Here is a 112,305-nt window from a genome sequence, read left to right as displayed (position 1 = left end):
GTCAACGGCGAGGACGTGCTCGCGTTCGAGGACCGGATCTCCTACGAGATCAGCACGATCGACAGCCTCGCGGGCTCGCTCGCGGGCGGGTTCACCAACGTCTTCCTGAGCGGCCCCGGCTACGTCGCCATCACGACCCACGGCGACCCCGTCGTCGTCGAGCCGCCAGTCTCCACGGACCCCAGCGCGACGGTCGCGTGGAGCGGCACGTCGCCCGACGTCGAGGTGAACCGCAGCCTCTCGGACATGGTCGGGCAGGAGTCCGGCGAGCGCTACCAGATGCGGTTCGACGGACCCGACGGGTTCGTCGTCGTCCAGCCGTTCGAGGAGCACTGACGGCCGCCGTCCGGTCCGATTTTTCTCCCCGGTGCAGCGTCGAGCGAGAGTCGTCGCGTCGAAAAAGCCGTCATGTCGATCGGGGCTATCGGTATCGTGTCACAAGACGGTTCCTGGCGTCGGGAGATCGATCGGCGCGCCGGCTCCGGCGACCCCGGCGTCAGTCGTCGTCGCGGCCGTCCGAGAGGTGCTCCCAGATCTCGGTGCAGCCGGCGCCGTCGGGGACCTCGTCGAGGTGCGCGTCGTCGTCCGCGGCGGAGGATGAGGAGTTACTCATTTTCTGAGTAAGCCAACTCGGTATCGGGACATAAACGTTTCGGGGGACGACCAGCACGTACTTATCTCCGACGCGAGGAGGGGCGGGCATGTCCGAACGCGGCGACGAGTTCCTCTCGCGGCTCGACCTCACCGAGTACGAGGAGCAGGCGCTGGCGGAGCTCCTGCTGCTCGGCCGGTCGACCGCGCCGGAGCTGGCGGAGGCGACCGGGATCCCCAAGGCGCGGATCTACGGCGTGCTCGACGAGCTGGCCGAGGCCGGCTACGTGACCGTCATCCCCGGCCGACCGAAGGAGTACCGCCCGCACGACCCCGAGGAGATCGTCGACCGGGCGGTCCGCAACCGGCGGGACGAGTACGAGCGCTTCGCGGACGAGGTCGAGGAGACCCGCGAGGCGTTCGTGGAGCGGTACGCGCCAGTTCGTGACCGCGACGTGGACGAGCTCGGCCCGGCCGAGGACCTGTTCCACGTCGTGGACGTGGGCGAGCCGAGCGAGCGCGAGACGCGGCGCCTGTTCCGCGAGGCGGAGGCCGAGGCGTACGTGCTCACCAAGAGCCTCGGCTACATCGACGCCGTGAGACCCGCGCTCCGCGAGGCGGTCGACCGCGGCGTCGACGTGAAGGTGCTGATGCTCGCGCCCGAACACCTCTCCGAGGAGAACGCGGAGCGGCAGGCCGCGATCCGCGAGGAGCTGGCGGCCGACTTCCCCTCGGTCACCGTCCGCATCAGCGAGCGCGTGCTCCCGTGGCGCGGGACGTTCGTCGACCCCGACACCGACTACGAGGCGGGCCACGGGCTGTTCATGGTCGAACAGGAGGACGTGCCGAACCACCGCCGGCAGGCGGCCGTCACCGAGAACCCCTCCTTCGTCGCCGGGCTCTGGCAGTACTTCGACCTGCTGTGGCGCCACGAGAGCCGCCCGGCCGCGGAGGCGTGACGGGAGAAAAACGACGACCGGGAGAAACGGGGAGCCTCGGATCCTTCGTCAGTACGTCACCGTGTCGAGTCCGTCGACACGGTCGAAGTGGTCGTCCCGAGAGACGATCGTTGCACCTCGATCCCGGCAGACGCCCGCGATCAGCACGTCTCCGAGGTTTATCCGTTCCCCCGCGGCGAGGAGCTCGCTCTCGATGCGGGCCGCCTCGTCGGCCGCTGACCCGTCGAGCGGGAGCGGGTCCACCCAGTCCAGCGCGTCGGCCACGTCGTCGATCCGATCGCCGCTCGTCGTCCGAGCGGCCCCACGATAGACCTCGAACAGCGAGAGCGCGGGAGAGTGCATCGGCTCGCCGGTTCGTTCCGCGAGGAACCGTTTCGTCGCCTCTTCGCCGTCGAGGTAGTCGACGAGAAAGGAGGTGTCCAGCGCGATCATCGTCTCGCTCGCTCGCGCACGTCAGCGTCGAGGTCGCGCCGAGTTCCCTCCACGGCCTCGCGGAACCCCTCGACGTCGGACATCGCTCCGAACCCGTCAAGCACGTCGCGCTCCCCGTCAGTCAGCCGCAGGATCGTGTCTGTGAAGCTCTCACCCGGGCGCTTGTGTTTCTTGAGGCTCTCGTACGCTTCCTCCGTGATGGTCAGACTCTTCGTGGGCATAGACGTAGGCGTACGTCTACATTTCTCCCGCGGTCTCAAAAAGTTCCGGGCCGCGCAGGGTGTTCCGGGCCGCGCAGGGTGTTCCGGGTCGCGCGGGGGTGTTCCGGGTCGCGCGGAGGTGGACGCCCCGGTTCGACCGCGCTGGCGAAGGGGAAAGGACTTAACACCGGGTTACTCACGTTTCGAGTAACGATGACCGTGCTGCTCACCGGTGCGGACGGCTACCTCGGGTGGCCGACCGCGCTCCGTCTGGCGGACCGACTCGACGAACGCATCGTCTGCGTCGACAACTTCGCGCGCCGCGAGTGGGTCGCGGAGTCGGGCAGCGTCTCCGCGACGCGCGTCGAGGACCCTGCGGAGCGGTTCGAGAGCGTCGAGAACCTGAGCCTCGTCGAGGGGGACCTCGCGGACCGCGACTTCGTGCTCCAGCTGCTGGAGACTCACGAGCCGGACACCGTCCTCCACGCGGCCGCGCAGCCGAGCGCGCCCTACTCCTCGATCAACGGCGAGCGCGCGCTCTACACGCAGCGCAACAACGTCTCGATGAACCTCAACCTCCTCCACGGGCTCGCGGAGTGCGGACTCTCGGACACGCACTTCATCGAGACGACGACGACCGGCATCTACGGCGCGCCCCACTTCCCCATCCCGGAGGGCGGGCTGGAGGTCGAGCGGAAGGGCGGCAGCGACGAGGTGCCGTTCCCGGCGATGGGCGGCAGCTGGTACCACCAGACGAAGTCGTTCGACGCCGCGAACATGCGGCTCGCCGAGTCGCAGTTCGACTTCCCGATGAGCGAGGTCCGGACCGCCATCGTCTACGGCACGGAGACGGCCGAGACGCGGGCGCACGACAGCCCGACGCGGTTCGACTTCGACTACTACTTCGGCACCGTCGTCAACCGCTTCTGCGCGCAGGCGGTGGCCGGCTACCCCCTGACCGTCTACGGCAAGGGCGAACAGCGCAAGCCGATGGTGAGCCTGGAGGACGCCGTCGAGAGCCTCGTCCGACTGGTCGAGGAGGGCCCCGAGGCCGACGACGAGATCACCATCTACAACCAGGTGACGCGGCCGGTCGCCATCGTGGAGCTCGCGGAGACCATCGCCGAGGTCGGCGACGAGTTCGGCCTCGACGCGGCGGTCGAACACTACGAGAACCCGCGCGACGAGGACGAGGAGCACAAGATGGAGATGGAGAACGAGCGGTTCCTCGAGCTCGTCGGCGGCCAGCGACAGACGCTGGAGGAGGGGATCCGCGACGTGCTGGCGACGCTCGTCGAGGAACAGGACCGGATCGCAGCCCACGAGGACCGGTTCCTGCCCGGCGTGCTGACCGATGAGTGACGCCGGAGGGGATCGCGCGGCCGACGGCGACGCCGACCGGCGCGTCCTCGTCACGGGCGGCTGCGGCTACATCGGAAGCGTCCTCGTCCCCCAGTTGCTCGACGACGAGCGCGTGGGCGAGGTCGTCGTCCTCGACTCGCTGTCGTCCGGCTCCCCGGCCAACCTCGCGGGGAGCGTCCGGGACGACCTCCGGTTCCGGCGCGGCGACGTGCGCGAGTACGGCGACGTGGAGGGCGCGGTCCGCGGCGCGGACGCGGTGGTCCACCTCGCGGCCATCACGGGGGCGGCCTCGACCCACGACCGCGAGGCGGAGACGTTCGCGGTCAACCGCGACGGCACCGAGAACGTCCTCACGGCCGCCGGCAAGTTCGGCGTGGACAACGTCGTGCTCGCCTCCTCGTGTAACAACTACGGCCGCGCGGCCAGTACCGACATCGACGAGGAGACCGACCAGAACCCGCTGAACCCCTACGCGGAGTCGAAGGTCGCCGCGGAGGGACTGCTCGCGGACGCGATGGCGACCCACGGCTTCGACGGCACCGCGCTCCGGATGAGCACCAACTACGGCTGGTCGCCGGGCGTCCGGTTCAACCTCGTCGTGAACCACTTCGTCTTCCGCGGGCTCACCGGCCGCCCGCTCACCGTCTACGGCGACGGGAGCAACTGGCGTCCCTTCATCCACGTCCGCGACGCGGCCCGCGCGTACGCCCACGCGGCGCTGGAGCCGGAGTCGTGGCCCGAGCGGGTGTACAACGTCGGCTCCAACGAGGGGAACTACCGGATCGCGGAGATCGCCGAGGTCGTCCGCGAGGAGCTGGACCGCGACCTCGACGTGACGTACCTGGAGGACGAACACCCCGGCCCCTCCTACCACGTGAACTTCGACCGGCTCGCGGAGACCGGCTTCGAACCCGAGTGGACCCTCCGGGAGGGGATCCGGGACATGGCCGTGGAGTTGCGGGGGACCGACCCGGCCGCCGGGACGCCCGCGGAAGCAGGTGACCACTCATGAGCAACGACGACGGAACGGACGACGAGGCACCGGGAGCCGAACCGACGATAGCGGTCACGGGCGCGGCCGGCTACATCGGCAGCCGCGTGGTGGCCGCGATGCGGGAGCGGCACCCCGACTGGACCGTCACCGCGCTCGACAACCAGTACCGCGGACAGGTCGACGCGGTCGGCGACGTCGAGGTCGCACACGTCGACATCAGGAACCGCGACCGACTGGAGGACGCGCTCGCGGGCGCGGACGTCGTCTGTCACCTCGCGGCGATAAGCGGCGTCGACGACTGCGAGGAGCACCCCGACCTGGCCTACGAGGTGAACGTCACCGGGACGAACAACGTCGCGTGGTTCTGCCGCAAGACCGGCGCGGCGCTCGTCTTCCCGTTCAGCATGGCCGTGCTCGGGGACCCCGAGTCGTTCCCCATCACCGCCGACCAGCCCCGCGACCCCCTCAACTGGTACGGCCGCACGAAACTGCTGGGCGAGCGGTCGATCGAGACGTTCGCGGACGGCGCGTTCCCCGCGCACCTGTTCCTGAAGTCGAACCTCTACGGCGAGCACGTCGTGGACGGCACGGAGGTCGGCAAGCCCACCGTCATCAACTTCTTCGCGGACCGCGCGCTCGCGGGCGAGCCGCTCACCGTCTACGAGCCGGGCTCGCAGGCGCGCAACTTCGTCCACGTCAAGGACGTGGCGCGGGCCTACGTCGACAGCGCCGAGTGCCTGCTCGCACAGCTCGACCGCGGCGAGACCGGCACGGAGACCTACGAGATCGCCGGCACGGAGGACATGAGCGTGATGGCGGTCGCGGAGATCGTCAGCGAGGCCGCCGGCGACCTGCTGGGGACGGCGGTCGACGTGGAACTCGTCGAGAACCCCCGCGGCGCGGAGACGATGGTCGAGGAGTTCGGCGTCGACGTCTCGGCGGCGCGGGAGACGCTCGGGTGGGAGCCCGAGGAGAGCGTCGCGGACTCGGTCCGCCGGCTGCTCGAGCGTCACTCGTAGGGGGCCGCCGGCCCCCGTGCGCCTCCGCCGATCGTACCAACGCAATAAGTTTTATTAGCTGACGTATGTCAAGAGTTGTCTGTACTCATGGGACTGTTCTCGACGGACTGCGCGTACTGTGGCGACTCGGGTGCCAAGGAGAACTGCAGCCAGTGCGGGATGAACTTCCACGCCGACTGCGCACAGCGGCGTGGAGATCTCCAGATCAAAGAGGAGAGCGGCGGACTCCTCAGTTCGGGGTCGACGCACTACCGGTGGGCCTGTCCGAACTGCAACCGGCGGTCGAACGGCACGATCTGAACGCGGGTCGCGGCGTCGTTCCTCTCGGGGGACTCGAGGGGAGCCGACCGCCTACCACGCGACGCGCCGCCCGAGCACGAACACGACGAGCGCGAGCAGCAGCGCGCCGAGGAACGACTCGAGGCCGGCGAGCGTCCGGGCGGTCGTCCCGACCGGCTGGATGTCGCCGTAACCGAGCGTCGTGAAGGTGACCATGCTGAAGTAGAGGTTCTTCCCGAGGATGATGAGTCCCTCCGGCGTCAACAGCGCGCTCAGGCTGTCGATGCCGTCCGTCGTGAGGTCGCTGGCCCCGCGGGTCCCCTCCGTCAGCGTCGCGTAGAGGAACCCCCAGGTGACGATGGCGAACGCGGAGATGTAGATCACTCGCCAGAGCCGCTCGCCGTAGCCGCAGGTCTGGTAGAGCACCCCGTTCCCGACCCACTTGCCCGCGGCCGTCAACCGGGCGAGCGGGTCGGCCGCGCCGTCCGCGTCGCCGTCCGCGCGGAACGCGATGGCGGCGTTTTTCCGGCGCCGGTAGGTCATCTCCTTGATGAAGAACTCCGAGGCGGCCTTCCTGTCGCCGAAGTCGGCGGCGCCGTTCTTGGCCTTGAGGTAGGTGCTCTCGAGGACCGCCGGGTCGGTTATCGGCTCCACCTCGGGGAAGCGCGACGACTCCGCGGGCGCCCACTCGTGGATCACCCAGTCGTTGCGCGCGAGCGACTCCTTGTGGCGGGTGAAATCGAAGTCCTCGAACGTGGTGTTTTTGAACCGGAACTCGTCGAAGAGGTCCCGGCGGTCGCCGGTCAGCCGCACCTCGCCCAGCGTCGCTCCGGTCAGGTCGTAGACGGGGGGGTCCTCCGCGGGCTGGGTGATCCGGCCGCCGGCCAGCGTCGCGTGGCTCATGTCGACCGCCTGCATCCCGGCCGCACACGACGCGCGCATCGTGACGCGCTCGTCGAACCGGACGTGGGCGAAGTCGGCGGGCGCCGCGAAGGTGACGCCCTCGAACGTTGCGTAGTGGAACCGCGCCCGCTCGAAGGTGACCTCGTCGTGGAACGTCGCGCGGTCGAACGCGCCCAGTTCCCTGAAGCGGACGTCCTGGAAGTTCGCGCCGCCGCGGACCTCGACGCCGGTGAAGTTGGCGTACTCGAACCGGGCCTGTGCGAACGCGGCGTCGCCCTCGAAGACCGCGTCCTCGAACGTCGCGTCGTCGTTCTCGTGGTTGGTCTTCCCGCGGAACTCCGTCGCCCTGAAGTTCGCCTCCCCGGCGAAGCGGACGCCCGCGAACGAGGTGTCGTCGTCGAACCGGATCCGGTCGAACGACGCGGCGCCGGCGAACTCGGCGCCCGCGAAGCCGGCCGCCTGCTCGAACACCGCCCCCGAGAACGTCGCGTCCCCGCCCACGGAAACCCCCTCGAAGCTGGCCGTTCCGGTGAAGCGGCTCTCCTTGAAGCCGAGCTCGGCGGCCACCTGCACGCCGTCGAAGCGGGCGTAGCGGAACTCCACCCGCTCGAAGTCGGCGGTGGCCGCGAACGTCGCGTCCTGGAAGTCGGCGTCGTCGACGGCGTGTTCGCCGCCGTGGAACTCGCTCCCGCGGAACGTCGCCGGCGCCTCGAAGGCGACGTCCGCGAAGCAGACGTCGTGGTCGAATCGGCTTCGCAGGAACACCGCGCGGTCCCTGAAGGTGGCCCCCTCGAAGGTCGTCGTGTCGTCGAACCACGCCTCCCTGAACGCCACGGCGCCCTCGAAGGCGACGCCCGCGAAGGTGGCGGTCGCGACCCACGCCCGGTCGAAGTCGGCCCGGTCCTCGAAGGTGGCGTCCTCGAACGAGACGGCGTCCTCGACCGTGTTTCCGCCCGAGAACGCGACCCCCGACGCGTCGACCGGCCCCTCGAAGGCGGCCCCGTCGAAGGCGGCCGCGCGCCCGAACGACGCGCCGACCAGCACGAGGGGCCCCTTGAACGTCGCGTCGACGGCGGTCGTCTCGCCGAACTCCCCTCGCCGGAAGTCGGCCTCGCTCTCGAACGTCGCGTCGGCGAGGCTGAGGTCCTCGTCGTCGACGTTGTCGCCGCCGCGGAACTCGACGCCCCGGAACGAGGCGTCGTCGCGGAACGCCGCCCCCGAGAAGTCGGCGTCGTCGTCGAACCGCCCCTCGTCGAACGTCACCGTCCCGGCGAACGCCGCCCCGGCGAACACCACCTCGCGGTCGAACGTCGCGTGCGCGAACCCCGCGGTCGCCCCGAACCGGGCGTCAGCGAACGTCGCGAACCGGAACCGGGCCATCTCGAAGTCGACGGGTCCGCGGATCTCAGCGTCCCTGAACGAGAGGTCCTCGTCGTCGGCGTTGTCCCCGCCGCGGAACTCCGCCCCGGTGAAGTCGGCCCCCTCCTCGAGAACGAGCGACGAGAAGTCGGCGTCGCCGGCGAAGCGGACCTCGCCGAAGTCGACCCCAGCGCGGGCCTCGACGCCCCGGAAGTCGGCGTCGCCGTCGAACGCCGCGTCGGCGAACGTCGCCTCCCCTTCGAAGACGACCTCGTGGAAGTCCGCGAACGCGAAGCGGGCCGCGGTGAAGCTCGCCCGCCCGGCGAACGTGGAGCGCTCGAAGTCCGCGTCGTCCGAGAGCACGTTATCGCCGCCGCGGAACTCCGCGCCCCGGAAGTCGGCCGCCCCCCCGAAGGCCACGTCGATGAACTCGGCGTCGCTGTCGAAGGTCGCCTCCGCGAAGCCGGCGTCGGCCTCGAAGGTCGTCCCCTCGAAGTCGGCGTACCGGAACTCCGCTTTCAGGAACGTCGCGTCGCCCGCGAAGACGGCGTCCTCGAAGCAGACGTCGTCGTCGAGGAGGTTGGCGTCGCCGCGGAACTCCACGCCCCGGAAGCTCGCGGGACCCTCGAAGCGGGCCCGGCGAAAGCAGGTGTCGCCGTCGACCCGCGTCTCGTCGAGGGTCGCCTCGCCCGCGACGCGGAGGCCGGACGCCTCCAGGTCGTCCGCGAACGTCGCCCCGGTCAGCGAGACGGCGTCGACGGTCGCCTCGTCCAACAGCCACGCGTCCTCGAGTTCGGCGTCGCGACCGTCGATCGCGGCCACGCTCGCGTGCCGCAGGTCGACCGCCTGTTTCACCGTCGCCCGTTCGACGTCGACGGTACCGTCGACGACCGCGTAGCGCAGGTCTATCGGGTGGTTGTCGGCCCCCTCGACGATCAGGTAGCTCAGGTCGATCCCCTCGAACCTGGCGCCGAGGAACTGCTTGCGGCGCCGTCCGCCCTCGCGGACCGCCGACAGAAACCGCTCGCGCAGCGCGTCGTCGTCGACCCCGACCTCGCGGCGCCGCTCCGGCGACAGGTGGAACGGGCACCTGTCGGTCCCCTCGACGGCCTCGCGGTGGCACTCCCACGCCTCCGCGGGGCCGTGGTGGTTGGCCGCGGCTCTCGGCTCCTCGTCGGCCTCGCGTGCGGGCTCTAGCCGGTACTCACAGCGGTCGCTCACGGGGCGGTCACCCCGTGGCGCGGCCCCCGCGAGCGGCGCGTCACCACGCGACCCGCCTCCCGAGCACGAACACGACGAGCGCTATCAACAGCGCGCCGAAGTACGCCTCGAGGCTGGCGAGCCATCGGGCGAGGGAGCTTCCGGGAGCGCCGACGTACTCCAGCGTGATGAACGTCGCCGTGCTGAAGTACATGTTCTGGCCGACCGCGAGGAGGCCGTCGGGGGTAGCGAACTCCGCGGCGCTGGTGACCGTCCGCAGGCTCGACCCCTCGCCGCCGGTGGGGACGATCGTGTACAGCAGCGCCCAGAACACGATCGCGACGCTGGAGATGTAGACGATCCGCCAGAGCCGCTCGCCGTAGCCGCAGGTCTGGTAGAGCACGTTGTTGCCGGCCCACTTGCCGAGCGCGCGGACCCGGCCGAGCGCCCCCACGTCGGAGGCGTCCTCGGCGTCGCCCTCCCACGGGACGAACGCGTCGACGGCGTCGTGGGTCGCGAGGTTGGCGTTCTCGGCCACGTCGTAACCCGCCGCGATCTTCCAGTTCTTCTTGCGCCGGTAGATCATCTCGCGGATGAAGAACTCGGCGGCGGCCTTGCGGTCCCCGTAGTCGCTGGCGCAGTTCTTCGCCTTCAGGTAGGTGTTCTCCAGCGTCGCGGGGTTGTCGATGGCGGCGACGCTCCCCTCCGGGATGACCGCGTCGCCGGCCGCGAACTCGTGGATCGACCACCCGTTCTCCGCGAGGTGCGCCTTGTGTGCGCTGAAGTCGAACCCATCGAAGTCGGTGTTACAGAACCGGAAATGGTCGAAGAGCGGGTAGGCGCTGTCGGAGTGGTCGAGCGTGACCGAGCCCACGACAGCGTCGGTGAGGTCGTAAAACGCGCTGCCGACCTCGGGTTGGCCCATCGTCCCGCCGCCGATCGCCGCGTCGCGGAGGTCCACCAGCGTCTCCCCGCGCTCGCCCGCTTCGGGCCGGAACGCCGCGCTCTCGCTGACCGTCACCCCCACGAACGTCGCCGCCTCGCCGAAGGTCGTCCCTCGGAAGTTGGCGTACGCGAAGGTGACGCGACCGAAGTCGGCCCCCGCCTCGAAGACGGCGCCGCCGAAGTCCGCGTCCTCCTCGTGCATGTTCGCGGTCGCCTCGAACTGCGAGGCCCGAAAGCTCGCGCCGTCCCGGAACCGCGCCTCCGCGAACGTCGTCGCCTCGTGGAACAGCACCTTCTCGAAGGAGCCGGCCGCCCGGAACGACGCTCCGGAGAAGTCGACCGTGGACTCGAACTCGACGCCGTCGAACGCGGCGGCCCCCTCGAAGACGGCGTCGGCGAACCGCGCCTCGCCCTCGAAGACGGCGTCGGGGAACGCCGCCTCGCCGCGGAACGTCGCCCCGGCGAAGTTACCGAAGCGGAACGTCGTCAGACCGAAGTCGGCGTCGTCGCCGAACGTCGCTCCGGTGAAGTCGGCGTCGTCGACGGTGTAGGCCCCGCCCAGAAACTCCGTCCCCCGGAAGGTCACGCCCGCCTCGAAGGCGGCGTCCGCGAAGCAGGCGTCGCTCTCGAACCGGATCTCCATGCAGTCGACGGGCGCGGCGAAGGCGGCGCCCGTGAGGTCGACGGCGCCCTCGAACGCGGTGAACGAGAGGTCGACCGTCCCCTCGAAGACGGCGCGCTCGGCGTGGAACCCGTCGAACGACGACCGCGAGAGCGTCGCCGCGCCCGCGACGGTCGCGTCGTCGAACCCCGCGGTCCCGAACTCGACGGCGTCGAAGTCGGCGTCGTCGCCGAAGGCGGCACCGCCGAACGCGGCGTCGTCGGCGTCGTCGGTCCAGCCGTCGAACTCCGCGCCGAAGAACGTCACCGCGCCGCCGAAGGTGCAGTCCTCGAAGCGCCCGTCGCGCCGGAAGTGCGTCTCCTCGAAGGACGCGGTCGCCTCGAACGTCGCGCCCATGAACCGGGCGGTCTTCTCGAAGGTCGCGCCCGCGAAGGTGGCCGGCCCGGTGAACGTCGCGTCGGCGAACTCCGCGTACGCGAGGGCCGCCTTCTCGAAGGTCGCCTCGCCCGCGACGGTCGCGCCGGCGAAGGTCACGTCGTCGTTGAGGACGTTGTCGCCGCCGCGGAACTCCACGCCCGCCGCGTCGAGGTCGCCGCCGATGGACGCGCCGTCGAAGGCGGCGTCGTCGCGGAAGCGGGTCTCCTCGAGCGAGAGCGTCCCGCGGACGGTGGCGTCGGAGAACTCCGCGTCGTCCGCGAACACCGCGGCGTCGAAGCCCGCTCGCCCGGTCACCTCGATCCCCCGAAAGGCGGCGTATCTGAACCGCGCGGCCTCGAAGTCCGCGTCGCCGTCGACGGTCGCGTCCGCGAAGGTCACGTCGTCGTGGTTCACGTTCGCCTCGCCGTGGAACTCGGCGCCGCGGAACGAGGCGTCGGCGTCGACGCGCACGTGGGAGAAGTCGGCGTCGCCGCGGAACCGCGCCTCGTCGAAGTCGGCCCCGTCGGCGAACGTCGTCCGGTCGAAGCGCGCCCGCTGGGCTATCCGAACGCCCGCGAACCGCGCGTCGTCGCGGAAGGCGGCGTCGGTGAACGTGGCGTTGCGGAACGCCGCGGCGCGGAACACTGCCGGACCGTCGAAGGCCGCCTCCCGGAACGTGGCGTCCTCGTCCTCGAGGTTGTCCCCGCCGTCGAACTCGGCGCCGGCGAAGCTCGCGGCCGCTTCGAAGGCGGCGCCCGCAAACGAGCAGTCCCGCCGGAACCGCGCCTCGTCGAACGAGCAGTCCCCGGAAAACGCCGCGGCCGCGAACGAGGCGTCGTCGCCGAAGACGGCGTCGTCGAAGACGGCCGAGGCGAACGCGGCGCCGTCGAACCGCGCCACGGTGAAGACCGCGCCGTCGAACCGGGCGGCGTCGGCGAACGTCGCGTCCGCGAAGGTGAGGTTGTCGTCGGTGGCGTTGTCCGACCCCTCGAACTCCGCGCCGAGGAACCGAACGGCGTCGGCGAACGCGGCCGATTCGAAGCTCGTGTCGCCGAGGAACCGGGCCTCCGCGGCCTCGAAGGTTCCCTCGACGCGCACGTCGTCGAAGAAGGCGTCCTCCGCGAAGGCGGCGTCGTCGAAGGCGGCGTCCCCCTCGAAGGCGGCGCCCGTGAAGTTCGCCAGCGTGAACTCCGTGCGCGTGAACGCCGCGTCGCCGCCGAACCGCGCGCCCGAGAAGTCGGCGTCGTCGTAGAGCACGTTGGCGTCGCCGTGGAACTCGGCGCCGCGGAACGACGCGCCGGCGTCGAAGGCGGCGTCCCTGAACTCGCCGTCGCCGGTGAACGTGGCCTCGTCGAAGGAGACGGGCTCGCGGAACGCGACGCCGACGAAGTCCGCGTACCTGAACACCGCCTTGCGGAACGACGCCCCGGCGTGGAAGACGGCGTCCTCGAAGCAGGCGTCGTCGTCCTTGAGGTTGGCGTCGCCGCGGAACTCCACGCCGTCGAAGGAGGCGTCCGCCTCGTAGACCGTCTCGCGCAGGCAGGTGTCGCCGTGGAACCGGGCCTCTTCGAACCGGACCTCGTCGCGGAACGTCGCTTCGATGAGGTCGACGTCGCCCTCGAACGTCGCGCTCGTCACGTCGAAGCGCCCCCCGACCGTCACCCCGGACAGGTCACACCGATGCGCGAAGGCGGCCTCGCGCCAGTCGACCGCGTCGAGCCGGGCGTCCCGCAGGTCGACCGGCTGGCGAAGGTCCGCATTGCGCGCCGCGAACGTCCCCTCGACCCGCGCGTGCCGGAGGTCGATCGGATACCGGTCGGCGGCGTCGACCACCAGGTGGTCAAGCGTCGCCGCCGGCAGGTGCGCGCCGACGAACTGCTTGGTCCGGCGGCCGTCGGCCGCGGCGGCCTCGCGGAGGGCCGACTCGACCGCGGCCGCGTCGACGCCGAGCTCCTCGCGCCGCTCGGGCGGGAGGTGGAACACGCAGCGGTCGGCGTCCTCGTGTTCCTCGTGCGGGCAGGTCCACGCCTCCGCGAGGGTGCTCTCCCGGTCCCCCTCCCACTCGGCGGGATCGAACCGGTAGGAACACGCCACGGGGATCACTCCGTGGCCCACTTGAAGAAGCCGAGGCTGACCGCCAGGATCGCCGCCCCGGCCGGGATGATCAGGTAGAGCATCGGGTCCTCGAACCCGTCGACGTTCGCGATCATCTGCTCGAAGAACTGGATGGCGAGGATGACCAGCACGAGCTCGATCAGCTTGTTCTTGAGCTCGCCGGTGGAGTCGAACTTGAACCAGTCGGGCCGGACGCCGGCGTGTTCAGCCGGGTCGAGCTTGCTGATGAAGAAGTCGTAGATCCCGAACGAGAAGATGACAAGGATGATCCCGATCAGGAAGGCGTCGAGCGCCTTGACGATCGGGAGGATCACGGCCTCGCCGCTGGACTGCCCCTGGATTATCAGCGCGTACAGCGCCTTGTACGTGTCGTAGGCGCCGACGTAGAACATCACCAGCGACCCGACGAACGAGACGAGCACCGGCACCAACAGCAGGTACCGGAGCCGGAAGAAGGAGGGCTCGAAGTAGGCGTCGAGCCACTGCTCCATCGAGTCCTTCTCCGCGTCATCCACCTGACTGACGGCCGTTCCGGTTCCGCCGGCCGTCCCGACCTCACCACCACCACCGTCCGACCGCGTATCGTCACCCGACATTGGATAGGGACTTGTGACCCCGACACACACTTTACTTTTTTGCCACCTCCGTCCCCGATGTGGCGGTTGAGCGGGCGAGGTCACCCGCGCTCGCGTCACGGGAATCGCGGACGACGGAGGATTTATCGGCGGACGGGGCGACCATCGTCCATGACCAGCGAACCCGTCACTGCCGTCGTCCTCGCGGCGGGCGAGGGGCGCCGGCTCGCGCCGCTGACGAACCGGCGGCCGAAGCCGATGCTCCCCGTGGCGAACCGGCCAATTCTGGAGTACGTCGTGGAGGCGGTCGCCGACGCCGGCATCGACCGCGTGGTGCTCGTCGTCGGCTACCGCGGCGAGCGCATCCGGAACCACTTCGGCGACGGCCGCGAGTGGGACCTCGAGATCGAGTACGTCGAGCAGTCCCACCAACTCGGCACCGGCCACGCCGTGTTGCAGGCCGAGGACGCGGTCGGCGACCGGTTCGTCGTCCTCAACGGCGACCGGATCGTGGACGCGTCGATCGTCCGCGACGTCCGCGACGCGACCGTCGACGGCCGGAGCCCCGTGATGGCGGTGACCGACGTGGAGCACCCGCGCGAGTACGGCGTCGTCAGCCTCGAGGGCGGGCGGGTCGTCGGCGTCGAGGAGAAGCCGGAGGCGCCGGTCGCGGCCGGCCGGATAAACGCCGGGGTATACGGGTTCTCGGCCGCGATCTTCGACGCGGTCCGCGACACGTCGCCGGCGGGCGAGCTCGGGATCACGGACACGCTCGACCGACTCGCGCGCGAGTCGTCGATCGAGGCGGTCGAGTACCACGGCGACTGGTACGACGTCTCCCACCTCTGGGACCTGCTCGCGGTGAACGCCTCACTCGTCGGTGCCGCCGGCGCGGGCGGGGGAAGCGGGGATGACGGACCCGACGGGACCGGCGACGCCGGAGCGACCGACGCCGGTCCGGCACACGCGGCGGTCGCGGACGACGTGGTCGTGGGCGCGGACGTGCGCTTCGGCCCGGGCGCCGTCGTCGGCGGGAGCACGGCGCTGGGGCGGAACGTCCACGTCGGCGCGACCGCGGTGGTCGAGAACGCGGTCGTCCTCCCGGACACGGTCATCGAACCGGGCGCGGTGGTGCGCGACGCGATCGTCGCGGGCAACGCGCGGATCGGCGCGAACGCGACCGTGGCGGGCGGCACGGCGACGCTCGTCGTCGACGGCGAGGCCCACGAGGACGTGCGACTCGGCGGCGTCGTCGGCGACAACGCGACGGTCGGCGGCGGCGCGACGCTCGACGCCGGCACCGTGATCGGCGACGACGCGACGGTCGATCCGGGGGTCGCGCTCGACGGTCGGATAGAGACCGGCGCGGTCGTCAGGAGGGGGTAAACATGTGCGGGATCATCGGCTACGTCGGCGACGAGGCGGCCGGCCCCATCGTCTACCGCGGCCTGGAGAACCTGGAGTACCGCGGCTACGACTCCGCGGGGATCGCGCTCGTCGACGGCGCGGCGGGCGCGGGCGAGGAGCGGGCGGGCGCCGAGGGGCTCACCGTCACGAAGCGGTCGGGCGAGGTCGCGAACCTCGACGTTCCCGACTCCGAGGCCACCTGCGGGATCGGCCACACGCGCTGGAGCACGCACGGGCCGCCGACGGACGCGAACGCGCACCCCCACACCGACTGCGAGGGGTCGGTCGCGGTCGTCCACAACGGCATCGTCGAGAACCACGAGACGCTCAAGGCGGAGCTGTCCGACCACGCGTTCACGAGCGACACGGACACCGAGGTCATCCCCCACCTGATCGAGGAGGAACTGGCGGCGGGCGCGGACCTCCGGACCGCGGTCGAGCGCATCGACGACCGGCTGGAGGGGAGTTACGCGATCTGTGCGGTCCACGAGGCCGCCGAGCGCATCGTCGTCGCGCGACAGGACAGCCCGCTCGTCCTCGGCCACGGCGAGGCGGCGTCGTTCGTCGGCAGCGACGTGACGGCGTTCCTCGACCACACGCGCGACGTGACGTACCTGGAGGACGGGGACGTGGCGGTCCTGGAGCCGGGACGCGTCGACGTGTTCCACGACGGCGAGGCGGTCGACCGCCCGGTCGAGACGGTCGAATGGGAGGCCGACGCCGCGGAGAAGGCCGGCTACGAGCACTACATGCGCAAGGAGATCCACGAGCAGCCGACCGCCCTCAGGCAGGCCATCTCGGGGCGGCTGGACGCCGACCGCGGCGCGGTCGACCTCGACGTCGAGTTCCCGGAGCCGTTCCTCAACAGCCTCGACGAGGTGCAGATCGTCGCCTGTGGCACCTCCTACTACGCGGGCCGGTACGCGGCGGAGCTGATCGAGGAGTTCGCCGACGTGCGGACGACGGTGGAGATCGCGAGCGAGTACGAGTTCGGCGGCGGGCGCGACCCCCACCGCACGCTGACGATCGCGGTCACGCAGAGCGGGGAGACGGCCGACACGCTGGGGGCGATCCGGCGCGCCGCGGCGGCCGGCGCGCGGACGCTCGCGGTGACGAACACCCTCGGTAGCACCATCACACGCGAGGTGGACGACGCGGTGTTCATCCGCGCGGGCCCGGAGATCGGCGTCGCGGCGACCAAGACGTTCGCCTCGCAGGTGACGACGCTGGCCATGCTCGCGGTCGCGCTCGGTCGCGGGCGCGACGCCATGTCGGCCGCGCGGGCCCGCACCGCCGTCGAGAACCTCCGCGGGCTGCCCGGCGCGGTCCAGCAGGCGCTCGACGCGGAGGACGCGGTGCGGGCGGCCGCCCGCGAGTACGGCGATTCGGAGGCGTTCTTCTTCGTCGGCCGCGAGCTCGGCGTCCCGGTCGCGCTCGAGGGGGCGCTGAAGCTGAAGGAGATCTCCTACGACCACGCGGAGGGGTTCGCGGCCGGCGAGCTGAAACACGGCCCCCTCGCGCTGGTGACCCCGGAGACGCCCGTCCTCGCGGTGCTGACGGACGGCGCGAAGCCCCGGGAGACGATGAACAACGTCACCGAGGCACAGACGCGCGGCGCGCCCGCGCTCGGTGCGGTCTCGGCGGGCGAGAAGGCGGACGCGCTCGACGAGGCGTTCGCCGTCCCCGAGGCGGGCGTCGTCGAACCGCTCGTCGCGAACGTCTACTTCCAGCTGTTCGCCTATCACGTCGCCAACGAGAAGGGGCGATCAATAGACAAGCCGCGGAACCTCGCGAAGAGCGTCACCGTGGAGTAAGAGGCGGATCAGCCCGGATTCACCGTCTTCGACCGCCGTCAGGCGAGCAGCAGCGGGACGCCGTACGCGACCGCGAGGCCGGCGAGGAGGACGACGAGGCCGATCCCGACCTCGCGGCCGCCGAAGTCCTGCATCGGTGCGGTTACGCGCTCGTCCGGGTCCGGCTCGTGCGAGTGGTCTGCCATGGGCGACGGTGCGTTCGCCCGGTACAAAAGCGCACCCGATCCGGGCCGGTCGGAACGGGTGAGCGAGCGTGGGTCCCGGAACGGCCGACGTTGCGTCCTTTTTGTAGCCACGGCCGGCGTCGCGCCCTTTTTGTAGCCCGCGGCGCGAAATCCTCCCAACGAATGGGCCTCACGAAGCGGATCATCCCCTGCATCGACGTGGACCTCGACGAGGACGGGAACGCGGCCGTCTACACGGGCGTCAACTTCGAGAACCTGGAGTACACCGGCGACCCGGTCGAGCTGGCCGAGAAGTACAACGAGTCTGGCGCCGACGAGTTCGTCTTCCTCGACATCACCGCGAGCGCCGAGGGACGCGAGACGATGCTCGACGTGGTCTCCGCGGTCGCCGACGAGTGCTTCATCCCCCTGACGGTCGGGGGCGGCATCCGGACGAAGGCGGACATCAAGGAGACGCTCCGCGCGGGCGCGGACAAGGTGTCGATCACCACCGGCGCGCTGGAGCGCCCCGCGCTCATCGAGGAGGGCGCGGCCGCGTTCGGCTCCCAGTGTATCGTCATCTCCGTCGACGCCCGCCGCCGGTACGACGACGCGGGCGAGCACTACGTCGAGGTCGACGGCGAGGACGTCTGGTTCGAGTGCACCAAAAAGGGCGGCCGCGAGGGGACCGGGATCGACGCGGTCGCGTGGGCCGCGGAGGCCGAGGCGCGCGGCGCCGGGGAGCTGTTCGTCAACTCCATCGACCGCGACGGGACGAAGGACGGCTACGACGTGCCGCTCATCCGGGCGGTCTCCGAGGCGGTCTCGACGCCGGTCATCGCCTCCTCGGGCTGCGGCGGCCCCGAACACGTCTACGAGGTGTTCGAGGAGGGCGGCGCGGACGCCGCGCTGGCCGCCTCCATCTTCCACTACGGCGAGTACACCATCGAGGAGGTCAAGGAGTACCTCGACGAGCGCGGCGTGCCCGTGCGGCTCTGACCGGCCGGATATCCGGCGCTTCGAACGGCCACGACACCGTCGCGAACCCCGTCTCGATCCGGCCGCCCTCCCGGGATCCACACCTGATAATCGGATCGGACCACCTTTTTACCCCGACGCCCAATCGTCGGATACACATGTCCACCACGCAGTCCGGAGGACCTGTCGGCAGCGGGGCACCGCCGCGGCGAGCACCCGGCGAGGACGACTCGCCGCTCGTCTGCCAGCGAGCCGAGGGTCCGAACGGCGACGAGGAGTGGACGTTCTACGAGGCGGACCGCGAGCCGGAGCGCCGGACGACGCGCTGGCTCACGGTCGCGGACGCGGACGTGGTTCCCGCGGCCGACTGGCGATAGTCGGTCGGTGACGCGGCCGGCGGCGAATTTCTCCGTCCGGACGGGAACGCCCGCCAGCCGCAGCGCCGCGAGTCGGGCGTCGTGAGTCGGGCGTCGTCACTCGGAAGCGCGGCGACGGTCGACAGAAATCGGTGCTCCGGTTCGCGGTCGGCAGTCCACGACCGACGGGCCGGGGTCGAGCGGCTCCCGGCCTCGGGTCCGTGGCGCGCTCAGGCCGCCTTGACGGCGTCCGCGAGCGCGGTCGTCTTCTCGTTGATCGCCTCGGTCGCCGTGCCCACGGCGTCGAGGGGGTCGCCGGACTCCGTCTTCACGGTGAGGATCGGGTCCGTCTGGCCGCCCGACTGCTCGGGGTTGACGTCGTAGGTCGCGGCCGCCACGTCGTCGGTCTCCAGCAGCGCGCCCTTCAGCACGTTCATGAAGGTGTGGTCCTCGCCCGCGATCTCCAGACGGAGCTCCTCCTCGGTTTTCTCGATGACCCGCAGTTCCATGGGGTACGGTTCGCCCGAGCGGCGTTTGAAGGTTTCGTCTCCGCCGGATCCGGGTGAGAGGCCCTCGCACGCGTCCCGCAAGCATTTACGACGCGCTCCGACGCTTTGCCGAGGAGCTGTGGCTCCCGTACCACCGCGACCTGGCCGCGACGGTCGAGGCGCACGCGCTCGCGGACCGGCCCGAGGAGGAGCTCATCGCGGAGAACGTCGCCTTCCACCGCGACCTGCTCGAGGAGGGCCGCCGCGGCTGGGTCGCGGTCGGGGAAACCGGGACACAGGAACCCCCGACCGACGGGCGTCTGGCGGACGACTTCCCCCCGAACGCCGACCTCGCCGGCTTCGTCCTGACCGGCGTCGACGCCTGTCCCGACGTGTTCGACCGGCCCGATCGGCTCGTGATCGGCGACATCTACGTCGCCGAGCCGCATCGCGGCTCCGGGCTCGCGAACCGGTTCGTGGAGCGTGCTGCGGCCGACGCCCGCGAGGAAGGCTGTCCGGAGCTCCGCCTCGACGTGGATGTGGACAACGAGCGCGCGCTCGCCTTCTACGAGAAAGCGGGGTTCTCCGACTACCGGAAGCAGCTGACGATGTCCGCCGACGCGGTCTGAGAGGAAGGCTCCGCCGTCGTGTCTGTTTCTGCTGCTGATCCTGCCGACCTGGGCGGCGCCACCCAGGAATCCCCTGCCGGTTCGACCGGCCGCGTACCGGCGGACGGTGCGGGCTGCCTGCAGTCGCGGGCTGCCGGGCTACGACTCGCTGACTCTCGCTCGACAGGCTCGCGAGAGCGTCGTCGTGGCCGGATCGAGCTGACTGCCCCGTCAGTCCCACCCACCGCACAGCACCGCACCGCGACCGCACGGCGGCCTCGCACCTCCCCAACCTCGGGCTGGACGCGGCCGCGGACAGCACCACATCGCGGCCGCGTCCAGCCCTCCCTCGCGCGCGTTGCTCGCGCGCGCCGACCGCACCACCGTGGTGGCTGAACGGACAGCCGCGGCCGATCGCGCAGCATGGTCGCGGCACGCGACGGGGACGCTCCCGCAGCGTCACGAGCGTGTCACCCCATCCGTAACCCCACCTCAGGCGTCGTCGCCCGCGGTCGGATCCACGCCGGAGGCGGCGTGGGTCTCGGCTTCGGCCGCGTCCGCGGCATCGGCCCCTCCGTCCGTCCCGTCGCCCTTTGCCGCCGCGACGAAGCCCGGAACCTCCTCGGCCGCCGCGGCCGCGAGCCTGTCGTCAGCCGGGACGATCCGCTGGCGTGGGCGGCCGACGCGGCGAGGGACCGGCTCCGTCTCGATCAGGCCGGCCGCCTCGAACTCGGCTTTCACCGACGAGAGCGTCGCGGGGCTGGCCAGTCCGCAGTCCTCGGCCGCGCGCCGGAGCCCGTAGTTGACCGCGTCGCGGCGCGCGCCCGCGGCGTACACGCAGTCGAGGTGGTCGCAGGGGTCCCCGCGGTCGACCTCGGGGAGCGCGTCGAGCAGGCGGAGCAGTTCCGCCGCCACGTCCGCGTCGCACCGCCCGGCGAACGCGCCGAAGAGCGCGCGACGGGAGGGCGTCCGCAGGGCGTACGGCTCGGCGTCGGTCAGCCGGGTCTCCCACCGGCCCCGGACCTCGTCGACCCGCTCCGGGTCCGTCTCGCGGACGGCCGCGTACCCCGCCGCGTCCGCGGCCGGGAGCGGCACCGCGACCGCGCCGTCGGCGACCAGGAGCGTGCTCGGCTCGCGCGCCTCGACGGTCACGAGCGAGAGCGCGTCGGCCTCGCGGAACGCCGCGACGCGGCTCGCCGCGTGGAAGCCGTCGAGGACCGCGTCAAGCACAGGCTCGCGCGCCGCGACGCGCAGGTGCGGGAACGACTCCGGAACCGGATGCGGGAGGTCGATCGACCCGGTGGCGTGGTCCTCGCGCGCGTCAACCTCGCTCCGGAGCGTCCCGACCGTCGGCGCCGCGACCGCGGGGGCCGCGTCGGCCAGCGCGTCGAGGACGCTTCGGAGGAGCCGCTCGCCGGGGTCCACGAGCAGGACCGGCCGGGGGCCCGACAGCCCCAGCGTTCCCCCTGCGAGCGGGAGTGTCGGCGTCGAGTCGGCCATTCGTCGGTGACTCGCCGGGTGCGGGCATAAATGTTCGCGCGAAGCCGAAGACTAAGGCCGGCGAGGGGCGCAGGGTCGGGCATGCAGCAGATCCTCGTCGCCGGTGAGACGCTCATCGACTTCATCCCCGAGGAGCCGGGGCCGCTCGACGAGGTGGAGACCTTCCACCGCCGGGCGGGCGGGGCGCCGGCCAACGTCGCGGTCGGGCTCGCGCGGCTCGGTCGCCCCCCGGCCTTCTGGACCCGGGTCGGCGACGACCCCTTCGGCGACTTCCTCGCCGCCACCCTCGCGGACGCCGGCGTACCGACCGAGCACGTCGAGCGGGACCCGGACGCCAAGACCGGCCTCGCGTTCGTCAGCCTCGACCCCGACGCGGACCGCGCGTTCTCCTTCCACCGCGACGGCAGCGCGGACACCCGGATGGAGCCGGGCGGGGTGGACGGGGCGGCGCTCGCGGAGACCGACTGGGTCCACGCCGGGGGCGTGACGCTGGCCGACGAGCCGGCCCGGACCGCGACGCTGGACCTGCTCGCGCGGGCCCGCGAGGCCGGCGCGACCGTCTCGTTCGACCCCAACGCGCGCCCCGAACTGTGGACCGACTTCGACTTCCCGGGCTCCTGCCGCGAGGCGTTCGCGCTCGCGGACGTGGTGAAAGTCTCGCCCGAGGACCTCGACGCCGCGGGGTACGACGGCGCCGCCGTCGACGAGTCGGACCCGGCCTCCGCGACAGACGCCGCGGCCGCGGTCGCCGCCGACGGCCCGCACACGGTGCTGGTGACGCTCGGCGGCGCCGGCGCGTTCGCGTACGCGACCCCCGACGCCCCGTGGAACGACGGCGACGAGCCGATCGCGGTCGACCACGGGGGATACGCCGCGGAGCCGATCGACACCACGGGCGCGGGCGACGCCTTCACCGCGGGCGCGGTCGCGGCGCTCTCGGCGGGCGAGTCGCTGGCCGAGGCGGTGGCGTTCGCGAACGCGGTCGCCGCCCGGACGACGACCGAGAAGGGGGCGATGACGGCGCTCCCGGACCGGGAGGCGGTCGCGGCCCTCCGCGGGGAGTAGGGGCGCTCGGCCGGTCGCGGTTCGCGGTCCCGACGCTCCGGCCGCAACCCCCTTCCCGCCGGGCCACGACGCGTCGCACATGTCGGACACCGTCGTCGCGCTCGGCGGCAACGCCATCCTCGAGAGCGGCGAGGGGACCGTCGCCGACCAGCGCGCCCGGATCCGCGAGACGCGCGACGCGCTCGCACCGCTCGTCGAGCGCGGCCACGACCTGACGCTGACTCACGGGAACGGACCGCAGGTCGGCCACCGCCTGCTCGCCGAAGAGGCGGCCGAGGGCGACCCGGAGCCGCTTGACGTGCTCGTCGCGGAGACGCAGGCGCAGGTCGGCTACCTGCTGGCCGGGGAGTTCGGCGACGCGCTCGGCGGCCGGCCGACCGCCGTCGTGACCCGCGTCCGAGTCGACCCGGACGACTCGGCGTTCGAGAACCCACAGAAGCCGGTCGGCCCCTACTACTCGGCCGAGGAGGCGGCCGCGAAGCCGTTCGAGACGACGGCGGTCCATCGCTCGTCCGGCTCCGCGGACGGCCGGGACGACGCGGCCGGCGGCGCCACCGCCCACCGGCGGGTCGTCCCCTCGCCGGAGCCAGAGGAACTGCTGGAGGCCGACCGGATCCGTCGGCTGGCCGACGACGACGGCGGGCCGGTCATCTGCGGCGGCGGCGGGGGGGTCCCGGTCGTCCCCGCCGACGGCGGTGACGGCGGTGACGGCGGTGACAGCGATGACGGCGGAACCGCGCCGGACGCCGGCGCGTACGACGGCGTCGCCGCGGTGGTCGACAAGGACCGCACGTCGCGGCTCGTGGCGGAGGCGGTCGGCGCGGACACGCTCCTGTTCCTGACGGACGTGGACGCGGCGTATCTGGACTACGGGACGCCGGACCAGCGACGGCTGGCGGAGGCGACGCCCGCGGAGGTCCGCGAACACGCCGCGGACGACCAGTTCCCCGCGGGGAGCATGGGACCGAAGATCGACGCCTGCGCGACGTTCGCCGGGGAGACCGGCGGCGAGGCGCTGATCGCCGCGCCGGACCGGCTCGCGGAGGCGCTCGACGGCGACTCCGGAACCCGGATCGTTCCGGAGTGAGCGGCGGCCCGGTCGACGGTGGGCCGGCGGTCACGCGGTCGGGGCGGTTTCGGACGCGGAGCGCTCGGCCCGGAGGAGCACCGCCAGCGCGACGAGGACGACCCCGCCCGCCGCCCAGAACGCGACCGCGTAGCCCGCGACGCCCGCGAGCAGGCCGCCGAGCGCGCTCCCGAGGCCGGTCCCGACGCCGGCGAGCGCGGAGTAGGCGCCCAGAGCGTCCCCCCGGAGGGCCTCGTTCGCGAGCCGCGTCACGAGCCCGGTCGCCGTGACCGCGATCATCGCCCACGTCACACCGATGGCCAGGAACAGCCCGCCGAGTGCGGCGGTCGCGGGGAGCGAGACCGCGGGCAGCACCGTTCCGAGCGCGGCGACCGCCGGGAACAGCGCCGCGCGGCCCGCGAGCGCCACGTTCTGGACCACGGCGGGGCCACGTCGGGCCGCGAGGCGGCCGACCGGCGTGTAACAGACCGCGGACCCGACGTTCGCGGCGAGGAACAGGCCGAAGACGACGCCGGTCGCGTAGCCGGCCTCCGCGAGGTACGCCGGCATCGGTCCCCAGAACACCGCGAAGCCGACCGAGAACAGCGTCGCCGCCGCGAGGTAGGCGGTCAGGGGGCCCGAAAAGCGGTCCCGGGCGGACCGCTCGGGGTCACCCGCGGTCGCGTCCGCCGCCCCTCCTTCGCGGTCGGGACGGCGACGCGCTCGGCGGGCACGGCCGAGATACCCCGTCAGCACCCAGTAGAGGCGCGTCGGCCCGTAGGGGACCGACCTGATGTACCGACCGGCGCCCCAGCCGTCCCGGTCGAGGCGTGCGAAGACGCGTCGGAACCGCGCGGCGCTCGTGGTCGCGGGCTCGGGGTACCAGCGCGCGGCCGCCGCCAGCGCGCCCGTCGCGACGACCGCGAGCAGGAAGCACAACAGTTCCTGTGCGGCCACCGCGCCGAGCGCGCGCGGGACCGTCGCGGTCCAGACGGTTCCGAGCACAAGCCCCGCGACCCAGCCGTAGCCCTGTACCGCGTTGAGTCGGGCGATCCGCGCGTCCCACTCGGCGACCTGCCGGCCCTCCACGACGATCAGGTTCAGGACCGGCGCGGCCGCGGAGACGACGAACCACATCGCCGCGTTGCCGACGAGCAGGCCGAGCGGCGTGCTCGCGAACGGGACCAGCGCCAGCACGCCCGCGAGCGCCCCGAGCGCGACGAGGACGAACGGCCGCCGACGCCCGGTTCGGGCCGCGAGGCGTCCCCACAGCAGCGCGCCGGGCACGCCCGCGAAGGCGGCGGTGGCGGCCATCGCTCCCACCACCGCCGCGCCCGCGCCGAGCGAGACCGCGTACAGCGGGAGGAGGAGCGACGCGGCCCCGACCGCGGCGTAGCCCGCCCCCCACGCGTACAGCCACCGGTCGCTCACGTCCGTGTCACCACGTCGACCTCTCTCGCTCCGGGACAAAAGGCGTTCCGCGCGAGGCGCCGGCTTCGCCGGGGAGCGGTGGGGCTCCGCGAGCGCGACGGCTTCGTCGGGGAGCGGTGGGGCTCCGCGAGCGCGACGCGGGTGCCCGCCTCGCTTTCCGCAGCACCGCCGCTTATGCGCCCCCCGGCCGAACGGAGGGCCATGAGCGACACCGACCTCGACCTGACGCTCGGTCTCGGCACCTCCGGCAACGACGACCCCGAGGAGTGCGCCGCGACCGTCCGCCGCGCGCTCGAGCGCGGCTACAGACACGTCGACACCGCGCAGATGTACGACAACGAGGCGGCCGTCGGCGAGGGGCTGGCGCGCGCGTTCGACGACCCCGACGCCGACGTCTCGCGCGAGGACGTGGTCGTGGCGACGAAGGTCCACCCCGATAACCTCGCGCCCGAGGACGTCCGAGAGACCGCCCGCGAGAGCCTCGACCGACTCGGCCTCGACTACGTCGACCTGCTGTACGTCCACTGGCCGACGAGCGCGTACGACGCGGCGGCGACGCTGCCGGCGTTCGACGACCTCCGCGAGGCGGGCGTAACCCGTCACGTCGGCGTCTCCAACTTCACCTCCGACCTGCTGGAGGAGGCGGCGGGGATCCTCGATGCGCCCATCGCGGCCCATCAGGTGGAGTGTCACCCGCGGTTCCGGCAGGACGAGCTGCGGCAGCTCGCACACGACGACGGCCACTACCTCGTCGGCTACTCGCCGCTCGGCCGCGGGGAGGTCCTCGACGACCCGACGCTGACCGCGGTCGCCGAGCGCAACGACTGCTCGCCCGCGCAGGCCGCGCTCGCGTGGGCGCTGGCCCGCGGCGTCGTCCCGATCCCGAAGGGGACCGGCGACCACGTCGACGAGAACTACGCCGCGCTCGAGGTCGACCTCCCGGACGAGGACCTCGCGGCTATCGACGGGATCGACGCCGAGGAGCGCCTGATCGACCCCGACGAGGCGGCCTGGAACCGATAAGCGGGACGCTCGTGCTGCTTGACGTCATCGACAAAAACCCCGTCAGGCGCGGCCTCGACGCTCAGTCGTCGCCCGAAACCGCGCCGGCGTCGCCGTGGACGTTGGCGCCCGCCTCGGCCGCGTCGGGGAGGTCCTCGCGCACGTCGTCGCCGACGCCCTCCGCGATGACGTCCGCGTAGGCGTCGGGGAGGACGCGCGTGAACGCCTCGACCGCGTTCGCCCAGTCGTCGAGCAGTTCCCGCGCGCGGGCGCTGTCGGTGTAGGCGGCGTGATTCTCCACCAGCCGCCGGAGCATCGCCTCGTCGCGCTCGGAGAGGTCGTCGGAGAGCGTCACCATCCCGGTGTTGGCCTTCTCGGCGAGTTCGCCGTCGGGGTCGTGGACGTACGCCACGCCGCCGGACATCCCGGCCGCGAAGTTGCGGCCGAACTCGCCCAGCACCGCGACGACGCCGCCGGTCATGTACTCGCAGCCGTGGTCGCCGACGCCCTCGACGACCGCCTTCACGCCGGAGTTGCGGACCGCGAAGCGCTCGCCAGCGACGCCGTTGACGTAGGTCTCGCCGGCGGTCGCGCCGTACAGGCAGACGTTGCCCGCGACGACGTTGTCGGCGGGGTCGTAGCCGGCGTCCGCGGGCGTCCGGATCACCACCTTCCCGCCCGAGAGCCCCTTGCCGACGTAGTCGTTGGCGGCGCCGGTGAGGTCCATCGTGACGCCGCGCGCGAGGAACGCGCCGAAGCTCTGGCCCGCGTAGCCGTCGAGGTCGCAGGTGATCGTGTCGTCCGGGAGTCCCTCGCCGCCGTACTCGGAGGCGACGCGGTTCGAGAGCGTCGCGCCGACCGCGCGGTCGACGTTCGTCACGTCCTCGGAGACCGTCACCGGCTTGCCCTCCGCGAGCGCCGGCTCGGCGGCGTCGATGAGGTCCCAGTCGAGCGCGGTCGCGACCTCCTCGTGGCGCTGCTCGCGGATCTTCGTGCGCACGTCGCCCGCGGGGTCGGCGATGACCGCCGACAGGTCGAGGTGGCTCGCCTTCTCGTGGTCGGTCTCGCGCTGGGTCAGCAGGTCGGGCCGGCCGATGAACTCCTCGAGGTCGGTGTAGCCGAGTTCGGCCATTATCTCGCGCAGCTCCTGCGCGATGAACGTCATGTAGTTGATGACGTGCTCCGGCTCGCCCGGGAACCGCTTGCGCAGGTCCTCGCGCTGGGTGGCGACGCCGACCGGACAGGTGTTCTCGTGACACTGCCGGGCCATCACGCAGCCGGAGGTGACCAGCGACGCGGTGCCGAAGACGTACTCCTCAGCGCCGAGGAGGGCGGCGACGGCCACGTCGCGGCCGGTCTTGAGCCCGCCGTCCGCGGTGACCCGGATGCGGTCGCGCAGGCCGGTCGCCCGCAGCATCTGGTTCGCCTCCGCGAGGCCGAGCTCCCACGGCAGCCCCGCGTTCTTGATCGAGGTCTTCGGCGACGCGCCGGTGCCGCCGGAGTGGCCGGAGACGTGGACCACGTCCGCGTTCGCCTTCGCCACGCCCGCGGCGATGGTGCCGATGCCGGCCTCCGAGACGAGCTTGACGTTCACGTCCGCTTCGGGGTTGGCCGCCTTCAGGTCGTAGATCAGCTGCTTGAGGTCCTCGATGGAGTAGATGTCGTGCTGGGGCGGCGGCGAGATGAGCCCCACGCCGGGCGTCGAACACCTGACGTGCGCGATCATCTCGTTGACCTTCTCGCCGGGGAGGTGGCCCCCCTCGCCGGGCTTGGAGCCCTGCGCCATCTTGATCTGTAGCTCGTCGGCGCTCGCGAGGTACTCCGCGGTGACGCCGAAGCGCCCGGAGGCGACCTGCTTGACGTTACACTCGCGCTCGGTGTCGAACCGCTCCGGCGGCTCGCCGCCCTCGCCGGTGTTGGACTTGGCGCCGAGGCGGTTCATCGCGATGGAGTTGTTCTCGTGGGCCTCCGGCGAGAGGCTCCCGAGGCTCATCGCGGCCGTCGAGAAGCGCTCCACGATCTCCTCGACCGGCTCCACCTCCTCGACCGGAACCGGGTCGCGGTCGGAGTCGAACTCGAGCAGGCCGCGCAGCGTCTGGAGGCTCTCGGACTGGTCGTTGACCAGGTCGGCGAACTCCTCGTACTGCTCGTAGTCGCCCGCGCGGACCGCCTGCTGGAGCGTGCCGACCGTCTGCGGGTTCCAGCCGTGTTTCACGCCCGAGGAGCGGTGCTCGTACTCGCCGGTGGTCTCCAGCTGAGGGTCAGCGCCGAACGCCATCGCGTGGCGGGCGCGGAGGTCGCCCTCGATCTCGTCGACGCCGATCCCCTCGGTCCTGATCTCCGTCCCCTCGAAGTACTCGCCGACGAACTCGGAGTCGAGCCCGACCGCCTCGAAGATCTGGGCGCCCTGGTACGACTCCACCGTGGAGATGCCCATCTTCGCCATCGTCTTCAGCAGGCCGTCCTCCAGCGCCTTTCTGTACGCCGCGAGGGCCTCGTCGGCGTCCGCGCCGTCCGGCCCCGCGACCGTGTCGCGGATGGAGTCGTACGCGAGGTACGGCGTCACCGCGCCGGCGCCGTACCCGACCAGCGTGGCGAGGTGGTGGACCTCGTGGGGTTCGCCCGACTCGACGACGAGGCCGGCGTGGTTGCGGAGCCCGTTGCGAACGAGGTGGTGGTGGACCGCCCCGGTCGCCAGCAGGCTCGGGATGGCGAGCCGGTCCGGGCCGACCGCGCGGTCGGAGACGACGACCACGTCCGCGCCGGCCTCGATGGCCGCGGCCGCGTCGTCGCGCAGGCGGGCCACCGCGTCCGCCAGGTCCGCGTCGGGGTCGAAGGTGGCGTCCACGACAGCGCTCTCGAAGGCGTCGTCGGGGTCGTCGCCGAGCGCCTTCAGCGAGGCCGTCTCCGCCTCGGTGAGGACCGGGGAGTCGCAGACGATCTGGCGGGCGTGGTCGGCCGACTCGTCCAGCAGGTTGCGCTGGAAGCCGAGCCGCGACTCCAGCGAGGTGACGAGTTCCTCGCGGATGTAGTCGATGGGCGGGTTCGACACCTGCGCGAACAGCTGTTTGAAGTAGGTGAACAGCGGGCGGTCGACCTCCGTCAGCACCGAGAGGGGCGTGTCGTCGCCCATCGAGCCGACCGGGTCCTTCCCCTGTTCGGCCATCGGCTCGACGAGGTGGTTCAGCGAGTCGGTCGTGTAGCCGAACGCGGCCTGGTGGGCGCGCACCTCCTCGACGGTGGGCTCGGCCGGATCGGCGTCGTCCGCGTCCGCCGCGGCGTCGCCCGTCTCGGCCGCGACCTCCTCAAGGGCGGCCTGTTCCTCGTCGACCCACTCGCCGTACTTCTCGTCGGTGAGGTCGTCAAAGACCTCGTCGTCGGGGACGACCCGACCGCTCTCTAAGTCCGCGACGAAGATCTCGCCGGGCTGGAGGCGGCCGCGGGACTCGACCTCGCCGGGGTCGGTCGGGATCGCACCCACCTCCGAGCCGACGATGAGGCGGTCGTCGCTCGTCACCTCGTAGCGGCACGGGCGCAGCCCGTTCCGGTCGAGGACGCCCGCGACGCGGTCGCCGTCGAAGCCGATCACGAGCGCCGGGCCGTCCCACGGCTCGACCAGCGAGGCGTGGTAGTCGTACCAGTCGGCGCGCTCCTCGCTCATCAGGTCGTCGCCGCGGAACGCCTCCGGGATCAGCATCCGGAGCGCGTGCGGGAGGTCCCGGCCGGTCTGGAGCAGGAGCTCGACCGCGTTGTCGACGCTGGCGGTGTCGGACTGGTTCGGGTCGTCGATGACCGGCTTGACCGTCTCCAGGTCCGCGCCGAAGCCTGGGTGGGAGACGTCCGTCTCCCGGGCGCGCATCCAGTTGATGTTGCCCTGGATCGTGTTGAACTCGCCGTTGTGGACGATGTTTCTGTACGGGTGCGCGAGGTGCCACGCGCCGAGCGTGTTCGTCGAGAAGCGGGCGTGGACCAGCGCGACCCGGCTCGCGAACCGCTCGTCGGAGAGGTCGGGGAAGTAGGCGGCCAGCTGGTCGCCCTTCAGCAGGCCCTTGTAGACGACGCGGCGGCGGTCGAGCGAGCAGACGTAGAAGCGGCCGCCGCCATCCACGTCCGCGGCGGCCGACTCGACGGCCTTCCGGGCGACGTAGAGCGCGCGGTCGAAGCCGAGGTGGGGGTTCGCGTCCGTGTCGTCCGCCTCGGGGTCGGTGAAGCGCGCGTCGAGGTCCGCGTCGGCGGCGGGCGCGACGAACACCTGCACGACGTTCGGCTCGGAGTCGAGCGCGGTCGCCCCGAGGTCCGCGCCGTCGGCGTCGGTGGGCACCTCGCGCCACGCGAGCACCTCGAGCCCGTACTCGGCGAACGTCTCCGCGACGACCTCGTGAAGCGCCGCCTCCGCGGCCGGCTCCTCGGGCATGAACAGCGAGCCGACCGCGTACTCGTCGGGCAGGTCGGCGTCGACGACGGACTCGAAGAAGCCGTCCGGGCGCTCGACCATGATCCCGGCGCCGTCGCCGGTGTTCGGTTCCGCTCCCGTCGTCCCGCGGTGCTGGAGGTTCTCCAGCAGTGAGACCGCGTCGGCGACGGTGTCGTGGCTCGGCTCGCCCGCGAGGTCGACGACCCCGCCGACGCCGCAGTTCGATCGGTCGTCGTCCGGCGACGCGAGCCCGTCTCCGCTCGCCTCCGCGTCGCGACCCGCCGACCCGGACGCGTCCGGTTCGAGGGTGTTACTGTGTGGCTTGGTCATACACTACCAAAACGCAGTTCGAGTTAAAGGACTAACCCTGATATGGGTAGGGTGCCTTACCCACCCATTAGGGAATATTAGGTCATTATTCTTCAGGGACTGGCATTGATGCACATGGGTAGACGGTCGGCCATCGATGACGTGTATTTTTGGATATCGAAGGCATTTACGGAGATGGGAGCGGCCTACTCTCCAGATATTTTGCCATTTAGGTTTATACTGTAAACCCGATCGGGAGAGATATTGGGAGATCCGTGTGATCAACCGTTCGGTTTCGGTCGCAGCGTGACGGACCAACTCCGCGAGTCAGTAGGACTTCGCGAAGTAGGCCGTCCGCTCGGCCGCCTCGCCGCAGACGCCGCAGGTCTCCTCGTGGTCGGCGTCGACGAGGTCGTCCTCGTCCTCGAAGGGGACCATCACGATCTCGGCGGCGATCTGGTCTTTGATCTCCTCCTCGCAGGCCTCGTCGCCGCACCACGGCGTCTTCACGTAGCCGCCGTGCTGGCCGAGCGTGCCGAGGATGGAGGCGCGGTCGTCGGCCTCGCGCACCTCGCCGTCGAGGTTCTCCTCGGCGGCCGCGTACAGCTTCCCGTAGATCTCGTCGAAGTGGGACCGCACGGTGTCGGCCACGTCCTCGCGGTCCTCGACCGCGCTCTCGCCGTCGGGGCGGTGGACCAGCGTGAGCTCCCCGTCCTCGACCTCGTGGGGACCGATCTCGATCCGGAGGGGGACGCCGTTGAGCTCGTGCTCGTTGAACTTGAAGCCGGGATTGCGCTCGTCGCGGTCGTCGAGTTCGACGCTGACGCCCGCGTCCGCGAGGTCGTCCGCGACGCCCTCGGCGTACTCGAGCACGTCCTCCTTCGTGTCGGCCTGCCAGATGGGGACGATCACGACCTGCGTGGGCGCGACGGTGGGCGGGAGCACCAGCCCCTGCTCGTCGGAGTGGGTCATGATCAGCGCGCCGAGACAGCGCCACGAGAGCCCCCACGAGGTGGTGTGCGCGACGCGTTCCTCCTCGTCCTCGTCCGAGTAGGTGATGTCGAACGCCTCCGCGAACGACTGCCCGAGGTGGTGGGAGGTGCCGCCCTGCACGGACTTCCCGTCGGGCATCAGCGCCTCGACCGTGGTCGTGGTGTGGGCGCCGGGGAACTTGTCGTGGTCGGGCTTCTGGCCGCGCAGCACGGGGATGGCGAGCAGGTCCTCGTAGACGGACTCGTACTGGTCGAGCCGCGTCATCGTCTCCTCCCACGCCTCCTCGTGGCTCTCGTGGGCGGTGTGGCCCTCCTGCCAGAGGAACTCCTTCGTGCGGAAGAACGGCTTCGTCTCCGTGGCCTCCCAGCGCACGACCGAGCACCACTGGTTCACGCGCAGGGGAAGGTCGCGGTGGCTCCGGATCCACTGGGCCATGTAGGGCGCGATGATGGACTCGGAAGTGGGCCGGACCGCGAGTCGCTCCTCCAGCTCCTCGTGACCGCCCTGGGTCACCCACGCCACCTCGGGGTCGAACCCCTCGACGATGTCCTTCTCGCGCTCGAGGTAGGACTCGGGGATGAACATGGGGAAGTAGGCGTTCTGTACGTCGGTCTCCTTGAACTTCGCGTCGAGGAAGCCCTGGACCGCCTCCCACAGCGCGTAGCCGCGGGGGCGCGTGACGATGAATCCGCTCATCCCCTCGGGACCGTAGTTCGCGAGGCCCGCCTTCTGTACGACCTCCGCGTACCACTCACCGGTGTTGTGCGACTTGGACTCGGTGATCCCGAGCTCCTGGTCGTCCTCGGTCATTACCGGAAAATCCGGCGTGTGGGACGTAAACCCTCCGAAGGCGTGTCACCGACTCCCGGTCTCGGGAGCTCCCTCACAGCTCCACCGGTGCGTCTCGCTTCGCCGCGTCGTAGACCGCCTCGATGGTGGCCACGTCGGCCGCGCCGAAGGCGCCGTCGGCCTCCGGTTCGCGGCCGGCCAGCACGCGGTTGCCGAAGTAGTCGAACTCCGCGCGCATCTGGTCGACCGCGTCGAAGGCGAACTCCGTACTCGTCGACCCGCGCTGCAGCGCGAGGGTGCGTCGGGGGTCGCCGTAGAACGCGGGATCGAACCGGATCTCCCCCTCGGTTCCGACGATCCTGAAGCTCCCGGACCGCTGGAGGTTCTGGCTGGCCGCGCAGTCGGCCACGAGGCCGTCGGGGAACTCCAGCCGGAAGCTCGCGCGCTCGTCGGGCACGTCCGCGAACGCCGAGTGCTCGCTGGACATCGCCGCCGAGACGCGAACCGGGTCGGCGTCGAGCACGAACCGCGCGGTGCTGAGGGGGTAGATCCCCAGGTCCGTGACCGAGGTGCCGCGGCCCGCGAGGTCGGGGTCGAGCCGCCACTGGTCGGCGTCGCCGTGGTCCAGCACCGGCTGCGTCATGTGGCCGCGGACGAGTCCCGGTTCGCCGACGTAGCCCTCGCGGACGAGCTCCCGCGCGAACCGAACCGCGGGGTCCGCGGTGAGGCGATAGGCGGTCATCAGCGTCACGCCGGCCTCCTCGCAGGCGTCGACCAGCGCGCGGGCGCGCTCCGCGCTCGCCTCGAGCGGTTTCTCACAGAGGACGTGCTTGCCCAGGTCCGCGGCCGCGCGGACGTGCGGCAGGTGAAGCGCGTTCGGCGTCGCGACGTAGGCCGCGTCGTACGCCTCGCTGGCGGCGCCCGCGTGGAACGCCTCGTAGTCCAGCGTCTCCGGCTCGCCCGGGAGCTCCGCGGCGACCGATTCCGCCTTGTCGGCGTGGCCCGAGACCAGCACCGTCGTCTCGCAGTAGTCGCCGGCCGCGACCGCCGGGATCGCGTGGTTCCGCGTCCAGCCGCCGAGACCGACCATCGCGACCCGGAGCGTCCCCTCGGCGGGGGTCTCCCAGTCGCGCTCGTCGAAGCGGTCGTACAGCGCGTCGAGGTCCATACGGAAACGGTGCGGGCCAGCGCAAAAGATGCTGGCGTTGCGGTAGCGGGAGGAGTCGGACGAGGTCGCCAACCGTGCGAGAGGACGGTCCTGTCGGATCGAGGAACCGAGACGCGGGCGTCCATCGAGGCATCGTTCTCGGGGGTGACGGGGCGCTGGCCGAGAAGCGCGCCGGACGTGTCCGTGCCGTCCGAACACATATGTGAGCAAAGAACAATGATCGGGGCATGGACGACCGCCCGCACGCGACCGACGCCAAGAGCATGGACCGGCTGATCGAGCAGCTGGACGAGGAGAAGGTGATCGGGATGCTGGACGCCGAGGGTCGGGCGGCGTCCGGCGCCGAGGCCGACCGCGTCCAGAAGCGGCTGCTCGAGGACCTCGGGCTGTTCGCGGTCGACCTGGATGACTACGACCTCTCCGACGACCTCGTCAACCGGGTGCGACGGCTGAAGTACGTCAACGTCGAGAGCGACGCACGGCGCGAGTACTCCGAGGAGACGGAGCGACGCGTCGCCGAGCGGATGCGCGAGCTGGGGTTCGAGCCCGACGAAGACGACTGAGAAACGGGACGGCTGGCGGCGGTCGGCGGCGTTCCGTGAGAAAGCCGGAGGAGGGATTTGAACCCTCGACCTATTCCTTACGAAGGAATCGCTCTGCCAGCTGAGCTACTCCGGCGCGACGTACCTCCACGTACCCCGATGAAGGAAATAAGGGTTCCGGAATCGGGCCACTGCGTCAGGGTGACGCACGCCGATTCGTCCGAGCGATCCGGCGACAACGCACCGGCTGTCCCCCGTCGCCGCGACCGCACGAGCGGTCGAGGGCTTCCGGCTGCTGGTGACGATCACGGCAGCGCACTTTTTGAAACGGAACAGGCCGGCGCCATCGCTTCCCTCGACCGCTACATCGCTCTACTTCTCCAGCCGTACGTCCAGACAGACGTTCAGTTCGTGTGGCGCGTACGACCGGACGACGTGCTCGGTCTCGACGGTCACGTCGTACTCGCCGCCCGCGTCCGCGACCGCCTCCCGGATGGCGCGCGCGCCCGGCCTGAAGGGGTCGTCCTCGTGCTGGATGTCGTAGTAGTGGATCACGCACGTATCGCCCGCGAGCGTCACGGCCGCGTCCAGAAACTCGTCCGCGGAGTGAGGGAGGTTCATCACCAGCCGGTCCGCCCAGCCGGCCCACTCGTCGGCGACCTCGCGTACGTCCCCCTGAATCGCGGTGAGCCGGTCCGCGACGCCGTTGCGCTCGGCGTTCTCCCGCAGGTACGCGACCGCGCGCTCGTTGAGGTCGCAGGCGACGACCTCGGCGCCCTTCGCGGCCATCGGCACCGCGTAGGGGCCGACGCCCGCGAACATGTCGAACGCGTGCTCGCCGGCGTCGACCTGCTCGGTCACGCGGTGGCGCTCCGTGGCGAGCCGCGGCGAGAAGTACACCTCCGCGATGTCGAGCAGGAACTCGTGGCCGTACTCGCGGTGGACCGTCTCGGTGCCGTTTCCGGCCAGCACCTCCCACTGCCGGACGCGCAACTCCCCCTCGATCGGCGACGCACGGTTGACGACCGTCTCGCAGGGGACGTGCGAGGCCATCACCGCCTCGGCGATCTCCGCGGCGCGCTCGGGGTCGTCCTCGTCGAGGATCACCACGTCGCCGAGGCGCTCGATGGAGGGCTCGTAGCCGAGGATGTCCGCGGGCGACTCCGGGGACTCCCGAGCCGCCGGTTCGCGCTCGACGACCTCCCCGGCCAGGTCCGCGGGCACCGCCGCCGGGTCCGTGACGGGGATGTAGATCGTGTCGCCCTCGACGGTGATCTCGTGGTCGCCGTCGAGCGCGTCCGCCTCGGCGAGGCGGCTCCGGACGGTCTCGCCGCGCTCGCGGGAGACGGCGAGGCAGGGGACACTCATCGTCGGGCATCCGCGGCCGCGGGGATAAAGCGTGACGCTTCGCGGATCACCGGCGATCGGCCTCGACGGGAGGGTGGGCCTGACGGCCGAGAGTGACGACTAGCCGAACCGGAATCCGCCGACCGGGTTCTCGTCCGCGTCGGCGACGACCTCGCCGACCGTTTCCACCACGTCCCCGTCGCCGACCGCCGCACCGTCGAGGGAGCCGCAGTCGACCAGCACTCGACGGGCGGGGGGAACCGTCTCCGCGACCGCCCGGTTCCCGGCAGCCGGTTCACCGACGACGACGACCGCGTCCGCCCCCTCGGCCCGCTCCGCGGCCGCCTCGCGCGCGTCGTCGTTCACGCCCGCGAACGCCGGGACGAGGACCGGCTCCGCCCCGACCTCGCGTGCGGTCGCCGCGGCCGCGTCGCCGCTCGGCGCGACGCCGAGGCTCACGGCGTGGCCGGCCGCCGCGAGCCGTCCCAGAACGGTCGCCGCCCGCGTGCCGGTGCCGACGACGTGAACCCGAGCGGTCGGCGCGCCCTCGCGGAGGTCCGGGAGGGGGGTCACGCGCGGCGCGCCCGTGGTCGCGTCCTCGGTGACCGCCGCCCGCGCGTCGAACGCCTCGCGGATCGATCCTCGGGTCAACACCTCCTCGGGAGGCCCGGCCGCGAGCACCGCCCCGTCGGACAACACGACGATCCGGTCGCAGTAGCGCGCCGCCAGGTCGAGGTCGTGGATCGCCGCCAGCGCCGCCTTCCCCTCGGCGACCAGTTCCGAGACGAGTTCGAGCGTGCGGACGGCGTGGTTCACGTCGAGGCCCGCGGTCGGCTCGTCCAGCAGGAGCGCGGGAGTCGACTGCGCGAGCGCCCGCGCGAGGAGGACGCGCTGGCGCTCGCCCCCCGACACCGCGGTCACCGGACGGTCCGCGAACTGTGCGACTGCGGTGCGGTCCATCGCCTCCTCGACGGCCGCGGCGTCAGTCGCGTCCGGTCCCGAGAAGCGGGAGCGGTGCGGGGTCCGGCCCATCTCCACCACCTGCTCGACGGTGAACTCGAAGGAGGGCGTCGCGTCCTGCGGCACGGAGGCGACGCGCCGCGCGATCTCCTTCGCCGGGAGGCCCGCGACCGTATCGCCGCCCACGGAGGCGGTCCCCGCGTCGAGGTCGAGCGACCCGCGGAGCGCGCGCAAGAGCGTCGTCTTGCCGGCGCCGTTCGGCCCCACGAGGCCGACGAGTTCCCCGGGTCGGACTTCGAGGTCGACGCCCGACAGCACCTCGACGCCGCCGAGCGAGACGGTCAGGCCCTCGGCGCCGATGACTGGAGACGCCACGGAGCGGTCGGCGTCGGAGTGGTCGGTACCGGAGCCGGAGTGGTCGGTGCCGGAGGGGCCGACCTCCCCGTCCGTCCGGCTCACAGCTCGTGCACCTCCCGGCGACGCAGCAGGAACAGGAAGAAGGGCGCGCCGACCGCGGCCGTGACCACGCCGACGGGGAGTTCCGCGGCGCCGAGCCTCGCGACGGTGTCCGCCGCGACGAGGAACGAGGCGCCCGCGAGCGCGGCGGTCGGGAGCAGTATCCGGTGGTCCGGGCCGACCACGAGCCGGAGCATGTGCGGGATGATCAGGCCCACGAAGCCGATGACGCCGGTCACCGCCACGCCCGCGGCGGTGATCAGCGCCGAGACCGACAGCAGGACGAACTTGGTGCGCTCGACCGCGATGCCGAGCCCGCGGGCCTCCTCCTCGCCGAGCAGCAGGACGTTCAGGTCGCGAGCGTACGCCAGCAGGACCAGAAACAGCAGCGGGACGGCGACGACCGTCACCCGGACCTCGTCCCACGAGGCGTTGCCCAGGTGGCCCATCAGCCACGCGACGACCTCGCGGAGGTTGTTCTCCGCCTGCAACTGGAGGTAGGAGATGACCGCGCCGAGGAACGTCTGGACCGCGACGCCGGCCAGGAGCAGGGTGGCGACGGGCGTGTGGCCGTTCCGCGTGGCGATGGCGTAGACGCCGAACGCCGCCAGCAGCGCGCCCGAGAACGCCGCGCCCTGCAGGCCGAAGCCGAACGGGATCGTCGCCGGGAACACGAGGAACGCGACCGCGCCCGTCGCGGCGCCCGAGGAGACGCCGATGATCGACGGGTCCGCCATCGGGTTCCGGAAGAACCCCTGCATCACGGTGCCGGCCGCCGCGAGCCCGAAACCGACGACGGCTCCGAGCAGGATCCGCGGCAGCCGGATGTTCACCACGATCTGTCGGTGGAGGTCCTCGACCGGGTAGGTGAACACGGGTGCGAAGCCCACGTCGACGCTCGGGACCAGGAGGGGGCCGATCGCGCCGCGAACGCCGAACTCGACGCTCGCGGGCACCGCGACCCCGTTCAACAGCACCTTCGCCACCTCGACCGGCGGCACGCGAACGGGCCCGAGCGCGGCGCTGGCGGTGACGACGACCGCCAGCAGACAGCAGAGCGCGGCCGACCAGCCCGCGGTCCGCGTCAGGGTGCGCATCTCGTTCACAACCCGGCTTGCGTTAGATAAATACTTATTGGACTATCCGCGTTTGATAGACGATGCGTGACAGACTGGTGCTGGTGACGGCGCTGCTCGTCGCGACCGCCGCGCTCGGCGGATTCGCGGCGCCCGCGGCGGCCCAGCCCGACGCGACCTACGAGACGTGCGAGTTCCCGGTCACGATGACGGACGCGACCGGCGAGGAGATAACCCTGGAAGAACCGCCCGAGCGCGTGACGACGACGAACCCCTCGGCGGCCCAGACGATGTGGGAGATCGGCGGCGAGTCGCAGGTCGTCGGCGTGACCCAGTACGCGATGTACCTCGACGGCGCCGACGAGAAGACCGACGTCTCCGCCGAGCGCGGCGTCGACGTCGAGAAGGTCGCCGGCACGGAGCCGGACCTCGTGCTGGCGCCGAACGCCTCCGCCGGGCAGGTCCAGGCGCTGCGCGACGCCGGCCTGACCGTCTACCACTTCCCGGAGGCGAAAACCACCGACGACATCGCCCAGAAGACGACCACCATCGGGAAGCTGACCGGCAACTGCGAGGGCGCCGCCGAGACGAACGCGTGGATGAACGCGAACGTCGACGCGGTCTCGAACGTCACCGCCGACGCCGACCGGCCGCGCGTGCTCTACCCGCTCGGCAGCGGCTTCGTGGCCGGCGGCGACACGTTCATCAACGCGACGTTCACGCTCGCGGGGACGAACAACACCGCCGCGACGGTCGCGGACGGCTACCCGCAGATCTCCGACGAGGTCGTCCTCGAACTCGACCCCGAGTGGATCGTCGTCAACAGCCGCGGCGACTCCGCGCTCGACGAGGAGCCGTACGCCAGCACGACCGCGGGCGAGGAGGGCAACGCGGTCTACCTGGAGGTCCACTGGCTCAACCAGCCCGCGCCCGCCAGCGTGGTCAACACGATCCACGACATGACCCGGCAGGTCCACGGGGACATCTACGACAACTCGACGTACGTGGAACGCTCCGAGGTCTCGGTGGAGGCCGAGGGCGAGGTCGACGACGAGGAGACGGCGGACGCGACGGAGGCTCCCGCGACGACTGAGGCGCCCGGGACCACCGAGGGCGACACGTCCGGCGACTCCGCGCCCGGCTTCGGCGCGGTCGCCGCGCTCGTCGCCGTCCTCGGGAGCGCGCTCGCGGCGACTCGCGTCCGGCGATAGCGGCGCGGCCGAAACGCCTCGATCCCCGTCGCCGGCGGCGACGCCCCGCCGCGACGGCGAACCTGTCGTCCGAATAAAGATTTTTGCCGCCCCCGCGCAGGTACTACGTATGCCGACGCAGACTGGCCTCTCGCACGCGATGGCGGCGGTCGTCGTGCTGCTGGTCGGGCCCGTGCTCTCCCGACTCATCGAGACGCTCGTCACGACCAGGGACGTGGAGGCGATGATCGAGTCCGCCGCGACCGTCGTGAGCGCGCATCCGATCGTGACGCTCGACGCCGGCCTGACCGCGACGGCGCTGTACGTCGCGGCCATCGCGGTGCTGGCGTTCGTGTGGGGCTATGCGTACCACATCAAGCGCCACTGACCGTGTGCCGGCGGGACCGGCGGCCAGTGAGCCGAGCGAGAGCGCCCTCAACCGATCGGGACGCTTATCCGAATTCCTGTTACAGTGCGGACCATGTACGTCGTGATCGTCGGTGCCGGCGACATCGGTCGGCCGCTCATCGAGATGGCCACACGAGACGGGAACGAAGTCGTGGTCATCGAGAGCGATCCGGAGCGCGCGAACGAGGCCGCGATGGACTTCGACTGTCTCGTCCTCAACGCGGACGCGACTACGAAGGAGACGCTCGAGGAGGCCGAGGCCGGTCGGGCTGACAGCCTCGTCTCGACGACCGACCACGACGCCACGAACGTGATGGTGTGTCTGCTCGCCCGCGAGTTGGACGTACCGACGGTCGTCTCGGTCGTCCATGACCCAGAACACATGGCGCTGTTCGAGCGGATCGGGGTCAACACGATGAAGAACCCTCAGCGACTGATCGCCGAACACCTCTATCGGTCTGCCCGACGACCCTCCATCGTCGATCACATGCACATCGGCGAGACGGCGGAGGTCTTCGAGGTGGAGGTGTTCCCGAACGGGGAGGTGGCCGGACTCACGTTGGCCGAGGCCGCGGAAGCGGGCCACCTCGGTGACGAGATGCTCGTGGTTGCGGTCGAGCGCGATGACGGGGAGCCGCCGATTACCCCTCGCGGGAACACCCGTATCGAGCCCGAGGACCTGCTGACGATTTACTCCGCGTCCGGCGTCCCGGAGAACGTCGACGGGCTGTTCGGACGTCCCGACAAATGACGGCCGGAAAACGCGTCGGGGGACTGCCCTCCGACTACGCGACCATCGTCCGGGACATCGGGTCGCTCGTCGGCTTGCAGTCGACGCTGATGGTCGTCTCCGCGTCTCTCGCGGCCGTCTTCGGCGAGTGGTACGTCGGCGCCGCGTTCCTTCTGTCCGCGGGCATCACCGTCGTAGCAGGCGCCGCGGCCAGACGGCGGTTCGCGGCCGCACCGGAACCGAAGATGAAACACGGGATGGTCATCGCGGCGGGCGGCTGGTTCGCGACCGCGTGTTTCGGTGCGCTCCCGTTCTTCCTGTCGGCGCACCTCGTCCCGGCATCGGTGATGGCGACGTACGTGCCCGCGGGTGCGGCCTACGACGCGTCCAGCCTCGGTGTCTTCGCGAACCCCCTCCACGCGCTCTTCGAGAGCATGAGCGGTTGGACGGGTAGCGGGCTCACCATGGCTCGACACGAACCGTCGCTCCCGCGTGCAGTCCAGTGGTGGCGCTCGTTCATCCAGTGGGTCGGCGGCGTGGGCGTCATCGTGCTGACGGTGGCGATCCTCGCGCGTCCCGGCAGCGGGAGCTACGCCCTCTACCGAAGCGAGGCGCGCTCAGAGCGGATCCATCCGAGCGTAGTCTCGACGGTCCGGACCGTCTGGAAGATCGTCGTGGGCTACACGCTGCTGGCCGCCGTGCTGCTGTTCGTCGCTATCCGAACGAGCAGTTACGGGACCACGCTTTCGCTGGCGGAAACCGCGTGGCAGGCGTTGAACCACGGGATGACCGGGCTTACGACCGGCGGGTTCAGCGTCACCGACAACTCGATCGCGACGTACGACTCCCCACTCGTGGAGGGAGTGCTGCTACCGGTCATGGTCCTCGGCGCCATCGCGTTTCCGGTCCACTACGCCGTCCTCTCCGACCACGATCTCGGGGAGCTGTACGGCGACCTCCAGACGCGGTGGCTGTTCATCCTGCTGGCGGTCGGTGTCGTCCTGCTGGGCGTTCAGAACGTCCTGACCGCGAACGCGCTCCCGGCCGCCTTCGACGGAGACTGGGCGGCGCTCGGGCTGACGGGCGCTCAAACGGACGCGCTCCGAGACTCTACGTTCCAGCTCGTGAGCGCGCTCTCCTGTACGGGCTTCCAGTCGGCACCCATCGGCGAGTGGGGCGATGGGGCAAAGCTGATCACGAGCGCGTCGATGGTTATCGGTGGCGCGGCCGGGAGCACCGTGGGCGGGATCAAGATCGTCCGCGCTTACACCATCGGACGGGGAGCAATCTGGCAGTTTTCGCGCGCCTTCCTCCCGAGTAGCGCGGTCGCGGTCGCCCGTATCGACGGCCGCGTGCTCGACCGCGGCGAGATGGAACGCGAGTTCGGCGAGGCCGCCATCGTGAGCCTGCTCTGGATCCTCTTCCTCGTGGCGGGGAGCGTGGTACTGGTCAACCTCGCCGGGCCGGAGTTCGGATACGCGGACGCCCTCTTCGAGGTCGCGAGCGCACAGGGGAACGTCGGACTCTCGACCGGCATCGCCGGACCGGACATGCACCCGGTTGCGGAGACGATGTTCCTGTTCAACATGTGGATCGGTCGGCTCGAGATCATTCCGGTCCTCGCGCTGGTTCGGTCGGTCGTGTACGGGCTCGGCCACTGATGGCGGCGACGTGACCGAACCCCGTCACCGGCGCCAGAAGGCGCCGGTGAAAAGCACCAACACGGGGAGGATCTCCAGCCGCCCGATCCACATCAGGAACACCATGAACAGCTTCGTGGTGTCGGGGAGCATCAGGTACGATCCGAAGGGCCCGAGGCGGCCGAACGCCGGGCCGATGTTCCCGATCGTCGCCAGCGACCCGCCGATCGCCTCAAGCGGCGTCAGATCGATCCCGATCCGCGCCGCGTCCAGCGAGATGAACACCGCACCCACGCCGAACAGCAGCAGGTAGAGTATCGAGAACGCCATCACGCCCCGGATCGCGGCCTCGTCGACGACCCGGCCCGCGAGCCGGATCGGACGGACGGCGTTGGGGTGTGAGGTCCGGAACAGCTCCCGGTGAAGCGTCTTCAGCACGATGAGCCACCGGACGACCTTGATTCCGCCACCCGTCGATCCGGCCGACCCGCCGACGAACATCGCAAACAGGAGATAGATCTGTCCGTAGGAGCTCCACTGGGCGAAGTCGCTGGTCGCGTATCCCGTCGAGTTCATCAGTGACCCGATCTGGAACGCCGCCTGTCGGAGCGAATTCTCGAAGGTACCTTCAGTCGCACCGCCGATCTCAAGCGTCGGCGCGGCGCCGGTAAACAGCAGCCCCGAGAGCACCGCCGTCAGTGCCGCGATAGCGCCGAGGTACGCCCGAAACTCCGAGTCACGGAAGAAGTTTCGTGTCTCGCCAGTGAGAACGTGCCAGAACAACCCGAAGTTCACGCCTGCGACCACCATGAACGGAATGATGGCCCACTGGACGGCCGCCGAGAACGCCGCGATACTGTCCGCTTTCGGCGAAAACCCACCCGTCGGCATCGTGGTGAAGGCGTGTGAGACGGCGTTAAACAGGTCCATGTTCGGTGCGTAGCCGACAAGATGGAGGAGATAGAGGACAGTCGCGAGCGCGACCGTGAAGGCGAAGTACACTTTCCAGAGGACGCGTGCGGTTTCCTGGATCTGCGGCGTGAGCTTCTGGAGCTGCGGACCTGGCGCTTCGGCTTGGATCAGTTCGGCACCGTTGACTGCAAGCTCCGGCAGAATAGCCACCATCAGCACGATGATCCCCATTCCGCCGAGCCACTGCGTCAGTTGTCGCCACATCAGCAGGGCGTGTGAGTGCTGGTCGGTCGATATTTCGCCCATTACCGTCGCGCCCGTCGTCGTGAAGCCGGACATGGACTCGAACAGCGCGTTGACCGGATTCGCGAGGGTCGACCCGGTTCCGAACCCGGCGAGCAGGTAGGGGATCGTTCCGACGGCAGCGACCGCAAACCAGACTATTGCGACGAGCAACAAGGCTTCGCGCGGTCCGAGATCGGGCTCCGGGTCGAGCCGTTCGAGCGCCATGCCGATCCCGATCGTGATCAGGATCGACGCACCGAACACGAGTAGGTCGTCGCCGTAGACGAGCGCGACGATCAGCGGGACGGCCATCGCGGCCGCGATCAGCTTGAGCACCGTCCCGGTGACGGCGAGGCTCGTTCGCCACTCGACTTTTACGGCCGACATGGTCCTCCCACGAAACTAGACATGGTTCGGCTATCCAATGAGAGCGGCAAGAAAGCTCCGGGTCTCCGAAGAGATCCGCTACAGTACGCTCATCGCCTCGTCGAGCACCGCGGCGTCCACGAAGACCACGACGTGGTCGCCGGGGTGTAGCTCGGTGTCGCCCCGGGGGACGATGAACTCCTTGTTCCGGGTGATGGCGCCGATGACGACGCCCTTCGGGAGGTCCCCGACCGCGTCCTGGATCGTCCGCCCGACGAGCGGGCTGGAGTCGTCGAGCTGGATCTCCAGGACCTCCGCCTTGTCCGTCTCGATGAAGGCGATGTTCTCGGCGGAGCCGGACTGCGTGAACCGCGTTATCTCCTCGGCGACGACCTCCCGCGGCGAGAGCCCCACGTCGACGCCGACTGTCTCGAAGAGGCCGACGTAGGAGGTGCGGTCGATCACCGCGACCGTGCGCTCGACGCCCAGCCGCTCCGCGAGCAGACACTCGAGCAGGTTCTTCTCGTCGGAGTCGAGCGTCGAGACGAGGATGTCGGCGTCGCCGATGTGCTCGCGTTCGAGAAAGCCCATGTCGGTCGCGTCGGACTCCATCACGAGCGTCTCGGGGAGGTCCTCCGCGAGCTTGCGGGCGCGGTCGGAGTCCTGCTCGACGAGCCGCGGCGAGAGCCCGCGCTCCTCCAGCAGCCGGCAGACGTGGTAGCCGATCTCCGAGCCGCCGATCACGACGACCTCCGCGTCCTTCTCGGGCGACCGCTTCGGCGCGAGCGTTCGTGCGAACTGCTGGACGCTGCGTGGCGACCCGATGACGACGACGCGGTCGCCGGTCTGGATGCAGGTGTCGCCCCGCGGGATCTCCACGTCGCCGTTCCGCAGGATGGCCGCGAACGTCAGCGAATCGAAGCGGTCCGCCTCCTGGACGGTCTGGTCCGCGATCGCCGACCCCTCGCTCACCTCGAACTCGGCCATCTGGACGCGACCGTTCGCGAACATGTCGGCGTCGCGGGCCGCCGGGAGCCCGACGACGCGGACGATGGACTCCGCGGTGAGCAGGTTCGTACACACCATGAAGTCGATGCCGAACGCGCCCTCGTCGCGCTCCCACGTCCGCAGGTACTTCGTGTTCTTGATCCGCGCGATGGTGAACGCCGACCCGGAGAGCGCCTTCGCGGTCGAGCAGGCGACGATGTTCGTCTCGTCGTCGTCGGTGGTCGCGAGCACCATGTCGGCGTCCGCGACCCCGGCGTCCTCCAGCGTGGAGAGCTCCGTGCCGTCGCCGGAGACGGTCAGCACGTCGAGCGCGTATGTCAGCTCGTCAGCGCGCTCGGCCCGGTTCTCGACGACGACCACGTCGTGGTCGTGCTGGAGGTCGGCCGCGATGCTCTCGCCGACCTGCCCGGCCCCGATGATGACGACGCGCACGCTAAGGCCCCTCCTCGATGGTCATACGGCGGCGTTTACGCGGAGCGACTAAATGGGTTCGCTTCGGCCACCCGGGTCCGTTACGCTAAAGCGACGCCCCGACCACCTCCGGGTATGCGCTACCACGAGGCGGCGAGCTTCCTGTTCGACCTCCGCCGCTTCTCCGTCAGCCCGGGCACAGAGTCGGTCGCGGCCCTCCTCGACCACCTCGGCAACCCCGAGGAGGACGTGGCGTTCGTGCAGGTCGCCGGCTCCAACGGCAAGGGGAGCACCGCGCGGATGACGGAGTCGGTCCTCCGGGAGGCCGGCCTCTCCGTGGGCCTGTACACTTCCCCGCACCTGGAGGACCTCTCCGAACGCGTCCGGGTCGACGGACGCCCGATGAGCGACGACGCCATCGCCGCGTTCGTCGCCGAGACGAAGCCGTGGCTGGTCGAGCGGGCCGCCGCGGGCGAACCGCTCACGTTTTTCGAGGTCGTCACGGCCATGGGGATCTGGCAGTTCGCACGGCGCGACGTCGACGTGGCCGTCCTCGAGGTCGGCATGGGCGGCGAGTACGACGCCACCAGCGCGGTTGCCCCGCTGGCGGCCGCGGTGACGAACGTCTCGCTCGAACACACCGCGGTGCTGGGCGACACCGTCGCGGAGATCGCCCGGACGAAGGCGAAGATCGCGCCCACGGACGCGCCGCTCGTGACCGCCTGCGGCGGGGAGGCGCTCGACGTGGTCCGCGAGGTCGCCGGCGAGGCGGGAAGCGAGGTCGTGACCGTCGACGGTCCGGGAGTCGAGGCGCCCGCGACGGACCCGGACGTGACCGCCGCCTACGAGGGGCGGGTCGGCCCCTGCGACGCGGCGGTCGCGGTCGACGGGGACGGCTGGGCGTACGACGCGCGCGTTCCGCTGGTCGGCGAGCATCAGGCGACGAACGCCGGCGTCGCGACCGCGCTCGCGCGGGCGACGGCCGCGGCGCTGGACGCCGACCTCCCGGACGGCGCGGTCCTCGACGGGCTCGCGCGGGCGACGTGGCCCGGCCGGTTCGAGGTGCTGGAGACGGCGCCGCTCGTGGTCCTCGACGGCGCGCACAACCCGGCCGCCTGCGAGACGCTGGCGGAGACGCTCGCGGACTACGACTACGGCGACCTCCACCTCGCGTTCGCCGCGATGCACGACAAGGACCACGCCGGCACCGTCGAGAACCTGCCGACGCCCGACAGCGTGGTGACCTGTCGGCCGGACCTGGACCGCGCGGAAGACCCGGAGGTGCTCGCCGCCGCGTTCCGGAACGGCGGCGTGGAGACGGTCGAGTCGGCCGATGCGGTCGCGGATGCGCTCCGGACCGCCCGCGAGCGCGCGGCCCCCGAGGACTGCGTGCTCGTGACCGGGTCGCTGTTCGCGGTCGCCGAGGCGCGGTCGACGTACACGCACGCGCCGCGGCCGGTCCGCGTCGAGGACGCGGGTGAGGCGGCCGCGCTGCTGGAGAGCGCCGACGCCGCCCCCGCGACGGTCGGCGAGACGGCGCCGTCGCTGGACCACCGCGTCGTGGAGACCCGACTCCAGTCGGCGCGAGCGGAGCGTCTGGCGACGGCGATCCGGGCGGCCGACGGCGAGTGCATCGTCTCCGAGGCGGCGGACGGGGGCGAGCTGGTCGCGGTCGTCTGCGCTGCGACGGTCGGGGCGTACGACGAGGCGACGATCCGGCTCGCGGCGGAGGGGACCGGAATGGCGGACGTGGCGAGCGACCTCCGCGAAGCGGTCGAGCTGCCGCCGCTCGACGCGACCGCGGTGAGCGGCCGGGGCGGTGGGTCCCGCGCGGGAGACGACGCGGCGTATCCGTGGGCCGAAGGCACCGCGGTGATGGGCATCCTCAACGTGACGCCGGACTCGTTCCACGACGGCGGGCGACACGCGGCGCTGGGCGACGCCGTCGACGGCGCGAAGCGCATGGTCGCGGCGGGTGCCGACATCCTCGACGTGGGCGGCGAGTCCACGCGCCCGGGCGCGGAACCCGTCCCCGTCGACGAGGAGATCGACCGCGTGGTGCCCGTGGTCGAGGCGGTCAACGAGGTGCCCGAGGTCGCGGCCGGCGACGTGTGGGTCTCCGTCGACACGCGCAAGCCCGCGGTCGCGGAGGCGGCGCTCGACGCGGGCGCCGACGTGATCAACGACGTGACCGGCCTCGCGGACCCGCGGATGCGCGAGGTGGTGGCCGAAGCCGGCTGTCCGGTCGTGGTGATGCACAGCGTCGAGGCGCCGGTCGACCCCGCGACCGACGTGGAGTACGGGGACGTGGTCGCGGACGTCGTCGGCGACCTGCAGGAGCGGCTGTTGCTCGCCGAGCGCGCGGGGATCGACCGCGAGCGCGTGATCGTCGACCCCGGTCTCGGCTTCGGGAAGTCGCCCGCGGAGGACTTCGAGCTGCTCGGCCGCGTCGACGAGTTCGCGGCGCTCGGCTGTCCGGTGCTAGTCGGCCACTCCCACAAGTCGCTGTTCGGCGCCATCGGACGAGGACCGGAGGAACGCGAGGCGGCGACCGTCGCTGGCACGGCGGTCGCGACCGATCGCGGAGCGGACATCGTGCGCGTCCACGACGTGGCCGCGAACCGCGCCGCGGTCGACGCCGCGGAGGCGGCCGCCGATCCGGACGAGTTGGAGTAGCCGCGACGGCGGGCCGGTCGGGCACGGCGCGCACGCTCGGTGGACCCGCGGCTGGCGGACGAGGGCTCGACCGGCCCGCCGTCGCGGCTCCCGGCGGACTCGCGCGACGGCGCGTCGCCGCGGGCGGCGGACCGGCTTATTCGGACTCCGGGTGTCCCGGGTGAGACACCGCGAACGCCCGTGGCGCGTTGGGCGCGTCCTTCCGTATGAACCTTCGCGGCGGGTTCGACGAGTCTCGAGGAGGCCGGTCCCCGAAAAGCGCAACCGCCAAAGCACGGGGGGCCGAACGCCGGGGCATGTACGAGGCGGTCCACGCACACCCCGAAGGGGAGGCGACGGTCGCGCGGTTCGCCCGCACCGCGGCCGAACAGGGGTACGACGGGATCGTGGTCCGCACGCGCGAGGCCGACTTCGACGCGGACGCGATCCGGGAGGAGTACGGCGTCGACGTGGCCGCGGGCGTCGAGATCCGAGCGGACGACCCCGGCAGCGCCGGCGGCGCGGTCGGGAACTTCCGGCCCGACTTCACCGTGGTGACGCTGCGGGGCGGCGACGACGCGCTCAACCGGTTCGCGGTCGAGTCGGACCGCGTCGACGTGCTCTCGCGGCCGATGGCCGGTCGGGGGGAGTTCAACCACGTGCTCGCGAAGGCGGCGGCCGAGCACGGGACGCGCGTGGAGTTCGACTTCGGGCCGGTGCTGCGCTCGACCGGCGGCGACCGCGTGCGCGCGCTCTCGGACCTCCGGAAGCTCCGCGAGATCGTCGACCACTACGACGCGCCATACGTGGTGAGCGCGAACGCGCGGAGCCACCTCCAGCTCAGGGCGCCGCGGGAGCTTCGGGCGGTCGGCGAGGCGATCGGCTTCTCCGCGGAGCGCGTCGCGGCGGGGCTGGCCGAGTGGGACGCGATCGTCGGGACGAACCGGCGGCGGCTCTCCGAGGAGTTCATTGCGCCGGGGGTCGAACGAGGGCGGTATGAAGAAGAGCGTTGAGGAACACGCCGCCCGCTTCACCGAGAAGGCGGCCGACTACGACGAGTCCAAGAGCGAGGAGTATCACGCCTGCGCGTCGCTGGTGATCGAGCACGCCGCCCCCGAACCCAGGGACGTGGTGCTGGACATGGGGACCGGAACCGGGGCCATCGCGTTCGGGGTCGCCGACCGCGCCGCGCGCGTGATCGGTCGGGACGTGAGCGAGGGGATGCTCGACCAGGCCCGCGCGAAGGCGGAAAAGCAGGGCGTCGAGAACGTCGAGTTCGGTCACGGGGAGTTCCGCGACCCGAACCTCGACCCGGGGACGAGCGTGGACGTGGTCACCTCGAACTTCGCGCTGCATCACCTCGACGACGCGGGCAAGCGCGAGGCGCTGGCCGCGTGGGCCGCGACCGGCGCGGACCGCATCGTGCTCGGCGACCTGATGTTCTTCGAGGGGACCGAGGGGAACGAGGAGTTCTACGGCCCGGAGGTCGACGACCCCGCAACCGTCGGGACGCTCGTGGAGGCGTTCACCGATCTGGGCTTCGCCGTGACCGCGGTCGAGCGCGTCCACGACATGATCGGCGTGATCGTCGCCCACCGGATCGGCGAGGGCGACGAGGTGCCAGGGGCGGAGTAGCGTCGCGTGAAGCACCTCCCGAAACACCTCCGCCCGCGGTGGCGCTACCTCGCCGTGGGGCTGGAGGCGTGGCCGGACGCCGACCTCTCGCGACGTGAGTTCCAGCGCGCGCTCTGGTACAGCGCGGGCAACCTGCTCGGCGACCCCGGGAGCGCGGACGCCGACCTCTCCCTCTTCGACTTCTCCTTTTCCGACGGCGAGGGCGAGGCGCTGGTCCGTGTCAGACACGGCCACGTCGGCGAGGCGCGGGCGGCGGTGGCCTGCATCAGCGAGGTCGGCGGGGACCCCGTCCGCGTGACCGTGCGCGGGATCTCGGGCACGGTACGTGCCTGTGAGGAAAGATATATGGGTCGGGGCGGCGGAAATTCGGTACGGAGAGACGTCGCGTTCGCGGGGTCCGAGCGACCGGCCGTCGTCCGCGGGGACGCGGCCGACGTCGAGGCGGACGCGGGCCGCGTGGGCGCGACGCCGCTCGATTTCGAGTAAACCATGCAAGGACAACAACAGCAGGCGTACGACCGCGGGATCACCATCTTCTCGCCCGACGGTCGCCTCTACCAGGTCGAGTACGCGCGCGAGGCCGTCAAGCGCGGGACCGCGAGCATCGGCGTCCGCGCCGAGGACGGCGTCGTCCTCGCGGCGGACAAGCGCGCCCGCTCCCCGCTGATGGAGCCGGCGAGCGTCGAGAAGATCCACAAGGCCGACGACCACGTCGGCGTCGCCTCCGCGGGCCACGTCGCGGACGCCCGCCAGCTGATCGACTTCGCCCGCCGACAGGCGCAGGTGAACCAGCTCCGCTACGGCGAGGCCATCGGCATCGAGACGCTGACGAAGAACATCACCGACCACATCCAGCAGTACACGCAGGTCGGCGGCGCGCGGCCGTTCGGCGTCGCGCTCGTGGTCGGCGGCATCGAGAACGGCGAGCCGCGCCTGTTCGAGACGGACCCGTCGGGCACCCCCTACGAGTGGAAGGCGCTCTCCATCGGCGCGAACCGCTCCGACGTGCGCGACTACCTCGAGGAACACTACGAGGAGGGCCTCTCGACGGAGGAGGCGGTCGGCCTCGCGCTCGAGGCGCTCGACCAGGTGAACGACGACGGGCTCACCCCCGAGGGCGTCGGCGTCGCCACGATCGAGGTCGACGACGAGCAGTTCCACGAGCGCAGCCCCGCGGAGCTGGAGACGGTTCTGGAGGAGCACGGCCTGCTCGCGGACGAACAGGACGACGCCGAAGACGCCGCCGACGGCGACGAATAGCCGGGTCGGCGGCCGCATTTCTGTCGCTAGACGCACGTCTCGGCGGCCGCATTTCTGTTCCCGCACACGCAATCCCGTCCCCGAGCGCACCGCTTTGCGTCTCCGAGCGCGACCGGGCCTCCCCGACCGCGCGGTCCGCAGTTTTTCGAAACCACAAACCGGTGCGACTGCGCGACGCCGTCTATGAGCGACGACGAGCACGCGCGGCGGGCGGCCGACCCCTCGCTCCCGGCCGGCTACGCGCTCCGCGAGACGACCCCTTCGGTCGAGGCGTTTCTGTCCCTGCGGGCGGCCGCGGACATGACCCCGCGGTCGCGCGAGGCGGTCGAGCGGGGGCTCCCGAACACGACCTACGGCGTTCACGTCGTGGAGGAGGCGAGCGGGGAGCCGGTCGGCATGGCGCGGATCGTCGGCGACGGCGGCTCCGTCTTCCACCTCTCGGACATGGCGGTCGCGGAGGCGCATCAGGGGCGGGGCGTCGGGACGGCGATGATGGACGCGCTCGTCGCGTGGCTCCGCACCGAGGCGCCCGCGGGCGCGTACGTCAACCTGATGGCGGACGTCGACGGCTTCTACGAGCGCTGGGGCTTCCGGGAGAGCGCGCCGGCCTCGAAGGGGATGTGGATCCGGACGGAGGAACTCTGAGAGGGAACTGTTCGGGCGGGACCCGGCCGACCGCGAACCGAACCGGCCATATTCCGCGCCCGCCTGAGCCGACGCATGGAGACGACGCGCCACTTCACGGCGACGACGTACATCGTCAACGACGGGGCGACCGCGCTGCACGCCCACGAGCGGCTCGGCATCCGCCTCCCGCCGGGCGGACACGTCGACCGCGACGAGCTCCCGCACGAGGCGGCGCTGCGGGAGGTTCGCGAGGAGACGGGACTGGAGGCCGAGTTGGTCGCGGACGACCCCGGCATCGAGGGGCCGCAGGGCCACAGCCTCCCGCAGCCGGCACACCTGATGCTGCACGACATCAACGTCCACGAGGACGGCAGCGTCGGCCACCAGCACATCGATCACTGCTACTTCGCGCGGGTCGACGGCCGCGACATCGACCCCGACGGCCACGACGAGCGAGGGGCGGCCGCGTGGGACTGGTACGCGCCCGCGGACCTCCGCGCCGCGGACCTCGACGCGGACGTGGTCCGGCTCGGCATCGAGGCCATCGAGACGGTCGGCGAGGCGTAAGACCGGCGGGCGGCTCGGTCGAACGCGTTCAGGCTCGCTGTCACGAGAAAAACACGTAGCGCCCGCGAGACGTGTCAGACGCCCGTCCCACGCTCCGGAAAGTATTTGCGTCGCCTCCGGCGAGATAGCCCAAATGGACGCCGAGCGTATCGACAACGTGACCGGCTGGGACGAGGCGTCGTACGCGGACGGCTACGCCGGGCTCCGCCGGCTGGCGGACCGGGACTTCTCCGGGGCCGTCACCGACGGCGCCGCGTGGCTGTTCATGCTGAACGGCCGCGTCGTCGGAGTGATCGACGGCGACCTCGACGGCTTCGCGGACGCGTCGGGCACCGCCTACGAGGCCCCGCACGACGCCCTCCCGCTGCTGTACGCCATGCAGGAACTGGGCGGCGAGACGCGGGCGCAGTACTACACGAACGACACCCCGCTCTCGGAGGCGGACACGACGCTGTCGGCCGGCAACTTCACCGGCTACGTCGAACTCTCCGAGAACGTGCTGTCGGGCGACTACTACGTCGCTTACTACGGCGGCGAGTCGCTGGCGTGCGCGTTCGTCGGCAACTCCCGCACCCTCAAGACGGGCGAGGAGGCGTTCGACCTGGCCGACGACGAGGTGGGCATCTACCGCGTGGTCGAGGTCGACCTCGACGTGCGCGAGGTTCCGGACGCCGAGCCGAACGCGGCCGACGCAGCCAACGCGGCCAACACGGCCGACGCGGACGCTCTGACGGACGACGCGACCGACGCGGCCGATGAGGACAGCGAGGACGAACGGACCGCCGCCGAGACGGCCGAGTCCGACCGAGCAGCCTCAGACGACGGCGACAGTGACCACACGGCCGTCGGGCCGATCGACCCCGACCCCTCGGCGGCCACGGGGTCGTCCACCGCGGCCAGCGAGCCCACGGACGCAGGAGCGGGGGATCCCGACCCCGCACAGTCCGCTGCCGAATCCGACTCGGAGACGGTCGAGGCCGGGAGGCGGGCCTCCGAGGCCGACGCGGACGCTCGGACGGACGACGGGCCGACCGACGAGGCGCCCGGCGAGACGACCGGCGGGAGGGCGGACGAGACGGCCGACGACGCGACCCACGAGACGGCCGGCGACGCCGACGCGGACGCCGACGTGAGCCGGACCGCTGCGCCGTCGAACCGCCGGCCCGAACCGTCCCGGGAGTCGGACGCCGAGACCGCCGCCGACGAGTCCACTTCGGGGGCACGGCCTCCAGAGGGGTGGGGGGACGCTCCGGCCGAGACGCGCGAGGCCGGCCACGTCGCCGCTCAGCAGTCGGAGGCGACGAGCGAGTCGACCCCGGCCGACCCGGACGACGACGTCTTCTCCGAGGAGGAGGAGTGGCGGGAGGCGCGGTCGATCCCGGCGCTCGATCCGACGGAGGCGGGGCCGGGCCGGACGCGGCCACAGCAGTCGAGCGAGGGGTCGGACGGTCGAGCGGAGCGGTCGAGCGGTCGAGCGGAGCGCGGAGGCCAGTCGACCCGGAACGGGCGCGGCGGGTCGAGCGAGGCAGCGAGCGGCGACCGGTCGAGCGGCGGCGACGGCCGGGACCGCGGCGATCGAACGGAGCCCCGGCCGACGGGAACCGGGTCGGAGGCGGACCCCGAGACGGCCGCCGACAGGAAGCAGGCCGTGAGCGAGCGACCGTCGGTCCAGCGGAGCCAGCTCCAGCGGCAGGTCAACCGACTCGAGCAGGAGCTCGACCGCGCGGAGACCGAGCGCGAGCAGGCGGCCGAGGAACGCGAGGCGGTCGCCGCCGAGCGCGACGAGTACCGCGAGGAGGCCGAGCGGTTGGAGTCGCGGGTCGCCGAGCTGGAGTCCGAACTGAAGTCCGTCCGCGGCGACCTCCGCGAGGCGCGCGCACAGCTTCCCGACGGCGATCGGACGATGTCGCCCGCCGACGCGCTCGCGGGGACGAACCTGTTCGTGCGCTACGAGTCGCAGGGGGGCGCCACGCTGGAGAAGGCCCACGACGGGGAAGTGAGCCGCGAGGAACTCGCCGGGAACCTCCGGCTGGAGTACCACACCAGCTTCGAGGACGAGGGTGTCGTCGTCGACGGCGAGCCCTACGAGGAGTTCCTCCGCGGCACGATGGAGTACGGCTTCACCCGGTGGGTCGCCGAGGAGCTCCCGTTCGAGGTGCGCGAGACGGGCAACGTCGGGGCGCTCGCCGACCTGTACGACGCGATCCCGGAGATCGACCGCGCGGAAATCGGCGGCTCCGCGTCAATCCGACGCACGGAGGACGGCGAGGAGACACGCGAGCAGCGCACCTTCGACCTGGTGTTGCGCGACCGGATGGGAACGCCGCTCTTCGTCGCGGACCTCAACGACAGCCGCGAGCCGACGCCGGAGCGGACGCTGGAGGAGCTGGTCGAGCACGGCAGCCACCTCGCGGAGTCCGACGACGCGTTCGCGGCCGCGTTCGCGGTCACGTCGAGCTTCTTCGAGCCCGGGGCGCTGGAGACGGCCGACGACGCCACCGGCGGCGGCATCCTGAGCCGATCGAAGCGCAAGAGCTACGTGAAGATCGCCAGAAAGCGCGGCTACCACCTGTGTCTCGCGGAGTCGCGAGACGGCGGGTTCCACCTGACGGTGCCCGAACTGTAGCGGGAGGAGCCGCTCCGAAAGCGTTCCTGCGAGCGACGGAGGGACGAAATCGAAACCGACGATGCGATCCGTGACCGACGTTCGAACCGACGGCTCAGCTCTCGACTTCCGCGCCCGAGTCGATCCGCATCTCGCCGAGCTTGTCGACGATCTCGTCGAGCTTGTCGTCGAGGTCGTCGACGAACTCGTGGGTTCGCTCGGTGGTGATCGCGCCCTGGCTCGAGGGCTCGATCAGGTTCTCCTCCTCCAGCACGCGGAGCGAGTAGCGCACCTTGTGGTGGGGGTAGCCCGTCTCGTTGGACATCTTCACGATCCCGATGGGCTCGTTCTCGATGACCATCTTCAGGACCTGCAGGTGCCGTTCCAACATATCGACTTCCTTCTCAAGTCGGTCTATCATGCCACATGTTAACTTGTCTTTCGGGGGTTTAAAAGTTGCTGTCCGCGGCGCGTCCCGAGAAAACCGGCGTCCGATCGTTTATCGTGGGAGTAGTTAACGGTTCGGTTCGCGGGTGCGGCCGGCCGTGGCCCGTCGAGTGCTCGGCTTCCTTCCGAGGGCCACCCATGCACGTACAAGGGTAGAAAAACGGAACCGATTCGGCGAGAGGACACGTTCTTGGATCATCAGTCGCCGAGGACCGTAATCGGTTTCACACCCCCTGCCGATGAACGAACGTATGACTGTCACCATCGTCGGCTCCCAGCTGGGAGACGAGGGCAAGGGCGCCCTCGTCGACCGGTGGGGAGGGGACGCGGACGTCGTGGTCCGTTATCAGGGCGGCGACAACGCCGGCCACACCGTCGTCGAGGACGGCACCGAGTACAAGCTCTCGCTGGTCCCCTCGGGGGCCGTCCGCGACAAGATCGGAGTGCTGGGCAACGGCTGCGTCGTCAACCCGCGCACGCTGTTCGACGAGCTGGACGACCTCCGCGAACAGGGGCTCGACCCGGACGTTCGCATCGCCCGCCGCGCGCACGTCATCATGCCGTACCACCGCGTGCTGGACGGCGTCGAGGAGGAGACGAAGGCGGACGACGAGTCGGGCCAGGAGGTCGGCACGACCGGCCGCGGCATCGGCCCCACCTACGAGGACAAGGCCGGCCGCCGCGGGGTCCGGATCGCGGACCTGCTCGACCCCGACGCGTTGCGCGAGCGGCTCTCGTACGTCGTCCCGCAGAAGCGCGCGCTCGCGGAGGAGGTGTACGGGCTCGACGTCTCGACCGGCGAGCACGCCTCGGCGTTCGACGTCGACCACCTCGTCGCCGAGTACGGGCAACACGGCGCCCGGATGGCCGAGGAGGACATGACCGTCAACTGCTCGGACTTCCTCCACGAGCGCCGGCAGGCGGGCGACGACCTGCTGTACGAGGGCGCCCAGGGGACGATGATCGACGTCGACCACGGGAACTTCCCGTTCGTCACCTCCTCGAACCCGACCGCGGGCGGCGCCGCGGTCGGCTCCGGCGTCGGCCCGACCGTCGTCGGGCAGGGCGAGGTCGTCGGCATCGTGAAGGCGTACCTCTCGCGGGTCGGCAGCGGGCCGCTCCCGACTGAACTCGACGGCACCGACCGCGAGGAGGAACTGGCCGACTACATCCGCGAGAAGGGCGGCGAGTTCGGCACCGTCACGGGCCGCCCGCGCCGCATCGGTTGGCTCGACGTGCCGATGCTCCGCCACGCCGCCCGCGTCTCCGGCTTCACCGGCATCGCGGTGAACCACGTCGACGTGCTGGCCGGCCTCGACGAGCTGAAGGTCTGTCACGCCTACGAGCTCGACGGCGAGCGCATCGAGACGGTCCCCGCGACGACCGAGGAGTGGGCGCGCTGCGAGCCGGTGTTCCGCGAGTTCGAGCCGTGGAGCGAGGACGCCGACTGGGACGCCGCCGTCGCGGAGGGCGGAGACGCGCTCCCCGACGAGACGCAGGCGTACCTCACGTACCTCGCCGAGGAGCTCGACACCGAGGTGTACGCGGTCGGCGTCGGTCCGGACCGCGCCGAGACGGTCGAGCTGGCGAACCCCTTCGACCGGCTGTAGCAGGGCCGCGGCGCGCCGTCGACGGCGATCGCGGCAACGATCGCCGAAGCAGACGAGACGAGAACTCGACGGTTTCGGCCTCGTGGAGGTTACACGGCCCGCGATCGGCCATTTTTGACCGAGACTGACCGTCATCGACGGCTGCAGCACTCGGTCCGGTCCGTGGGTTGACGCCGCGTCCGACCAATAGCCACGCGATGAGCGAAACCGACCCGACACAGCAGTTTTCCGTGACGGCCGAGGGAGAGACGTCCTCGCGGACGACGGTGAGCGTTCGCGACTTCGAGTTCGTCGTCGACGAGCCGACCGCGGTCGGCGGGACGAACGAGGGGCCGACGCCGGTCGAGTACCTGCTCGGCGCGTGGGCGGGGTGTCTCAACCTCACCGCGCACAACGTCGCCGCAGACCGCGGCGTCGAAATCGAGGGGATCGAACTCGGCCTGGAGGGCGATCTCGACCCACGGAAGTTCGCGCATGGAAGCGACGGGGCGCGCGCCGGGTTTCAGGAGATCCGGGTCGAGGTCAAGCTCGCCGCGGACGGCGACGACGAGGCACTCGACGGGTTCGCCGCCGAGGTGGAGGAGCGGTGTCCCGTTGGCGACAACCTCCAGAACGCCACGCCTGCGGCCGTGAGCGTCGACCTGCGCTGACCGACTCCACGCCCGGTCGATCGCGGGGCGCGCCGCCCAACCCGTAGGCTTTTGCCGAATCCCCGTCAACCCGGAACCATGAAGGAGTCGCTGCTGGACATCGTCTGCTGCCCGCTCGACAAGGAGGACCTCGAACTCGACGCCACGGAGCGCGAGGACGGCGAGGTCATCGCCGGGACGCTGACCTGCACGGAGTGCGGCGAGGTCTACCCCATCGAGGACGGCATCCCGAACCTCCTCCCGCCGGACATGCGCGAGGAAGAGGAAGCGGCTGCGTAGGGAGCTCCGGCCTTTTCGGACGGCGAACCCGACTCGGTCGCGCGCCGCGTCACCGTCGCGACGCCGCACCGGAGTGGCGACGCCGCGTCGGGGACCGAACCGCCGTACTGAACCTTTTTGACGCGTCGGCGCGACGACGAGGTGTGTCGACGCTGCAGGTCGAGTTGAACGGGGACGGCGTCCACTCCATCGCGGCGCCGGACCGCTTCGCCGCCCAGGGGTCGTTCAGCATCGCGCTCGTCAACCGCGGGCAGGCGAGTCACGTCCACCTCAACCTCGACGACACGCTCGCGGAGGTGGCGACGCTGGCCGCCACGAACCACTACGTCGAGAGCGAGGGCGTCACCCACGTCCAGGTGACCGCCGCCGAGCCGGACGACACCGTACGGGGGAAACTCAAAGTCGTCGTCGGCCACGGCGCGGCCACGGAGTACGTCACGCTCGCGGTCGAGCCCCGCCCGCGGAACGAGCAGCCGGTGATCGTCGACGAGTCGCTCTCCTCGCCGCCGGAGCGCGAGCCGGAACCGACGCCGGCGGAGGCGCTCGCGGCGGCGGTCGACGAGCACCTGACCGGCGAGCGCGTCACCGCGGTCGCGGTGGTGGCGGTCGCGCTCGTCGTGGCGGTCGCCGTCGCGCTCGCCGTCGACAGCCCGCTGGTTCAGGCGGGCGCCGCGGTCGTCGTCCTCGCGGCCGCGGCGGCGAGCTACCTCGCGGTCCGGTGACCGGACCCGCTCCTCGTGCGGGACCGGAGCGCTACTCCTCGTCCGCGTCGGTGGGAACGCCGCAGAGGTTCCCCGCCTCGTCGAACCGCTTCGCGCGCAGGAACCGCGTGCGGTAGCGGTTCGCCCCCTCGTAGACGTCCGCCTCGCGGATCTCGTCCGTGCGGTCGTCCGCCACCGCGTCGATGATCGCCTCGACCTGCTCCTTCTCGCTCGGCGTCAGCTCGAACTCGTAGGTGCGCTCGGTCTCGCCCTCCAGTTTCGTCCACTTGCGCGCGGCGGAGACCACGAGCGAACAGGGCTCCCGGCAGGGGAAGACGCCGTCGCCGCCGTCCACGTCGAGGTCGGTCTCCTCGTCGTACTCCCACTCGCGGCGCTTCAGGCACTGCGAGTCGTCGCAGGTCGCCTCCGCGACCCAGTTCACGTGCTCGTGGCCCTCGCCGCGGTCCCACGTCCGGATCACGCCGTAGATGCCCGACTGCCGCTCCATCGTCTCGCGCCAGTGGTTCACGTCGAGTTCCCCCTCGCGCTCGCGGTGCCAGTTGGCGACCGTCGCGGGGTAGACCGTCTCGACCGTCTCGTAGACGCTCCGGTGGTCGAGGGCCGCGAAGACCCAGCCGGTGGGGAGCGTCGGCGCGGTCTTGAGCGGTCGGTATCGGTCGTCGTCGTCGAACTTGACGAGCCGGCGCGCCTCCAGCGGGTCGTCGTAGCCGTCGAGGTCCGCGGCGTCCGCGCCCGCCTCGTCGGCGTGTCTGACCTCGTAGACGCGGTCGCCCCGGTCGCCGAGCCGGACCGAGACGAGCAGCTGGCCCCACTCCCGGGCGGCGCCGTCCGCGAGCGCGGCGTACCGGGCGGCCACGCCCTCCGCGTCGACACCGTGCACGTCGACGCCCTCCAGCCACCGAACGAAGGAGGCGCGCGGACCGCCTTCGCCGACCCGCTCGGTCAGGAAGTGCCAGTCGGTCACCGCAGTCGCGTGCGCGCTCGCGAGCTCGTGGAGTCCGCTCTCGGAGAGTCCCTCGTGGCGCTCGCCGTCGGCCGCCTCGACGCGGTAGCCGTCGCCGTCAGCGTCGGCCGGCCGTGCGGTGAAGCCGCCGTGGTCGACCGACTCGCCGGCGTCGAGCGCGCGGACGAGCGCGTCGAAGGCGGCGCCGCCGAGCGTCACGTCCGGCGGGTCGGCGGGGGCGGCCGCCGGGGCGCGGTCCGCCATCGTCAGTCCCCCGTGGCGACGCGGGTCGTCTCGCGCACCGACTCCAGCGCGTTCTCGACGTCCGCGCCCGCGTCCGCGGCGCGTTCGAGCACCACGTCGGCCAGCAGCGGTTCGGTGCCGACCGCGCCGGCGTACCAGACCCGGACGCCGTCGACGGTGGCGGGCACGTCGTAGCCCTCGCGGTAGTCGTCGGTGAGGCCGACGTCCTCGGGGATGTCCTCCTGCGTGTGGAAGCCGTCCGCGATGAACAGCGGGACGAGCACCACGTCGTCGCTCTCGAAGAACTCGGGGAGGTCGTCGACCTCGGGGTCCTCGTCCATGTAGAGCGCGCGGACCTCGTCGAAGCGGTCCAGCTCGCGGATGCGGTCGGCGTGGTACTCGATCGCCTTCGCGGAGTTCTCGTTGCGCTCGGTACCGTGGCCCACGACCGCGAAGCCGAACCCCTCGCCTACGTCGGGGTCGCCGGTCACCGTCTCCGCGCGCCGGACCAGCACGTCCGTCATCGCCTCGTGGGTCCCCACCGGGCCGCAGTAGTGGACCGTCTGGCCGGTGTCCGCGGCCGTCAGCGTGGCCTGGTCCGCGGAGAGTCCGTCCGACCCCCACTGCTCGACGTCCCACCCCGAGAGGCGGAGTTCGCGGGGGATCACCTGCTCGGTGAAGTACCCTTCCGAGACGAACAGCGGGACGACGTACACCTCGTCGGCCTCGGTCGTCCTGAGCACCTCCCGGAGGTGCGGCTCCTCCTTCCAGAAGCCGGTTCGCACCTCGTCGAACGCGCCGGTCGCGCGGATCGTGTCCGCGTGCCGGTAGGTGGGCGTGCTCGAATCCGGATTGAGATGAGACCCGTGAGCCACGATGACGAGCGCCTGCATGTCCGGGAGAAGGGTCGCGCTCTCCTTAGGGACTTCGGAGCCGGCGGCCGAGCGCGTCCGCTGTACAGTCGGTTGTTACCTATTCGCACTATTTTCGAAGAGATCGGTCTTCATCATGCGATATCCCTTTATCATATCGAGTCATATTCCACGATTGCATGACGAACACTAACTTCGGCGCGAACCGCCGAGACGTACTCAAGGGTATCGGCGGGGCCGGACTCGTCGGTCTCGCGGGCTGTACCGGCGACAGCGAGGGCGAGCAGATCTCCTGGCACGCGGGCGGCCAGTCGGGGACCTACTACCCCCTCTCGAACGAGTTCAAGACGGTCGTCGACGAGGAGACCCCCCACTCGCTGACGGTCCAGTCGACGGGCGCGTCCGTCGAGAACGCCGGGAGCCTCGGCTCCGGCGACGCGGACTTCGCGCTGCTGCAGAACGACATCGCGTACTTCGCCGCCAACGGGACCGGCATCGACGCCTTCGCCGACAGTCCCATCGAGAACCTCCGCGGCGTCGCGACGCTGTACCCCGAGACGATCCACATCGTGGTCCGCTCGGACGCGGGCATCGAGTCGCTGACGGATCTGGAGGGGATGTCAGTCAACACCGGCGACCTCGGATCGGGGACGCAGGTGAACGCGCTCCAGATCCTCGAGACCGTCGGGATCACCGAGGAGGACTTCGACGAGCAGAACGCCGGCTTCGGCACCGCCGCGGACCAGCTCCGCGACGGCGACGTGGAGGCGGCCTTCGTCGTCGGCGGCTGGCCGGTCGGCGCGGTCGAGGACCTCGCACAGACCGCGGACGTGGAGATCCTCAGCCTCGACCAGTCCACGCGCGACGAGATCAAGGACGCCGCCTCGTGGTTCGCGGACGACACCATCCCCGGCGGCACCTACGAGGGGCTCGAGTCGGACATCAACACCGTCTCCGTGCAGGCGATGATCGCCACGCGCGAGGAGTACTCGGCGGACGTGGTCGAGGCGGTCACCGCGGCCATCTTCGACAACCTCGACGACCTGACGATCAAGACCGACTTCATCAGCGTCGACTCCGCGCAGGACGGCATGTCGATCGACCTGCACGAGGGCGCGGCCCGCTACTTCGAGTAGCGCCGTGAACGCGCGTACGGCCGCAGTCGTGCTGCTGCTTGCCGCGCTGCTCGCGGGCGGGACCGCGGCGGCCGTCGCGCACCCGGACTCCCCGCTCACCGAGCGGGTCATCGTCGTCGAGTCGAGCGACGGCGAGACGCTGATCGAGAGCGACGCAGAGGGGTTCGTGCTGTCGTACACCCACAGCGTCGAGAAGACGCCCGTCATCGAGACGTACGAACGCCGCGACGGTCGGCTCGTGATGACGCGGATGGAGTTCTCCTCGTACGGGGCGGGCCTGCCCGCACAGGCGGACGTGGAGCGGACCGGCAACGGCTCGTTCGTCTTCGCGCCGAACGACTCGACCGGGGAGCTGTACGTCAAACCCGGCCGGATCGCGGGCCACGAACTCCGGATCGACGGGGAGACCCACGACCTCGTCGCGCTGTCGAACGCCGAAACCGTGCGCATTTACGTCGGGACGCGAACCACCCTCCGTCCAGAGATTTTCCAATGGGATTGAGCGACGACACCGGCGCCGAGACGGACAGCACCGACCGACGCGACGGCGGCCGTCGCGACGAGGACCGCGGGGCGGCCGGCCGCCCACGGACGGACGGGGGAGCGCCCCCCGACGCCGGGCGAGACGGGCCGGACGGACCGGACGGACCGGACGAGGGCGATCCCGAAGGTCCCGACGTCGACCCCGACGAGGCGGCGCTCTCCTCGGAGGAGACCGAGGAGCTGCTGGAGGAGATCGAACGCAAGCGGTCGCTGTCGACAGTGGCGGCGCTCGTGGTGGCGGTGCTGGGGATCGCCTTCTCGGCGTTCCAGGTGCTGATCGCCGCGTTCAGCTTCACCGCTCGAATCACGCTGCCCGTGGTCGGCGAGGTGGAGCTGTTCGCGCTCCAGTCGCTGCAGGCGAACACGGTCCACGTCGCCTTCGCGCTCGTGCTCGCGTTCCTGCTGTTCCCGACGAGTCGGGGTGACGGGGCGGTCGCCCGCCGCCTCGGCGCGCTCGCGGACGCGGTCGCGGCTCGGACCGGCGAGACGGGCGCGGCCGCGGTCGAGCGCGTGCGGGGCGCGGCGCGCTGGTTCGCCGTCGACGCCGACGGCGACCGCGTGACGCCCGCGGACGTGACGATGATCGGACTGGTGCTCCTGACGCCGCTGTACGTCGTCGGCGAGTTCCAGGAGATCGCCGACGTCATCCGGCGCTTCGGGCTCCGCCGGGCGCGCCCGGTCCAGGAGGTGTACCCGTTCTTGGAGGCGCCGGTCTCGCTCCTGAGCGCGGTCGGCGTGCCGCTCGGGGAGATCCCCTACGCGATGCTGGTCGCGGCGATCGGCGTCCTGCTCGTGCTGGAGGCGACGCGGCGCGCGCTCGGGACGTTCCTCGCGTCGCTGGTGGCGGCGTTCATCGTCTACGCGATGTTCGGCCACTACATCCCGCGCGGGCTCCCGCTCGTGGGGATCTTCGCCATCCCGGAGCTGGCGCTGTCGAGCATCCTGCGGGACCTCTGGTTCACCGACCAGGGCGTGTTCGGCATCCCCGTCTCCGTCTCCGTGCGGTTCATCTACATCTTCATCCTCTTCGGGGCGTTCCTGGAGACCTCCGGCGCGGGCAAGTGGTTCATCGACTTCGCGTACGCGCTGACGGGCGCGCGCCGCGGCGGCCCCGCGAAGGCCTCCGTCGTCGCCTCCGGCTTCATGGGGATGCTCTCCGGCTCCTCCATCGCCAACACGGTGACGACCGGCGCGTTCACCATCCCGCTGATGAAACGCTCCGGCTACTCGCCGGAGTTCGCGGGCGGGGTGGAGTCGTCGGCCTCCTCCGGCGGCCAGATCCTGCCGCCGGTGATGGGCGCGGCCGCGTTCCTCATCGTCGAGTACACCGGGACGCCGTACAACGACGTGATCGTCGCCGCGGCGGTGCCCGCCATCGCCTTCTTCTTCGGGATGTGGATCATGGTCCACCTCGAGGCCGCGCGCCACGACATCGGCGGGCTGGCGCGCGAGGACCTCCCGCGGGTCCGGTCGCTGATCGCCCGCGGCTGGTTCTACCTCGTCCCCATCGGCCTGCTGCTGTACTTCCTCGTGATCGTCCGGCTCTCGGTGGGCCGGTCCGGCTGGTACACGATCCTCGCGATAATCGCGCTGATCACCTTCGTCGCGGCGTACAACCGCCGGAACCGCCCGTGGCTCGTCGGCGGCGTCGCGCTGGCGTTCCTCGCGCAGACGGCCGCGTACGCGACCGCGGGCGTGAGCGCCCCGGCGCTGGTCGGCGGCGAGTCGGCCGCCGCGCTCGCCCCCGCCGCCGCGCTGGCGGCCGCCGCGGGCTCGCTCGGCCCGATAACCATCGTCGTCTCCATGGCGGTCCTCCTGGTCCGGCCCGCGAGCGAGTCGTCGCTTCTGGAACTGGACGAGTCGGTCGACGACAACGCCGAGACGGTCGCCGAGGCGGTCGGCCGCCCGGGGCTCGCCGACAACCAGGCGTACCGCATGGGCGCGTTCGTGATCACCTCGATGGAGTCGGGCGCGCGGACCGCGACCACGGTGGTCGTCGCCGTCGCGGCCGCGGGCGTCATCCCCGGCGTCATCAGCGTCTCGGGGCTCGGCCCGAACCTCACGTCGCTGATCACGACGCTGTCGGGCGGGTCGCTGATCCTCCTGTTGATCATCGCCGGCATCTCGGCGCTCATCCTCGGGCTCGGCATGCCGACGACGGTGATGTACATCCTGCTGATCGCGACGCTCGGGAGCGCGCTGGAGGGGCTCGGCATCCCGCTGCTCGCGGCGCACCTGTTCGTGCTCTACTTCGGGCTGATGGCCGACGTGACGCCGCCGGTCGCGGTGGCCGCCTACGCCGCCGCGGGCGTCGCGAAGGCCGACGAGTGGGCGACCGGGAAGATCGCCTTCCTGCTGTCGCTCAACAAGGTGCTCGTCCCCTTCGCGTTCGTGCTCTCGCCCGGCATCTTGCTCCTGCGCCAGGGCGAGGAGGGGATCCGCGTCATCGGGATCGAGGACGTGCTCGACGTCGGCTTCTTCGTCCCCGAGGTCGTCATCCCCATCGTCGGCATGTTCGCCGGCGTGTGGGCGCTCAGCGTCACCATCATCGGCTACCTCGACGACGAGGTTCCGACCGGCGCCCGCGTCGGCTTCGGCGTCGTCTCGGTGCTGCTGATGGCGCCGGCGCTCCTGTTGACGCCCGCCGGCACCCTCGCCGGACTGGCGGGGATCGACGTGGCTCTCTACACGGTGACGACGGACGTGGCGACGCGCGCCGTCGGCGCCGCCGGCCTCGTGGCGCTGGTCGCGACGACGCGCGAGTCCGGCCTGCTCGCGCGATAGGCGGGGGGACAGTCACTCCCGAAGCGATTCGGCCATCCCCCGCCTTTCACCGACGCTCGAGGTGGTGCTTTTGGACTCCGAGCCCTGGCGTTGGGATGCCGATGCGCTCGCGGTGCCGTGCTGTCGGCGCGCGCGAGAAACGCGCGCGAGGGAGCCTACGGAGACGGCCGCGCCGCGGTGCGGTGCCGTCCGCGCGGCCGTCTCCGTGGCGAGGGTGGGGAGGGGTGAGGCGGCGGTGCGGTCGCCGTGCTGTGCGGGGCTTTCTGGACGTTGCTGTTCCAAGCAGCAGGATCGACAGCAGACGCATCGCCGCGTCAAAACTTGCGCTCGAAGTAGGGGACCGAGAGAACCGCCGACACGTACGGCGGCGAAACGACCAAGAGCCGTCCCGTCGAGGCTCCGCGCATGTCGCTCGCAGCCGAGACCCGCGAGGCCGCCCGCGCGCGACCGTTCCTGACCGCGGCGCTGCGCGCGGGCGTCGTCAACTACACCGCCGCCGCGGAGTGGCTGGTCGCGGACGCCGCCCTGGAGGGCGAACCCGAGGCGGTCGCGACCGCGCTCCGTCGGTTCGCGGAGGACTTACCCGCGCGCTCGGTCGAGGGACGCCGTGCGAGCGTCTCGATGCACGGCGGCGTGGGGATCGAAGAAGATCCGGACGCGGCCGAGAGCGGGATCGCCCCCGTCCTGCGCGTGGGCGACGCCGCAGTGGTCGAGGACGGCGACCACACCGCCATCGTCGCGCGCGGCGAGGTGGACGCGGCCGCCCTCGCCGCGGTGCTGGCTCGACTCGGGACCGCCGAGGTCCCGGTCGCGGCCGCGAGCGTCGCCGCCGAGGCGCTGACGGTCGTGGTCGGCCGCCGCGACGGCGCGACCGCGGTGCGACTGGTGGAGGAGGCGCTGGAGCGCGTGCCGAGCGAGTAGGGCCACCTCCGTCCTCGACCGAGAGGGGGCGACTCAGTCGTCGTTCCCGTACCCGCGGTCGACGTGCCGCTCGCGGGCCTTCTCGACGAACTCCTCGGGGAGTCCCTCGATCTCGCCGGCCTGCACGCCCCAGAGTTTGGCGTAGAGGCCGTCCGCGTCGATCAGGTCCTCGTGCGTGCCGCGCTCGACGACCGCGCCGTCCTCCATCACGAGGATGGTGTCCGCGTCGCGGATCGTCGAGAGGCGGTGCGCGATGGCGAAGGTCGTGCGCTCCTCGGAGAGGCGGTCCAGCGAGCGCTGGATCAGCATCTCCGTCTCCGTGTCGACCGCGGAGGTCGCCTCGTCGAGCACGAGGATGGCGGGGTCCTGTAGCACCGTTCGCGCGATGGCGATGCGCTGGCGCTGACCGCCGGAGAGCTTCACGCCGCGCTCGCCGATCCGGGTGTCGTACCCCTCCGGGAGCGCGTCGATGAAGGCGTGCGCCTCTGCTGCCTTCGCCGCCTCGATCACGCGCTCGCGGAGTTCCTCGCTCTCCACGTCGTGGTCGACGCCCGCGAACCGGCCGTACCTGATGTTCTCGGCGATGGTGCCGTCGAAGAGGTAGGTGTCCTGCGAGACGTACCCCACCGAGGAGCGGAGGCTCTCCAGCGTCACGTCCCGGATGTCGTGGCCGTCGACCCTGATCTCGCCCTCCGTCACGTCGTAGAGCCGGAGCAGGAGTTTGAGGAGGGTGGACTTACCCGCGCCGGTGGGGCCGACGAGCGCGACCGTCTCGCCCGGCTCCGCCTCGAAGGAGACGCCGTCGACCACGTACTCGTCGGCGTCGGCGGGGTCTTCGAGGGGGGTCTCGGTGTAGCCGAAGGAGACGTCGTCGTACGCGACGCGCCCCGCGACCTCGCCCAGGTCCACCGCGTCCTCGTCGTCCGCGATGCGGACCGGCACGTCCATCAGCCCGAAGACGCGCTCGGAGGAGGCCTTCGCGTTCTCGTACTGGTCGACGATGTTCGACACCTCCGCGAGCGGCGCGACGAACTGCTGGGTGAGGAAGACGAACGTGATGAACGTCCCGACGGTCAGCGTCGACGTGAACGGCCCCGGCGGGCCCGCGGAGAGCCACACCCCGCCGACGACGAACGTCACGGCGAACGCGAGCCCCGCGAGGAACTCCATCCCCGGCCGGTAGAGGTAGTTGAGCCGGAGGATCGACATCGTCTGTCGGAAGTAGTCGTAGGAGGCGTTCGCGACGCGGTCGGTCTCGTGGTCCTCGGTGTTGGAGGTCTTGACCAACTCGACGCCCGAGAGCGCGTTCTCCAGCGCCGTGTTGAGGTCGCCCACGACGGATCGCTGCTCCACGTACCGCGGCTCGACGGCGCGCATGAACCAGAGCGTGAAAAGCACCATCAGCGGAACGGCGGTCAGCGTCACGAGCGCGAGCTCGTGGTTGTAGTAGAAGAGGACGGCCGCGATGCCGAGGATCATCACGCCGAGGCGCGCGGAGTTCTGGAGCGCGTTGTCGAGGAAGACCTCCAGGTTGGAGGCGTCGTTGTTCAGCACGGACATCACCTCGCCGGTCTGCTTGTCGTCGAAGAAGGTCATGTCCAGCCGCTGCATCTTCTCGAAGGAGTCGGTCCGGACGGCGTGCATCACGCGGTGGGCGAAGTTGTTCGCTGCGACGCCGTACACCCACGTGAACACCGCGGTCGTCAGGAAGGAGCCGACGATGAGCGCCGCGGAGAACCGGAACTGCGCGGCCGACTCGGTCGGGAGCCACGCGTCGGGGAGGAGCGGGAGGGTGTAGGCCCCGTCGCCCGCGAAGACCGCGTCGACCGCGACGCCGAGCACGACCGGCGGGACCAGACTCGCCACCCGGGCGACGACGTTCGCCACCATTCCGAGCACGAGCCAGTGGAGTTCGTCGGTGCCGTACTCCCGGAAGAGCCGCGAGAGCGGCCGGTCCACCTGGTCGCGGTAGACGTCGAAGACGTTCTCCTCCTCGGCAGTCATTGCCTGTCGGACGACGGGGGAAGGGATGAATCCGGCGACTTCGGCGGCGCACGTGGGGGATCGGTGACGGACGGCCGTACGGGCCTCTCGACGGATCGGGAGCGGACTATTAACTCCGCCATCGTTCATCGTCGTTTGCGAATAGCTAACACGACTGGCTTTCGAGTGTCGACCATGGAGTTCGCACTCTCCGACGAGCAGCAGCAACTACGGGACGAGGTGCGGCGGTTCGCGGACAACGAGATCAAGCCCGTCGCGAGCGAGCACGACGCCGGGGAGTCGTACCCCCACGGGGTGATGGACGCGGCCGCGGAGATGGGGCTGCTCGCGCCGCACGTGCCGGTCGAGTACGGCGGCGTGGGCTACTCGGCGCTGGAGAACGCCATCATCACTGAGGAGCTGTTCGCGGCCGACCCCGGCGTGGGGCTGTGCGTCTCCAGCGCCGGCTTCGGCGCTGAGGCGCTGATCGAGTTTGGCACCGACGACCAGAAGGAGCGCGTGCTCCCGGAGGTGACCGCCGGCGACGCGGTGATGGGCTCCGCGATCAGCGAGCCGCAGGCCGGCTCGGACGTGACCTCGGTGGCGACCCGCGCCGAGAAGGACGGCGACGAGTGGGTGATCAACGGCTCGAAGATGTGGATCACCAACGGGACGGTGGCCGACTACTTCGTCGTGGTCTGCGAGACCGACCCCGAGGTCGAGGACCGATACTCGGGCTACTCGCAGATCCTCGTGGAGGCGGATCGGGACGGCCTCACCCGCGAGAAGATCACCGGCAAGCTCGGCATCCGCGCGAGCGACACCGCGGAGCTCCGGTTCGACGACGTGCGCGTCCCCGAGGAGAACCTGATCGGCCAACGCGGAATGGGCTTCCTCCAGCTGATGCAGTTCTTCGACGAGACGCGGACCGCGGTCGCCGCACAGGGCGTCGGCATCGCCCGCGGCGCGGCCGAGCGCGCGCTTGCGTACGCCGAGGAGCGCGAGCAGTTCGGCCGCCCGATCGGCGACTTTCAGGCCATCGAGCACAAGCTCGCGGAGATGCACACGAACACCGAGGCGGCGCGCTGGCTCACCTACCGCTCCGCGTGGGCGGTCGACGAGTCGCCCGACGACGTGACGATGCTCGCGTCGATGGCCAAGGAGTTCGCCTCCCGGACCGCGGTCGAGGTCGCGAACGAGGCGGTGCAGGTCCACGGCGGCGCCGGCTTCGTGAACGACCACGACGTCGAGCGCTTCTACCGCGACTCGAAGATCACCCAGATCTACGAGGGCACCACCGAGATACAGAAGAACATCATCGCTCGCGAGCTGTTCGATAAAGGGTTCTAGCTCACGCGCCGAGAGGGATTTTGAGACTCACGCGTCGAGTAGCCCCTCGACCAACAGCGTCGCGGACGCGAGGTTCGTCGCCAGCGGCACGTCCATCACGTCACAGACGCGCAAGAGCGCGGAGATGTCGGGCTCGTGGGCCTGCGCGGTCAGCGGGTCGCGCAGGAAGACCACGCCGTCGAGTTCGTCGGCCGCGACCATCGCGCCGATCTGGAGGTCGCCGCCGAGCGGCCCCGACGCCTGTCTGTCGACGTCGAGACCGACCGCCTCCTGTAACCGCTTTCCGGTGGTTCCGGTCGCCACGAGCTCGCACTCGCGGAGCGCGGACTCGTGGTCAGCGGCGAACTCCAGTAGCGTCGGCTTCTCCTCGTCGTGGGCGATGAGCGCGAGGCGCATGCGTGAGCGTGTGCGACCGCGAACATAAATGGGGGCGGCCGCGGGGCGATCGTCGTGACGGCGAGGCGGGCACGGGGATCGAAACGGCGACTCTCGCGGACGGCTTACTTGAACCGGAACGTCTCGAGGTTCTTCGGCGCGAACGTCCGCATGTTGTAGTCGTGGTACAGCGAGGAGGAGAGGTCCTGGACGGAGCTCTCGTCGCCGTGGACGCACAGCACCTTCTCCGGGCGGGGCTGCATCGTCTTCACGAAGTTCTCCAGCCCCTGCCGGTCGGCGTGACCGGAGAACCCGTCGACCGTCTCGACGTTCATGTTGAGCGTGAGCGTCGAACTCCGGCCGCCGTCGTTGCCCCAGTCGGAGACCGGGATCTCGTCCCAGCCGTTCTGAATGCGGCGGCCGAGCGTCCCCTGGGCCTGGTAGCCGACGAACGTCATCGTCGAGTCGTCCTCGCTCCCGAGGTGGCGGAGCCACGACATGATCGGACCGCCCTCGACCATGCCGGAGGTGGAGAGCACGATGCAGGGGCCGCCGTCGGCGACCTCCTGTCGCTCCTCCTCGCCGCCGTCGATGTGGTTGAACTGGTCGGCGAGGAACGGGTTCTCGTCCTCGTGGAAGATGCGGTCGCGGAGGTCGTCGCGGAGGTACTCCGGGTAGGTGGTGTGGATCGCGGTCGCCTCCCAGATCATCCCGTCGAGGTGGACCGGCATCTCGGGGATGTCGCCCTCGCGCATCGCCTCCTCCAGCACGAGCATCAGCTCCTGGGACCGGCCGACCGCGAACGCCGGGATCAGGACCTTCCCGTCGCGCTCGTAGGTCTCGTTGATGACCTTCTTCAGCTTGCGCTCGGAGTCTTCCTGGTCGGTCTGGTAGTCGTTGCGGCCGCCGTAGGTCGACTCCAGCACGAGCGTCTCCACGCGCGGGAAGTCGTTGACGGCGCCGTTGAACAGGCGCGTGTCCTCGTAGTGGATGTCGCCGGAGAAGGCGACGTTGTAGAGGCCGTCACCGATGTGGAAGTGCGTGACCGAGGAGCCGAGGATGTGGCCCGCGTTGTGGAACGTGAGCTTCACGTCCGGCGCCACGTCCGTCACGTCGCCGTACTCCAGCGGGATGGTGTGTTTGATCGCCTCGCGCACCTGCGCGGACTCGTAGGGCGGCGTGCGCCCCTCCTTGGCGGCCACGTCGAGGTAGTCGAGCTGCAGCAGGCCCATCAGGTCCCGCGTGGGCTCCGTCGTGTAGATCGGGCCGTCGTAGCCGTACTTGAACAGGAGCGGGATCAGCGCGGAGTGGTCGAGGTGGGCGTGGGTGAGCACGACCGCGTCGATGGTGTGCGCGCCCGCGCCGAGCGCCTCGGGCACCTGGAGGTAGGGGACCTCGCCCTCGGCGCCGGGCTTGTCGCCGCAGTCGATGAGGATGCGCGTCTCGGGCGTCGAGAGGATGAAGGAGGCGCGGCCGACCTCGCGGCAGCAGCCGAGCGTGGTGATCCGGACCCACTCGTCGTCGGACATCTCCTCGCGGTGGATCTGGCGGCCGACGCGCTCGAGGAAGTCGCGGCGCTCCTCGCGCTCCTGTTTCAGGAAGTTCCGCACGTTGGAGACGGTGGAGGACTCGATCGGCGGCGTGCGGACGACCTCCGCGTTCCAGCCGACCTTCTGGGTGATCTCCCGCAGCGTGGAGCCGCGGCGGCCGATCACCATGCCGGGCTTCTCGGCCTCGATCAGCACCTCGCCGGTGTCCTCGTGGAAGTCGAGGTCGGTGACGCCGGCCTCGTCGGGGACCACCTCCAGCACGCGCTCCTCCGCCTCGCTCGGCGGCGCGAGCGTGTCGGGGTCGGGGCGGACGGTGATGCGCTTCCGGAGCCTGGAGGCCAGCCGTCGGATGAGGTCGCCGTCGCCGGCGAACTCCTTCGGGTGGCGGGTGTAGACGACGAGTTCCGGTCCCTCGTACTTGACGTCGGTGACCGTGATGTCGTCGGGGATCTCCTGTTCGATCTCGGATTTCAGTTCGTCGAGTTGCTTGTCGACTTGACTCATATCTCAAATGGTGCTCGCACGGAGGCGAGAGAGCGGACCCTCCCGGCCGCGGGTCGACCGTCACGTGGCCGCGGGAGAGACCGGCGGCCCCGGGTAGACGGACCTGACGCGGACGGGCAAGGCATAGTGGCTAATGTGTCCGTAACTGCGATTGCGGGAAGGGTCAGCGAAAACCCGCTTAGATGGTCGTAATCCCCGGGCGTTATAAAAGCCTTCGCAAACTGCAAACGCTTCCCGCCCCAGGCTCTCGGTATGCGTCTCACACCGGAGTCCGTCGCCGCCGAGCGCGCGTGGGTCCGCGACCGCGCCCCCGTCGTCGTCCCCCTGATCAACGAGACCCGCGGCGTGCTCGAGGAACTGTTCGCGACCGAGGTCGACCGCGTCGCCCCCGACGAGTACCGCGCGGAGGTGGACGCGGTGTTCGCGGACGGCGACCGCGCGGTCAACGTCGCCGCGTACGTCGGCCTCCTGCGGGACCTCGACGTGGCCGGCGACTACCCGGGGTTCATCGTCGACGAGGTGCTCGGCCGCGAACTCGCGGGCACGGTCGCCGGCGGCCAGCCCCTCGCGCTGCTCGCGGAGGCGACGTTCCACGTCGCGGACGTGCACACGCACGGCGAGACGGGCGGGGACGCGAGCGCGGGCGGCCACGACCCGGCCGGCGAGGCCGACCCCGCGGGCGCCGACGACCTCGACGCCGCGCTCGCGGCGGGGTTCCAGACCCGGCTCCCGGGGTGGGAGTGGCGGGAGTCGCCGAGCCCCTTCGCGGTCGGCCCGGACGACCGCGACGGATAGCCGGCTCGCCCCCGCCTGTTCCACCGGCTCCTACATCGTCTCCAGCACGCCCAGCACGCGCTCCTCGTCCTCGCGGCCGGGGTCGTGCTCGCTCCCGTCGCGGTCGGACTCCAGGTGCTCCGCGACGGTCGCCGCCATCGCCTCGTCGAGGGGCGTCGACTCCCAGCCGAGGGCCGACAGCTTGCAGGTGTCGAGGACGTGCGGGTAGTCGCGGTAGAGGACGAAGTCCTCCGGTTCGAGGTCGCCGGCCGCGAGCGCGCCCTCCCCGGCGGTGACGACCTCGCAGTCGGTGTCCATGGCGTCGGCGATCAGCTCGACCGTCTCCGCGAGGGTGACGACCCGCCGGTCGCCGACGTTGTACGCCTCGCCGGGCTCCCCCTCCTCCGCGACCGTCCGAAGCGCGGCCGCCACGTCCTCCACGTACGCGCGGTGCCAGACGTTCTGGCCGTCGCCGGGGACGACCACGCGGTCGTGACTTGCCACGCGGTCGATCCAGTAGTCCAGCCGCTCGGTATAGTCGTGCGGACCGTAGACGATGCAGGGGCGGACGGCCATCGCGTTGACCCCCTCCGCGGCCGCCTCGAAGACGATCCGGTCGCCCTCCGCCTTGCGGTTGCCGTAGGTGTCGTGGTCGTCGCTGTCGGCCTGTTCGGGCGTGCACTCGCACAGCGGCGTCTCCCCCTCGCGCTTCGGGATCTCCTCGCGGGCGTACGCCGACCCGGAGGAGATGTAGACGTAGGCGTCCACGTCCGCGAACACGTCGACCGCCTCCTCGACGTCCGCCGGGTAGTACGCGACGCAGTCGACGACGACGTCCGGCTCCGCGGAGAGCTTCGCCGTCCGGAGGTCCGTGCGGTCGGTCCGGTCCCCCTCGATGTGGGTCACCCGTTCGTCGTCCGCGAAGGGGTTCTCGTGGTTGCCGCGGTTGAGCATGGTCACCGCGTAGCCGTTGTCGAGCAGGTCCTGGACGGTGTGTCGGCCGATGAAGCGCGTGCCGCCGATGACGAGCGCGGTGTCGGTCATACCGGCCCTCGGCGGTCGCGGGACAAAAGCGTGGGCGAACCGGAACGCGGGGCCGTGAGGAGGGCGGCGGATCGGCAGGTCCCCTCACCGCTCGACGGGGTCGGCTCCGCCGAGCGCCAGCACGCCCGCGACCAGCAGGAAGCCGGCGCCGAGTCCCGCCACCAGCGCGACCGGTCCCGCGAGGTCGGCCGCGTAACCGGCGACGGGCTTCAGCGGGGCGCGCACCAGCGCGTACACCAGCGAGGCGGCGCTCAGGACGGTCGCCCGCCCGCGGGAGCCGGTCCGGTCGTTGAGGTACTGGTTGACGAGCGGCTTGTAGAGCGCCTCGCCGCCCTTCATGCCGAAGAAGGCGGGCAGCGCGAGCAGCGGGACCGCGACCGGGGCGAGAAGCAGCGCCGCGACGAGGACGGGCACGCCCAGCAGCGCGCGGCGCGCCCCGACCCGGTCCGCCACCGCTTCGGCGTGATAGCTCGCGGTCGCCGCGAGCGCCGCGAACCCGGCGTAGGCGACGCCCAGCGTCGCCGCCTCTGGGACCGCGGCAAGCGGGCCGGCGGCCGCGGTAGCGCCCTCCAGCACGCCGACGGTGATCGGTTGGATGTAGGTGTCGGCCGTCCCCACGACCGCGAAGAAGAGCGCGACGAACGGCACGAACGCGCGCAGCGCGGGCGCGAGGAACTCCGCCCGGATCAGGCCCAGCGCCTCCCGGACGCCGAGCGCCTCGCTCGCGGCGGGGTCGCCGAGCGCCTCGTTCTCCGGCAGCGACAGCACCGCGGCCACGCCGAGCGCGTGGAGGACCGCCGCCGCCACGAACGGGTAGGTCGGGTGGCGCACGTACAGCAGGCCGCCCGCGACCATCGCCAGCGCGGACCCCCACTGGTTGGCCGCGCCGCCGCGTCCGCGGACGCGCGTGAACGACGACTCGTCGGTGCGCTCGCGGAGCGTCTCGTAGAGCCACGCGTCGGCTGTCCCCGACCGCAGGGAGAGCGCGAGCGCCCACAGCGCGTAGAGGGCGACGAACGCGAGGAACGTCTCCGCGACGACGAACCCCGCCACCGACGCCGCCATCGCGGCCATGCCGACCGCGAGCGCGTTCCGGCGCCCCACGCGGTCGGCGAACCCGCCGGTCGGCACCTCCAGCGCCGCGACCAGCACCGCGGAGACGGCGCCGAGCGTGCCGATCTGGGCGAACGAGAGCCCGTTCCACAGCAGGAACAGCGTGAACACCGGCCAGATGAACCCCGCCGAGGCGGTCAGCTGATAGGCGTAGTAGGCCCGGATCACGGGGTCGTGAACGTCCGAAGCCATCGCGTCGGCGGAGGCGACGGCGGGGGGACGGAAAGGTACTTCCGGACGCGGATTTATGTAGCCTGATCGTCAGAACTCCGGTCGGCAGAAACCCGGTCGGCAGAAACCCGGTCGGCAGAAACCCGGTCGGCAGAAAACTCCGGAGTCGCGGCTCGAGCCCCGACCGCGGCGGGCCCTACCGCTCCGCGAGCATCCGAACCACGATCTGCAGGACGTGGACGAAGACGCCGGCCACGGCGACGTAGAGCCCGACAGCCTGCAGCGAGACGGCCTGGACGCGACCGTCGCGCACGCGCCACATCTCCCAGCCGAGTCGGAGCAGGAAGCCGAGCATGATGAGGACGAAGCCGACCAGCAGCACGGGCGTGAAGAAGCTCCCCACGAGGACCCCGCCGAGGCCGCCGAGGAAGGCGTACGTCGACCACTTCCCGTAGTGCTCGAAGGTCGTCCCGGCGCGGGCGTAGACGTACCCGCCGATCAGCGCGGTCATCGCGGCCGTGACGACCGCCGCGACGCCGAGCACGAGCGCGCGCGAGTCGGCCGGCACGACCGAGAGCACGCCCGCGCCGAAGACGCCGAACGCGCCCTGTAGCACCGCGACGCCCGCGAGGGCGAGCCCGACGTTGCCGCCCTCGATGCCCCGCGCTGCGATCGACTCGCCCGCGTAGATGGCGGCGCCGTAGACGACCGCGCCGAGGATCGGAATCGCGAACAGGTAGTCGTTGACGGCCGCGAGCGGCGTGACGGCGACGACGTACATCACCAGCACGTTCAGCGCCATCAGCGCCGCCGCGGTACCGATGACCTTCCAGTCGCGACCCGACAGCAGGAACCCGCGGTCGGTCGCCGTTTCGTAGCTCATGCACGGGCGGTCGCCGTCCAGTCACTAAAAGCGCGTGGCCGGCCGTGCGCCGACCGGCTTCGTGTGCATGAGCCGACAGCGGCTCTCGCTCGCGGTACGTCACGTCCTCGCGGCCGCGCCCCGTCAGAACGTTCCGGGAGCGTCGGTGGAGCCCGACGCCTCCCCGAACCGCGAACGGACGTCAGTCACGGTCCGCGAGGAACGCCTCGATCCGGTCGGTCGCGGCCTTCAGCTCGCGCATCGAGGTGGCGTAGGAGACGCGGAGGTGACCCGCGCCGCCCTCGCCGAAGACGGAGCCGGGGACGACCGCGACGCCCTGCTCCTCCAGCAGGTCCTCCGCGAACTGCTCGTCGTCGCCGCCGGGTTGCGGGAACGCGTAGAAGGCGCCCTTCGGCTCGAAGCAGTCGAGGCCCATCTCCGCGAACCGCGAGTGGACGTAGTTCCGGCGTCGGTCGTACTCCGTGACCATCTCCGCCACCTCGTCGTCGCAGGAGCGGAGCGCCTCGATCGCGGCGTACTGGGCCGTGGTCGGCGCCGACAGCATCGTGTACTGGTGGATCCGGTTCATCGCGTCGATCGCCTCCGCGGGCCCCATCGCGTACCCGAGCCGGAGTCCCGTCATCGCGTACGCCTTCGAGAAGCCGTTGATGACCACCGTGCGCTCGCGCATCCCGGGCTGGGTCGCGATGGAGTCGTGGTCGGAGCCGTAGGTGAGCGCCGCGTAGATCTCGTCGGCGATCACCCGGATGTCGTGCTCGCGGCAGAAGGCGGCCACGTCGGCCAGCTCGTCGGCGTCCATCGTCGCGCCCGTGGGGTTGTTCGGGTAACAGAGCACCAGCAGGTCCGCGTCCTCGGCGCCCGCCTCCCTGAGGACCTCCGGAGTGAGCACGAAGTCGTCCTCGGCGCGGGTCCGGACCGGCAGCCGCTCGCCGCCCGCGAGGTCGACACCCGGGCCGTAGGAGATGTACGCCGGCTCGTGGATCGCGACCGTGTCGCCGGGGTCGACCAGCGCGCGGAACGCCAGGTCGACCGCCTCGCTCGCGCCCGTGGTGACGACGACCTCCGACTCGGGGTCGTACACCTGGTCGTACCGCCGGTGATGGTCCGCGACCGCCTCCCGCAGCTCCAGCATGCCCCGGTTGGCCGTGTAGGAGGTGCGGCCGCGCTCCAGCGAGTCGATGGCCGCGGTGCGGGCCGCCCACGGCGCGGAGAAGTCCGGCTCCCCGACGCCTAAGGAGATCACGTCGTCGCGGGCCTCCGCCAGTTCGAAGAACTTCCGGATCCCCGACTCCGGGAGGTCCCGAGCGCGCTCCGAGAGCCTCATGGAGACACGGAGAGCCGGTCGTCGTCGTCGCCGTCCTCGAAGCGGATCCCGCCGTCCTTGTACGTCTCCATGATGTAGTGGGTCACCGTCTGGGTGACCTCCGGCATGGGCGCGACCTGCTCGGAGATGAACCGGGAGACGTCCTGCATCGAGGCGCCTTCGACCTCGACCGCGAAGTCGTAGTCGCCGGAGACGAGGTGGAGCGCGTGGGTCGCGGGGAACTTCGCGATCCGGTCGGCGATCTCCTCGTAGCCGGTCTCGCGGTCGAGTTCCACGTTCACCTCGACGACCGCGCGCACCTTCTCCTCGTCGGTGCGGTCCCAGTCGACGACGGCCTGATAGCCGTGGACGACGCCCTCGCGCTCCAGCGAGGCGATGGCGTCGGCCACCGCCTCCTCGTCGAGACCGGTCTGTGCGGCGATGTCCGCGAGGCTCTCGCGGGCGTTCGTCGTCAGTACGTCGAGCACCTCCCGCTCGTCGTTCATACCCCGACGACGGAGCCCACCCCTAAAAGGGGTAGCGACACGCGCAAGGCTGGCGGGCGAGGTCGACCGGGAGCCGCTCACCCCCCTTCCGCCCGCGCCGCGTCGAGCGCCGCTCCGACCGCCGACAGAAATCGCTCCGGCTCCGCGGGATACAGCGTCAGCGGCTTCGGCCGTCCGCGGACCCGAACCCGAACGCGGTCGCGGCGGCGCCACGTCACGAGAAGGCTGCCGAGTCCCGCGAGCGCGAACGCCGCGCCCGCGACGGGGTTCCTCGGGACGGAGGCGAGGCCGAACGCCACGACGGCGAGGCCGAGCAACACGAGGTACCAGTCGACGCGGCGGTGGGTCACCTCCTCGACGCGCGCGAGCGAGACCGCGACGGGGTCGCCTCCCTCGTTCGCGTCGCCGACCAGCAGACGCTCGTCGCTCACCGAGAGCGCGCCGCGCCGGCGGTCGCGGCCGCGGTAGCGCGGCCGCGCGCTGTCCCCGGTCCCCGACGAGTCGGCGGCGCTCACGGGTCCGAGGGGCTACTCCCGGAGGCGTTCGAGCGCGGTGTCGAACGCCTCGTCGCCCTCGGAGATCGCCTCCCACTGGTCGAGGCCGCGCTCCTCGCGAGTGCCCGGGATGGTGTTGTCGAGCAGCAGGGCGACGATGCCGCCGACGGCCATCCCGGTCGACCCGACGACGTAGACCGTGTCCGCGACCACCTGCGCACCCAGCACCGGGCCGAGGACGGCCACGCCCGCCATCCCCTCGCGGAACGCCGCGACGCCGCCGACGGTGCCGACGTAGGCGGGGACCGCGAGGCCGGCGAACAGCGCGAGCCCCACGGTGAACACGTTGCGCTGCGCGTCGAGGTCGACGTACTTCAGGTTCGAGAGGCCGACCGCGGCGATCTGGCCGAACATCGCGACGAACAGCCCGCCGACGATCGGCGACGGGATGGTGACGATGAGCTGGCCGATCGGACCGACGAAGCCGACCACGATCATCACGACGGCGCCGACCTGCACGACGAACCGCGAGGCGACGCCCGTGATGCCGATGGCGCCGATGTTCTCGGAGTAGGAGGTGGAGCCGTTCCCGGTGCCCATGATCCCCGCGACGACGTTGCCGATGCCCTCCATACCGATGCCGTGGTCGACGCGCTTCTTCGAGGGCGCGCCGACGCCCGCGAGCCGCGCGACCGCGAAGTAGTCGCCGTAGCTCTCGATCATCGAGGCGACGATGCCCGCGAACATCCCGACGACGAACGCGCCGGTGAACTGCGGCGCCCCCCACTGGAACGGCGTCACCGCGAGCAGCAGGGGGACCTCGGTCGTCCCCGAGAGGTCGACGTAGCCGGGCTGTCCGGTCGCGTACACGCCCGCGAGCGAGAGCGCGAGGGCCAGCAGGTACGCCGCGACGACGCCGAGCAGCACCGGGAACAGCCGCGCGTACCGGCTGTAGGCGTCGAGGTACTGCGAGAAGGCGACGATGGCGACCAGCGTGAACCCGAGCAGCCACCAGTTCTGTCCCGCGGTGGCGATCTGCGGCACGTCGAACAGCGACAGGCCGATCAGGACGATCACCGGCGCGACGACGACCGGCGAGAGGTACTCCTTCAGCCGTCCCATCAGGCCCGAGTAACCGACGACCACCTGCACGAGCGCGGCCGCGATGATCGCCCCCTGGAGCTCGCGCATCGCCACCTCGAAGGGCCCGCCGACGGCCGCGACCACCGCCAGCGCGGGCGCCAGCAGCGCGAACGAGGCGCCCTGCACCAGCGGATAGCGGTTCCCCACCGTCGTCTGGAGCAGGGTGGCGATCCCCGAGACGACGAAGAAGGTCCCGACCAGCTGTGCCGCCTGCGCGTCGCTCGCGCCCATCTCGCCGATCAGCACCAGCGGGACGGCGACGTTCGCCCCCACCATCGTGAGGTAGTGCTGGAGCCCGAGCGCCACCGACTCCCCGAGCGGCGGTCTGTCCTCGATGCCGTACTCCACGAAGGAGGCCGCCTCGCGCTCGCCCGAGCGGCCGCCCTCCACCGTCGCGCCTCCGCGGTCGTTTCCGTCCGTGCTCATTTTTGTCTCTGCCCGGCGGCGGCCGCGGCCGCGCACGCGTCCGTTCCCGACCGTCCTCCGTAACCGGTCACGGTCGCGACCCCGCCCGGCGATTCGCTCGGTGGTCCCGGGACGACGCTCATAAATCTGCCGAGGTCCGCTCGGATTGGGGGAAAAACTGGCGGCGACGCGACCGGTTGCGGCCGACCCGCCGCGGCCGCCGGCGACTCGTCGGACGCTTATCGTTCGTCGGACGCTTATGGTTCGTCGGGCGCTTCCGTCTCGTCGGTCTCCAACTCTTCGACGTCGATCCCGGCGAGATCGGCGATCAGCTCGCGGGCCGTCTCGACCGCTCGGGGCTTCTTGGCGGGATATGCCTCGACCTTCGCGCGGAGGGTGAGCCCCGGGCCGAGCCGCACCTCGTCGCGGAAGGCGGCCTGTTTATCGAGCCGCAGGAACAGCGAACAGTTGTCGTCGACGCGCCCGTCGAGTTCGGTCAGCACGCGCTCGATGTCGTCCAACTCGCTCACGCGTCCCAGCACGTGGCGCATCTCGTCGGCGCGCTCGAGGCGCGCCGAGAGCACGACGATCCGGTCGCCGTGGTGGCCGACGTTCTCCACGCGGTCGATCTCGAACTCGTCCGGGAGGAACGCGCAGAGCGCCTCCTCGACGCGCTTCTCGTCCTCCGTGGCGTAACAGAACGTCCGGAGGTCGACGTAGTGGAGCGGGACGCGGGGCATCTGGGTGGGCTGGCTACTCCTCGTCCGTCTCGTCGTCGGCGTCTTCCTCGTCCGCGTCGCCCTCGACCTCCTCGAGGTCGTCGGCCGGCACGCCGACTTCCTGTCCGTCCTCGAAGCTCACGGTGTACGTCGCCTCGCCGAACATGGACTCGACGACCTGCGTGACCGTCCCGGCCTCGCCGTCGAACTCGCTGTGTTTGTCGTGCAGCACGACCTCGTCCTCCTTCTCGAAGCTCATGGCCGTTCGTTCCCGCGGCGCGGTTAAAAGCGCGCGGATTCGTCACCCGTGGAGGGCGGCCGAAGGACGGCCGAAGGGCGGCCGGAGGGCGGGTCTTTCGCTGCTCAGTCGGCGAAGCCGGCGGCGCGGTGGTACGGCGTGCGGGCGATGGTCTCGCGGAGCTCCGAGAGCGACTCCCGGCCGGCCTCGCTCGCGACGTTCATCACCGCGAACACCTCCTGTCTGGAGATCTTCACGCCGGTCTCGGTGAGCGCGTCCTCCGGCCGCGAGCCGAGCTCGCGGAGCGTGCCGACCGCGAGCAGGTAGGGGACGCTCCAGGCGGCCATCGTGTTGCCGTGTCTGAGCGGCATCGTCTCGAGGTACGCCTGCGCGTCGTCGAGGAACGAGCGGGCGTGGTCGGCGGTGCGGTCGACGACGCGGGCCGAGGACTCGCGGTTCTCCGGGGCGACGATCTCCTCCTGCGGGACGCCCTCGTCGGCCAGCCACTCGGCGGGGATGTAGACGTTGTTCTCCTCCGTGTAGTCGTCGTAGACGTCCTTCGAGACGTTGACGAGCTGGAGCAGGAGCCCGAACTCCTCGGCGGTGTCGTAGAGGCGCTCGACGCGGTCCCCGTCCACGTCGCCGCGGGTCAGCAGGTTGGTGATCAGGGTGCCGACGGTGCCGGCCGCGTAGTAGCAGTACTGCTCCAGCTCGGCGCGGTCGTCGATGCGCAGCCCGCCCTCCCCGGCGTGCCGCTCGACGAACATCGCCATCCCGTCGACCATCTCGCGGACCGGCGGGACGACCGCCTCCCGCACGTCGCGGGGCTGGTCCTCGAAGGTCGCGACCACCGTCGGCGACTCCGCGACGACCGCCCAGTCGTCGTTCCGCTCCGCGGGCGCCGGGATGTGCGGGTCGACCGCGCTCCGGAACTCGCCGATGGTGGTCGGGTCGTCCGGGTCGAGCACCGCGTCGTAGGTCCGCAGGATCTCCGCCTGCTCCGCGGGCGGGATGTGGCCGGCGTCCTCGACGGTGTCGGCCACGCGACAGAGGAGGTACCCGAGACAGATGTGGCTCGACATCGGCTCGTCCAGCACGTCGACCGTCAGCGCGAAGGTGCGCGAGACGCCCTGCACGGCCTCGTGGCACCACGCGAGGTCGGGTTCTCCTGGGGAGGGGTCGCGTCCGCTCATTTAGCTATCGGTCCTTATGGAAGCAGACATAAAAAGTGTCGTGGGCCGTCCGAGCGCCGCGGATCGGTCCGGATCCACCCCGCCGACCGTCCGAGGGCGCCCCTGCGCCGCCGACCCGGTCGCCGCGGCCGGTCCCACATCAAAGACCGTGTAGTAACTCATAAGGACGCCCGACGGGGAGAACTCGTATGGACTTCACGCTCTCCGCCGAGCAGAAGCAGATCCGCGACACCGTCGCGGAGTTCGTCGACGAGGAGGTCGAACCCCGGGCCGCCGAGATCGACGCGGAGGACGAGTTCCCCGCCGATCTGGTCGACCAGATGGCCGACCTCGGGCTGATGGGCATGCCGTTCCCGGTCGAGTACGGCGGCGCCGGCCTCGACTACCACAGCTACGCCATCGGACTGGAGGAGATCGCCCGCGGCTCCGGCGGCCTCGCGACCGTCGTCGCCGCCCACACGTCGCTCGCGGGCAACATGATCTACGCCTTCGGCGACGAGGCGCAGAAGGAGACGTTCCTCACGCCGCTCAACGAGGGGGCCGACGTGGGCGCGTTCGCGCTCTCGGAGGCCGGCGCCGGCTCCGACGTGCCGGCGATGGACACGACCGCGGAGTACGACGCCGACACCGGCGAGTACGTCGTCAACGGCGGGAAGCTCTGGATCTCCAACGGCTCGGTCGCGGACACGGTCACCCTGTTCGCCAAGACGGACCCCGACGCGGGCCGGAAGGGCATCTCCTCGTTCGTCGTCCGCCCCGAGGAGGACGAGGGGTTCATCGTGGAGGGGACGGAGAAGAAGCTCGGCGACAAGGGCTGTCCGACCGCGGAGCTCCGCTTCGACGACATGCGACTGCCCGAGGACCGCCTGCTCGGCGCGGAGGGCGACGGCTTCGTGCAGGCGCTCAAGACGCTCAACGGCGGCCGGATCACCATCGCGGCGCGGTCGGTCGGCATCGCGCGCGCCGCCCTGGAGGACGCCGTCGAGTACGCCGGCGACCGCGAGCAATTCGACCAGCCCATCGCCGACTTCCAGGCGATCCAGCACAAGCTCGCGGACATGGACACGAAGGTGCAGTCGGCCAAGCTGCTGATGCACAGGGCCGCGGACAGGAAGATCCGGGGCGAGGACTACATCAAGGAGGCCGCGCAGGCGAAGCTGTACGCCTCGGAGATCTCCCGCGAGGTCGCCAACGAGGGGATCCAGATCCACGGCGGCTACGGCTACACGACGGACTTCCCCCTGGAGCGCTACTACCGCGACGCGAAGCTCAACGAGATCTACGAGGGGACGAGCGAGGTGCTCCGGAACACGATCGCTCAGCAGCTGTTGGACTGAGTACGGGTCCTTCGCACCTCTCTCGAGGGATTCACAGGAAACCACTGGCAGACTCAGAGATCGGCCACGGCTATCCGTTCAGTGACCGTCGGTTGGTCGGTCGATCGTCGCGGCGGCGCGCGCGAGGAACGCGCGCGAGGGAGGGCGCGGGCCGGCCGCCTGCTGTGCGGTTCGCGGCCGGTCCGCGGCCGAGGCTGGGGAGGTGCGAGGCTGCTGTGCGGTCGCGGTGCCGGCTGGGGCTTTCTGGACGGTGCTGACCCGAGTGGCAGGATCTGTACCAAAACCAGATCAGGAGTGGAGAGGGCCGGCGCGGGATTTCGAGCCGGATACCCCCGCTATCGGCCCCTCCTCGTCACCCGCCACGCGCCATGGAACGGGCCCGAGAACGACCGCGAAGCGCTCTCAGACCCCGAGCCACTCGTCGTTCCGCACCTCGTAGCCGTTCTCTCGACAGAACTCGGCGGCCCGGCGGCGCACGTCCCGCGAGCCGGGCGCGGCCTCCTTCTCCTCGGTCCGTTCGACGATCCAGTCCGCGATGGCCCGGATGCCCTCGTCCTCGTCGGTCGGACTTATCGCTTCAAGCTCCCGGAACGTCCGCGCGTAGGCGTCGCGCTGGGAGTCGTCCAGCGACGCGTACGGGAGCGCATCGACCGCCTCCACGACGCGCTTCATCGCGCGGGCCACCGACGGGCGCTGGACGCGCACGCGCACCGCCTCCGGGGACGTGAAGGTCTCGCCGTCGGCGTCCGGAACGAGGTCCGCGACCGCGTGGCTCCCGTCGGTCGCCTCGATCTCGCGGTCGCCGACCGTCTCCACGATCTCGCGGCCCGTCGCCGGGAAGGCGACGGACTCGAGGTCGGCCTCGAAGTACGCGAGCTCGCCGGGGGCGACCGGCGGCTCCGCGTCGTCCCAGCGGTCCATCTCCGCGGCGATGTCCCGTTCCCGCTGGCGGCGGTCGGCGTTGCGCGCCTGTTTCTCGCGACCGTCCTTTGTGTCTGCCATCCTCGGCGCTTCGCGCTCCCGCCGGATATGTCTATGGGCCGTGTTGACACACCGTCTTTCGGGGCGCCGTCTGCGGTCGTCGCCCCCGCTCGCGTGCGGCCGGACCGCGCTTCCGAAACCCTTACTCCCGGTCCGCGGCACCCTCCGGTATGAGCGATACGTCCGACGAGAGCGAGGGCGCGGCCGGCGACGGGGCGTCCGGCGCCGCGGCCGTCGACCCCGAGGAGGTCGAGCACGTCGCCGAGTTGGCGCGCGTCGACCTCGACGAGGCGGAGGTGGCGACGTTCGCCGAGCAGTTCGCCGACATCCTCGACCACTTCGAGGCGCTCGACGAGGTGCCCGAGACCGACCGCGAGGAGGAACTCGTGAACGTGATGCGCCCGGACGAGGTTCGCGAGGGGCTCACCCAGGAGGAGGCGCTGGCGAACGCGCCCGACTCCGAGGACGGTTTCTTCAAGGGACCGAAGGTGTCGTAGATGGCGGAGCTCAACGCGTTCATCACCGAGGAGACGATCGAGGGGGCCGACGACGGGCCGCTCGCGGGCACCACGGTCGCGGTGAAGGACAACATCTCCACCGAGGGCGTCCGCACCACCTGCGGTTCCGAGATGCTCGCCGACTACGTCCCGCCGTACGACGCGACGGTCGTCGAGCGCCTGACGGACGCGGGCGCCGAGATCGTCGGCAAGGCGAACATGGACGAGTTCGGGATGGGGACGACGACGGAGACCTCCGCGTTCGGCGCCACCCGGAACCCGGTCGACACCGACCGCGTGCCGGGCGGCTCCTCCGGCGGCTCCGCGGCGGCGGTCGCGGCCGGCGAGGCCGACCTCGCGCTCGGCTCCGACACCGGCGGTTCCGTGCGCTGTCCGGCGGCCTTCTGCGGCGTCGTCGGCATCAAGCCCACCTACGGGCTGGTCTCGCGGTACGGCCTGATCGCGTACGCCAACTCGCTCGAACAGATCGGCCCCATCGCGCCGACCGTGCGGGAGGCGGCCGAACTCCTCGACGTCATCGCCGGCCCGGACCCGAACGACGGGACGACGCGCGAGGAAGGCGCCGACTCCGACTACGCCGCGGCCGCCGACGGCGACGTCGAGGGGCTGACGGTCGGGATCCCGACGGAGCTGTTCGAGGGCGCCGACGAGGGCGTCGTCGAGACGGTCGAGGCGGCCGTCGCGGACCTCGAAGAGCAGGGCGCGGAGACCGTCGAGGTGTCGCTCCCCTCCGTCGAGCACGCGGTCGCGGCCTACTACGTCATCGCGACCTCGGAAGCCTCCTCCAACCTCGCGCGCTTCGACGGCGTGCGCTACGGCCACTCCGCGGACGCCGAGGGCAACTGGAACGACACGTTCGCTGCGACGCGCGAGGAGGGCTTCGGCGCGGAGGTCAAGCGTCGGATCCTTCTCGGCACGTACGCGCTCTCGGCGGGCTACCACGACAAGTACTACGAGAAGGCGCAGGACGCCCGCGCGTGGGTCCGACAGGACTTCGAGGACGCCTTCGAGGAGGTCGACGTGATCGCCTCGCCGACGATGCCGGTTCCCCCGTTCGAACTCGGCGAGGGGCTCGACGACCCCCTGAAGCTCTACCTCGCGGATGCCAACACGACCCCCGCGAACCTCGCGAACCTCCCCGCTATCTCCGTCCCCGCCGGCGAGTCGGACGAGCTCCCGGTCGGGCTCCAGCTCGTCGGGCCGAAGTTCGACGAGGAGACGATCATCCGGGCCGCGAGCGCGGTCGAGAACTGATCGGCCCGGTGTCGGAACCGACCGGGCGATGGGTGTTCACGCCCGCCCGGACATGTCGCTGGTGACCAAGTTTTACAGTCCCAACAGGAGGTCTGGGAGTATGGAGGAACTTGCGGAGCGCGTCCTCGAACGGATCAAGGAGGATATCGGCCACGAACCGTTGGTCGGCGTGAGTTACTTCACGGGCGAGGAGGTCGACCACGTCTACCAGAGCGAGTGGGCGAGGGAGACCTTCGAGCGCGAACAGGTGGACCAGATCGTTCGCGATCTCCAGCTCGAGGCGCTCGGCTACGGCGCCTACGAACGGACCCAGGAGTCGCAGCTACACGCGACCGTCCGGGTCTACGAGGAGATGCTCGACGTGGTCGTTCCGGTGAACGACCGCGAGGGGGTCGCGGTCGCGCTCGAGTTGGCCGACGGATACACCACGCGGGAGGTCGTCACCCTCGTCGAGGAGGCGATCGCGAAGTCACAGGCGGTCGAACGCGAACCCGTCTACCACGAATGAACCGCTGACTGGGGGGCGTCCCGGACCGGTCACCACGTCAGTTCAGCCCGAGCGTCTCCGCGCGCTCGGCGACGAACTCCTCGAAGGACCAGCCGACGGGCTCGAAGCGGTAGTCCACGTCTACGACGGGCGCGTCCACGTCCAGCACGCGCGAGACGTCGCAGGGGGTGCCGGCCAGCACGAGGTCCGCCTCGCAGGCCTCGATCGTCGCCTCCAACTCGGCGACCTGCGCGTCGGTGTACCCCATCGCGGGCAGCACGCGGTCGAGGTGGTCGTACTCGGCGAGCGTCTCCGCCACGGACCCGACCGCGGCCGGTTCGGGGTCGACGCGCTCGGCGGCCCCGTAGCGCCGCGCCGCGACGGTCGCGGCCCCGCGGGCGGCGTCGCCGTGGGTGACGGTCGGACCGTCTTCGATAGCGAGCACGCGTGCGCCCTCGATCCGGTCCGGGTCGGGGACGCTCACGACCGACTCCGCGCGGAGGACCGGGGCCTCCGCCGGCGCGACCTCGCGGACGTTCTCCTCGACGGTCGCGATCCCCTCCGGCTCGGCGGCCGCGAGCTTGGTGAGACAGACCGCGTCCGCGGCGCGGAGGTTCGCCTCGCCGGGATGGTAGCGACGCTCGTGGCCGGGGCGTGTGGGGTCGGCGAGCACGAGGTGGACGTCCGGCTCGGCGAACGGGAGTTCGTTGTTGCCGCCGTCCCAGACCACCACGTCCGCCTCCGCGGCGGCGTTCGCGAGGACCGCCTCGTAGTCGACGCCGGCGTGGACCGGGTGTCCCGCCTCGACGTGCCAGGCGTACTCCTCGCGCTCCTCCAGCGTGAGGTCGGCGTCGTCGAGGTCCGCGGGCGTGGCGAACCGCTCCGCGCGCTTCTCGATCAGGTCGCCGTACGGCATCGGCTCGCGGACGACGGCCACGTCCGCGCCGCGCGCGTCGAGCGCGTCCGCGAGCCCCCGGGCGACGGAGGACTTTCCGCAGCCCGTCCTGACCGCGTCCACCGCGAGGACGGGGGTGTCGAGGGCGACCTGCATCGTCTCCGGGCCGAGCAGTTCGAAGTCCGCGCCGGCCGCGAGCGCGCGGGAGGCGGCGTGCATCACCGCCTCGTGGCTCACGTCGGAGTAGGAGAAGACGACGCGGTCCGCGCCGGCGTCCGGGACCGCGGGGTGGGTGCCGGTCACGACCGCCTCCAGTTCCGCCTCCGGGACGATCGGAACCCCCTCGTCGTAGCCGGGCCCCGCGAGTTCGGGCGGGTAGCGCGGGCGGTCGGCAGCCTCGCCGTCCTCCGTCTCCTCGCTACCGCCCTCCGCCTCCTCGCCGCCCTCCGCCTCCCCGAGGTTCTGGCCGGGCGCGCGCGTGACCGCGACGACGCGCTCCGCGGGCGTGGCGCCGCGGAAGCGGACGTTGAAGTCGTGGAAGTCGCGCCCCGCGGCGCCCATGATCGCGACGCGTTCGGTCATGGTCGAGCGGTCGGCGGCCGGCGACATAATCGGTGGGGCCGCGGTCGCCGAGCGACCTGCCGCTCGACCGCGCTCCGCCTCGCGCCGCGTCGCCGGGACGGGAGTATTTATGACCGCTCGCCGAAGCCGACCGCATGAACCACTTCTGGACGATGCTGTGGGTGACGACGGTCGCGGGGGCGGCCACGGGACTCGGCGCACTCCCCGTGTTCGTGCGCTCGCGGGTGAGCCACCGCACCTACGACGCCTCGCTCGGCCTCGCGGCGGGGATCATGATCGCCGCCAGCGTCTTCGGGCTGATCCTCCCGGGAACGGAGGAGGGCGGGCTGCGGCCGGTGCTGGTCGGCGTCTTCCTCGGCGGCTTCGTCCTCCTGGGCGGCAACCGGGTCATCCCGCACATCCACGCGCGGTACCGCGGGTGGCGGCGCGAGGGCGGCGCGCCCCCGGACGACCCCGAGAAGCTCTCGACCGTCCGCCGCGCCCTGCTGATCGGCGGGGCGATAACCCTCCACAACGCGCCGGAGGGGCTCGCGGTCGGCGTCGCGTTCGCGTCCGGGCTGGAGTCGGTCGCGCTGCTTCTGGCCGTCGTCATCGGCCTCCAGAACGTCCCCGACGGCTTCGCGTTCGCGCTCCCGATGGGCGACGCGGGGCTGTCGAACCCCCGGGTCCTCCTGTACACGACGCTGTCGGGGCTCGTGCCGCAGGTGCTCGCCTCGATCTTCGGCTTCGGGCTGGTCTCGGTCGCCACCGGCGTCTTCCCCGTCGCGGCCGGGTTCGCCGCGGGCGCGATGATGGCCGTGGTCTTCCGCGAGATGATCCCGTCCTCGCACGGGCACGGGCACGCCGACGCCGCGACCGCCGCGTTCCTCGTCGGCTTCGCGCTGCTGATCGTCGTCGACGCGGTGCTGGCCGTCTGACGGTGAGCTGCCGACCGGCCGAACGAGCGGGCACGGCCGTCGTGGTGCCGTGCTGTCGGCGCGCGCCGCGGCGGAGTGGGACCGAGAGACGCAGCCGGCTGGTCCGGCCGGGGCTTCCCGGGTGGTGCTGACCCGATCGGTAAGCTTCGCGGTCGGGGCGGAGGCACCGCCGTTCGACTGACCCGCTCTAAACGCCGAGACCGCGCCGCAGCATCGCTACGCTTCGTCGACCAGGAACTCGGGCTCGGCGATGCGCTCGGACTTGCACTCGGGGCACCGCGAGGGCTCGTTCACGGGGTCGTCGAAGCCGTCGAAGCCGCAGTCGCGGCACGCGGGCGGGGCGACGAGGAACTGCTCGTCCTCGCCCACCGACTGCGCGACGTGGTCGAGGTGGTCGTAGACGACCGGCGTCGGCAGCTCGAGCGCGGCCGCGAGGTCGCTCGCGGTTGCGGGCCCCTCGCGCAGACGGTCCGCGATGCGCTGGCGGGTGGTCGGCTCCATGCCGGCCGTTGGCCGGCCGGCGAGAAAAGCCCCGCGGCGGCAGGGCACCGAAACGCGCTCGCGTTCCCCTCTCGGCCGGCAGCACTCCGCTATCGGTCGTGCGCGGCCCCCGTCCGGTTCCGGATTTCGGTCGGCCTAAGTCACAAAAACCATAACCGCGGACCGGAAGATGCACTCATGAAAGCGGTAGTGCTTGCGGGTGGGTACGCGACGCGCCTCTGGCCGATCACGAAGGACCGGCCGAAGATGTTCCTCCCCGTCGGCGACCGGACGGTGATCGACGAGATCTTCGCCGACCTGGAGGCGGACGACCGGATCAGCGACGTGTTCGTCTCCACGAACGAGCGGTTCGCGGAGGACTTCGAGTCGTACCTCGCGGACAGCGAGTTCGAGAAGCCGAAGCTCTCCGTGGAGGACACCGAGGCCGAAGACGAGAAGTTCGGCGTCGTCGGCGCGCTCGCCCAGCTCGTGGAACGGGAGGGGATCGAGGAGGACCTCGTCGTCGTGGCGGGCGACAACCTGATCAGCTTCGACGTGGCCGAGTTCGTCGACTTCTTCGAAGCGAAGGGCACGGCCGCCATCGCGGCCTACGACGTGGGCTCACGGGAGAAGGCGAAGTCCTACGGGCTCGTCGAACTGGAGGGCGACCGCGTGGTCGACTTCCAGGAGAAGCCCGAGGACCCCAAGAGCACGCTCGTCTCCATCGCCTGCTACGCGTTCCCCGCCGACACCCTGCCGGACCTGCGGACGTACCTCGACGACGGCAACAACCCCGACGAGCCGGGCTGGTTCATCCAGTGGCTCCAGCGCCGCCAGCCGGTCCACGCGTTCACCTTCGACGGCGCGTGGTTCGACATCGGGACGCCCGAGAGCTACCTCGACGCGGTCGCGTGGACCCTCGACGGGGAGACGCGCGTCGCGGAGTCCGCGACCGTCGAGAACGCGACGCTCGGCGAGAACGTTCACGTCATGGCCGACGCGACCGTCCGCGACGCCGCGGTCCACGACAGCGTCGTCTTCCCCGAGGTCACCATCGAGGAGGCGGAGGTCCGCCACACGATCATCGACCGCGGCACCCACCTCAAGGGGCTCGACCTCTCGGGCGCGCTCATCGGCGCGCACACGAAGATCACGAACGGCGAGTAGGCGTCGGATGCCGTTCGCGCGGGCGCCGCTCCACCGCGGTCCGGCTACTCCAGCCGCGCGTCCGTCACGCGGATGTGCCCGCGGTCGCCCTCCCACACCGTCTCGTACTCCAGGTCGACCCGGCGGTCCATGTGCGGGCCGTCGACGACGAACGTCTCGAACTCGCCGCCCTCCCCGAGCAGGTGGACGCCGTACTCCTCGTTGAGCTCGCGGAGGTCCGCGAGCGCCTCCCGGTCGAGCGGGCGGCCGAGCCACGACTCGTCGAGGCCGTACGCCGCCACCTGGACGATCAGGATCTCGAAGCCGGCGTCGAGCATCGCGGTCGCCAGTTCCTCGGGGTCCTCCTGCCACAGCGGCGCGAACAGGTCGATCCCGAGCCGGTCGCACATCGCCTCGATCCGGCTGGTCTGGAACTCGCTCTCGACCGCGCCCGCGGTGACGCCCGCGAGGTCGACGCTCTCCTCGGCCGCGATCTCCCGGAGCGCCGCCTCCATCGGCTCGAGTTCCGCGTCGCCGCGCTCGCCCGCGGCCGCGTCCCCCGCCGGGCCCGTCTCGAAGTCCTCGGGTTCGACGGAGACGAGGTCGATCCCGACGCTCTCCGCGACGAGTTCGGTGAGGTGCGTCGCGGGCGTGTGGTACATGTAGGAGTCGCCGGCGGGGTGGACGGTGAGCAGGCGCGTCACGTCCAGCCCCTCCGCGAGTGCGCGGTACAGCGCCCACGAGGAGTCCTTGCCGCCGGAGAAGAGGCTGACCCAGTCGTCGCTCATGGCGAGTGAGAGCGGGGCTGCGGGTAAATCGGCAGCGGTCCGCGGGCGTCACGGTGAGACGAGCAGCTACCTCGGGCGCGTCCGGCGCCTCAGTCGCTGATGAACTTGTTGTCGCGCCAGTTGACGCCGCCCTCGCCGTCGCCGTTGCCCTTCGGGCTCTCGACGACCTCGACGGTCGCGGGGCGCTCCTCGCCCTCGACGATGCGGGTCGCCTGCAGCTCCTCGCCCTCCTCGGTGATGGCGGTGAGCGTGCCCTTCTCGGCCTGGAGCGCGATGTCGCGGAGGACGAGGAACATCGGGTACTGGAGCGCCGAGTTCTGGAGGACGGTCTCGCGGTCGCCCTTGAAGCAGGCGAACTCGACGAGCTCCGAGGGGATCTCCTCCTCCTCGTCGTCCATCCACTGGGGGCCGCCGGCGCGCGGCGGTTCCTCCTCGTAGACGCGCGTCTCGCTGACGGAGGCCTTCAGCTGTGCGGTCGGCGTGTACTTGCTGATGTTCTCGTCCGAGGAAACGGCCTTGATGATGAGTGTGTTGTTGCGACGCGTGATGTCCACGTCGTCGATCTCCGTCGGGAGGTCGGGGTCGTTCTCGAAGTACTCTTCTACGTCTTCGAGGGGCAGTTCGAGCGTCGAGTGAAGTCGGAACACGCGGCCTGACATGGTTGAATGGGGTTCTGGTGGTTGGCGGACGCGGCGAGGGAGCAACCGTACCTACCGCATGTTGGGTACCGAGCCTTATAGGGGCTGCCCTTTCCGCGGCGCCGGTGCGGCGAGACGAGGGGCCTCACGCGCGCTGTCGGTCGCTCCTGGGGGTTTCGGAGTCGTCCGGTCGGGTCCCGGTCGGGTCCCGGTCGCGGTCGGAGCCGCGGGGCTACTCGGCGTTCAGCGACGCCGCGAGCTCGCCGCGCTCGTCGAGCTCCGCGAGCACGTCGCTCCCGCCGACGAACTCGCCGTCGACGTACGTCTGCGGGATCGTCTCCCAGTCGCTGTGCTCGGCGAGCGCCTCGCGGTACTGGTCGAGCGCGGGGAGCACGTCGACCGTCTCGAACTCGGAGACGTGCTGGCCGATCAGCTCCAGCGCGCGCTTCGAGTAGCCGCACTGGGGCATCAGCCGGTTGCCCTTCATGAACAGGACCACGTCGTTGTCCGCGATGGCCTCGTCGACGCGCTGCTGGATCTCCTCGGCGTCGGACTCGGATTCGGGCGTGAACGTCATGTCCCCTCGTACGCGGCGCGGGGGAAAAGGGGTTGCGCTGTCGGCGACCGTCGGGTCGACCGTCCGCGAGGCGGTGGCGTGACCGCGGCGATGGTGTGACCGTGGCGGTGGCGCGCGCGTTTCTCGCGCGCGAGGGAGGCCGCGGGGCGGGCGCGATGCGGTGCAGTCCCGCGCCCGCCCCGCGGCCGAGGCTGGGGAGGTGCGAGGCTGCGGCGCTGTGCGGTGCGGGGCGGGACTGAAAGGGGCAGCCGGCTCGATCCGGCCCCGGAACCGCAAGCACCGCAGCGGGCGGTGTCTCCGGCGTCGCCGTGAGCGCGGTGCGGAGCGAACGGCGGCTCGAAAATCTCCGATTTTCGGCGCGCTACTGCACGCTGGAGGCTCGCGAGACGCGGGTTGTCTCGCCAAGCGGAGAGCGAGGAGCGCAGCGCGTGTCGCGGCCGGTCGAGCCGGCTGGGGCTTTCTGGGTGGTGCTGTCCAGATCGGCAGGATCGACAACAGACACAGAAAACGCGCCGTACAGAGAGCCGGCCGGAGCGCTCAAACCGGGAGACACCCGCACGATCGGAGCGCGTCTGTCACTACCTCCCGTAAAAAACCCGAGAACCTCCGGGAAACTGCTTCAGTCCTCGCGGTCGACGCGCACCACGTCCACCAGCGAGTAGATGGGGACGCCCTCGATCTCCTCGTTGCCCTGCTTGTCCGCCAGCACGCAGCAGCCGACCGGCTCGCCGCCCTGCTCGCGGATCGCCTCGATGGTCTCGGCCATCGTGGTGCCGGAGGTGACGATGTCGTCGACGACGTAGCACTCGCGGCCGCGGATCCCCGCGAAGTTGCGCGAGAAGCCGCCGCCGTGCTCGGCGATGTCGCCCTCCTCCCACTGGTGCTTGGCGGGCGCGTAGGTGCCCATGTCCGTGTCGAGCGCGCGCGCGACGACCGTCGCCAGCGGGACGCCCGCCTTCTCGATGCCGATGGTGAGGTCGACCTCCTCGCCCTCCTTCGAGAGCAGGTCCGCCATCGCCTTGCCCGCGTAGCTGAGCCGCGCCGAGTCGCGCCCGATGGCGCTCCAGTCGACGTGGATGTCCGAGCTCGTGGTCGCGGCGGGCTCCTCCTGCACGTCGGCTGCCGACTCCTCGCCCGCGCCGGCGCGCTCGACGAGCCAGCTCGCCGTCTCCCGCGAGACGTTCAGCTCGTCGGCGATCTCCCCCTTCGAGAGGCCGCGCTCGGCCAGCTCCGCGGCGCTGTCGATCAGGTCGTCAACGTTCTTCATAGCTGGCGAATTCGACGGCCGTTTTAATAGTCGTGTCGTCATCCGCGAACGCGGCCTCGAACTCGTCCAGCCCGTGGACGCCGGTGACCAGGTCCTCGAGGAACGACCCCTCCATCGCGGCCAGCGAGTCGGCCGCGGCCTCGAAGTGCCCCACGCCGGAGTTGACGCTCCCGACGAGCGCCTTGTTGTGGAGGACGAACTCGCGGTGGAGCGCGCCCCCGTCGACCTCGAACTCCCAGTCGCTCGGGACGCCGAGCAGCGCGCCGACGCCGTTCGGGGCGAGCGCCTCGATCGTCTCGAAGGCGTGCGGCGCGTAGCCGGTCGCCTCGTAGACGAAGTCCGGCGCCTCGTGGACCTCCGGGACCTCCGGGACCGCCGTCTCCTCGGAGTTGACGTAGGTCGCACCGAGCGACTCGATGATGTCGATGGTGGGGTCCGGCCGGTACCGGCGGCCGAGACAGTAGAGCCGGTCGAACCGGTCGTCGAGCATCGCGACCGTCAACAGCCCGAGTGAGCCGTTGCCGAGCACCAGCGCGCTCTCGGGGTCCCACTCGAACGCCGACCGCGAGGCGAACGCGTGCTCGACCGCCTTCTCGGTGATCGATATCGGCTCCACCAGAAAGCCCCACTCCGCGAGTTCGGGCGGAATCTCGACGAGGCACTCCGCGGGGCTGGTGAAGTACTCGGCCATGAAGCCGTGGTCGCCGACGATGCCGCGCTCGTGGTACTGGCCCGCCGGGGCCATGTCCGGTTCGCCGCGCGCGAAGAACTCGTTGCCCCCGTTCGGCGCCCGCCGGACGGTCGGGACGACCACGTCGCCCTCCTCGAGGTCGGTGCCGTTCGGGTCCGCCACGACGCCGACCGCCTCGTGGCCCAACACGAGGTGGTCCTCGCCGTCGGGGAACCCGCCGTGGGTCCCCGCGATGACTTCGTGGTCGGTCCCGTCGACGCCCACCCGGAGCGTCCGCACGAGCGCCTCCCCGGCGGCCGGTTCCGGCCGCGGCTTCTCGATCAGGACGGGATCGCCCCCGCCCTCGGTGACCGCGATTGCGTGCATACGATGACCGAGGATCCGGGCCACCAAAAGATTTATTCTATTTTGAGTAATTTCTCTCCCCGTCGGCGGACGCGGGTTCGGCGCGGGTCCAGTCCCCACGCCGACAGCCATCACCGTCGCGACGCACCGTCGAGACGTCCGACCCGCCTCCGCCGTCACCCTGTTGTCGCGCGGTCGCCACCGCCCCGCGAGGAGCGGCACCGCGACGAGCGGCGGGCTTTTTGTTCGCGCCGCGCGCAGCCGTGGTCGTGTGCACGCTCGCGCTCGCATGGCGGACGTTCGAGGGGACGCCGGTCGCCGCCGCCGCGAACCGCGACGAGGGGCTCGGCCGTCCCTCGGAACCGCCGGCGCTGTGGGAGGTCGGCGCCGCCGGCGGGGAAGCCGACGGCGCGGTCGGCGACGGCGCCACGACCGACGACGGGACTACGACCGACGACGGCACCGCGACGTTCCTCGCGCCGCGCGATGCGGAGGCCGGCGGGACGTGGGTCGGGCTCAACGAATACGGCTGCTACGCCACCGTCACCAACCGATGGCTGGACGAGTCGCCGCCCGCCGAGCGGTCGCGCGGGCTCCTCGTGCGCGACTGTCTGCGCGCGCCGACCGCGGAGGCGGCGGTCCGCCGCGTGGAGCGGGAGCTCCGCGAGCGTTCCTACGACGGGTTCAATCTCGCGATCGCGGACGCCCGCGCGGCGTTCGTCGTCTCGTGGAGCGGCCGGCTCTCCATCGAGCGGCTCGACCCCGGCGTCCACGTGCTGACGAACGTCGGCGGACTGCTCAACGGCCGCGGGCGCTTCGCGGTCCCCGAGCGCCGCCGCGAGGCGGGCGAGGAGCAGGTCGAACGCGTCGGCCGACTCGCCGACCGGCTGGGCGTCGAGCCGGGTGACGTCGCGGACGCCTGGCTCGACCGCGCGGGCGCGGCCATGGCCGATCACGAGGTGGGCGTCTGCGTCCACGGCGACGGCTACGGGACGCGGTCCAGCACGCTCGTCGGGACCGGCCCGGCCCCCCGGTTCGCGTTCGCGGACGGGCCGCCCTGCGAGACGGCCTACGCCGACGTGTCCGTTCCCGACGGCTGGCCGCGGACCCCACCCCGGGAGGACGGTCGTCCGGAAGGTCAGGTTTAAGCGAATCGCGGGCGCCAACACACACATGAGCGTGTCCGAACTGGAGGCCGACCTCTCGGATGACGAGCACGCGGGGCTCGAACTCATCCGCGAGACGGGCGGCATCCACCAGAGCGACTTCTGGAAGGAGCTGGACGTCTCCTCCCGGAAGGGGAGCCGCATCGCGGAAGCGCTGGAGGAGTCCGGCCTCATCAAGCGCGAGGATACCGTCTACGACGGCCACAACACCTTCTACCTCGAGCCGGCCGCCCGCGACCTGGACTTCTCGCTGCTGATGGCCGGCGACATGCTCTCGCCGTTCATCGGCGAGGAGGAGGTCGACCCGCAGTCCGACGCCTTCTCGCAGTGGCTGATGAACCTCGCTTACGAGGAGTACTGACCCGCCGCGCCGGAAGCGGCGGTCTCGCCGCACCGACGGTTCTCCCTACGCCGGACGATTTTTGCATTCGGGGCGCGACCGGACCCGCATGTCGGGCATCGTCTTCTTCGCCACGGAGAACCACGACGCGGTCGTCGACTTCTACGTTGAAACGGTCGGCGCGGACGTGTGGCTCGAACAGCCGGACTGTACCGTCCTCAAGCACGGCAACCTGCTCGTCGGGTTCTGTGACCGCGACCGGACGGACGACGAGGGGACCGTGACGATCCTCGCGGACGACCGTGCGGGCGTCGACGCCTACCACGAGCGCGTCGGCGCGGCCGCGACCGAGCCGCCGCACGTCGAGGAGACGTACGACATCTACCGGTTCCTGGCGCGGGACCCGGACGGGCGCACGGTCGAGTTTCAGACCTTTCTGGACCCGGACGTCGCCGTCTGATGGGGGCGAACCGGGGGAACACCACGATACCGAGGGCTCGGGTCGGCCCGGGCGCTTAATGCCGTCGAGTCAGATCGTTGACCATGGTCGGCGCCGGTACTGGCGGCTCGCTCCGCCGCTACGCCGCGGGCGGGGCGGTGAGCGCCCTCGGACTCGCCGCGCTCGGGATCCCCCTGTACGACATCCTCGACGACACGACGAACCTCGGCTGGGGCGTGGCCGCCAGCGTCGCCGAAAACGCGGTCCTCATCGCGCTGGCGATGACGCTCGTCTTCGGCGGCGTTCGGCTGGTCCGACTCGACTGGGAGACCAGGCACGTCCGCTCGGTCGCGGAGCGGACGGCCGTCGGGACCGCCGCCGTCGCGGTGTTGATCGGCTGGGTGATCGTCAGCCAGCTCCGGGTGATGGGCGGGCTGAAGCCGTTCATCATCGCGCTCGACGCCGTGTTGATCGGGGCGGTGACCGTGTTCGCGCTCGCTTTCTACTCCGTCAAATCGAGCGTGCAGGCTCGAGACCTCGCCGTCGAGCGGGGGATCGCCGAGCGGCTCGCGACGCTCCACGATCACGCGGCCCGGCTGGGAGCCATCGAGGACCGCGAGGCGGCCGCCGAGGTGGCACTCGACGCCGTAAGGGAGACGGTTGCGCCGGAGGGCGTCCGGATCGCGGTTGACGACGCGGTGTTCGGCGATCGACCGGCCGCGTCCGCCGACGGCGGTACCGGGGACGGCGCGGACGCCGGTCCCGGGGTCGGGCGGTCGGTGCCGGTCGGCTGCAGGGGACGGATCGACCTGCTCGGCGAGTCGTTCGCCGAACACGAGGTCGAGACCGTCGAACTGCTCGCGGTCCATCTCGACAGGACCCTGACGCGGCTCGACGACGAGCGCGCGATCCGCGAGGAGCGCGAGCGGCTGGAGTTCATCAACCGGACGATCAGACACAACCTGCTCAACGACATGCAGGTCGTCTCGTCCAGGCTGGAGGTCGTCGACGAGGGGGACGAACCGTTCGAGCGGCACGCCGGCGTGATCCGGTCGCGGATCGACGGAATGGCCTCCTTCATCCACACGATGAAGGAGTACATGAACACGCTGCTGGAGGACGAACACGAGCTCCGCACCGTCCCGCTGACACCGCTGGTGCGCGAGCAGGTCGCCGACGCCCGCGACGGCCACCCCGAGGCGGAGATCGAGGTCGAGGAACTCCCGTCGGTGTCCGTCCGCGCCGACGACCTGCTCGAGCCGGTCGTCGAGAACCTGCTGACGAACGCGGTCGTCCACAGCGACCGGGAGACGCCGCACGTCGAGGTGGCGGCGGCCCACGACCGAGAGGGGGGAACGGTCACCCTGCACGTCCGCGACGACGGACCCGGCATCGACGACGAGCGCAAGGAGGCGGTCTTCGAGCGCGGGGAGCGTGGCCGCGACAGCGGCGGCACGGGGTTCGGACTCTACCTCGTCGGCGACGCGGTCGAGGCGTACGGCGGCGCGGTGGACATCAGGGACAACGAGCCGCGCGGGACCGTCGTCTCCGTGACGCTTCCGGTCGCGGAGGCGTAGGGCGGGGCCGCGGCGACGGTCAGCCTCCGCCGTCGGCCTCCCCGGACGGCCACTCGAACGCGTCCCGGTCGGCGTCGGCCGACCCGGCGGTTTCGGCCCCCGAGTCCGTCCCATCATCGACCGAACTCCCGACCGCGGACCGGTCCGGTTCGCGGCGTTCGATCAGCGCGCGACGGAGCCGGTCGGTCAACGCGCCGCGGAGCGCGTCCGCCTCGGCGGCTTCCACGTCGGGCGCCACCGCGTCGCCGCCGGTGAACGACCCGGTCCCCGCCGTGTCCGCGACGACCGTGGCGACGCCCCAGCGCCGCTGGAACAGCGTCCGGCTGTCGATGACGGTCTGGAGCCGGTAGTAGGGGACCACTCGCGTCTGCCGACGCCAGAACCCGGACCGCGTCAGCAGGTGGTCCTCGCCGAGCCAGTAGCCGCGGTGGACCCACTTGTAATGGGCGGCGACCGGGACGAGCGCGAGGAGCGCGAGCGGCGCGCCCCACGGCGCCGCGAGGTCGAGCGCGCGGTCGATCCCGTACGCGATCCCGGTCAGCGCGAGGACGGCCGCGGCGTACCGGACGGCGTACCGGACCCGGATCCGGCCCGGCGGGCGGGTGAAGTCGGGCTCCTCGAACGCCTCGACCTCGCGCGCGAGCTCGTACACGCGGTCGGTCTTCGCGAGCGGGACCGCCGCCTGGCTCCCGTAGTCCCCGCCCTGTCCCGGCGCGTAGCCGGCCGTCTCGATGGTGAGCGTCGCGTATCCGAACAGCCGCTTGAGGGGGTTGTCGGTCACGGCGATGCTCTGGACCTTCTCGGTCGGGATCGAGCCGGAGTAGCGCCGGAACAGCCCGCGCTCGTAGCGCAGCTCGTCGCCCGACCGCGTCAGCCGGAAGCCGTAGTAGTTCGTCACCGCGATCGCGGCGCCGAGAAGCCACGAGGCGAGAAGCAGCGCGCCCGCGAGGAACAGCCCGGTGACGGACAGAAGCACCGCGGACGTACTCGAGAGGAACCCGGACAGTACCGGCACCGACCCGGAGGCCAGAAACGCCACCAGCCCGAGCAGCCGGGGGTCGAACGAGAGCGCGCCCACGAGCGCCAGCTCGGACGGCGAGATGGCGAACAGCTCCGATTCCGCGGGCGCACCGGACGCGATGGCCGACTCGTCGGAATCCGCGCCCGCGCCCATCCCCTCGCTCGTGCTCGAACCCGCTCTCGCGGCCGGCTCGCCCGCCGCAGCGCCCGCCTTCCGACGCTGGATCTCCGACCGCAGGCGCTCCGCCTCCGCGGGCGTGACGTAGCGGATCGCCCCCTCGGTCGAGGAGCCGCCCGCCGTCTCGAGGTCCACCGCCGCCAGCCCGAGCAGCCGCTGGACGACGCCTCGGCTGATGTCGACGTTCTGGATCCGGCGGTAGGGGATCTCGCGGTCCCGCCGCGAGACGACGCCGGAGACCACGTCGAACGTGTCCTCGGTCAGCTCGTACTCGAACCGGCGGTAGTAGGCGACCTCGTACGCCAGCGCGACGAGGGCGGCCGCGACCGCCAGGAGCGGGGCGTAGTCGCCGAGCACCGTCCCCCCGCCTCCGGCGGAGATGAAAAACGCCGCAACGACCGCGCTCCCGGCCTTCTGGGCCGCGCGGTACGGGACCGACAGCGGCGCCAGCTTCACACCCCGTCCTCCCCCTCGGCGCCGATTGCGAGCCGCTTCAGGTCCTCCCGGAGGTCGTCGGCGCCGTCGGGGGGCAGGCCGGGGATCCGCACGTCGGCGCCGCGCGAGCCGGCGCTGTAGACGACGCAGGAGGCGAGCCCGACGACGCGCTCGAGCGGACCGCGCCGCGAGTCGACGTGCTGTATCCGGACGAACGGCACGACCGTCCGAACGCGCGTGAAGACGCCCCGCTCGAGGTAGATGGCGTCCTCCCGGAGCTCGAACCGCCAGTACCGATACCGAAGCAGGGCGTGTCCGCCCACGACGAGAAAGACGACGCCCGCGACGAGCGCGGGCGCCCACCCGGGAACCGCGACCGGAAGCGGAAGCACTCGGTCGAGCCCGAAGAGGATGCCGCCGACGACGGCGGCCAGCACCGCGGCCCGGAGGAGCCACACGACCCGGATCCGGGGGTGGAGCCGCCGCATCGTTCCGGTCGGAGTCGTCGTCTCGACGTCGACCCGCGGCTCCGTCGGCCCCGTCGGCTCCCCCGGGCCGTCCGCCCCGCCGCCGGAGGTAGCGCCACCACCCGCGTCGGCCTCGGGAGCGTCCGCCTCGCTCGCATCCTCGCCGGCCGCGTCCGGCCGAGTCCCGGTGTCCATGCCCCGCGCTTGTGGCCCGCGGGACATAAGTGTCGTCGGACGCCCCCGTCGCGGACGCGGCGGTCGGTCGTGACCGGCGGGGTGCGGACCAGCGGACCGCCTGCATGCGGTCGTTCACGATCGTGTGTGGCAGTGTCAATGGCAATTTCTGCCGAAAGGGACAATTAGGGGGACCACGCAGGGGCGGGTATGGCGGACGACGACCCCTTCGAGAACATGCTCGCGCAGATGGACCGCGCAGAGGAGTTCGCCGACGTGACCCACGGCGTCTTCGAGCGGCTCAAACACCCGGAGCGGACGCTGAAGGTGACGCTCCCGGTCGAACTCGACAGCGGCGACGTGGAGGTGTTCAAAGGGTACCGCTGCCAGTTCGACAGCGCGCGCGGCCCGTTCAAGGGCGGCGTCCGCTACCACCCGAGCGTCACCCAGGAGGAGGTCGAGGCGCTCGCGGGGTGGATGACCTGGAAGACCGCGCTCGTCGACCTGCCGTTCGGCGGCGCGAAGGGCGGCGTCATCTGCGAGCCGAAGGAGCTCACCGACAACGACTTAGAGAACCTCACGCGGCGCTACACGGAGGGGATCCGCCGCCTCATCGGCCCCGAGACGGACGTGCCGGCGCCGGACATGAACACGAACCCGCAGACGATGGCGTGGATGATGGACACCTACTCCATGTACGAGGGCTACTCGGTCCCGAAGGTCGTCACCGGCAAGCCGCTGGAGATCGGGGGCACGCCGGGGCGCGTCGCGGCGACCGGCCGCGGCGTCTCCATCATCACCGAACGGCTCTTCGACTACCTGGAGAACGACCTCTCTGAGGCGACCGTCGCGGTCCAGGGCTTCGGGAACGTCGGCTCCCACGCCGCTCGCCTGCTCGACGACGCCGGCGCGCGGATCGTCGCCACCTCCGACGTGACCGGCGCCGTCTACGACCCCGACGGTCTCGACGTGCCGACGCTCGGCGCACACGTCGACGCCGGCGGCACGATCGAGGAGTACACCGCGGGCGACCTCCGCGTCGAGGACCGCACGCAGTGGGACGAGGGCGACGCCATCGCGAACGAGGACCTGCTGACGCTCGACGTGGACGTGCTCATCCCCGCCGCCGTGGAGGGGGTTCTCACCGAGGCCAACGCCGACGCCGTCCGCGCGGACGCCATCGTCGAGGCCGCCAACGGCCCGACCACGGTCGCCGCCGACGAGATCCTCTCCGAGCGCGACGTCCAGATCGTGCCGGACATCCTCGCGAACGCCGGCGGCGTCATCGTCTCCTACCTCGAGTGGGTCCAGAACTCCCAGGAGTTCTCGTGGCCGCTGGAGACCGTCAACGCCGAACTGGAGCGCCGCATCGGCTCCGCGTTCGACGAGACGATCGAGCGCTACGACGAGGGGGCGATCCCGGACCTCCGGACCGCCGCGTACACCCTCGCGCTCGAGCGCACCGCCCGCGCCCACGAGTACCGCGGGCTGTTCCCCTGATCTGTAGCGGGCTGTTCCCCTGATCTGTAGCGGGCTGTTCCCCTGATCTACAGGGCGACCGGCACACCTCGATTCGCCGACGGCCGTTCTCGCGCCCGCTCCTTCGGAGCCGCCGAGGACACGTCGGCCCGCAGACATAAGTGGCGTCGGCGGTGACTCGACCCGTATGGCCACGAGCGAAGCCACCACCGCGACGTGGCGCGGGGTCGTTCGGGGGTATCACTCGTGACCGACGCGTCGCCGGACGCCGCCCTCGGCGGGGCCAACAGGGAGGGAGAATCGCCGAGAACCGACACACCGGTCGAGACGACCGAGGAAACGACGGTCCACGAGGGCGACGTCGAACTGGAACGGACGATCGGGCTGCGGGGCGGCCTCGCCATCGGCGTCGGGACGATGATCGGGGCCGGCATCTTCGTCTTTCCCGGGATCGCCGCCGGGGAGGCCGGCCCGGCGGCTGCGGCGTCGTTCGCGCTCGGTGCGGTCGTCGCGCTGTTGGTCGCACTTCCCGCCTCCGAGTTGGCGACCGCGATGCCGCGGTCCGGCGGCGGCTACTACTTCATCTCCCGCGCCATGGGGACCGCGTTCGGTGCCGTCGTCGGGGTCTCACTGTGGCTCGGACTTGTCTTCGCGTCCGCGTTCTACCTGGTGGGCTTCGGCGAGTACGCCGTCGCCGTGCTCGCGGAAGTCGGCGCACCGCGACCCGAACTCGTCGTCCCGCTCGCGCTGGTCTTCGGCGTGGCGTTCACCGTCCTCAACGTTACCGGGACCGAGAACGCCGCGGCGCTTCAGAACTACGTCGTCGGCCTTCTGCTCGGGATCCTCGTGGCCTTCCTGCTGTACGGCGGCGCCGATGCGGTCGGACTGGTCGGCGAGCCGTCCGCCCCCGAAACGTTCGCGCCCTTCGGATACACGCCCGTTCTCACTACGGCGGCGCTGGTGTTCACCAGCTACCTCGGGTTCGCGCAGGTAGCGACCGTCGCCGGCGAGATCAAAGACCCCGGTCGGAACCTCCCGCTGGCGATGGTCGGCTCCGTGCTGATCGTCGGCGCGATGTACGTCGCGACCATCTTCGTCGCGACGAGTGCCTTCGGGAGCGCCGCGCTGTCGCAGTTCGGCGAGACCGCGATGGTCGAGGTGGCCCGGTACTTCTTCGGGGCACCCGGCGCCATCGTCATCCTGCTCGCCGGGCTGCTCGCGACGGTCTCCTCGGCCAACGCCTCCATCCTCTCGACCTCGCGTGCGGTGTACGCCACCTCGCGCGACGCGATCCTGCCGCAGTGGGCCAGCCGGGTCAACCTCAGATACGGCACGCCACACGTCGCGCTCGGCATGGCCGGCGGGCCGATCCTCGTCCTGATCGCGGTCGGCGAGGTCGAACTGCTCGCGGAAGTCGCCTCGTTCCTCCACCTCGTCATGTACGGGCTCATTTGTGTGGCGCTCATCCTGCTTCGCCGGAACCCGCCGGCGTGGTACGACCCGGACTTCGTCGTTCCCGGGGGACCGGCCATCCCGCTGGTCGGGGCGGCCGCGAGCTTCGGACTCATCGTCTTTATGCAGCCGCTCTCACAGCTCGTCGGGATCGCCATCATGGTCGGTGCCGTCGGATGGTACTTCTACTACGCGCGCGACGTGACCCTCAAAGGAGCACTCTGAAATGACCGACAGAACACCGATCGGCACGGGAGCGCCCCCGCGTCCCGACATGACGACGAACTGCGTCCTGACCGACGGCGGCGGCCGTGAGCGCGTCCTGATCCCGCTTCCGATTCTGGAAGGGCAGGGCGTCCCCGGCGGGCTGCCGGAGCTGCTCTCCACGACCGACGTGATCCTCCTTGGGTACCACGTCGTCCCTGAGCAGACGCCGCCCGACATGATGCGACAGCAGTACGAAGAGCAGGCGCAAAAGTCCCTCTCGGAGGTCGCGGAGACGTTCGCGAACGCCGGCGGCGAGGCGGAAACCCGTCTCGTCTTCACGCACGACCGCGAGCAAACGGTCGACCGCGTGCTGGCGGAGACGGGCGCCACGGCGTTTCTCCTCCCACGGCCGATCGCTTCGGTCGACTCCGTGCTCGTTCCGCTCCGGGGCGACGTCGACGCGGCGCGCATCGCCCGCTTCGTGGCACGGCTCCGCGGCGACCGCGATATCGACGTGACCCTGTACGCGGCCACGGGAGAAGGAGAGGATGCCGCGGCAGCCGCGGCCGCGGAGCTCGTTGACCTCGCCGCCGCGACGCTCACCGACCTCGGCGTCCCGGCCGATGCGATCACAGAACGGGCGGAGGTGACGGACACGCCGACACGCGCCATCATCAGGGTAGCCATCGCTCACGACGCGGTCGTGATGGGCAAACGTGAGCCGGACTGGCGCTCGCTGATCTTCGGGGAACTCCACGAACAGATCGCGGACGAGTCGCTCGGCCCGGTGTTCGTCGTCGGCGACGTCGGTGAGTAGCGGCCGCGAACGGCTCGAACCTACCGACTCCGCGTCCCTTCGACGGTCGTGGAGGAATCGCACGAGGGCCCCGCCCTGGCGGTCGGAACCACCTTCCCCGCGGTACATTTATCTTCGGCGGTGAAAATGGCGAACGTATGGGCACACATGGCGTTCGGGCCGCCGATGAGGACACCGACGACGGCGGTGGGTCCGGCGTATCGGAAGGGGAACGCGCGGAGGGACTGCGCGGGCCCGTTCCGAGGGCCGACAGCCTCGCCCGGGCGGACGGCGCCGCGGCGACCGTCCCCATCGACGACCGCGGCGTGGTGTTCTCGAACGCCGGAGAGCCGCTCTCGGAAGCCCCGATCACGGTGCTCCACGTCGACGACGACGACGCGTTTCTGGACCTCGCGAGCGAGTTTCTGGGTCGACACGAACCCCTCAGCGTGGAGACGGCGACGGACACGGACGCGGCGCTCGAGCGCCTCGACGATGTCGACTGCGTCGTCTCGGACTTCGACATGCCCGAGCGGGACGGGCTCGCCTTTCTCGACGCGGTCCGATCGCGGCACCCCGAGATGCCCTTCATCCTGTTCACCGGAAAGGGGAGCGAGGAGATCGCCAGCGAGGCCGTGTCGGCGGGGGTGACGGACTACCTGCGGAAGGGGCCGGGGATCGAGCGGTACGAGGTGCTGGCCAACCGGATCAGGAACGCCGTCGAGCAGTTGCGAGCGCGAGAGGCGGTCGCGGAGAACCGGCGACGGCTCTCGCGGCTGGTCTCGAACCTCCCCGGGGTGGCCTATCGCTGCGAGCCCACGGAGCCGTGGCAGATGGCCTTCCTCGGGGGCGAGGTGGAGGCGGTGCTCGGCCACGACCCCGCGGCGCTCGTCGAGGGCGAGGTGGCACTCGGCGACCTGATCCTCGACGCGGACGAGCGGTTGGTCGACGAGACGGTCGCCACCGCGCTCGAGCGCGAGGAGGCCTTCGAGTTGACCTACCGCCTCCGGCGGGCCGACGGCGAGGTCGTCCGCGTCTACGAGCACGGGCAACCGGTGTACGAGGACGACGCGGTCGTCGCGCTGGAGGGATTCATCATGGACGTGGGGCGCCACGGTCCCGCGGTCGCCGAGCGCGACGCGGAGTGACCCGCGGGATTCAGAACTCGACCCGCCGAGGTTCAGAACTCGACCCGCCGGATCCGTTCGGCGGTCACGTCGACAGCGGGACTGTAGTGCGCGATCGGCGCCCCCTCCGGTTCCTCGAACCCGTTGGTCTCGAAGAGCGTGTTCGTCCGGACGGTCGCGTCCGCTTCGTGGAGCGGCCACGGTCCGTGATCGATCTCCCCGCAGTAGAGGCGCCGCCCCTCGGCGTAGAAGCGGTAGTTCTCCACGAGGAACGCCGCCAGTGACCCGGGGTCCGCCTCGAACGCCTCGCCCGCGGGGCCGTACGCGAGGTCGACGTGGGCCGGGTCCGCGCCGCGGTGCGTGCGGTGGCTGGTAAACGTCACGCGGCGGTCGGTCGCGACCGGGCGGTCGCGGTCGCCCTCCGTCGTCACCTCCATCTCCGCGCGGTAGTACGGCAGGGCGAACAGTCGGCGCGCGACGTGTACCCCGATCGGGTCGGCCGCGTCGAGGTTGAAGAAGTAGACGCCGCGACCGCGCGGTCCGTCGACGTACGTGCGGAGGTTCACCTCCGGAAACGAGAGGCCGAAGGGGATCCCCCGGAGCCCGATGTCGGCCATCACGAACGGAACGACCCCGAGGTAGGCGTCCCCGTCGTGCGTCGCGACCGAGAGCCCCTCCGGGAGCCGGGCCGCGACCGTCTCCGGGCTGACGGGCCAGTGGAGGAACAGCGCGTCGCGCCACTCCATCTCCAGCAGGTGACGGTCGGTCATGGCCGTCGATCCGTCCTCCTCGGGCAAAGGTCCGGTGGCGGCGGGACCCACAGGCCGGCGTGGGAGACGGTCGGTGCCGTCGACGGTCGGTGCAGTCGACGGTCGGTTCGGGCGACGGTCGGTCCGGTGCCCGGCACGACGCGCGGTCCGGCGCCGCGAGACACAAACGGTCGTTTGTGCTTTGCGATACTTTACCACAGCGGGGCGCGTTCTCGGAGCCATGAGCCGACAACGCGCGGTGGTCGCGGTCGCGGTGGCGCTGCTGCTCGTGACCGCGGGCTGTGCCGGGGCCGGGAACGACGCCGCCCCCTCGGGCGGCGACGGGGGCGCGGAGATGGACGCCGGCGGAGACGCGCCTCAGGAGGCGGGGAGTGACGACGCCCGGTCGGCCGAGGACGGGTCCGCGTACGCGGTCGCCGACAGGCAGCTGATCCGGACCGGCGAGGCGACGATACACGTCGAGAGCTTCGGCGACGCGAGCGACGAGGTCCGGTCGATCGCGGCGTCGTACGACGGGTACGTCAGCGACACCGAGCAGCGCTCGCGCGAGATCGGGAACGAGACGTGGACCCGCGGCACGGTGCGGTTCCGCGTCCCCACCGAGTCGTTCGACGACGCGTTCGCGGACGCCACCGCGGTCGGCGAGGTCGAGGACTCCTCGACGAACACCGAGGACGTGACCGACCAGCTGGTCGACGTCGAGGCTCGGTTGACGAACCTCCGCGCCGAGCGCGACCGCCTTCGCGAGCTGTACGAGGGGGCCAACGAGACCGAGGACGTGCTCGCGGTGCAGTCGGAGCTCTCCCGGGTTCAAGAGGAGATCGAGCGCCTCGAGGCCCAACAGCGTCAGCTTGAGGACCGCGTCGCGTACGCCACCATCACGGTCCACATCGTGGAGGATCGCCCTGAAGGCGACTCGACCGAGCCCGAGGCGTGGTACGACACCGGCGTCGCCGCCGCGTTCCTCACCTCCGTGGACGGCGTCGGAACCGCGCTGCGGGCGATCGCCGTCGGAGCCGCCTACGTCGCCCCGTACCTGCTCGCGTTCGGGACGCCCGTCGTCGTCGGCGTGGTCGCCGTCGCGAAGTTGGTCCAGCGGCGCGGGGAGTGACGGTCGCGGGACGACTCCGCGTTCCGAGCGAAATTTCTGTCGACTGTTCGGATGGCGCTTTTTCTGTCGACTGTTCGGACGGCGCTTTTCTGTCGGCCGTGTCGGTACCGTCCCTTCCGGATCGCTACTCCGCGATCGCTACTGCGCGATCGTTTCTCGGGCCACGGCCGCGAGACGGTCGGCGGCCGTCTCGTCGGCCGCGGCCACGTACAGTCCCGCGTCGTCGTCCGCCCGGACCGCGGCGTCGCTCTCCTCGGCCAGCAGCGAGCCGACGTACTGCTCGAAGGGGTCGGGGTGGTAGCAGACGACCGCCTCGGAGCCGCCGCTCGCGAGCATCCCCCAGTCGACGCAGGGGGACCACGACTGGAGGACGCGCTTGCACTCCGCGTCGAGCGCGGACGCGAGCGCGTCCGCCCGCGCGCTCCGCTCGGCGTCGCGGATCGCGGGGAGCCCGATCACGAGTGAGACCGTCCCGCTGTCGAGCGGGACGTCGCTGTCGGCCGACAGGGGCGTCCCCGCTCCGGGCCGGTCCGGGTCGGTCGCGACGGCGGCGGGGGCAACGGTCCCACCGCCGCCGCGCGTGGCTCGGAACAGGGAATCGGGGAGGGGTTCGTAGACGGCGCCGGCGACCGGTTCGTCGTCGCACAGACAGCAGACCGCGGTCGCGAACGACGGGAAGCCGGCCGCGAAGTTGTTGGTCCCGTCGAGGGGGTCGACGACCCAGACGTACTCGCCGTCGCCCCGACGGCCCGACTCCTCGCCGTGCGTGGCGTGGGTCGGATACGCGTCCTCGAGCACCGCGAGGACGCGCTCCTCGGCGGCCACGTCGGCGTCGGTCTTCACGTCGTCGGCCTTGTACTCGCCGGGAACGCGGCCGTCGCGGAACCGGGACGCGAGCAGGTCGCCGCCGGCCCGCGCCGCGCGGGCCGCGACCGTCGCGAGGTCGTCGAGGGGGACGCTCATGGACGCCGCGTCGGCGTCGGGCGTAAAACGCGGTTCGGTTTCCGGCGGCGGTGCGGCGGTCTCTCCGAACGCGGGCGATCAGCTCGTCGCGACGAGATAGACGCCGAGCGTCGCGAACAGGATGCCGGCCGCCTTCTTCGCGGTGAGGGACTCCCCGAGCGCGGCGACCCCGATGACGGAGCTGAACACGAGGAAGGTGGCGAAGATCGGCGTGACGACGCTCACCGGACCGAGCGCGAGCGCCCGGTAGTAGGCGAGGATCCCCACCGCCAGACAGAGCCCGGCCGCGAGCACGTACGGCGTCTTCGGCCCGGAGAGGTGCGGCGTCACCTGCTGTCCGGTCGCGGCGACGACGCCGAGCGCGGCCGCCACCAGCACGAGGTTCGAGATCGCGGCCGCCACGTCGCTCGGAACCGCGTTCTGTCCGGAGGTCGCAAAGCGCATCAGCGGCGCGACGAGCGCGTACGCCCCGAGCGCCAAAAGCGAGTAGGGGAGGTAACTCTGCATGACGACCGCTTCGGCGCGGGTCGGTTAAGCCGCTTCGTCCGCGGCCCGTACCGCCGGAGGTGCGCGGTCGACGCCCGCACACCGCCGGCGACGGCGGTCGGACCCGCCGCGGCGTTCCGGTTGGCCAACGTATATCCGAAGCCCCCGTTTCGGTCACTGCATGACGGAACTGCCGCTCGACGCCTACTACGACCTGACGCAGGTCGGCGAGGTCGCCGTCTCGCCGTCCGGCGACCGCGTCGCCTTTACGGCCACCGAGTACGACCAGAGCGAGGACGAGTCGGTCACCTCGCTGTTCGTCGTCCCGCGGGACGGCTCCCGCGACCCGCACCGCCTCTCGCGCGCGTCGGACGCCGGAAGCCCGGCGTGGTCGCCCGACGGGGAGCGGCTCGCGTTCACCGCCGCCCGCGAGGAGGACGACGCGCGGCGCGTCGGGTGGCAGGACCGCGCGACGGACGAGAATGCTGACGAGGCAGACGAGGCGGACGCTGAGGAGACGAACGGGGAGGACGCCGCCGAACCCGAGAACGCCGACGACGAACCGAAGTCGCAGGTGTGGGTCTTCGACCTCGCGCTCGGCGGCGACGCCCGGCAGGTGACCGACCGCGAGGAGGGCGTCTCGGAGTTCGACTGGGGTCCGGAGGGCGACCGGCTGGTCGTCGCGGCGCGCGACCCCACCGACGAGGAGTCCGACTACCTCGACCAGGTGCGCGACGGCGGCCCGGTCGAGACGACCCGGATGCAGCACAAACTCGACGGGGTGGGCTGGACGGACGACGTGACGACGTACCTGTTCGTCGTCGACGCCGAGACGGGCGAGGAGATCAGACTGGAGGACGGCTACGGCGGCGGCGCCCAGCAGGACCTCTCCGGCATGAACCCCCACTGGGGCGAGGCGGGGCGAATCGCCTTCACCGCCTACCGCGGCGAGGACCCCGACGACACGAGCGCGCGGGACGTGTACACGATCCGCCCCGAGGCCGACGCCGAGGCGGTCAGACAGACCGACGGGACGCTGTCGTGTGCCGGCCCGCGGTGGCGCAGCGACGGGACGCTCGGGTTCGTCGCCAGCGTCCCCGACAACTGGTGTCTCCCGACGCAGGTCTACGTCGGCGAGCCGGGCAAGGAGCAGCCCGCTGGCGACCCCGGCGCCGCGGACGCCGAGGGCGCGGGGTCGTTCGCGTCGATCACCGAGGACCTGGACCGGACCGTCGCTCGCGGGGGCGGCGTCCACTGGGTCGACGGCGCGGTGTACACCCTGATCGCGGACCACTCTCGGACGCGGCTCGTGCGGGCGGACCCGGCCGAAAAGGCGGTCGACCGCGTGTTCGAGGCGCAGGGGAACCTGCGCGCGGTCTCCGCGCTCGACGTCTCCGCGGACGGCTCGACCGCGGCGTTCGTCCTCTCGCACCCGGGCGAGGGAGCGGACGTGTACGCGGTCGACGTGGCCGACCTGGACGACGCGCCCGCGGCCGAGCCGCACCATCCCGCGGACGACCCCGAGGGGTTCCCCGAAGAGCCGGGGTCGATCACGCGCCTCTCGGGGGTCAACGACGACCTGATCGCGGAGTTCTCCATGCCGGAGGTCGAGCGCGTCGAGTGGGAGTCGGACGGCTGGGACCTCGACGGCGTGCTGTATCACGACCCGGACGTGGACCCCGAGGCGGGCGACCACCCCCTCGCCGTTGCCATCCACGGCGGCCCCATCTCCTACGACGAGCCGGTCTTCTCGTTCGCGCACGCGGCGCTGACGAGCCGGGGGTACCTCGTCTTCCGACCGAACTACCGCGGTGGAAGTTCTCGGGGCCGGGAGTTCGCGGAGACGCTCCGCGGCCAGTGGGGCACGGTCGAGGTCGCGGACGTGGTCGCGGGCGCGCGCTCGCTCGTCGAGCGCGGGTGGGCCGACGGGGACCGGATCTTCGGCTACGGCTTCTCCTACGGCGGGATCACGCAGGGGTTCATCGTCACGCAGGAGCCGGACCTCTTCGCGGCCGCCGCGCCCGAGCACGGCATCTACGACCTGCGGTCGGCGTTCGGGACGGACGACTCCCACAACTGGATGGAGGCGGAGTACGGCCTGCCGTGGGAGAACCCGGAAGCCATCGACGCCTCCTCGGCCATCCTCGACGCCGGGAACATCGACACGCCGGTCCTGATCACCGCCGGCGGGCAGGACTGGCGCTGCCCGCCCTCGCAGTCCGAGCAGTTCTACATGGCCGCCCAGAAGGCGGGCGTCGACGCGAAGCTGATCGTCTACCCCGAGGAGCACCACAACGTCGGCGACCCCGACCGCGCGATCCACCGCCTCGAGGCGGTCACCGAGTGGTACGAGACGCACGATCCCGCGACCGAGAGCGACCCCGAGAGCGACGAGGAATAGCCCGGGGACGCACGAACCGCTTTCAGAAAAACGAGACCGGTAGACCGGCTGTCCCACGCTCGGCGCGCGCCGCGGCGACCGCGGAGCGCGTCGCCGCGACCGCGCGAGGGAGGCGGTGGCGCGGCCGCGCTGTGGTGCTGTGCGGTTCCGCGGCCGCGCCACCGGCGAGGCTGCGGAGGCGAGAGGCCACGCTTGACTCGACAGCCGGACCAGAGACGCACCGAGCAACCGGCCGCGACAACCGACTCCGCAATCCACGCCCTGGCGGACTGAAAGGGCGAGGCCGGTCGCGGCCGCTCAGCCGACCCCTATCGGCGCCGGGTGTTGCGGAGAGGCGCCGGTATGTCGCTGAGCGTCCGCGAGCGGTCGAGGGCTTTCTGGATGTTCGCGGTGAACGCAGCAGAACGCTTGACTGAGACAGAACCATCGTATAGCGAGCGGTCGAGGGCTTTCCGCACGTTCGCATCAGTCACAGCAGTACGCCCGCGTACCCGACCCGAGCCAGCGGCCTCCAGATCCCGATCTCGGTTCGGATCGCCCTTTTTAACGCACCCACGCCCCAACCCCCGTCCATGAACCTCCGGAAGGTCGCGCCCCCGGTCGGCGCCGTCGCGTCGCTGTTGACGGTGTTGGTCCTCGCGCTGCCGTTCGTGCTGGTCGACGTGCGGGCGGAACTGCTGAACGCCTACTACGCGGCCGGACCGACTGGCGCGGTCGGGATCGCGCTGTTCGGACTGGTGGGCGCCGTCGCGTTCGCCTCCGCGGAGCGGGGCAACGTCGACCGCGTGACGATGGCCGGCGGGCTGGTCGCGCTCGGCGCCGGGACGCTCGCCCTCGCGGCCGCGTGGTGGCTCGCCATCGACGAGACCGTCCTCTTCAGCTTCCCGCAGCAGTACCGCTGGCTGGAGTGGCACGCGCCCCTGACCACCGCGCTCGCGGTCCTGCCGGCCGCGGCGGCCGCGGCGTACGCGAGCGCGGTCGTGGAGTAGCGGGACTCCCCACGACTTCGGACCGACCACCGCGAACGAACCGCCACCGATCCCACGCCCTCCCGCGACCCGCGGAGCGAAAGGCCCTTATGGGGCACTGGTCTACGGTGGAGTGGACTAGGTCGGGCGGTTAGGCCCCGCCCCTCGCCCGTGAGGTAGTCTTCAGCGGGGACCGAACGCCGGGGGTGTCCGGTCAGACCGGCACGGGCCCCGGGAGCCAACGTGGAAGCCTCGTCCGACGGGGACAGCGGTCCGTGGCGCCCGCTCGCAGGAGCGGTCCGTCGCGGTTCGGCGGAGACAATGGGTCAGGCGCGGAAGCGAGCAGCCCACCTCCGGACGCCAGTCGCTCGTCGGGTCGCGGGGTGGAGGAGGCAACCGGGATTCCCCGCGTCGGAACGCCGGGCTATCCCGGTCCGTCCATCCATTCATAACGACCTTTTTCTGCGGTTGGGTTCACGCGCCGCGGAGCGGCGCGCTCACCCGCCCTTGAAAAATGTCGATCAAAAAGGGGCCGCGGGCGGCGCTCCGGGCGCTCCGCGCCCTCGCGCCGCCGCGGTACCACGACCTCAATACATAACCGCACCGCGGCCGCAACCGCACCGCGACCGCATCAGCACCGCACCGCGGCCGCAACCGCACCGCGACCGCATCAGCACCGCACCGCGGCCGCAACCGCACCGCGACCGCATCAGCACCGCACCGCGGCCGCATCAGCACCGCACC

Annotated in this window: 100 protein-coding genes, 1 tRNA gene and 1 other RNA gene (1 of these 102 only partly in view); 55 read left to right on the top strand and 47 right to left on the bottom strand. The window is 71.1% G+C overall.

The window, feature by feature from the left end:
• On the top strand, nucleotides 1–336 hold the 3' portion of the coding sequence (locus tag ACZ432_RS13030; RefSeq protein WP_426962002.1) for an AIM24 family protein. The gene continues 318 nt to the left of window position 1, outside the view; 336 of the gene's 654 nt are visible here — the last part of the coding sequence; its start codon lies off the left edge, out of view; it ends in the stop codon at nucleotides 334–336.
• Nucleotides 337–701: 365 nt separating this feature from the next.
• Nucleotides 702–1,550, top strand: coding sequence for a TrmB family transcriptional regulator (locus ACZ432_RS13025; RefSeq protein ID WP_426962003.1), 849 nt, complete (start codon nucleotides 702–704; stop codon nucleotides 1,548–1,550).
• A gap of 48 nt (nucleotides 1,551–1,598) precedes the next feature.
• On the opposite strand, the gene ACZ432_RS13020 is transcribed toward ACZ432_RS13025, so the two are convergent.
• Both ACZ432_RS13020 and ACZ432_RS13015 read right to left on the bottom strand, forming a co-directional pair.
• Nucleotides 1,599–1,982 (bottom strand): PIN domain-containing protein, encoded by a 384-nt coding sequence (locus ACZ432_RS13020; RefSeq protein ID WP_426962004.1) that lies wholly within the window; start codon nucleotides 1,980–1,982, stop codon nucleotides 1,599–1,601.
• Nucleotides 1,979–2,203, bottom strand: a complete 225-nt coding sequence (locus tag ACZ432_RS13015; protein WP_426962005.1) for an antitoxin VapB family protein — start codon at nucleotides 2,201–2,203, stop codon at nucleotides 1,979–1,981. The genes ACZ432_RS13020 and ACZ432_RS13015 overlap by 4 nt, the downstream gene beginning before the upstream one ends.
• 192 nt (nucleotides 2,204–2,395) lie before the next feature.
• On the opposite strand from ACZ432_RS13015, the gene ACZ432_RS13010 reads away from it, so the two are divergent.
• From ACZ432_RS13010 to ACZ432_RS12995, 4 genes are all read left to right on the top strand, one after another.
• The gene (locus ACZ432_RS13010) at nucleotides 2,396–3,544 is read left to right on the top strand and encodes an NAD-dependent epimerase/dehydratase family protein (protein ID WP_426962006.1); all 1,149 of its coding nucleotides are present in this window, start codon (nucleotides 2,396–2,398) and stop codon (nucleotides 3,542–3,544) included.
• A complete protein-coding gene (locus ACZ432_RS13005) occupies nucleotides 3,537–4,556 on the top strand; it encodes an NAD-dependent epimerase/dehydratase family protein (RefSeq protein ID WP_426962007.1) in 1,020 nt (339 codons plus the stop codon). The genes ACZ432_RS13010 and ACZ432_RS13005 overlap by 8 nt, the downstream gene beginning before the upstream one ends.
• The gene (locus ACZ432_RS13000; RefSeq protein WP_426962008.1) at nucleotides 4,553–5,557 is read left to right on the top strand and encodes an NAD-dependent epimerase/dehydratase family protein; all 1,005 of its coding nucleotides are present in this window, start codon (nucleotides 4,553–4,555) and stop codon (nucleotides 5,555–5,557) included. The genes ACZ432_RS13005 and ACZ432_RS13000 overlap by 4 nt, the downstream gene beginning before the upstream one ends.
• Before the next feature lie 87 nt (nucleotides 5,558–5,644).
• Nucleotides 5,645–5,857, top strand: coding sequence for a hypothetical protein (locus ACZ432_RS12995; protein ID WP_058364925.1), 213 nt, complete (start codon nucleotides 5,645–5,647; stop codon nucleotides 5,855–5,857).
• A 51-nt stretch (nucleotides 5,858–5,908) separates the two neighbouring features.
• Here ACZ432_RS12995 and ACZ432_RS12990 read toward each other — a convergent pair whose 3' ends face one another.
• The 3 genes from ACZ432_RS12990 to ACZ432_RS12980 are packed head-to-tail and all read right to left on the bottom strand — an operon-like array spanning nucleotide 5,909 to nucleotide 13,993.
• Nucleotides 5,909–9,319, bottom strand: a complete 3,411-nt coding sequence (locus ACZ432_RS12990; RefSeq protein WP_426962009.1) for a pentapeptide repeat-containing protein — start codon at nucleotides 9,317–9,319, stop codon at nucleotides 5,909–5,911.
• 40 nt (nucleotides 9,320–9,359) lie between these two features.
• On the bottom strand, nucleotides 9,360–13,376 hold the full coding sequence (locus ACZ432_RS12985) for a pentapeptide repeat-containing protein (protein WP_426962010.1): 4,017 nt from the start codon (nucleotides 13,374–13,376) through the stop codon (nucleotides 9,360–9,362).
• Between the two features lie 5 nt (nucleotides 13,377–13,381).
• Nucleotides 13,382–13,993: a YqhA family protein gene (locus ACZ432_RS12980; RefSeq protein ID WP_426962011.1), complete on the bottom strand. Its 612-nt coding sequence runs from the start codon at nucleotides 13,991–13,993 to the stop codon at nucleotides 13,382–13,384.
• 150 nt (nucleotides 13,994–14,143) lie between these two features.
• Here ACZ432_RS12980 and glmU point away from each other — a divergent pair, with 150 nt between their 5' ends.
• Nucleotides 14,144–15,358 (top strand): bifunctional sugar-1-phosphate nucleotidylyltransferase/acetyltransferase, encoded by a 1,215-nt coding sequence (gene glmU / locus ACZ432_RS12975; protein ID WP_426962012.1) that lies wholly within the window; start codon nucleotides 14,144–14,146, stop codon nucleotides 15,356–15,358.
• A gap of 2 nt (nucleotides 15,359–15,360) precedes the next feature.
• The gene (gene glmS / locus ACZ432_RS12970; protein ID WP_426962013.1) at nucleotides 15,361–17,193 is read left to right on the top strand and encodes a glutamine--fructose-6-phosphate transaminase (isomerizing); all 1,833 of its coding nucleotides are present in this window, start codon (nucleotides 15,361–15,363) and stop codon (nucleotides 17,191–17,193) included.
• A gap of 38 nt (nucleotides 17,194–17,231) precedes the next feature.
• On the opposite strand, the gene ACZ432_RS12965 is transcribed toward glmS, so the two are convergent.
• The gene (locus ACZ432_RS12965) at nucleotides 17,232–17,378 is read right to left on the bottom strand and encodes a DUF7550 family protein (RefSeq protein ID WP_426962014.1); all 147 of its coding nucleotides are present in this window, start codon (nucleotides 17,376–17,378) and stop codon (nucleotides 17,232–17,234) included.
• Between the two features lie 162 nt (nucleotides 17,379–17,540).
• Between ACZ432_RS12965 and hisF the strand changes: the two genes are divergently transcribed.
• On the top strand, nucleotides 17,541–18,356 hold the full coding sequence (gene hisF, locus ACZ432_RS12960; protein ID WP_426962015.1) for an imidazole glycerol phosphate synthase subunit HisF: 816 nt from the start codon (nucleotides 17,541–17,543) through the stop codon (nucleotides 18,354–18,356).
• A gap of 137 nt (nucleotides 18,357–18,493) precedes the next feature.
• Nucleotides 18,494–18,712, top strand: coding sequence for a DUF7511 domain-containing protein (locus ACZ432_RS12955; protein WP_058364932.1), 219 nt, complete (start codon nucleotides 18,494–18,496; stop codon nucleotides 18,710–18,712).
• 209 nt (nucleotides 18,713–18,921) lie between these two features.
• Here ACZ432_RS12955 and ACZ432_RS12950 read toward each other — a convergent pair whose 3' ends face one another.
• Nucleotides 18,922–19,200, bottom strand: a complete 279-nt coding sequence (locus ACZ432_RS12950; protein ID WP_058364933.1) for a DNA-directed RNA polymerase subunit L — start codon at nucleotides 19,198–19,200, stop codon at nucleotides 18,922–18,924.
• Between the two features lie 53 nt (nucleotides 19,201–19,253).
• Between ACZ432_RS12950 and ACZ432_RS12945 the strand changes: the two genes are divergently transcribed.
• A complete protein-coding gene (locus ACZ432_RS12945) occupies nucleotides 19,254–19,808 on the top strand; it encodes a GNAT family N-acetyltransferase (protein WP_426962016.1) in 555 nt (184 codons plus the stop codon).
• A 471-nt stretch (nucleotides 19,809–20,279) separates the two neighbouring features.
• Here the strand turns inward: ACZ432_RS12945 and ACZ432_RS12940 are convergent, their stop codons facing one another.
• Nucleotides 20,280–21,287, bottom strand: coding sequence for a transcriptional regulator TbsP domain-containing protein (locus ACZ432_RS12940; protein ID WP_426962017.1), 1,008 nt, complete (start codon nucleotides 21,285–21,287; stop codon nucleotides 20,280–20,282).
• Between the two features lie 81 nt (nucleotides 21,288–21,368).
• Here ACZ432_RS12940 and ACZ432_RS12935 point away from each other — a divergent pair, with 81 nt between their 5' ends.
• Together ACZ432_RS12935 and ACZ432_RS12930 are read left to right on the top strand one after the other, a co-directional pair.
• A complete protein-coding gene (locus tag ACZ432_RS12935; protein ID WP_426962018.1) occupies nucleotides 21,369–22,352 on the top strand; it encodes a carbohydrate kinase family protein in 984 nt (327 codons plus the stop codon).
• Nucleotides 22,353–22,431: 79 nt separating this feature from the next.
• Nucleotides 22,432–23,439 carry an amino acid kinase family protein gene (locus ACZ432_RS12930; RefSeq protein ID WP_426962019.1) on the top strand — a complete coding sequence of 336 codons (1,008 nt, stop codon included), beginning with the start codon at nucleotides 22,432–22,434 and terminating at the stop codon, nucleotides 23,437–23,439.
• Between the two features lie 30 nt (nucleotides 23,440–23,469).
• Here the strand turns inward: ACZ432_RS12930 and ACZ432_RS12925 are convergent, their stop codons facing one another.
• The gene (locus ACZ432_RS12925; protein WP_426962020.1) at nucleotides 23,470–24,849 is read right to left on the bottom strand and encodes an MFS transporter; all 1,380 of its coding nucleotides are present in this window, start codon (nucleotides 24,847–24,849) and stop codon (nucleotides 23,470–23,472) included.
• 201 nt (nucleotides 24,850–25,050) lie between these two features.
• Here ACZ432_RS12925 and ACZ432_RS12920 point away from each other — a divergent pair, with 201 nt between their 5' ends.
• Nucleotides 25,051–25,872, top strand: a complete 822-nt coding sequence (locus tag ACZ432_RS12920) for an aldo/keto reductase (RefSeq protein ID WP_426962021.1) — start codon at nucleotides 25,051–25,053, stop codon at nucleotides 25,870–25,872.
• A gap of 61 nt (nucleotides 25,873–25,933) precedes the next feature.
• Here ACZ432_RS12920 and gltB read toward each other — a convergent pair whose 3' ends face one another.
• From gltB to gfo6, 3 genes are all read right to left on the bottom strand, one after another.
• Complete coding sequence (gene gltB / locus ACZ432_RS12915) at nucleotides 25,934–30,595, bottom strand: glutamate synthase large subunit (RefSeq protein ID WP_426962022.1); 4,662 nt, start codon at nucleotides 30,593–30,595, stop codon at nucleotides 25,934–25,936.
• Nucleotides 30,596–30,901: 306 nt separating this feature from the next.
• The gene (gene proS, locus ACZ432_RS12910) at nucleotides 30,902–32,377 is read right to left on the bottom strand and encodes a proline--tRNA ligase (RefSeq protein ID WP_426962023.1); all 1,476 of its coding nucleotides are present in this window, start codon (nucleotides 32,375–32,377) and stop codon (nucleotides 30,902–30,904) included.
• A 73-nt stretch (nucleotides 32,378–32,450) separates the two neighbouring features.
• Nucleotides 32,451–33,524: a D-xylose 1-dehydrogenase Gfo6 gene (gfo6, locus tag ACZ432_RS12905; protein ID WP_426962024.1), complete on the bottom strand. Its 1,074-nt coding sequence runs from the start codon at nucleotides 33,522–33,524 to the stop codon at nucleotides 32,451–32,453.
• A gap of 227 nt (nucleotides 33,525–33,751) precedes the next feature.
• On the opposite strand from gfo6, the gene ACZ432_RS12900 reads away from it, so the two are divergent.
• A complete protein-coding gene (locus ACZ432_RS12900) occupies nucleotides 33,752–34,087 on the top strand; it encodes a hypothetical protein (RefSeq protein WP_426962025.1) in 336 nt (111 codons plus the stop codon).
• Between the two features lie 42 nt (nucleotides 34,088–34,129).
• Here the strand turns inward: ACZ432_RS12900 and ACZ432_RS12895 are convergent.
• The 4 genes from ACZ432_RS12895 to btuC form a co-directional block, all read right to left on the bottom strand.
• Nucleotides 34,130–34,202 (bottom strand) — tRNA-Thr (locus tag ACZ432_RS12895).
• A gap of 236 nt (nucleotides 34,203–34,438) precedes the next feature.
• Entirely contained in the window at nucleotides 34,439–35,434 is a 996-nt protein-coding gene (locus ACZ432_RS12890) for a class I SAM-dependent methyltransferase (protein WP_426962026.1), read from the bottom strand.
• A 99-nt stretch (nucleotides 35,435–35,533) separates the two neighbouring features.
• Nucleotides 35,534–36,832: an ATP-binding cassette domain-containing protein gene (locus ACZ432_RS12885; RefSeq protein WP_426962027.1), complete on the bottom strand. Its 1,299-nt coding sequence runs from the start codon at nucleotides 36,830–36,832 to the stop codon at nucleotides 35,534–35,536.
• On the bottom strand, nucleotides 36,829–37,926 hold the full coding sequence (gene btuC / locus ACZ432_RS12880; protein ID WP_426962028.1) for a vitamin B12 ABC transporter permease BtuC: 1,098 nt from the start codon (nucleotides 37,924–37,926) through the stop codon (nucleotides 36,829–36,831). The genes ACZ432_RS12885 and btuC overlap by 4 nt, the downstream gene beginning before the upstream one ends.
• 62 nt (nucleotides 37,927–37,988) lie before the next feature.
• Here btuC and ACZ432_RS12875 point away from each other — a divergent pair, with 62 nt between their 5' ends.
• From ACZ432_RS12875 to ACZ432_RS12860, 4 genes are all read left to right on the top strand, one after another.
• On the top strand, nucleotides 37,989–39,116 hold the full coding sequence (locus tag ACZ432_RS12875; RefSeq protein WP_426962029.1) for a PGF-CTERM-anchored ABC transporter substrate-binding protein: 1,128 nt from the start codon (nucleotides 37,989–37,991) through the stop codon (nucleotides 39,114–39,116).
• Between the two features lie 109 nt (nucleotides 39,117–39,225).
• Entirely contained in the window at nucleotides 39,226–39,483 is a 258-nt protein-coding gene (locus ACZ432_RS12870; RefSeq protein ID WP_058365887.1) for a hypothetical protein, read from the top strand.
• Nucleotides 39,484–39,576: 93 nt separating this feature from the next.
• Nucleotides 39,577–40,254 (top strand): potassium channel family protein, encoded by a 678-nt coding sequence (locus ACZ432_RS12865; protein ID WP_426962030.1) that lies wholly within the window; start codon nucleotides 39,577–39,579, stop codon nucleotides 40,252–40,254.
• Nucleotides 40,251–41,894, top strand: a complete 1,644-nt coding sequence (locus ACZ432_RS12860; RefSeq protein WP_426962031.1) for a TrkH family potassium uptake protein — start codon at nucleotides 40,251–40,253, stop codon at nucleotides 41,892–41,894. The genes ACZ432_RS12865 and ACZ432_RS12860 overlap by 4 nt, the downstream gene beginning before the upstream one ends.
• A 24-nt stretch (nucleotides 41,895–41,918) precedes the next feature.
• Here the strand turns inward: ACZ432_RS12860 and ACZ432_RS12855 are convergent, their stop codons facing one another.
• The gene (locus ACZ432_RS12855; RefSeq protein WP_426962032.1) at nucleotides 41,919–43,457 is read right to left on the bottom strand and encodes a TrkH family potassium uptake protein; all 1,539 of its coding nucleotides are present in this window, start codon (nucleotides 43,455–43,457) and stop codon (nucleotides 41,919–41,921) included.
• 78 nt (nucleotides 43,458–43,535) lie between these two features.
• On the bottom strand, nucleotides 43,536–44,876 hold the full coding sequence (gene trkA / locus ACZ432_RS12850) for a Trk system potassium transporter TrkA (RefSeq protein WP_426962033.1): 1,341 nt from the start codon (nucleotides 44,874–44,876) through the stop codon (nucleotides 43,536–43,538).
• A 114-nt stretch (nucleotides 44,877–44,990) separates the two neighbouring features.
• Here trkA and folP point away from each other — a divergent pair, with 114 nt between their 5' ends.
• The 8 genes from folP to ACZ432_RS12810 all read left to right on the top strand — a co-directional run bounded on the left by folP (nucleotide 44,991) and on the right by ACZ432_RS12810 (nucleotide 54,225).
• Nucleotides 44,991–47,531 carry a dihydropteroate synthase gene (folP, locus tag ACZ432_RS12845; RefSeq protein WP_426962034.1) on the top strand — a complete coding sequence of 847 codons (2,541 nt, stop codon included), beginning with the start codon at nucleotides 44,991–44,993 and terminating at the stop codon, nucleotides 47,529–47,531.
• Nucleotides 47,532–47,827: 296 nt separating this feature from the next.
• Nucleotides 47,828–48,523, top strand: coding sequence for an RNase P subunit p30 family protein (locus tag ACZ432_RS12840; RefSeq protein ID WP_426962035.1), 696 nt, complete (start codon nucleotides 47,828–47,830; stop codon nucleotides 48,521–48,523).
• Complete coding sequence (locus ACZ432_RS12835; RefSeq protein WP_426962036.1) at nucleotides 48,507–49,145, top strand: class I SAM-dependent methyltransferase; 639 nt, start codon at nucleotides 48,507–48,509, stop codon at nucleotides 49,143–49,145. Before ACZ432_RS12840 ends, ACZ432_RS12835 begins: the two co-directional genes overlap by 17 nt.
• 6 nt (nucleotides 49,146–49,151) lie before the next feature.
• Complete coding sequence (locus ACZ432_RS12830) at nucleotides 49,152–49,631, top strand: Rpp14/Pop5 family protein (RefSeq protein WP_426962037.1); 480 nt, start codon at nucleotides 49,152–49,154, stop codon at nucleotides 49,629–49,631.
• Between the two features lie 3 nt (nucleotides 49,632–49,634).
• Entirely contained in the window at nucleotides 49,635–50,405 is a 771-nt protein-coding gene (gene psmA, locus ACZ432_RS12825) for an archaeal proteasome endopeptidase complex subunit alpha (protein ID WP_426962038.1), read from the top strand.
• 183 nt (nucleotides 50,406–50,588) lie between these two features.
• Nucleotides 50,589–51,050 (top strand): GNAT family N-acetyltransferase, encoded by a 462-nt coding sequence (locus ACZ432_RS12820; RefSeq protein WP_426962039.1) that lies wholly within the window; start codon nucleotides 50,589–50,591, stop codon nucleotides 51,048–51,050.
• Nucleotides 51,051–51,125: 75 nt separating this feature from the next.
• Nucleotides 51,126–51,599, top strand: a complete 474-nt coding sequence (locus tag ACZ432_RS12815; protein ID WP_426962040.1) for an NUDIX hydrolase — start codon at nucleotides 51,126–51,128, stop codon at nucleotides 51,597–51,599.
• 133 nt (nucleotides 51,600–51,732) lie between these two features.
• On the top strand, nucleotides 51,733–54,225 hold the full coding sequence (locus ACZ432_RS12810; RefSeq protein WP_426962041.1) for a DUF7527 domain-containing protein: 2,493 nt from the start codon (nucleotides 51,733–51,735) through the stop codon (nucleotides 54,223–54,225).
• A gap of 94 nt (nucleotides 54,226–54,319) precedes the next feature.
• Here ACZ432_RS12810 and ACZ432_RS12805 read toward each other — a convergent pair whose 3' ends face one another.
• Nucleotides 54,320–54,625, bottom strand: a complete 306-nt coding sequence (locus ACZ432_RS12805) for a hypothetical protein (protein ID WP_426962042.1) — start codon at nucleotides 54,623–54,625, stop codon at nucleotides 54,320–54,322.
• 277 nt (nucleotides 54,626–54,902) lie between these two features.
• Between ACZ432_RS12805 and ACZ432_RS12800 the strand changes: the two genes are divergently transcribed.
• From ACZ432_RS12800 to ACZ432_RS12785, 4 genes are all read left to right on the top strand, one after another.
• Nucleotides 54,903–56,261: an adenylosuccinate synthase gene (locus ACZ432_RS12800; protein ID WP_426962043.1), complete on the top strand. Its 1,359-nt coding sequence runs from the start codon at nucleotides 54,903–54,905 to the stop codon at nucleotides 56,259–56,261.
• Nucleotides 56,262–56,458: 197 nt separating this feature from the next.
• Complete coding sequence (locus tag ACZ432_RS12795) at nucleotides 56,459–56,911, top strand: OsmC family protein (RefSeq protein ID WP_426962044.1); 453 nt, start codon at nucleotides 56,459–56,461, stop codon at nucleotides 56,909–56,911.
• 78 nt (nucleotides 56,912–56,989) lie between these two features.
• The gene (locus ACZ432_RS12790; RefSeq protein WP_058365874.1) at nucleotides 56,990–57,190 is read left to right on the top strand and encodes a methytransferase partner Trm112; all 201 of its coding nucleotides are present in this window, start codon (nucleotides 56,990–56,992) and stop codon (nucleotides 57,188–57,190) included.
• Nucleotides 57,191–57,333: 143 nt separating this feature from the next.
• The gene (locus tag ACZ432_RS12785) at nucleotides 57,334–57,912 is read left to right on the top strand and encodes a DUF7524 family protein (protein WP_426962045.1); all 579 of its coding nucleotides are present in this window, start codon (nucleotides 57,334–57,336) and stop codon (nucleotides 57,910–57,912) included.
• A 31-nt stretch (nucleotides 57,913–57,943) separates the two neighbouring features.
• Here the strand turns inward: ACZ432_RS12785 and ACZ432_RS12780 are convergent, their stop codons facing one another.
• Both ACZ432_RS12780 and ACZ432_RS12775 read right to left on the bottom strand, forming a co-directional pair.
• Nucleotides 57,944–59,119 (bottom strand): DR2241 family protein, encoded by a 1,176-nt coding sequence (locus tag ACZ432_RS12780; protein ID WP_426962046.1) that lies wholly within the window; start codon nucleotides 59,117–59,119, stop codon nucleotides 57,944–57,946.
• A 2-nt stretch (nucleotides 59,120–59,121) separates the two neighbouring features.
• Nucleotides 59,122–59,991 carry a CbiX/SirB N-terminal domain-containing protein gene (locus ACZ432_RS12775; protein WP_058365871.1) on the bottom strand — a complete coding sequence of 290 codons (870 nt, stop codon included), beginning with the start codon at nucleotides 59,989–59,991 and terminating at the stop codon, nucleotides 59,122–59,124.
• A 158-nt stretch (nucleotides 59,992–60,149) separates the two neighbouring features.
• Between ACZ432_RS12775 and ACZ432_RS12770 the strand changes: the two genes are divergently transcribed.
• The 4 genes from ACZ432_RS12770 (at nucleotide 60,150) to ACZ432_RS12755 (ending at nucleotide 65,354) form a co-directional block, all read left to right on the top strand.
• A complete protein-coding gene (locus ACZ432_RS12770; protein ID WP_426962047.1) occupies nucleotides 60,150–61,106 on the top strand; it encodes a TAXI family TRAP transporter solute-binding subunit in 957 nt (318 codons plus the stop codon).
• Between the two features lie 4 nt (nucleotides 61,107–61,110).
• Complete coding sequence (locus ACZ432_RS12765; protein WP_426962048.1) at nucleotides 61,111–61,608, top strand: DUF1850 domain-containing protein; 498 nt, start codon at nucleotides 61,111–61,113, stop codon at nucleotides 61,606–61,608.
• Nucleotides 61,599–64,433: a TRAP transporter permease gene (locus tag ACZ432_RS12760; RefSeq protein ID WP_426962049.1), complete on the top strand. Its 2,835-nt coding sequence runs from the start codon at nucleotides 61,599–61,601 to the stop codon at nucleotides 64,431–64,433. Before ACZ432_RS12765 ends, ACZ432_RS12760 begins: the two co-directional genes overlap by 10 nt.
• A gap of 405 nt (nucleotides 64,434–64,838) precedes the next feature.
• Complete coding sequence (locus ACZ432_RS12755; RefSeq protein WP_426962050.1) at nucleotides 64,839–65,354, top strand: DUF7523 family protein; 516 nt, start codon at nucleotides 64,839–64,841, stop codon at nucleotides 65,352–65,354.
• A 33-nt stretch (nucleotides 65,355–65,387) separates the two neighbouring features.
• On the opposite strand, the gene ACZ432_RS12750 is transcribed toward ACZ432_RS12755, so the two are convergent.
• A complete protein-coding gene (locus ACZ432_RS12750) occupies nucleotides 65,388–67,358 on the bottom strand; it encodes an ABC transporter ATP-binding protein (RefSeq protein ID WP_426962051.1) in 1,971 nt (656 codons plus the stop codon).
• Between the two features lie 174 nt (nucleotides 67,359–67,532).
• Here ACZ432_RS12750 and ACZ432_RS12745 point away from each other — a divergent pair, with 174 nt between their 5' ends.
• The gene (locus ACZ432_RS12745; protein WP_426962052.1) at nucleotides 67,533–68,687 is read left to right on the top strand and encodes an acyl-CoA dehydrogenase family protein; all 1,155 of its coding nucleotides are present in this window, start codon (nucleotides 67,533–67,535) and stop codon (nucleotides 68,685–68,687) included.
• A 27-nt stretch (nucleotides 68,688–68,714) separates the two neighbouring features.
• On the opposite strand, the gene ACZ432_RS12740 is transcribed toward ACZ432_RS12745, so the two are convergent.
• Both ACZ432_RS12740 and ACZ432_RS12735 read right to left on the bottom strand, forming a co-directional pair.
• Complete coding sequence (locus ACZ432_RS12740) at nucleotides 68,715–69,083, bottom strand: methylglyoxal synthase (protein WP_058365866.1); 369 nt, start codon at nucleotides 69,081–69,083, stop codon at nucleotides 68,715–68,717.
• Between the two features lie 104 nt (nucleotides 69,084–69,187).
• Nucleotides 69,188–71,116: a beta-CASP ribonuclease aCPSF1 gene (locus ACZ432_RS12735; protein WP_426962053.1), complete on the bottom strand. Its 1,929-nt coding sequence runs from the start codon at nucleotides 71,114–71,116 to the stop codon at nucleotides 69,188–69,190.
• 252 nt (nucleotides 71,117–71,368) lie between these two features.
• Between ACZ432_RS12735 and ACZ432_RS12730 the strand changes: the two genes are divergently transcribed.
• The gene (locus ACZ432_RS12730) at nucleotides 71,369–71,911 is read left to right on the top strand and encodes a hypothetical protein (RefSeq protein ID WP_426962054.1); all 543 of its coding nucleotides are present in this window, start codon (nucleotides 71,369–71,371) and stop codon (nucleotides 71,909–71,911) included.
• A 30-nt stretch (nucleotides 71,912–71,941) separates the two neighbouring features.
• Here the strand turns inward: ACZ432_RS12730 and ACZ432_RS12725 are convergent, their stop codons facing one another.
• The 10 genes from ACZ432_RS12725 to ACZ432_RS12680 all read right to left on the bottom strand — a co-directional run bounded on the left by ACZ432_RS12725 (nucleotide 71,942) and on the right by ACZ432_RS12680 (nucleotide 81,102).
• Complete coding sequence (locus tag ACZ432_RS12725) at nucleotides 71,942–72,934, bottom strand: NAD-dependent epimerase/dehydratase family protein (RefSeq protein WP_426962055.1); 993 nt, start codon at nucleotides 72,932–72,934, stop codon at nucleotides 71,942–71,944.
• Nucleotides 72,935–73,018: 84 nt separating this feature from the next.
• The gene (locus tag ACZ432_RS12720) at nucleotides 73,019–74,239 is read right to left on the bottom strand and encodes an MFS transporter (RefSeq protein ID WP_426962056.1); all 1,221 of its coding nucleotides are present in this window, start codon (nucleotides 74,237–74,239) and stop codon (nucleotides 73,019–73,021) included.
• 175 nt (nucleotides 74,240–74,414) lie between these two features.
• Entirely contained in the window at nucleotides 74,415–75,101 is a 687-nt protein-coding gene (locus tag ACZ432_RS12715; protein ID WP_426962057.1) for a hypothetical protein, read from the bottom strand.
• Nucleotides 75,102–75,282: 181 nt separating this feature from the next.
• Nucleotides 75,283–76,425, bottom strand: coding sequence for a pyridoxal phosphate-dependent aminotransferase (locus tag ACZ432_RS12710; protein ID WP_426962058.1), 1,143 nt, complete (start codon nucleotides 76,423–76,425; stop codon nucleotides 75,283–75,285).
• Nucleotides 76,422–76,910 (bottom strand): Lrp/AsnC family transcriptional regulator, encoded by a 489-nt coding sequence (locus tag ACZ432_RS12705; RefSeq protein ID WP_426962059.1) that lies wholly within the window; start codon nucleotides 76,908–76,910, stop codon nucleotides 76,422–76,424. The genes ACZ432_RS12710 and ACZ432_RS12705 overlap by 4 nt, the downstream gene beginning before the upstream one ends.
• A gap of 77 nt (nucleotides 76,911–76,987) precedes the next feature.
• Nucleotides 76,988–77,425, bottom strand: coding sequence for a hypothetical protein (locus ACZ432_RS12700; protein WP_426962060.1), 438 nt, complete (start codon nucleotides 77,423–77,425; stop codon nucleotides 76,988–76,990).
• 12 nt (nucleotides 77,426–77,437) lie between these two features.
• The gene (locus ACZ432_RS12695) at nucleotides 77,438–78,973 is read right to left on the bottom strand and encodes a uracil-xanthine permease family protein (RefSeq protein ID WP_426962061.1); all 1,536 of its coding nucleotides are present in this window, start codon (nucleotides 78,971–78,973) and stop codon (nucleotides 77,438–77,440) included.
• A gap of 236 nt (nucleotides 78,974–79,209) precedes the next feature.
• Nucleotides 79,210–79,692: an RNA-binding protein gene (locus ACZ432_RS12690; protein WP_426962062.1), complete on the bottom strand. Its 483-nt coding sequence runs from the start codon at nucleotides 79,690–79,692 to the stop codon at nucleotides 79,210–79,212.
• A gap of 13 nt (nucleotides 79,693–79,705) precedes the next feature.
• Nucleotides 79,706–79,930: a DUF1918 domain-containing protein gene (locus ACZ432_RS12685; RefSeq protein ID WP_426962063.1), complete on the bottom strand. Its 225-nt coding sequence runs from the start codon at nucleotides 79,928–79,930 to the stop codon at nucleotides 79,706–79,708.
• 104 nt (nucleotides 79,931–80,034) lie between these two features.
• On the bottom strand, nucleotides 80,035–81,102 hold the full coding sequence (locus tag ACZ432_RS12680; protein ID WP_426962064.1) for a phytoene/squalene synthase family protein: 1,068 nt from the start codon (nucleotides 81,100–81,102) through the stop codon (nucleotides 80,035–80,037).
• A gap of 188 nt (nucleotides 81,103–81,290) precedes the next feature.
• On the opposite strand from ACZ432_RS12680, the gene ACZ432_RS12675 reads away from it, so the two are divergent.
• Nucleotides 81,291–82,439 (top strand): acyl-CoA dehydrogenase family protein, encoded by a 1,149-nt coding sequence (locus ACZ432_RS12675; protein ID WP_426962065.1) that lies wholly within the window; start codon nucleotides 81,291–81,293, stop codon nucleotides 82,437–82,439.
• A gap of 402 nt (nucleotides 82,440–82,841) precedes the next feature.
• Here ACZ432_RS12675 and ACZ432_RS12670 read toward each other — a convergent pair whose 3' ends face one another.
• The gene (locus ACZ432_RS12670) at nucleotides 82,842–83,441 is read right to left on the bottom strand and encodes a DUF5789 family protein (protein WP_426962066.1); all 600 of its coding nucleotides are present in this window, start codon (nucleotides 83,439–83,441) and stop codon (nucleotides 82,842–82,844) included.
• A gap of 149 nt (nucleotides 83,442–83,590) precedes the next feature.
• Between ACZ432_RS12670 and gatC the strand changes: the two genes are divergently transcribed.
• The 3 genes from gatC to ACZ432_RS12655 all read left to right on the top strand — a co-directional run bounded on the left by gatC (nucleotide 83,591) and on the right by ACZ432_RS12655 (nucleotide 85,700).
• The gene (gatC, locus tag ACZ432_RS12665) at nucleotides 83,591–83,917 is read left to right on the top strand and encodes an Asp-tRNA(Asn)/Glu-tRNA(Gln) amidotransferase subunit GatC (protein WP_426962067.1); all 327 of its coding nucleotides are present in this window, start codon (nucleotides 83,591–83,593) and stop codon (nucleotides 83,915–83,917) included.
• Nucleotides 83,918–85,192: an Asp-tRNA(Asn)/Glu-tRNA(Gln) amidotransferase subunit GatA gene (gene gatA / locus ACZ432_RS12660; RefSeq protein ID WP_426962068.1), complete on the top strand. Its 1,275-nt coding sequence runs from the start codon at nucleotides 83,918–83,920 to the stop codon at nucleotides 85,190–85,192. It begins immediately after the preceding gene.
• Nucleotides 85,193–85,292: 100 nt separating this feature from the next.
• Nucleotides 85,293–85,700, top strand: coding sequence for a hypothetical protein (locus ACZ432_RS12655; RefSeq protein WP_426962069.1), 408 nt, complete (start codon nucleotides 85,293–85,295; stop codon nucleotides 85,698–85,700).
• Nucleotides 85,701–85,737: 37 nt separating this feature from the next.
• Here the strand turns inward: ACZ432_RS12655 and ACZ432_RS12650 are convergent, their stop codons facing one another.
• Nucleotides 85,738–87,156 carry a GTPase gene (locus ACZ432_RS12650; RefSeq protein WP_426962070.1) on the bottom strand — a complete coding sequence of 473 codons (1,419 nt, stop codon included), beginning with the start codon at nucleotides 87,154–87,156 and terminating at the stop codon, nucleotides 85,738–85,740.
• A gap of 134 nt (nucleotides 87,157–87,290) precedes the next feature.
• On the opposite strand from ACZ432_RS12650, the gene ACZ432_RS12645 reads away from it, so the two are divergent.
• Nucleotides 87,291–88,073 carry a ZIP family metal transporter gene (locus ACZ432_RS12645; RefSeq protein ID WP_426962071.1) on the top strand — a complete coding sequence of 261 codons (783 nt, stop codon included), beginning with the start codon at nucleotides 87,291–87,293 and terminating at the stop codon, nucleotides 88,071–88,073.
• A 216-nt stretch (nucleotides 88,074–88,289) separates the two neighbouring features.
• Here ACZ432_RS12645 and ACZ432_RS12640 read toward each other — a convergent pair whose 3' ends face one another.
• A complete protein-coding gene (locus tag ACZ432_RS12640; protein WP_426962072.1) occupies nucleotides 88,290–88,574 on the bottom strand; it encodes a transcriptional regulator in 285 nt (94 codons plus the stop codon).
• A 177-nt stretch (nucleotides 88,575–88,751) separates the two neighbouring features.
• Between ACZ432_RS12640 and ACZ432_RS12635 the strand changes: the two genes are divergently transcribed.
• On the top strand, nucleotides 88,752–89,720 hold the full coding sequence (locus tag ACZ432_RS12635) for a sugar phosphate nucleotidyltransferase (protein WP_426962073.1): 969 nt from the start codon (nucleotides 88,752–88,754) through the stop codon (nucleotides 89,718–89,720).
• Between the two features lie 44 nt (nucleotides 89,721–89,764).
• On the opposite strand, the gene ACZ432_RS12630 is transcribed toward ACZ432_RS12635, so the two are convergent.
• From ACZ432_RS12630 to ACZ432_RS12610, 5 genes are all read right to left on the bottom strand, one after another.
• Nucleotides 89,765–90,487: a diphthine--ammonia ligase gene (locus ACZ432_RS12630; RefSeq protein ID WP_426962074.1), complete on the bottom strand. Its 723-nt coding sequence runs from the start codon at nucleotides 90,485–90,487 to the stop codon at nucleotides 89,765–89,767.
• Nucleotides 90,488–90,576: 89 nt separating this feature from the next.
• Entirely contained in the window at nucleotides 90,577–91,146 is a 570-nt protein-coding gene (locus ACZ432_RS12625; protein ID WP_058365290.1) for a DUF7110 family protein, read from the bottom strand.
• Nucleotides 91,147–91,357: 211 nt separating this feature from the next.
• Nucleotides 91,358–91,702 (bottom strand): glutaredoxin family protein, encoded by a 345-nt coding sequence (locus tag ACZ432_RS12620; protein WP_426962075.1) that lies wholly within the window; start codon nucleotides 91,700–91,702, stop codon nucleotides 91,358–91,360.
• A 619-nt stretch (nucleotides 91,703–92,321) separates the two neighbouring features.
• Nucleotides 92,322–92,969 (bottom strand): transcriptional regulator GfcR, encoded by a 648-nt coding sequence (gene gfcR / locus ACZ432_RS12615; RefSeq protein ID WP_426962076.1) that lies wholly within the window; start codon nucleotides 92,967–92,969, stop codon nucleotides 92,322–92,324.
• A complete protein-coding gene (locus tag ACZ432_RS12610; RefSeq protein ID WP_426962077.1) occupies nucleotides 92,956–94,026 on the bottom strand; it encodes a glucose 1-dehydrogenase in 1,071 nt (356 codons plus the stop codon). Before ACZ432_RS12610 ends, gfcR begins: the two co-directional genes overlap by 14 nt.
• 248 nt (nucleotides 94,027–94,274) lie before the next feature.
• Between ACZ432_RS12610 and ACZ432_RS12605 the strand changes: the two genes are divergently transcribed.
• From ACZ432_RS12605 to ACZ432_RS12590, 4 genes are all read left to right on the top strand, one after another.
• Nucleotides 94,275–95,153 (top strand): NRDE family protein, encoded by an 879-nt coding sequence (locus ACZ432_RS12605; RefSeq protein ID WP_426962078.1) that lies wholly within the window; start codon nucleotides 94,275–94,277, stop codon nucleotides 95,151–95,153.
• Between the two features lie 25 nt (nucleotides 95,154–95,178).
• Nucleotides 95,179–95,532 carry a helix-turn-helix transcriptional regulator gene (locus ACZ432_RS12600; RefSeq protein WP_426962079.1) on the top strand — a complete coding sequence of 118 codons (354 nt, stop codon included), beginning with the start codon at nucleotides 95,179–95,181 and terminating at the stop codon, nucleotides 95,530–95,532.
• 88 nt (nucleotides 95,533–95,620) lie between these two features.
• Nucleotides 95,621–95,971: a VOC family protein gene (locus ACZ432_RS12595; RefSeq protein WP_426962080.1), complete on the top strand. Its 351-nt coding sequence runs from the start codon at nucleotides 95,621–95,623 to the stop codon at nucleotides 95,969–95,971.
• Between the two features lie 83 nt (nucleotides 95,972–96,054).
• Nucleotides 96,055–97,527 carry a sensor histidine kinase gene (locus tag ACZ432_RS12590; RefSeq protein WP_426962081.1) on the top strand — a complete coding sequence of 491 codons (1,473 nt, stop codon included), beginning with the start codon at nucleotides 96,055–96,057 and terminating at the stop codon, nucleotides 97,525–97,527.
• Nucleotides 97,528–97,546: 19 nt separating this feature from the next.
• Here ACZ432_RS12590 and ACZ432_RS12585 read toward each other — a convergent pair whose 3' ends face one another.
• A complete protein-coding gene (locus ACZ432_RS12585; RefSeq protein WP_426962082.1) occupies nucleotides 97,547–99,181 on the bottom strand; it encodes a PH domain-containing protein in 1,635 nt (544 codons plus the stop codon).
• On the bottom strand, nucleotides 99,178–99,648 hold the full coding sequence (locus tag ACZ432_RS12580; protein WP_426962106.1) for a PH domain-containing protein: 471 nt from the start codon (nucleotides 99,646–99,648) through the stop codon (nucleotides 99,178–99,180). The genes ACZ432_RS12585 and ACZ432_RS12580 overlap by 4 nt, the downstream gene beginning before the upstream one ends.
• Nucleotides 99,649–100,011: 363 nt before the next feature.
• On the opposite strand from ACZ432_RS12580, the gene ACZ432_RS12575 reads away from it, so the two are divergent.
• The 4 genes from ACZ432_RS12575 (at nucleotide 100,012) to ACZ432_RS12560 (ending at nucleotide 104,883) form a co-directional block, all read left to right on the top strand.
• Nucleotides 100,012–101,301, top strand: coding sequence for a Glu/Leu/Phe/Val family dehydrogenase (locus ACZ432_RS12575; RefSeq protein ID WP_426962083.1), 1,290 nt, complete (start codon nucleotides 100,012–100,014; stop codon nucleotides 101,299–101,301).
• 225 nt (nucleotides 101,302–101,526) lie between these two features.
• Nucleotides 101,527–102,957 (top strand): APC family permease, encoded by a 1,431-nt coding sequence (locus tag ACZ432_RS12570; protein ID WP_426962084.1) that lies wholly within the window; start codon nucleotides 101,527–101,529, stop codon nucleotides 102,955–102,957.
• 1 nt (nucleotide 102,958) lies between these two features.
• Nucleotides 102,959–103,756 (top strand): universal stress protein, encoded by a 798-nt coding sequence (locus ACZ432_RS12565; RefSeq protein WP_426962085.1) that lies wholly within the window; start codon nucleotides 102,959–102,961, stop codon nucleotides 103,754–103,756.
• A gap of 137 nt (nucleotides 103,757–103,893) precedes the next feature.
• Nucleotides 103,894–104,883: a response regulator gene (locus tag ACZ432_RS12560; protein WP_426962086.1), complete on the top strand. Its 990-nt coding sequence runs from the start codon at nucleotides 103,894–103,896 to the stop codon at nucleotides 104,881–104,883.
• A 32-nt stretch (nucleotides 104,884–104,915) separates the two neighbouring features.
• Here the strand turns inward: ACZ432_RS12560 and ACZ432_RS12555 are convergent, their stop codons facing one another.
• Entirely contained in the window at nucleotides 104,916–105,632 is a 717-nt protein-coding gene (locus ACZ432_RS12555; RefSeq protein WP_426962087.1) for a YqjF family protein, read from the bottom strand.
• A gap of 220 nt (nucleotides 105,633–105,852) precedes the next feature.
• Between ACZ432_RS12555 and ACZ432_RS12550 the strand changes: the two genes are divergently transcribed.
• On the top strand, nucleotides 105,853–106,743 hold the full coding sequence (locus ACZ432_RS12550; protein WP_426962088.1) for a DUF4349 domain-containing protein: 891 nt from the start codon (nucleotides 105,853–105,855) through the stop codon (nucleotides 106,741–106,743).
• Nucleotides 106,744–106,881: 138 nt separating this feature from the next.
• On the opposite strand, the gene ACZ432_RS12545 is transcribed toward ACZ432_RS12550, so the two are convergent.
• Nucleotides 106,882–107,706, bottom strand: coding sequence for an inositol monophosphatase family protein (locus ACZ432_RS12545; RefSeq protein WP_426962089.1), 825 nt, complete (start codon nucleotides 107,704–107,706; stop codon nucleotides 106,882–106,884).
• 78 nt (nucleotides 107,707–107,784) lie between these two features.
• Nucleotides 107,785–108,213 carry an EamA family transporter gene (locus tag ACZ432_RS12540; RefSeq protein ID WP_426962090.1) on the bottom strand — a complete coding sequence of 143 codons (429 nt, stop codon included), beginning with the start codon at nucleotides 108,211–108,213 and terminating at the stop codon, nucleotides 107,785–107,787.
• 160 nt (nucleotides 108,214–108,373) lie between these two features.
• On the opposite strand from ACZ432_RS12540, the gene ACZ432_RS12535 reads away from it, so the two are divergent.
• The 3 genes from ACZ432_RS12535 (at nucleotide 108,374) to ffs (ending at nucleotide 112,005) form a co-directional block, all read left to right on the top strand.
• Nucleotides 108,374–110,593, top strand: coding sequence for a S9 family peptidase (locus ACZ432_RS12535; protein ID WP_426962091.1), 2,220 nt, complete (start codon nucleotides 108,374–108,376; stop codon nucleotides 110,591–110,593).
• A 572-nt stretch (nucleotides 110,594–111,165) separates the two neighbouring features.
• On the top strand, nucleotides 111,166–111,582 hold the full coding sequence (locus tag ACZ432_RS12530) for a DUF7548 family protein (protein ID WP_426962092.1): 417 nt from the start codon (nucleotides 111,166–111,168) through the stop codon (nucleotides 111,580–111,582).
• Nucleotides 111,583–111,692: 110 nt separating this feature from the next.
• An RNA gene (gene ffs / locus ACZ432_RS12525) (signal recognition particle sRNA) lies at nucleotides 111,693–112,005 on the top strand.
• Nucleotides 112,006–112,305: the final 300 nt, after the last annotated feature.

This window comes from Haloparvum alkalitolerans (assembly GCF_055381565.1).
Note: the sequence above shows the minus strand (reverse complement) of the source record. Positions and strands in the feature narration are given on the sequence as shown.

Coding starts and splice junctions, on each gene's coding strand:
- gfcR (WP_426962076.1), bottom strand. CDS start 92,969: ATGAAGAACGTTGACGACCTGATCGACAGCGCCGCGGAGCTGGCCGAG.
- ACZ432_RS12610 (WP_426962077.1), bottom strand. CDS start 94,026: ATGCACGCAATCGCGGTCACCGAGGGCGGGGGCGATCCCGTCCTGATC.
- ACZ432_RS12780 (WP_426962046.1), bottom strand. CDS start 59,119: ATGGCGGACCGCGCCCCGGCGGCCGCCCCCGCCGACCCGCCGGACGTG.
- gatA (WP_426962068.1), top strand. CDS start 83,918: ATGGCGGAGCTCAACGCGTTCATCACCGAGGAGACGATCGAGGGGGCC.
- ACZ432_RS13005 (WP_426962007.1), top strand. CDS start 3,537: ATGAGTGACGCCGGAGGGGATCGCGCGGCCGACGGCGACGCCGACCGG.
- ACZ432_RS12735 (WP_426962053.1), bottom strand. CDS start 71,116: ATGAGTCAAGTCGACAAGCAACTCGACGAACTGAAATCCGAGATCGAA.
- ACZ432_RS12680 (WP_426962064.1), bottom strand. CDS start 81,102: ATGAGCGGACGCGACCCCTCCCCAGGAGAACCCGACCTCGCGTGGTGC.
- ACZ432_RS12695 (WP_426962061.1), bottom strand. CDS start 78,973: ATGAGCACGGACGGAAACGACCGCGGAGGCGCGACGGTGGAGGGCGGC.
- ACZ432_RS12640 (WP_426962072.1), bottom strand. CDS start 88,574: ATGGAGCCGACCACCCGCCAGCGCATCGCGGACCGTCTGCGCGAGGGG.
- ACZ432_RS12840 (WP_426962035.1), top strand. CDS start 47,828: ATGTACGAGGCGGTCCACGCACACCCCGAAGGGGAGGCGACGGTCGCG.
- ACZ432_RS12710 (WP_426962058.1), bottom strand. CDS start 76,425: ATGAGGCTCTCGGAGCGCGCTCGGGACCTCCCGGAGTCGGGGATCCGG.
- ACZ432_RS12540 (WP_426962090.1), bottom strand. CDS start 108,213: ATGCAGAGTTACCTCCCCTACTCGCTTTTGGCGCTCGGGGCGTACGCG.
- ACZ432_RS12705 (WP_426962059.1), bottom strand. CDS start 76,910: ATGAACGACGAGCGGGAGGTGCTCGACGTACTGACGACGAACGCCCGC.
- ACZ432_RS12635 (WP_426962073.1), top strand. CDS start 88,752: ATGAAAGCGGTAGTGCTTGCGGGTGGGTACGCGACGCGCCTCTGGCCG.
- glmU (WP_426962012.1), top strand. CDS start 14,144: ATGACCAGCGAACCCGTCACTGCCGTCGTCCTCGCGGCGGGCGAGGGG.
- ACZ432_RS13025 (WP_426962003.1), top strand. CDS start 702: ATGTCCGAACGCGGCGACGAGTTCCTCTCGCGGCTCGACCTCACCGAG.
- ACZ432_RS12965 (WP_426962014.1), bottom strand. CDS start 17,378: ATGGCAGACCACTCGCACGAGCCGGACCCGGACGAGCGCGTAACCGCA.
- ACZ432_RS12715 (WP_426962057.1), bottom strand. CDS start 75,101: ATGAGCTACGAAACGGCGACCGACCGCGGGTTCCTGCTGTCGGGTCGC.
- ACZ432_RS12545 (WP_426962089.1), bottom strand. CDS start 107,706: ATGAGCGTCCCCCTCGACGACCTCGCGACGGTCGCGGCCCGCGCGGCG.
- ACZ432_RS12875 (WP_426962029.1), top strand. CDS start 37,989: ATGCGTGACAGACTGGTGCTGGTGACGGCGCTGCTCGTCGCGACCGCC.
- ACZ432_RS12750 (WP_426962051.1), bottom strand. CDS start 67,358: ATGACTGCCGAGGAGGAGAACGTCTTCGACGTCTACCGCGACCAGGTG.
- ACZ432_RS12920 (WP_426962021.1), top strand. CDS start 25,051: ATGAGCGACACCGACCTCGACCTGACGCTCGGTCTCGGCACCTCCGGC.
- ACZ432_RS12760 (WP_426962049.1), top strand. CDS start 61,599: ATGGGATTGAGCGACGACACCGGCGCCGAGACGGACAGCACCGACCGA.
- ACZ432_RS12655 (WP_426962069.1), top strand. CDS start 85,293: ATGGAGGAACTTGCGGAGCGCGTCCTCGAACGGATCAAGGAGGATATC.
- glmS (WP_426962013.1), top strand. CDS start 15,361: ATGTGCGGGATCATCGGCTACGTCGGCGACGAGGCGGCCGGCCCCATC.
- ACZ432_RS12930 (WP_426962019.1), top strand. CDS start 22,432: ATGTCGGACACCGTCGTCGCGCTCGGCGGCAACGCCATCCTCGAGAGC.
- ACZ432_RS12940 (WP_426962017.1), bottom strand. CDS start 21,287: ATGGCCGACTCGACGCCGACACTCCCGCTCGCAGGGGGAACGCTGGGG.
- ACZ432_RS12870 (WP_058365887.1), top strand. CDS start 39,226: ATGCCGACGCAGACTGGCCTCTCGCACGCGATGGCGGCGGTCGTCGTG.
- ACZ432_RS12645 (WP_426962071.1), top strand. CDS start 87,291: ATGAACCACTTCTGGACGATGCTGTGGGTGACGACGGTCGCGGGGGCG.
- ACZ432_RS12565 (WP_426962085.1), top strand. CDS start 102,959: ATGACCGACAGAACACCGATCGGCACGGGAGCGCCCCCGCGTCCCGAC.
- gatC (WP_426962067.1), top strand. CDS start 83,591: ATGAGCGATACGTCCGACGAGAGCGAGGGCGCGGCCGGCGACGGGGCG.
- ACZ432_RS12595 (WP_426962080.1), top strand. CDS start 95,621: ATGTCGGGCATCGTCTTCTTCGCCACGGAGAACCACGACGCGGTCGTC.
- ACZ432_RS13010 (WP_426962006.1), top strand. CDS start 2,396: ATGACCGTGCTGCTCACCGGTGCGGACGGCTACCTCGGGTGGCCGACC.
- ACZ432_RS12550 (WP_426962088.1), top strand. CDS start 105,853: ATGAGCCGACAACGCGCGGTGGTCGCGGTCGCGGTGGCGCTGCTGCTC.
- ACZ432_RS12935 (WP_426962018.1), top strand. CDS start 21,369: ATGCAGCAGATCCTCGTCGCCGGTGAGACGCTCATCGACTTCATCCCC.
- ACZ432_RS12755 (WP_426962050.1), top strand. CDS start 64,839: ATGTCGCTCGCAGCCGAGACCCGCGAGGCCGCCCGCGCGCGACCGTTC.
- ACZ432_RS13015 (WP_426962005.1), bottom strand. CDS start 2,203: ATGCCCACGAAGAGTCTGACCATCACGGAGGAAGCGTACGAGAGCCTC.
- ACZ432_RS12675 (WP_426962065.1), top strand. CDS start 81,291: ATGGACTTCACGCTCTCCGCCGAGCAGAAGCAGATCCGCGACACCGTC.
- ACZ432_RS13020 (WP_426962004.1), bottom strand. CDS start 1,982: ATGATCGCGCTGGACACCTCCTTTCTCGTCGACTACCTCGACGGCGAA.
- proS (WP_426962023.1), bottom strand. CDS start 32,377: ATGACCGAGGACGACCAGGAGCTCGGGATCACCGAGTCCAAGTCGCAC.
- ACZ432_RS12690 (WP_426962062.1), bottom strand. CDS start 79,692: ATGCCCCGCGTCCCGCTCCACTACGTCGACCTCCGGACGTTCTGTTAC.
- ACZ432_RS12810 (WP_426962041.1), top strand. CDS start 51,733: ATGGACGCCGAGCGTATCGACAACGTGACCGGCTGGGACGAGGCGTCG.
- ACZ432_RS13000 (WP_426962008.1), top strand. CDS start 4,553: ATGAGCAACGACGACGGAACGGACGACGAGGCACCGGGAGCCGAACCG.
- ACZ432_RS12730 (WP_426962054.1), top strand. CDS start 71,369: ATGCGTCTCACACCGGAGTCCGTCGCCGCCGAGCGCGCGTGGGTCCGC.
- ACZ432_RS12685 (WP_426962063.1), bottom strand. CDS start 79,930: ATGAGCTTCGAGAAGGAGGACGAGGTCGTGCTGCACGACAAACACAGC.
- ACZ432_RS12670 (WP_426962066.1), bottom strand. CDS start 83,441: ATGGCAGACACAAAGGACGGTCGCGAGAAACAGGCGCGCAACGCCGAC.
- ACZ432_RS12815 (WP_426962040.1), top strand. CDS start 51,126: ATGGAGACGACGCGCCACTTCACGGCGACGACGTACATCGTCAACGAC.
- ACZ432_RS12555 (WP_426962087.1), bottom strand. CDS start 105,632: ATGACCGACCGTCACCTGCTGGAGATGGAGTGGCGCGACGCGCTGTTC.
- ACZ432_RS12770 (WP_426962047.1), top strand. CDS start 60,150: ATGACGAACACTAACTTCGGCGCGAACCGCCGAGACGTACTCAAGGGT.
- psmA (WP_426962038.1), top strand. CDS start 49,635: ATGCAAGGACAACAACAGCAGGCGTACGACCGCGGGATCACCATCTTC.
- ACZ432_RS12745 (WP_426962052.1), top strand. CDS start 67,533: ATGGAGTTCGCACTCTCCGACGAGCAGCAGCAACTACGGGACGAGGTG.
- ACZ432_RS12860 (WP_426962031.1), top strand. CDS start 40,251: ATGACGGCCGGAAAACGCGTCGGGGGACTGCCCTCCGACTACGCGACC.
- ACZ432_RS12775 (WP_058365871.1), bottom strand. CDS start 59,991: ATGCAGGCGCTCGTCATCGTGGCTCACGGGTCTCATCTCAATCCGGAT.
- ACZ432_RS12795 (WP_426962044.1), top strand. CDS start 56,459: ATGAGCGAAACCGACCCGACACAGCAGTTTTCCGTGACGGCCGAGGGA.
- ACZ432_RS12980 (WP_426962011.1), bottom strand. CDS start 13,993: ATGTCGGGTGACGATACGCGGTCGGACGGTGGTGGTGGTGAGGTCGGG.
- ACZ432_RS12955 (WP_058364932.1), top strand. CDS start 18,494: ATGTCCACCACGCAGTCCGGAGGACCTGTCGGCAGCGGGGCACCGCCG.
- ACZ432_RS12890 (WP_426962026.1), bottom strand. CDS start 35,434: ATGAGTGTCCCCTGCCTCGCCGTCTCCCGCGAGCGCGGCGAGACCGTC.
- ACZ432_RS12725 (WP_426962055.1), bottom strand. CDS start 72,934: ATGACCGACACCGCGCTCGTCATCGGCGGCACGCGCTTCATCGGCCGA.
- ACZ432_RS12535 (WP_426962091.1), top strand. CDS start 108,374: ATGACGGAACTGCCGCTCGACGCCTACTACGACCTGACGCAGGTCGGC.
- ACZ432_RS12805 (WP_426962042.1), bottom strand. CDS start 54,625: ATGATAGACCGACTTGAGAAGGAAGTCGATATGTTGGAACGGCACCTG.
- gltB (WP_426962022.1), bottom strand. CDS start 30,595: ATGACCAAGCCACACAGTAACACCCTCGAACCGGACGCGTCCGGGTCG.
- ACZ432_RS12590 (WP_426962081.1), top strand. CDS start 96,055: ATGGTCGGCGCCGGTACTGGCGGCTCGCTCCGCCGCTACGCCGCGGGC.
- ACZ432_RS12950 (WP_058364933.1), bottom strand. CDS start 19,200: ATGGAACTGCGGGTCATCGAGAAAACCGAGGAGGAGCTCCGTCTGGAG.
- btuC (WP_426962028.1), bottom strand. CDS start 37,926: ATGCGCACCCTGACGCGGACCGCGGGCTGGTCGGCCGCGCTCTGCTGT.
- ACZ432_RS12560 (WP_426962086.1), top strand. CDS start 103,894: ATGGGCACACATGGCGTTCGGGCCGCCGATGAGGACACCGACGACGGC.
- ACZ432_RS12800 (WP_426962043.1), top strand. CDS start 54,903: ATGACTGTCACCATCGTCGGCTCCCAGCTGGGAGACGAGGGCAAGGGC.
- ACZ432_RS12600 (WP_426962079.1), top strand. CDS start 95,179: ATGAGCGTGTCCGAACTGGAGGCCGACCTCTCGGATGACGAGCACGCG.
- ACZ432_RS12620 (WP_426962075.1), bottom strand. CDS start 91,702: ATGACGTTCACGCCCGAATCCGAGTCCGACGCCGAGGAGATCCAGCAG.
- gfo6 (WP_426962024.1), bottom strand. CDS start 33,524: ATGGACCTCGACGCGCTGTACGACCGCTTCGACGAGCGCGACTGGGAG.
- ACZ432_RS12575 (WP_426962083.1), top strand. CDS start 100,012: ATGGCGGACGACGACCCCTTCGAGAACATGCTCGCGCAGATGGACCGC.
- hisF (WP_426962015.1), top strand. CDS start 17,541: ATGGGCCTCACGAAGCGGATCATCCCCTGCATCGACGTGGACCTCGAC.
- ACZ432_RS12900 (WP_426962025.1), top strand. CDS start 33,752: ATGGACGACCGCCCGCACGCGACCGACGCCAAGAGCATGGACCGGCTG.
- ACZ432_RS12790 (WP_058365874.1), top strand. CDS start 56,990: ATGAAGGAGTCGCTGCTGGACATCGTCTGCTGCCCGCTCGACAAGGAG.
- ACZ432_RS12720 (WP_426962056.1), bottom strand. CDS start 74,239: ATGGCTTCGGACGTTCACGACCCCGTGATCCGGGCCTACTACGCCTAT.
- ACZ432_RS12630 (WP_426962074.1), bottom strand. CDS start 90,487: ATGAGCGACGACTGGGTCAGCCTCTTCTCCGGCGGCAAGGACTCCTCG.
- ACZ432_RS12650 (WP_426962070.1), bottom strand. CDS start 87,156: ATGACCGAACGCGTCGCGATCATGGGCGCCGCGGGGCGCGACTTCCAC.
- ACZ432_RS12865 (WP_426962030.1), top strand. CDS start 39,577: ATGTACGTCGTGATCGTCGGTGCCGGCGACATCGGTCGGCCGCTCATC.
- ACZ432_RS12995 (WP_058364925.1), top strand. CDS start 5,645: ATGGGACTGTTCTCGACGGACTGCGCGTACTGTGGCGACTCGGGTGCC.
- ACZ432_RS12855 (WP_426962032.1), bottom strand. CDS start 43,457: ATGTCGGCCGTAAAAGTCGAGTGGCGAACGAGCCTCGCCGTCACCGGG.
- ACZ432_RS12820 (WP_426962039.1), top strand. CDS start 50,589: ATGAGCGACGACGAGCACGCGCGGCGGGCGGCCGACCCCTCGCTCCCG.
- ACZ432_RS12740 (WP_058365866.1), bottom strand. CDS start 69,083: ATGCGCCTCGCGCTCATCGCCCACGACGAGGAGAAGCCGACGCTACTG.
- ACZ432_RS12530 (WP_426962092.1), top strand. CDS start 111,166: ATGAACCTCCGGAAGGTCGCGCCCCCGGTCGGCGCCGTCGCGTCGCTG.
- ACZ432_RS12625 (WP_058365290.1), bottom strand. CDS start 91,146: ATGTCAGGCCGCGTGTTCCGACTTCACTCGACGCTCGAACTGCCCCTC.
- ACZ432_RS12835 (WP_426962036.1), top strand. CDS start 48,507: ATGAAGAAGAGCGTTGAGGAACACGCCGCCCGCTTCACCGAGAAGGCG.
- folP (WP_426962034.1), top strand. CDS start 44,991: ATGCGCTACCACGAGGCGGCGAGCTTCCTGTTCGACCTCCGCCGCTTC.
- ACZ432_RS12580 (WP_426962106.1), bottom strand. CDS start 99,648: ATGCGGCGGCTCCACCCCCGGATCCGGGTCGTGTGGCTCCTCCGGGCC.